General features: G+C 50.2%; 90 protein-coding genes, 2 tRNA genes and 1 other RNA gene (1 of these 93 running past the window's edge). 49 read left to right on the plus strand and 44 right to left on the minus strand.

Annotated features, from left to right (window positions below; translation table 11 throughout):
* Nucleotides 1-1072 precede the first annotated feature (1072 nt).
* From ACO0LD_RS24050 to ACO0LD_RS24070, 5 genes are all read left to right on the plus strand, one after another.
* Nucleotides 1073-3808, plus strand: a complete 2736-nt coding sequence (locus ACO0LD_RS24050; protein ID WP_423010714.1) for a TonB-dependent receptor — start codon at nt 1073-1075, stop codon at nt 3806-3808.
* 183 nt (nt 3809-3991) lie between these two features.
* A complete protein-coding gene (locus ACO0LD_RS24055) occupies nt 3992-5506 on the plus strand; it encodes a tryptophan halogenase family protein (protein WP_423010715.1) in 1515 nt (504 codons plus the stop codon).
* 139 nt (nt 5507-5645) lie between these two features.
* Nucleotides 5646-6383: a YoaK family protein gene (locus tag ACO0LD_RS24060; protein WP_423010716.1), complete on the plus strand. Its 738-nt coding sequence runs from the start codon at nt 5646-5648 to the stop codon at nt 6381-6383.
* A gap of 67 nt (nt 6384-6450) precedes the next feature.
* Nucleotides 6451-8559 carry a hypothetical protein gene (locus ACO0LD_RS24065; protein ID WP_423010717.1) on the plus strand — a complete coding sequence of 703 codons (2109 nt, stop codon included), beginning with the start codon at nt 6451-6453 and terminating at the stop codon, nt 8557-8559.
* Between the two features lie 7 nt (nt 8560-8566).
* On the plus strand, nt 8567-10024 hold the full coding sequence (locus tag ACO0LD_RS24070) for a M48 family metallopeptidase (RefSeq protein WP_423010718.1): 1458 nt from the start codon (nt 8567-8569) through the stop codon (nt 10022-10024).
* A gap of 12 nt (nt 10025-10036) precedes the next feature.
* Here the strand turns inward: ACO0LD_RS24070 and ACO0LD_RS24075 are convergent, their stop codons facing one another.
* From ACO0LD_RS24075 to ACO0LD_RS24090, 4 genes are all read right to left on the minus strand, one after another.
* Nucleotides 10037-10696, minus strand: a complete 660-nt coding sequence (locus ACO0LD_RS24075; protein WP_423010719.1) for an amino acid ABC transporter permease — start codon at nt 10694-10696, stop codon at nt 10037-10039.
* 133 nt (nt 10697-10829) lie between these two features.
* Complete coding sequence (locus tag ACO0LD_RS24080; protein WP_423010868.1) at nt 10830-11636, minus strand: cystine ABC transporter substrate-binding protein; 807 nt, start codon at nt 11634-11636, stop codon at nt 10830-10832.
* Between the two features lie 246 nt (nt 11637-11882).
* The gene (locus ACO0LD_RS24085) at nt 11883-12197 is read right to left on the minus strand and encodes a hypothetical protein (RefSeq protein WP_423010720.1); all 315 of its coding nucleotides are present in this window, start codon (nt 12195-12197) and stop codon (nt 11883-11885) included.
* Between the two features lie 306 nt (nt 12198-12503).
* Nucleotides 12504-14180 carry a peptide chain release factor 3 gene (locus ACO0LD_RS24090; RefSeq protein WP_423010721.1) on the minus strand — a complete coding sequence of 559 codons (1677 nt, stop codon included), beginning with the start codon at nt 14178-14180 and terminating at the stop codon, nt 12504-12506.
* 217 nt (nt 14181-14397) lie between these two features.
* Between ACO0LD_RS24090 and ACO0LD_RS24095 the strand changes: the two genes are divergently transcribed.
* The 11 genes from ACO0LD_RS24095 (at nt 14398) to ACO0LD_RS24145 (ending at nt 28411) form a co-directional block, all read left to right on the plus strand.
* Nucleotides 14398-15144, plus strand: coding sequence for a hypothetical protein (locus ACO0LD_RS24095; RefSeq protein WP_423010722.1), 747 nt, complete (start codon nt 14398-14400; stop codon nt 15142-15144).
* A 154-nt stretch (nt 15145-15298) separates the two neighbouring features.
* Nucleotides 15299-16312: a S1/P1 nuclease gene (locus ACO0LD_RS24100; RefSeq protein WP_423010723.1), complete on the plus strand. Its 1014-nt coding sequence runs from the start codon at nt 15299-15301 to the stop codon at nt 16310-16312.
* Nucleotides 16313-16345: 33 nt separating this feature from the next.
* Nucleotides 16346-18202, plus strand: a complete 1857-nt coding sequence (gene sppA / locus ACO0LD_RS24105; RefSeq protein ID WP_423010724.1) for a signal peptide peptidase SppA — start codon at nt 16346-16348, stop codon at nt 18200-18202.
* A gap of 189 nt (nt 18203-18391) precedes the next feature.
* On the plus strand, nt 18392-20212 hold the full coding sequence (locus ACO0LD_RS24110; RefSeq protein WP_423010725.1) for a CIA30 family protein: 1821 nt from the start codon (nt 18392-18394) through the stop codon (nt 20210-20212).
* Between the two features lie 303 nt (nt 20213-20515).
* Nucleotides 20516-21631 (plus strand): sensor histidine kinase, encoded by a 1116-nt coding sequence (locus ACO0LD_RS24115; protein WP_423010726.1) that lies wholly within the window; start codon nt 20516-20518, stop codon nt 21629-21631.
* Nucleotides 21628-22233 carry a response regulator transcription factor gene (locus ACO0LD_RS24120; protein ID WP_423010727.1) on the plus strand — a complete coding sequence of 202 codons (606 nt, stop codon included), beginning with the start codon at nt 21628-21630 and terminating at the stop codon, nt 22231-22233. Before ACO0LD_RS24115 ends, ACO0LD_RS24120 begins: the two co-directional genes overlap by 4 nt.
* Before the next feature lie 361 nt (nt 22234-22594).
* Nucleotides 22595-25111 carry a diguanylate cyclase domain-containing protein gene (locus ACO0LD_RS24125; protein ID WP_423010728.1) on the plus strand — a complete coding sequence of 839 codons (2517 nt, stop codon included), beginning with the start codon at nt 22595-22597 and terminating at the stop codon, nt 25109-25111.
* A gap of 118 nt (nt 25112-25229) precedes the next feature.
* Nucleotides 25230-25838, plus strand: a complete 609-nt coding sequence (locus ACO0LD_RS24130; RefSeq protein WP_423010729.1) for a hypothetical protein — start codon at nt 25230-25232, stop codon at nt 25836-25838.
* Nucleotides 25839-25912: 74 nt separating this feature from the next.
* Nucleotides 25913-26794, plus strand: a complete 882-nt coding sequence (locus ACO0LD_RS24135; RefSeq protein WP_423010730.1) for a helix-turn-helix domain-containing protein — start codon at nt 25913-25915, stop codon at nt 26792-26794.
* A 38-nt stretch (nt 26795-26832) separates the two neighbouring features.
* Nucleotides 26833-27312, plus strand: coding sequence for a NuoB/complex I 20 kDa subunit family protein (locus ACO0LD_RS24140; RefSeq protein ID WP_423010731.1), 480 nt, complete (start codon nt 26833-26835; stop codon nt 27310-27312).
* A gap of 283 nt (nt 27313-27595) precedes the next feature.
* A complete protein-coding gene (locus tag ACO0LD_RS24145; protein WP_423010732.1) occupies nt 27596-28411 on the plus strand; it encodes an alpha/beta hydrolase in 816 nt (271 codons plus the stop codon).
* A gap of 90 nt (nt 28412-28501) precedes the next feature.
* Here the strand turns inward: ACO0LD_RS24145 and ACO0LD_RS24150 are convergent, their stop codons facing one another.
* The 3 genes from ACO0LD_RS24150 to ACO0LD_RS24160 all read right to left on the minus strand — a co-directional run bounded on the left by ACO0LD_RS24150 (nt 28502) and on the right by ACO0LD_RS24160 (nt 31447).
* Entirely contained in the window at nt 28502-29806 is a 1305-nt protein-coding gene (locus ACO0LD_RS24150) for an alpha/beta hydrolase family protein (protein WP_423010733.1), read from the minus strand.
* Between the two features lie 200 nt (nt 29807-30006).
* Nucleotides 30007-30864, minus strand: coding sequence for an SDR family oxidoreductase (locus ACO0LD_RS24155; RefSeq protein WP_423010734.1), 858 nt, complete (start codon nt 30862-30864; stop codon nt 30007-30009).
* 49 nt (nt 30865-30913) lie between these two features.
* Nucleotides 30914-31447 (minus strand): nuclear transport factor 2 family protein, encoded by a 534-nt coding sequence (locus ACO0LD_RS24160; protein WP_423010735.1) that lies wholly within the window; start codon nt 31445-31447, stop codon nt 30914-30916.
* A gap of 115 nt (nt 31448-31562) precedes the next feature.
* Between ACO0LD_RS24160 and ACO0LD_RS24165 the strand changes: the two genes are divergently transcribed.
* Nucleotides 31563-31952 (plus strand): winged helix-turn-helix transcriptional regulator, encoded by a 390-nt coding sequence (locus tag ACO0LD_RS24165; RefSeq protein ID WP_423010736.1) that lies wholly within the window; start codon nt 31563-31565, stop codon nt 31950-31952.
* 51 nt (nt 31953-32003) lie between these two features.
* On the opposite strand, the gene ACO0LD_RS24170 is transcribed toward ACO0LD_RS24165, so the two are convergent.
* The 5 genes from ACO0LD_RS24170 to ACO0LD_RS24190 form a co-directional block, all read right to left on the minus strand.
* A complete protein-coding gene (locus tag ACO0LD_RS24170; protein ID WP_423010737.1) occupies nt 32004-32345 on the minus strand; it encodes an NIPSNAP family protein in 342 nt (113 codons plus the stop codon).
* A gap of 103 nt (nt 32346-32448) precedes the next feature.
* Nucleotides 32449-33285, minus strand: coding sequence for a serine hydrolase (locus ACO0LD_RS24175; protein WP_423010738.1), 837 nt, complete (start codon nt 33283-33285; stop codon nt 32449-32451).
* A 183-nt stretch (nt 33286-33468) separates the two neighbouring features.
* Nucleotides 33469-33990, minus strand: coding sequence for a peptidoglycan-associated lipoprotein Pal (gene pal / locus ACO0LD_RS24180; RefSeq protein ID WP_423010870.1), 522 nt, complete (start codon nt 33988-33990; stop codon nt 33469-33471).
* 178 nt (nt 33991-34168) lie between these two features.
* Nucleotides 34169-35494, minus strand: a complete 1326-nt coding sequence (locus ACO0LD_RS24185) for an ATP-binding protein (RefSeq protein WP_423010739.1) — start codon at nt 35492-35494, stop codon at nt 34169-34171.
* Nucleotides 35491-36153, minus strand: coding sequence for a response regulator (locus ACO0LD_RS24190; protein WP_423010740.1), 663 nt, complete (start codon nt 36151-36153; stop codon nt 35491-35493). Before ACO0LD_RS24190 ends, ACO0LD_RS24185 begins: the two co-directional genes overlap by 4 nt.
* Before the next feature lie 165 nt (nt 36154-36318).
* Here ACO0LD_RS24190 and ACO0LD_RS24195 point away from each other — a divergent pair, with 165 nt between their 5' ends.
* From ACO0LD_RS24195 to ACO0LD_RS24210, 4 genes are all read left to right on the plus strand, one after another.
* A complete protein-coding gene (locus tag ACO0LD_RS24195; protein ID WP_423010741.1) occupies nt 36319-36789 on the plus strand; it encodes a cell division protein in 471 nt (156 codons plus the stop codon).
* Entirely contained in the window at nt 36786-37433 is a 648-nt protein-coding gene (locus tag ACO0LD_RS24200) for a DUF4166 domain-containing protein (protein WP_423010742.1), read from the plus strand. The genes ACO0LD_RS24195 and ACO0LD_RS24200 overlap by 4 nt, the downstream gene beginning before the upstream one ends.
* Nucleotides 37430-38890, plus strand: coding sequence for a TIGR01777 family oxidoreductase (locus ACO0LD_RS24205; protein ID WP_423010743.1), 1461 nt, complete (start codon nt 37430-37432; stop codon nt 38888-38890). Before ACO0LD_RS24200 ends, ACO0LD_RS24205 begins: the two co-directional genes overlap by 4 nt.
* A 69-nt stretch (nt 38891-38959) precedes the next feature.
* Nucleotides 38960-39136 carry a hypothetical protein gene (locus ACO0LD_RS24210; protein ID WP_423010744.1) on the plus strand — a complete coding sequence of 59 codons (177 nt, stop codon included), beginning with the start codon at nt 38960-38962 and terminating at the stop codon, nt 39134-39136.
* 87 nt (nt 39137-39223) lie between these two features.
* Here ACO0LD_RS24210 and ACO0LD_RS24215 read toward each other — a convergent pair whose 3' ends face one another.
* The 5 genes from ACO0LD_RS24215 to ACO0LD_RS24235 form a co-directional block, all read right to left on the minus strand.
* Complete coding sequence (locus ACO0LD_RS24215; RefSeq protein WP_423010745.1) at nt 39224-40924, minus strand: long-chain-fatty-acid--CoA ligase; 1701 nt, start codon at nt 40922-40924, stop codon at nt 39224-39226.
* A gap of 137 nt (nt 40925-41061) precedes the next feature.
* A complete protein-coding gene (locus tag ACO0LD_RS24220) occupies nt 41062-42288 on the minus strand; it encodes an acyl-CoA dehydrogenase (protein WP_110255837.1) in 1227 nt (408 codons plus the stop codon).
* Between the two features lie 49 nt (nt 42289-42337).
* Nucleotides 42338-42787 carry a PaaI family thioesterase gene (locus ACO0LD_RS24225; RefSeq protein ID WP_423010746.1) on the minus strand — a complete coding sequence of 150 codons (450 nt, stop codon included), beginning with the start codon at nt 42785-42787 and terminating at the stop codon, nt 42338-42340.
* Between the two features lie 25 nt (nt 42788-42812).
* Nucleotides 42813-43577 carry an SDR family oxidoreductase gene (locus ACO0LD_RS24230; RefSeq protein ID WP_423010747.1) on the minus strand — a complete coding sequence of 255 codons (765 nt, stop codon included), beginning with the start codon at nt 43575-43577 and terminating at the stop codon, nt 42813-42815.
* A 28-nt stretch (nt 43578-43605) separates the two neighbouring features.
* Nucleotides 43606-44337, minus strand: coding sequence for a histidine phosphatase family protein (locus ACO0LD_RS24235; RefSeq protein WP_423010748.1), 732 nt, complete (start codon nt 44335-44337; stop codon nt 43606-43608).
* Between the two features lie 101 nt (nt 44338-44438).
* Between ACO0LD_RS24235 and ACO0LD_RS24240 the strand changes: the two genes are divergently transcribed.
* Nucleotides 44439-45350, plus strand: a complete 912-nt coding sequence (locus tag ACO0LD_RS24240; protein ID WP_423010749.1) for a LysR family transcriptional regulator — start codon at nt 44439-44441, stop codon at nt 45348-45350.
* A 58-nt stretch (nt 45351-45408) separates the two neighbouring features.
* On the opposite strand, the gene ACO0LD_RS24245 is transcribed toward ACO0LD_RS24240, so the two are convergent.
* Entirely contained in the window at nt 45409-45741 is a 333-nt protein-coding gene (locus tag ACO0LD_RS24245) for a DUF3579 domain-containing protein (protein WP_423010750.1), read from the minus strand.
* A gap of 426 nt (nt 45742-46167) precedes the next feature.
* On the opposite strand from ACO0LD_RS24245, the gene ACO0LD_RS24250 reads away from it, so the two are divergent.
* Nucleotides 46168-47112 carry an ornithine cyclodeaminase family protein gene (locus ACO0LD_RS24250; RefSeq protein WP_423010752.1) on the plus strand — a complete coding sequence of 315 codons (945 nt, stop codon included), beginning with the start codon at nt 46168-46170 and terminating at the stop codon, nt 47110-47112.
* A 179-nt stretch (nt 47113-47291) separates the two neighbouring features.
* Here the strand turns inward: ACO0LD_RS24250 and ACO0LD_RS24255 are convergent, their stop codons facing one another.
* The 8 genes from ACO0LD_RS24255 to ACO0LD_RS24290 all read right to left on the minus strand — a co-directional run bounded on the left by ACO0LD_RS24255 (nt 47292) and on the right by ACO0LD_RS24290 (nt 57400).
* Nucleotides 47292-48785, minus strand: a complete 1494-nt coding sequence (locus tag ACO0LD_RS24255) for a DEAD/DEAH box helicase (protein WP_423010754.1) — start codon at nt 48783-48785, stop codon at nt 47292-47294.
* A gap of 6 nt (nt 48786-48791) precedes the next feature.
* Nucleotides 48792-48869 (minus strand) — tRNA-Ile (locus ACO0LD_RS24260).
* Nucleotides 48870-49049: 180 nt separating this feature from the next.
* Nucleotides 49050-51809: an RNA polymerase sigma factor RpoD gene (gene rpoD, locus ACO0LD_RS24265; protein ID WP_423010756.1), complete on the minus strand. Its 2760-nt coding sequence runs from the start codon at nt 51807-51809 to the stop codon at nt 49050-49052.
* Between the two features lie 575 nt (nt 51810-52384).
* Nucleotides 52385-54178: a DNA primase gene (gene dnaG / locus ACO0LD_RS24270; RefSeq protein ID WP_423010758.1), complete on the minus strand. Its 1794-nt coding sequence runs from the start codon at nt 54176-54178 to the stop codon at nt 52385-52387.
* Nucleotides 54179-54221: 43 nt separating this feature from the next.
* Nucleotides 54222-54668 (minus strand): GatB/YqeY domain-containing protein, encoded by a 447-nt coding sequence (locus ACO0LD_RS24275; protein WP_423010760.1) that lies wholly within the window; start codon nt 54666-54668, stop codon nt 54222-54224.
* Nucleotides 54669-54887: 219 nt separating this feature from the next.
* Nucleotides 54888-55100, minus strand: coding sequence for a 30S ribosomal protein S21 (gene rpsU / locus ACO0LD_RS24280; protein ID WP_005877634.1), 213 nt, complete (start codon nt 55098-55100; stop codon nt 54888-54890).
* A gap of 284 nt (nt 55101-55384) precedes the next feature.
* Entirely contained in the window at nt 55385-56584 is a 1200-nt protein-coding gene (locus ACO0LD_RS24285) for an NAD(P)/FAD-dependent oxidoreductase (RefSeq protein WP_423010762.1), read from the minus strand.
* Nucleotides 56585-56773: 189 nt separating this feature from the next.
* On the minus strand, nt 56774-57400 hold the full coding sequence (locus ACO0LD_RS24290; RefSeq protein WP_423010764.1) for a TetR family transcriptional regulator: 627 nt from the start codon (nt 57398-57400) through the stop codon (nt 56774-56776).
* Between the two features lie 413 nt (nt 57401-57813).
* Here ACO0LD_RS24290 and ACO0LD_RS24295 point away from each other — a divergent pair, with 413 nt between their 5' ends.
* From ACO0LD_RS24295 to ACO0LD_RS24305, 3 genes are all read left to right on the plus strand, one after another.
* Nucleotides 57814-58473, plus strand: a complete 660-nt coding sequence (locus tag ACO0LD_RS24295; RefSeq protein ID WP_423010766.1) for an O-methyltransferase — start codon at nt 57814-57816, stop codon at nt 58471-58473.
* A 63-nt stretch (nt 58474-58536) separates the two neighbouring features.
* On the plus strand, nt 58537-59403 hold the full coding sequence (locus tag ACO0LD_RS24300; RefSeq protein ID WP_423010768.1) for an SDR family oxidoreductase: 867 nt from the start codon (nt 58537-58539) through the stop codon (nt 59401-59403).
* Nucleotides 59404-60043: 640 nt separating this feature from the next.
* Entirely contained in the window at nt 60044-62314 is a 2271-nt protein-coding gene (locus ACO0LD_RS24305; protein WP_423010770.1) for a TonB-dependent receptor, read from the plus strand.
* Between the two features lie 368 nt (nt 62315-62682).
* Here the strand turns inward: ACO0LD_RS24305 and ACO0LD_RS24310 are convergent, their stop codons facing one another.
* The 8 genes from ACO0LD_RS24310 to ACO0LD_RS24345 form a co-directional block, all read right to left on the minus strand.
* Entirely contained in the window at nt 62683-63216 is a 534-nt protein-coding gene (locus ACO0LD_RS24310; RefSeq protein ID WP_423010772.1) for a hypothetical protein, read from the minus strand.
* A gap of 14 nt (nt 63217-63230) precedes the next feature.
* Complete coding sequence (gene ybiB / locus ACO0LD_RS24315; RefSeq protein ID WP_423010774.1) at nt 63231-64232, minus strand: DNA-binding protein YbiB; 1002 nt, start codon at nt 64230-64232, stop codon at nt 63231-63233.
* A complete protein-coding gene (locus ACO0LD_RS24320) occupies nt 64229-64690 on the minus strand; it encodes an EVE domain-containing protein (protein ID WP_423010776.1) in 462 nt (153 codons plus the stop codon). The genes ybiB and ACO0LD_RS24320 overlap by 4 nt, the downstream gene beginning before the upstream one ends.
* 147 nt (nt 64691-64837) lie before the next feature.
* A non-coding RNA gene (ssrS, locus tag ACO0LD_RS24325) (6S RNA) lies at nt 64838-65018 on the minus strand.
* Between the two features lie 67 nt (nt 65019-65085).
* Nucleotides 65086-65412, minus strand: coding sequence for a cell division protein ZapA (locus ACO0LD_RS24330; protein WP_423010778.1), 327 nt, complete (start codon nt 65410-65412; stop codon nt 65086-65088).
* Nucleotides 65409-65630, minus strand: a complete 222-nt coding sequence (locus tag ACO0LD_RS24335) for a DUF904 domain-containing protein (protein ID WP_423010780.1) — start codon at nt 65628-65630, stop codon at nt 65409-65411. The genes ACO0LD_RS24330 and ACO0LD_RS24335 overlap by 4 nt, the downstream gene beginning before the upstream one ends.
* Before the next feature lie 103 nt (nt 65631-65733).
* A complete protein-coding gene (locus ACO0LD_RS24340) occupies nt 65734-69051 on the minus strand; it encodes a UvrD-helicase domain-containing protein (RefSeq protein ID WP_423010782.1) in 3318 nt (1105 codons plus the stop codon).
* Nucleotides 69051-71801 carry a PD-(D/E)XK nuclease family protein gene (locus tag ACO0LD_RS24345; RefSeq protein ID WP_423010784.1) on the minus strand — a complete coding sequence of 917 codons (2751 nt, stop codon included), beginning with the start codon at nt 71799-71801 and terminating at the stop codon, nt 69051-69053. The genes ACO0LD_RS24340 and ACO0LD_RS24345 overlap by 1 nt, the downstream gene beginning before the upstream one ends.
* Nucleotides 71802-72078: 277 nt before the next feature.
* Between ACO0LD_RS24345 and trxA the strand changes: the two genes are divergently transcribed.
* A complete protein-coding gene (gene trxA / locus ACO0LD_RS24350) occupies nt 72079-72405 on the plus strand; it encodes a thioredoxin TrxA (RefSeq protein WP_423010786.1) in 327 nt (108 codons plus the stop codon).
* Nucleotides 72406-72649: 244 nt separating this feature from the next.
* Entirely contained in the window at nt 72650-73912 is a 1263-nt protein-coding gene (rho, locus tag ACO0LD_RS24355; RefSeq protein ID WP_110257254.1) for a transcription termination factor Rho, read from the plus strand.
* Nucleotides 73913-74005: 93 nt separating this feature from the next.
* Here rho and ACO0LD_RS24360 read toward each other — a convergent pair whose 3' ends face one another.
* The 3 genes from ACO0LD_RS24360 to ACO0LD_RS24370 all read right to left on the minus strand — a co-directional run bounded on the left by ACO0LD_RS24360 (nt 74006) and on the right by ACO0LD_RS24370 (nt 77049).
* Nucleotides 74006-74344 (minus strand): cupin domain-containing protein, encoded by a 339-nt coding sequence (locus ACO0LD_RS24360; RefSeq protein WP_423010788.1) that lies wholly within the window; start codon nt 74342-74344, stop codon nt 74006-74008.
* 51 nt (nt 74345-74395) lie between these two features.
* Entirely contained in the window at nt 74396-74659 is a 264-nt protein-coding gene (locus ACO0LD_RS24365) for a DUF2249 domain-containing protein (protein WP_423010790.1), read from the minus strand.
* Nucleotides 74660-74760: 101 nt separating this feature from the next.
* Complete coding sequence (locus ACO0LD_RS24370) at nt 74761-77049, minus strand: nitric-oxide reductase large subunit (RefSeq protein ID WP_423010792.1); 2289 nt, start codon at nt 77047-77049, stop codon at nt 74761-74763.
* A 300-nt stretch (nt 77050-77349) separates the two neighbouring features.
* On the opposite strand from ACO0LD_RS24370, the gene ACO0LD_RS24375 reads away from it, so the two are divergent.
* The 4 genes from ACO0LD_RS24375 to ACO0LD_RS24390 all read left to right on the plus strand — a co-directional run bounded on the left by ACO0LD_RS24375 (nt 77350) and on the right by ACO0LD_RS24390 (nt 81013).
* A complete protein-coding gene (locus ACO0LD_RS24375) occupies nt 77350-77817 on the plus strand; it encodes an RrF2 family transcriptional regulator (protein ID WP_423010794.1) in 468 nt (155 codons plus the stop codon).
* 170 nt (nt 77818-77987) lie between these two features.
* Entirely contained in the window at nt 77988-79487 is a 1500-nt protein-coding gene (gene nirK, locus ACO0LD_RS24380; protein ID WP_423010796.1) for a copper-containing nitrite reductase, read from the plus strand.
* A 39-nt stretch (nt 79488-79526) separates the two neighbouring features.
* Nucleotides 79527-80384 (plus strand): formylglycine-generating enzyme family protein, encoded by an 858-nt coding sequence (locus tag ACO0LD_RS24385; protein ID WP_423010798.1) that lies wholly within the window; start codon nt 79527-79529, stop codon nt 80382-80384.
* Nucleotides 80381-81013 (plus strand): SCO family protein, encoded by a 633-nt coding sequence (locus ACO0LD_RS24390; RefSeq protein WP_423010800.1) that lies wholly within the window; start codon nt 80381-80383, stop codon nt 81011-81013. Before ACO0LD_RS24385 ends, ACO0LD_RS24390 begins: the two co-directional genes overlap by 4 nt.
* Nucleotides 81014-81075: 62 nt before the next feature.
* Here the strand turns inward: ACO0LD_RS24390 and ACO0LD_RS24395 are convergent, their stop codons facing one another.
* From ACO0LD_RS24395 to ACO0LD_RS24405, 3 genes are all read right to left on the minus strand, one after another.
* Nucleotides 81076-82518, minus strand: a complete 1443-nt coding sequence (locus ACO0LD_RS24395; RefSeq protein ID WP_423010802.1) for an efflux transporter outer membrane subunit — start codon at nt 82516-82518, stop codon at nt 81076-81078.
* A 2-nt stretch (nt 82519-82520) separates the two neighbouring features.
* Nucleotides 82521-85676 carry an efflux RND transporter permease subunit gene (locus ACO0LD_RS24400; RefSeq protein WP_423010804.1) on the minus strand — a complete coding sequence of 1052 codons (3156 nt, stop codon included), beginning with the start codon at nt 85674-85676 and terminating at the stop codon, nt 82521-82523.
* Nucleotides 85677-85749: 73 nt separating this feature from the next.
* Entirely contained in the window at nt 85750-87117 is a 1368-nt protein-coding gene (locus tag ACO0LD_RS24405) for an efflux RND transporter periplasmic adaptor subunit (protein ID WP_423010806.1), read from the minus strand.
* Between the two features lie 645 nt (nt 87118-87762).
* Between ACO0LD_RS24405 and ACO0LD_RS24410 the strand changes: the two genes are divergently transcribed.
* Nucleotides 87763-88440, plus strand: coding sequence for a TetR family transcriptional regulator (locus tag ACO0LD_RS24410; RefSeq protein WP_423010807.1), 678 nt, complete (start codon nt 87763-87765; stop codon nt 88438-88440).
* Nucleotides 88441-88478: 38 nt separating this feature from the next.
* On the opposite strand, the gene ACO0LD_RS24415 is transcribed toward ACO0LD_RS24410, so the two are convergent.
* Nucleotides 88479-89108 (minus strand): trimeric intracellular cation channel family protein, encoded by a 630-nt coding sequence (locus tag ACO0LD_RS24415; RefSeq protein ID WP_423010809.1) that lies wholly within the window; start codon nt 89106-89108, stop codon nt 88479-88481.
* Between the two features lie 523 nt (nt 89109-89631).
* Between ACO0LD_RS24415 and ACO0LD_RS24420 the strand changes: the two genes are divergently transcribed.
* From ACO0LD_RS24420 to ACO0LD_RS24455, 8 genes are all read left to right on the plus strand, one after another.
* Entirely contained in the window at nt 89632-89898 is a 267-nt protein-coding gene (locus ACO0LD_RS24420; RefSeq protein ID WP_422638803.1) for a type B 50S ribosomal protein L31, read from the plus strand.
* A gap of 198 nt (nt 89899-90096) precedes the next feature.
* Nucleotides 90097-91821 carry an ArnT family glycosyltransferase gene (locus tag ACO0LD_RS24425; protein WP_423010812.1) on the plus strand — a complete coding sequence of 575 codons (1725 nt, stop codon included), beginning with the start codon at nt 90097-90099 and terminating at the stop codon, nt 91819-91821.
* A complete protein-coding gene (locus ACO0LD_RS24430; protein ID WP_423010814.1) occupies nt 91818-93242 on the plus strand; it encodes an MATE family efflux transporter in 1425 nt (474 codons plus the stop codon). Before ACO0LD_RS24425 ends, ACO0LD_RS24430 begins: the two co-directional genes overlap by 4 nt.
* 93 nt (nt 93243-93335) lie before the next feature.
* Nucleotides 93336-93420, plus strand: a tRNA-Leu gene (locus ACO0LD_RS24435).
* Nucleotides 93421-93692: 272 nt separating this feature from the next.
* Nucleotides 93693-96083: an EcoAI/FtnUII family type I restriction enzme subunit R gene (gene hsdR, locus ACO0LD_RS24440; protein ID WP_423010816.1), complete on the plus strand. Its 2391-nt coding sequence runs from the start codon at nt 93693-93695 to the stop codon at nt 96081-96083.
* Between the two features lie 111 nt (nt 96084-96194).
* Nucleotides 96195-97664 (plus strand): N-6 DNA methylase, encoded by a 1470-nt coding sequence (locus ACO0LD_RS24445; RefSeq protein WP_423010818.1) that lies wholly within the window; start codon nt 96195-96197, stop codon nt 97662-97664.
* Nucleotides 97665-97666: 2 nt separating this feature from the next.
* Nucleotides 97667-98704, plus strand: a complete 1038-nt coding sequence (locus ACO0LD_RS24450) for a PDDEXK nuclease domain-containing protein (RefSeq protein WP_423010820.1) — start codon at nt 97667-97669, stop codon at nt 98702-98704.
* Nucleotides 98701-100473 (plus strand): restriction endonuclease subunit S, encoded by a 1773-nt coding sequence (locus ACO0LD_RS24455; protein ID WP_423010822.1) that lies wholly within the window; start codon nt 98701-98703, stop codon nt 100471-100473. The genes ACO0LD_RS24450 and ACO0LD_RS24455 overlap by 4 nt, the downstream gene beginning before the upstream one ends.
* Before the next feature lie 154 nt (nt 100474-100627).
* Here ACO0LD_RS24455 and ACO0LD_RS24460 read toward each other — a convergent pair whose 3' ends face one another.
* Nucleotides 100628-101566 carry a DUF5655 domain-containing protein gene (locus tag ACO0LD_RS24460; protein ID WP_423010824.1) on the minus strand — a complete coding sequence of 313 codons (939 nt, stop codon included), beginning with the start codon at nt 101564-101566 and terminating at the stop codon, nt 100628-100630.
* A gap of 60 nt (nt 101567-101626) precedes the next feature.
* Complete coding sequence (locus tag ACO0LD_RS24465; RefSeq protein WP_110257271.1) at nt 101627-101992, minus strand: hypothetical protein; 366 nt, start codon at nt 101990-101992, stop codon at nt 101627-101629.
* Between the two features lie 237 nt (nt 101993-102229).
* Here ACO0LD_RS24465 and ACO0LD_RS24470 point away from each other — a divergent pair, with 237 nt between their 5' ends.
* The 8 genes from ACO0LD_RS24470 (at nt 102230) to ACO0LD_RS24505 (ending at nt 113277) form a co-directional block, all read left to right on the plus strand.
* Nucleotides 102230-103894, plus strand: a complete 1665-nt coding sequence (locus ACO0LD_RS24470; RefSeq protein ID WP_423010826.1) for a VRR-NUC domain-containing protein — start codon at nt 102230-102232, stop codon at nt 103892-103894.
* Complete coding sequence (locus tag ACO0LD_RS24475) at nt 103891-106152, plus strand: helicase C-terminal domain-containing protein (RefSeq protein ID WP_423010828.1); 2262 nt, start codon at nt 103891-103893, stop codon at nt 106150-106152. Before ACO0LD_RS24470 ends, ACO0LD_RS24475 begins: the two co-directional genes overlap by 4 nt.
* Before the next feature lie 262 nt (nt 106153-106414).
* Entirely contained in the window at nt 106415-107146 is a 732-nt protein-coding gene (locus ACO0LD_RS24480; protein ID WP_423010830.1) for a TetR/AcrR family transcriptional regulator, read from the plus strand.
* Nucleotides 107143-108495 (plus strand): ABC1 kinase family protein, encoded by a 1353-nt coding sequence (locus ACO0LD_RS24485; RefSeq protein WP_423010832.1) that lies wholly within the window; start codon nt 107143-107145, stop codon nt 108493-108495. The genes ACO0LD_RS24480 and ACO0LD_RS24485 overlap by 4 nt, the downstream gene beginning before the upstream one ends.
* On the plus strand, nt 108479-108868 hold the full coding sequence (locus tag ACO0LD_RS24490) for a DUF6463 family protein (RefSeq protein WP_423010834.1): 390 nt from the start codon (nt 108479-108481) through the stop codon (nt 108866-108868). Before ACO0LD_RS24485 ends, ACO0LD_RS24490 begins: the two co-directional genes overlap by 17 nt.
* A complete protein-coding gene (locus tag ACO0LD_RS24495) occupies nt 108865-109374 on the plus strand; it encodes a DUF2867 domain-containing protein (protein ID WP_423010836.1) in 510 nt (169 codons plus the stop codon). The genes ACO0LD_RS24490 and ACO0LD_RS24495 overlap by 4 nt, the downstream gene beginning before the upstream one ends.
* 130 nt (nt 109375-109504) lie before the next feature.
* Nucleotides 109505-110308: a hypothetical protein gene (locus ACO0LD_RS24500; protein ID WP_423010838.1), complete on the plus strand. Its 804-nt coding sequence runs from the start codon at nt 109505-109507 to the stop codon at nt 110306-110308.
* 107 nt (nt 110309-110415) lie between these two features.
* Nucleotides 110416-113277 carry a M16 family metallopeptidase gene (locus ACO0LD_RS24505; RefSeq protein ID WP_423010840.1) on the plus strand — a complete coding sequence of 954 codons (2862 nt, stop codon included), beginning with the start codon at nt 110416-110418 and terminating at the stop codon, nt 113275-113277.
* Between the two features lie 105 nt (nt 113278-113382).
* Here the strand turns inward: ACO0LD_RS24505 and ACO0LD_RS24510 are convergent, their stop codons facing one another.
* A protein-coding gene (locus ACO0LD_RS24510) for a translocation/assembly module TamB domain-containing protein (protein WP_423010842.1) crosses the window boundary here: on the minus strand, nt 113383-115343 show its final stretch. It continues 2056 nt past the right edge of the window; the window shows 1961 of its 4017 coding nt (coding positions 2057-4017); its start codon lies beyond the right edge, outside the window; it ends in the stop codon at nt 113383-113385.

Here is a 115343-nt window from a genome sequence, read left to right on the forward strand (position 1 = left end):
TGGCCTTGCGCGCTAATCCGGATACCAGTGCATATACCACCAGTACGTGAAATGCGATAACCAGCCCTAAGCCTATAAACTTCTTCCCCGGCTCTTGCTGGCGATTTGAAAAATCCATTACTGCTCCCTTTTATTATAGTGAAGGTATTTTCGTCATCCGGTTTTTACACATTGAAATCCGCAGTCGCACTCAGCAAAAACAGATAAATCAATCGGCCATATAATTTTGTCCCTGCCCGAAAATACGTAAATACCACTCAAGTACATCTTGCTCTACCAGCTCGTACTGCGCTGCGGGAGAAACCATCTGTCTTTGAATTCGGCTCACTTTAGTGTCCTCATAACTGGTTGTCAAGAGGTATCTATGTGGAATTAACATTACCACGATAGCCATCGAATATTAACTGCAAATCAGCAGGCTTTATAGCCTCGATGCAGCAAACCATTTATACCAAATGACCGTCATATTTTTACAACTGGTCTTAGTCCTCAAAAATATAAACATGCCGAATTACTGCAATTTAAAGCGCACTGAAACTTTATTCCCCTGTGGCGACTGGGAAATTTAAGCAGTGTTTTGCGTGAACCTGATTTGCACATCCAGATCGCATTTCAGGCATATATAAATTAATTTAGAAAATTTAGTTCAAAGCCACTTCAAATCCACTTTTTTGACTAAAAAATGAACAATTGAAGACCACATGTGGGAATAAAACATCAGTCCACTTCTACTCTTCTCAATTTGAAAAGAATAATTTATCCAATAAAAACAAATAGATAGATCACATATAGATATTACAATAATAACTAATTAAACATCGCATAGATACCACTTAGATACCGATTGACAACCTGTTTAGTCACCACTAAAGTGCTTCACATCCGGTGTTGTTGTTTCGAGTGGTAGCTAACTTTGAATAACTTTTTACTGCAGCGGGTTGTACCGAAAATACTCACTGTCAAAACATCAAGTGTGTAAGGTATGGGGGAGGAAGCAATTTTTTGTCACGGATCTAAAGCTTTTCACAGGTCTTAACCGAAGGAGAAATAAATGCAAAATAAAATGAGTCCAATGAGGAACAATTTAACGCCCGTGGCGTCCGCTGTTGCGGTATTGATCATGAGCGTTGCCATGCAGGCGCAAGCACAAGAAGCGGCAAAGCCAGCAGCGCCTCAGGAAGTGGTCGTAACTGGTATTCGCGCATCCCTGCAACAGTCTTTGAATCAAAAACGTAATTCCGACAATTTCGTTGAAGTGATCACTGCTGAAGACATCGGCAAGATGCCTGATAAAAACGTTGCGGACTCTTTGCAACGCGTACCTGGCGTCAGCGTTGCTGCAGCCGGTGGCGGCGAAGGCAGCTTTGGTGAAAACGACCGTGTCGCTTTGCGCGGCACACCATTTGGCCTGACACTGACAACCCTCAATGGTCACTCAGTATCAAGCGGCGACTGGTTTGCTGACAATATCGTCGGCGGCGGCCGCAGCGTCAGCTTCTCTTTGTTCCCATCTGAATTGATAGGTCGCGTGACAGTGCACAAAGGCTCTCAAGCCAACCTGCTTGAAGGCGGTGCTGAAGGTGTCGTGGATATCGAAACACGCAAGCCGCTGGATTTCAAAAAGCAGTTCAATGCACAAGCAAGTATTGGTCTGGTGAATTCTGCCAACTCCGGCAAATCCGATCCGCAACTGAGTGGCCTGATTGCCTGGAAAAATGATGCGTCAACTATGGGTATCCTGGTTCAGGCTTTCCATCAAAAACGTACTCTGAGCCGCGCTGGTCAAGAAAATCAAATCTGGTGGGACAAGGTTGATGTTGGTAGCCCTATCGATAGTGCCATCAAAGGTGCTGGCACAGCAAATACAGCAACATCGCCAGCTTCTGGCGCAGTCACCAACTATCTGGGTGGTACTGCCTGGTTTGAACAACAACGTACCCGTGACGGTGGTTTGATTGACTTCCAATTCAAGCCATCCAAAGATGTGAACATTGACATCACTGCATTCCAGTCGCATCTGGATGCACCTAACGTCAATCACAACTTCATGCAATCCCTGGGCCGTTTCGTCGGACCATCATGGGCAACCACTGGCTATCCAACAAGTGCAGTGACTGGTACCTTGAACCAGGGTGTTATCAACCAGTTGTCGGTGACTAATCCTGCCGGCTGCGTACCTTGCAGTGGCATGTCCAGCGCTGTTCAGGAAATCTTCTCCCGTCCTGTTGCAGAAAGCCAGTCTCAGTTCTTTAACATCGATGGCTCTTTCCGCGTCAATGACCAACTGACACTTGCCGGTAAAGTCGGTACGACCAAAGGTCTGGGCAACACAGTCAGTGGTGCTATGGGTATCTGGATGCCATGGACAGGCGGCAGCTACACTGTACAGGGTTCTGACAAGCCAGTGATTTATGTTACACCTGGTGCTGACAAGTTTTCTATCGGCGGCTTTAACAATGGCGCACCTGGTACACCTGGCGCACCATACACTTACGGCTCACATGTCACTGCCAACGATAAAGAAAATTACGCACAGATCGATGGTACGTTTAAAACTGATCTTGCCAGTATCCCTACTTTGCGCTTCGGTTTCCGTGCTGCCGAACACAAGCGTGACCTGACTTCTATCGGTAACAATGCCTTGCCAGGTTTGAGCAATGCAGCAAATCTGCCTATGTCTGGTTTGACAGCTTTCCCAAATATCTTTAATGATCTGGGTGCAAATGGTGCGGGTTACTGGACATTCTCTCAAGCTTCTGTGAATGCATGGTTGGCGCAGTACACCAACTATACTGGCCACTTGCTGCAAAATGAATTCTCCATTAAAGAACCAACGCAATCTGCGTATGTAATGGCTGATTTTGCAGGTGAAGGCATCAGTGGTAATTTCGGTTTGCGTGTTGCCCGTACTAACGAGCAAGTCACACGTAATGAGATCGGTGCTTCTGGTAATTTTGAACCACGGACCTATAACAACAATTATGTCGACTTCCTGCCAAGTGCAAACTTCCGCATGGATTTGAACAAAGACATGGTTGCCCGTTTTAGCGTTTCCCGCACGATGGCCCGTCCTGAACTGGGTCAAATGGCTGGTCTGGATCTGCGTGATGTACAAGGTACAGGTAACGGTGGTAACCCTAACCTGAAACCTATCCGTGCAAACACAGTAGATCTGGGCGTGGAATGGTATTTCGCTCCAAAATCCCTGGTTTCTGCAGACATTTTCTACTCCGCTCTGGATGGCTACGTGACTTATGGCGCAAGCACAGGTACGTTCTACAACCAGATCCAGAAGAAAAACACCGTGTATGCAATGAGTACGCCTATCAATACCCAGGCTGAAGTTAAAGGTCTGGAACTGGCTTACATCCAGGCATTGCCAGCAGGTTTTGGTATCAACGCTAACTACACTTACACACTGGGTAAAGAAACAGGTGCAGCTCCTGGTTCCAAGTGCGGTGATTTGCTGGCTCCTGACTGTACTCTGATCGGTACTTCCAAGAATGCATACAACATCGGTGCATTCTATGAAGATGGCAAGTTCAGCGCACGTCTGACATACAGCTATCGTTCCGGTTTCTTGAATGGTACCAGCCGTAACAGCGCTGCTTACCAGAACGATATCGGTACTTTGTCTGCAACACTGGCTTATCAGATCACTGACAGCTTCTCCATCTCTCTGGATGGCAAAGATCTCAATAATCCATTGGTCAGCTCTGTATGGAAAACCCCAGGTGCAGCAGATTTGCCAGCATCCCTGTATAAAAATGGCCGTCAAATCTTCCTGACTTTGCACGCCAAAATGTAATTACTACGCTTGCGGGAGGGTTTATCTGTAATACCAAGATACGCCTTCCTGTTCTTGAAAGTGATGAGGCTGCCTGGTCTCATCACTTTTTTTTGTTTTAGCTTAGCAAATTTTGTTAATGTAGATGTGTCGTCCTTGAAGACGATATGCAATTCAATTTATTCCTGACACTGGCCCCTGACTATGACTACGCAAAAACCTATCAAGAAAATCATGATCGTTGGCGGTGGTTCCGCAGGCTGGATGGCAGCCCTGATCATCGCCCATTCAGTAAAAGCAAAAAATATAGAAGTCACCGTCATAGAATCGCCGACAGTCGGCGTAATTGGCGTTGGCGAAGGTTCTACACCGGTCTTGAAAAAGTTTTTTGATAACCTGGGCATACAAGAATCCGAATGGATGCCAGAGTGCAATGCCACCTATAAATCGGGTATCAGCTTCGATGGCTGGTCCACCAAACCTGGCCATGAGAGCTATTTTCATCCCTTTGTGACGATGATAGATAACCTGACTTTGCCAGTATTTATCAATAATGTAAAAGCGCGCCTGAATGGCGAAGATGTATGCGCATTACCGGATAAGTTTTTCCTCTCATCCAAATTGGCAGAGAGCCATCTGGCACCTATTGCATCCCATAATTTTCCGTTTTTTACAACGTATGGCTATCATTTTGATGCCATGTTACTGGGAAAATTCCTGCATAAGAAAGCACTGGAAATGGGTATTCGCCATATCAGTGCCCACATTACCGATACCAGGCTGGATGCCGCAGGTAATATAGCCTCAGTCCTGATCGAGGGTGGTGATCCATTAGAAGCCGATTTCTTTGTTGACTGCTCAGGTTTTGCTGCCCTCCTGATAGGTAAGGCATTGAAGACACCGTTTGTCAGTTATGCCGATCATCTCTTGAATGACTCTGCCATTGCCATGCCGACGGATATCGGCGCTGCCATACCTACGCAAACTATTTCTACAGCGATGAAATACGGTTGGTCATGGAAAATACCGCTGCAAAATCGCTATGGCAATGGCTATGTGTATAGCTCAGCCTTTACCACGGCAGACCAGGCGGAAAAAGAATTACGCGAAAAACTGGGTTTGCTGGAATCGGATACCCAGGCCCGTCATTTGAAAATGAAACTGGGACGTGTAGAAAAACACTGGAACAAAAATTGTCTGGCCGTTGGTTTGTCGCAAGGTTTTTTAGAGCCGCTGGAAGCAACTGCACTCTACCTGACACAGATGACTGCCGCTATTTTTTGCCTGTTCCTGGAAAAAGGCGACATGAGCGAACAAGCGCAAAATGTCTATAACCAGCAAATCAATGATTACTTTGATGGCCACCGCAACTACATCATCGCCCATTACAAAACCAATTCGCGTACTGACACTGAATATTGGAAAGCCAATGCAGCCAACCTGCATACCATCCCTGATTCACTGAAACAAGTATTTGCCACCTGGCTGGAAGGTCGCGATCTGGGGGATGAAATTCGCCGCCAGAAAATCGACACCTATTATCCTGTAGCATCATGGTATTCACTGCTGGCTGGCATGGGCGTATTTCCACAAGCGGATAAAGCAGTTGCCGATGCGGTGCAAAACCGGAGCGAACCTTTGGGTGACTTTATCCAGCGCTGCGCCCTGAATTTCCAGGATCACCGCAGCTTTTTATCCACTCACAGGCCCGCCATGTAAGGCACTCCTCATTGAAGGGCAGGAGCAAGAATGAGATAAAACAACATGCACTGCGATAGTAAATGCAGGCAGGCGTGCTTTTCTGTCAGTTTTTCGGCTAAACTCAAGTCAGACTGGCAAAAAATATACCTTTTCGTGCATGCCCCTCAATTATCTCGCCAACCTGACTTCACCCAAGCGTACTCCCCGGTCTAATCTGCATCTGGGAGTAAGCTTGGCATGTGTGGCCGGAGCCTTGAATGCTGGCGGTTTTTTGGCCGTCGGGCAATACACTTCCCATATGACCGGCATGCTTTCATCCGCCGCTGACGACCTGGTGCTGGGCAAATTACTACCCGCCTTTGCCGCATTATTCATGCTGATCGCTTTTGCCTGGGGTGCGGCCTGCACAGCCCTCATCGTGAACTATGCCAAGCGTAACCAGTTTCGCTACATCTATACACCCGTCTTGCTGCTGGAAGCGTTGCTGCTGCTGGTATTTGGCCTGGTCGGCACTGAATTGCAGGAGCATGCAGTGATCACCGTCTCTTTCACGACGGTCCTGCTCTGCTACGTCATGGGTCTGCAAAATGCCCTGATCACAAAAATTTCCCACGCTGAGATACGCACTACCCATGTCACTGGCCTGGTCACTGACATAGGGATAGAACTGGGCAAAATGATTTACTGGAACAAAAATAAAGACGAGATCCATCACGAAAATGAAGTGTCTGCCAATTTGCAAAAACTGCGTTTGCATGGCTTGCTGGTATTCTCTTTTTTTTCTGGCGCTTTAACCGGCGCTTATGGTTTCAAACATTTTGGTTTCATTTCAACACTACCAATCGCAACTGCGCTGGTAGTCTTGTCGCTGGCACCAAGATTCAGGAAAACCTGATTATTTGATTTCAACAATCAGCACATCCCCATTACTATTCTTTTGGCTATTTAATAATTAAACCAGTATGTCCATATCTGATCCAGCCAATTTATTTCAACGTGTGCCAGAGTTGCGCGCCTTCAGCGATGATCCAAAAATCAGCCGGGCCATAGAATCTGGCGACCCATTCAAGGTCTACCGCTCACTGGTTCTGGCGCGCCTGTTCCGCCGCCTGCCACAACACAAGGATGTACTTAAAGAGCTGACCAGTGAACGCCGCCTGTTTGCCAAGCCATTAAAAGGCACACCATCACTGGGGACGATCAACTCAGTAGGATTCAGCTTTGTCGGTGAATCAGAACGAGATACTGATGGCAGCCATATCGCCTTGCATGCTTTTGTCATCTTGTTTGCCCTGCCACTCGTCCCCATGGGTTCTTATGTGGTGCGCAGCACGGGTGACAGACAGTGGCAAATTTATGCGCGTGCGCCTTTGGGCATCATGGGCTGGCTGTATACACGCGGCCTGGCACTGGCTTTGGTGATCATGGTGTTGACAGGTGCTGCGGCGAGCTATCACGAAGCAAGTAACCAGGACCTGATCATACTGAATGGCTTTGAAATACCGGTCAATGTGAAAATCGGTGAGCAGACGCGGATGATACCAGCACTGGGACGTGCCACACTGACTTTGCCAGTAGGTCATTTACGGGGTGAAGCCAGCGCGGACAAAACCGGCATCATCGATACTTATGACCAGACTTTGGAAAGCAGCGACCGCTACAGCATCTGGAATATCGCCGGTGCAGCACCATTGGTAGAAAATACCATTATCTACAGCAAGGTAAAACCATCTGATCCTGGGCAGGCCGGGAGCCAGATTGTGTATTGTGGCAAGCGTCTGATGGAATTTGCCAACATCAAATACCTGTTCAGCGAACCACCACAATCCATGAGCATGAGCAAGCACGAAAGCTCAGTCAGCGTGAAGCAATTGACCATCATCAACCAGGCAGGCACGCCAGGTGTCATGTCCTGCCTCAATTATGCATTCGAACATGGTCAGGAAAAAGACATGCTGGGTGCACTGGAAGCCTATGCCGCCATCAAGGACTGGGAAACCCGCGCAACTGAAATTGCCCTTTATATTGCCCGTAGTGCATCCAATGCAGAAGCGCTGCGGATTAGCCGTAAAGTCTTGAAGATACATCCAGATGACGTCATGCTTGAGCGTAGTGTTCAGGATTTACGTGATGATATCGGTGAGCATGAACTCATGCTCAAGGAATATGCCCAGCGCGCCAGTCAACATGCAGATTCTTCATCTGAACAATATCTGTATGCGTCATTGCTGAGCGGTAGTGAAGGCTTGCAGACAATGAAAACACTGAGGCAAAAATTCCCGCAAGATGCAAATATCTTGCGCAGCCTGACCTGGCGTAAATTTGTACATGGCGATAGCAAAGGAGCAGCCCAGGATTTGCAGCAACTGTCTACACTCTCGCCAGAAAATGCCAGCTATTTATTTGATACACAAATCAAGCTGCTGCTGACGCAGCAACGTGCTGCTGATGCATTGAAGATACTGGATGCAGCAATGAACAACAGCAAGGGTCTGGAAAGAGCCGTGCATGCGCTTGAATTCAGCGAAATTGCGAGACAAGTGAATAATGGCGATCCTGAAAAATATTTACGCAACATGCCTGAGGATGAAGACGGTAAATTGCTGGACATTTATCGCGCCAAAGCTGGCCTGCCGGCAACTAATGCGGCAAATCGTGATCTGCCTATCGTCAAGCTGTCACAAAGTTTGCGTAGTTCGCCAGAACAGACGCTGGATTTGATGAAACAGATCAACGCAATACAGGTACGCAAATATCTGGGGGCAGATCAACTGGCCTTGCTTTATGGTGAAGCCAGCCGCATCAACAACAAAGCAGCGAAAGATAAACTGCAACAGTTGATGCATATGCGCAAAGCTGACCTCCTTGTTTTTGAGCAGTTTGTGCGGGGAGACAAAGTCAGTCTGGATGAGGTGGACTTTGAAACCGATGTGCTGGCTGCGGCCTATTTTATCCGTTCACGCAATCCACAATTACCATCGCAGGAACGACAGAATCTAAGGCAATTGGCGGCAAAAACAGATGTGCTGCAAGGCGTAGTCAGCACTGCAATCAAGCAATGGCAAAGCTGAGTCAATTATGAAAACTGATCATCAACGCAAACCGCAAAAAACTAATCTGACCCGTCGCGCTGGCCTGGTCGTTGCCCTGTGGTTGGGCTTCTGGATACTCGCTCTTGGGCTTGTGGTCATACTGGCCTGGGTGCCGATTACCCAAATGAATCACCGTTCTTCTTTGCAATTTTCTGGTGTGATTGCAGGTATCGCCGCATTGACGCTGGCGTATTCGCTGCGTCCACGCAGCAAAGAGAAAAAGAGTGGAGATACCGTCAAGCCTTTATCACGCGAAACCGCCGCCCCCTTGTATGCCATGGTTGAACGCATCGCCAAAGAACTCAAGGTGGATGCACCGGTCAATATCCATTTAATCGGTGCTGCATCTGCCTTTATCAGTGGTAAAAAGAACTGGCGCGGCAAGGTGAAAGAGCTTGAAGTTGGTCTCGGCCTGCCTTTGCTGGGCACTTTGTCAGAAGCTGAACTGGGCTCGGTCATCGCCCATGAATTCGGCCACTTTGTAGCCGGTGATCTGGCACTGGGGCCATGGGTATACCGTACCCGCACTTCCATCGCGTATACCGTCACCGACCTTGATGATTCCATGTTTTTCCTGGATGTCTTGTTCCGCTATTACGGCAAATGGTTCTTGAAATTATCTGCGGCTGTGTCGCGTGAACAGGAATTTGCTGCCGATGCTTTGGCTGCAAAGCAATTTGGCCCGGTAGCCACCCGTAGCGCATTGGAAAAAGTCCATTTGATTTCACCCATGTGGTCCAGCTATCTTGACTATGAACTTGGCCCTGCATTAAATCGTGGTGCCCGCATGCCCATATTTGAAGGCTTCCGGCGGTTTTGCAAACCTGGCGTAAAGCGGGCGGATATTCAAGCCGCGATTACCTATGCCGAATCGCATACCACCTCAGAATTTGATACTCATCCAAGTATGGAAGAACGCGTGGCAGCAGTTGTCCCTGGAGCAAAGCCCGGTTTCCCTCCCTTGTCTCAATGCCTGCATTTACTGGGCGGGGAAGAAGAAACAGAGAACGCGTGGTACGCCCTGTTTGAAAAAGAAAAATTGCAAAATTGCGACTGGGACCGCTATGCCACTGAAGTTTTGCAAGAGCAAAACAAGCAAAGATTTGCTGGTAGCTGGATGGATCCGCAAGCCCTGCCGCTGGATGAGTTGGTAAAAATGGCGACGGACCCGAATGGCTTATGGGGCAGGCTCAGGCCGGAAGGCGTGAGCTTTTTGTCGCCCATGGGCAAGCGTTTTTATGTGCTCGAAATCATGGAATCCTGGATCACTGCCTGCCTGACCCATTATGGCTATACAGCCAGCCTGGTGCCCGGACAGGCCTTGACCATGACACGTGCAGATGTCAGGGTCATGCCTTCCGAATTATTACAGGCTGCCTTGCAATCCAAGCTGACTGCAAGCTATCTGAATGGATTGCAGGCAGAGAGCGCAACGTCCGCTTAGCTGGTCAAAAAATCAAACTTGATGGGCCTTTTGCAATCGTTTCTCCAAACGCCTTTGCACGACTTCAAAACACAGACTGAGTGCCCAATAGACGCAGGCGGCAGCAATATACAGGGGTAAGGGACGAAAGCTGGTGGCGATCACTTCCTTGGTCGCCAGCATCAGCTCTGTCACCGTGATGACGGATACCAGAGAGGTATCCTTGATCAGGCTGATCAGGGTATTACTCATTGATGGTACGGCCACACGCATGGCTTGCGGCACGACGATGTAGCGCAGCGTCTGCCCATAATTCAAGCCCAGGCTGGAACTGGCAGACCACTGACCACGGCTGACGCCCACTATCGCGCCGCGTATACTTTCAGACAGATAGGCACCGGCATTCAGGCTCAGTGCCAGTATGCCTGCCGATGTCGCCGAGAATTCTATGCCTATGCTGGGCAGGCCATAGTAAATGACGAATATCTGTACCAGCAAGGGTGTGCCACGTATCAGGCTGACATACACGGCAGCCGGGGTGCTGATCAATTTGCTTGGCAATATCCGTGCAACCGCCAGCAAGAATCCCAGGATCAAGCCACCTATCATGGCACCAATGGCAAACAACAAGGTATAGGCAACCCCCTTCAGCATGACCGGGGCTGCCATTTGCAGCAATTCGAAAATTTCCATGGCGACTTTAAAAAGAAATATCCCCGTGATGACGGGGATAGTAGTGATAGCAAGTGGAATATATCCACTTAATCATACAGCTTAAGCGGCTGACATTGCTCTTTTTAGAGTATTGTCAGCCGGACTGCCTGGCTTATTGCGCGGAAGGCGCCTTGCTCACATCCTTGCCAAACCATTTATTGGATACTTTGGCAAAGCTGCCGTCCTTGATGATATCGGCCAGGGCCACATTCAAAGCTGCAGCAAATTTAGGATTACCCTTTTGGAAGGGAATACCATTTTTTGCAATTTCACCGATGGGAGCGCCAGCCTTGACTGGCAGATTGCTGCTCTTCAACAAATAGGCGACCATCAGGCTGTCATTCAATGCAGCATCAACCCGGCCTGCTGCCAGGTCTTGCAGGTATTCCGGTGCGCCAGGATAGCTCTTGACTTCGATACCTGCCACGGCCTTGGCGCGCTCTTCATAATTGCTGCCCTGCCCTACGCCCAGTTTTTTGCCTTTCAAATCTTCCAGACTTTTGAACTCGCGCTTGTCATCTTTCTTGACGATGAGCTGGGCACTCGACACTGTGTAGGGATCAGAGAAATCAAATGTTTCCTGGCGCTTGGCTGTGACACCGACCTGATTGACGATGACATCAAACTTGCCAGCCGATAAGCCCGCGAGTATGCCACTCCATTCAGATGTCACAAATTCTGGTTTGACACCAAGTTTGGCTGCCAGCAATTTGGCGACATCAACGTCAAAACCGGCCAGTTCATTGGTTTTGGTATCTTTGAAATTGAAGGGAGGATAAGTACCTTCCAGTGCAATTTTCAAAGTGCCGCGTGACTTGACCGTATCCAGCAAATCAGCTGCCGTAGCAGTCAGGGATGCGCCAGCTAAAACTATGCCGGCCAATAAAGTGGAGATTGTTTTTTTTGTAGAAATTTTCATCATATTCCCTGGAAGTTTTCTTTCCTTCATCACACATGAATGAAGGCATATGCATTGAAATATGCCGGGTGGAAAGATTATCCGGCGACCTGTGTATGATATGGAGTCAGGCTGGTGAAGGACAACGAAGTATTTCTTATTTGCATATACCAATGCTGGCTATATGCGCAAAACGAGGAAGCAATAAAGCAAGGAGACCAGGGTAAAACAGAAACGCCACCGCATGGCGATGGCGCAAAGAAAGGTTCAAAAAGAAGGCAGGTCACTCAAGCTATGGCCGGGAACATCATTGCTGGCTGTGCTCAGGCCATGCACACCATCGTCATATTGAATGCCTACAACTTTTGGCCCTAGTATGATGCCGTTTTCACTCTGGAATTTTGGCAAGACTTCGTCGCCATTGGCAATGGTATCCAATACTGCCTGCACATCCGCTTCCTGCGGATCATCCACCATGGCAGGTGGCATGACTTGCCCGCCCTTGCTCTTGCCCCAGCGTACTTTGGCGATACGCTGTCCACTATCATCAAAACGGACGGCTTCAATAAAAAATAATGCCATGATCACGCTCCTCATCAAAGTTGCAAAGAAAATCGGGAAGGAAATTGAATAGCCTATACAAACGGCAAACGCTAATTTCTGGGTGACGAATATTCCGTGTACTTGCTAGTTAGCTTATCTTGCGCCTTCAGTATGACAGCTATATGTCATGATGTCGTGCAAAAAAAGCACCTTAAATCAACATGTTAGCAAATTAAAATTCGCATTCAAGTGAAATTTATCAGCCCCAATGACAAAGCGGCTGACAGAAGCTTTTCGCTCTGTCAGCCGCTTGCTTGCTCGGTTTGACTTATTTAGCTAACTTATTTAGCCAAGTTTCGCCGCATGTTCCCGCGTGGCATGGAAAGTTACACCAGGCCAACGTTCTTGCGTCAACTTCAGGTTCACCCCTGATGTCGCCAGGTAAGCCATATTGCCTGCAGCATCGTAGGCAATATTGCCACCGGCGCTGGAGCGTTCAAAGTCGGCCAGGATTTTCTTGTCTTCACAACTGATCCAGCGTGCGCTACTGATGCTGGTGCCTTCAAATACGGCGTCAACGCCATATTCATTTTTAAGACGGCTGGCCACCACCTCAAACTGCAAGACACCAACCGCACCCAGTACCAGGTCACTGCTGACGACAGGCTTGAATACCTGTACCGCGCCCTCTTCGCCCAATTGCTGCAAGCCTTTTTGCAATTGCTTGATCTTCAGCGGGTTCAGGATACGTGCTGTACGGAAAAAGTCAGGCGCAAAATAAGGGATGCCAGTAAATTGCAGCAATTCGCCCTCTGAGAAGCTGTCACCTATCTGCATATTGCCATGGTTGGGCAGGCCGATGATGTCGCCAGCGTAAGCCTCTTCCACCTGTTCACGTGAAGATGCCATGAAGGTCACGACAGAAGATACCTTGATCTCGCGATTCAGACGCAAATGCTTGAGCTTCATGCCGCGTTCAAAACGACCGGAACACACGCGCAGGAAGGCAATACGGTCACGGTGGGCCGGATCCATATTTGCCTGGATTTTGAAAATAAAGCCAGAGAACGGCACTTCCTTTGGCTCGACTGAACGGATAGTCGCATCACGTTCACGCGGTGCCGGTGCCCAGTCCAGCAAGGCATTCAAAATTTCACGCACGCCGAAGTTATTGATGGCAGAGCCAAAGAATACCGGCGTCTGCACACCAGCCAAAAAGTCTTCCAGACTAAATGGGTGGGATGCGCCATGCACCAGTTCAACTTCCATCTTCAGTTGTTCGATTTCCAGCGGGAACATTTCTACCAGACGCGGATTATCGATGCCCTTGATGACTTCAAATTCCTGGTCTGCACGTTCGCTACCTGGCGTGAACAGCAAAATCTCGTCTTTCAGGATGTGGTACACACCACGGAAAGTCTTGCCCATGCCAATAGGCCAGGTTACTGGTGCGCACTGTATCTTCAGTACCGATTCCAGTTCATCCAGCAATTCCAGCGGGTCGCGGGTTTCGCGGTCCATCTTGTTGACGAAGGTGATGATGGGCGTATTGCGCATGCGGCAAACGTTGAGCAGCTTGATAGTCTGCTCTTCCACACCTTTGGCCGCATCGATCACCATCAGGGCAGAATCCACAGCTGTCAACACGCGGTAGGTATCTTCAGAAAAGTCCTGGTGACCAGGAGTATCAAGCAGGTTGACTACGTGGTCGAGATATTCAAACTGCATGACAGAGGACGCCACCGAGATGCCGCGCTGCTTTTCTATCTCCATCCAGTCGGAAGTAGCATGGCGGCCACTCTTGCGCGCCTTGACTGTACCAGCCAGTTGAATTGCGCCCGAGAACATCAGCAGCTTTTCTGTCAGCGTGGTTTTACCCGCATCCGGATGGGAAATAATGCCAAAGGTACGGCGACGCGCCACTTCGCGGCTGATCAGATCTTTCGATGGCGTGCTGACCGTAGTCGATTCTGTGGCTAGCTCGTGATCGGATTCTGGGCTATCGTCTGGGGATGTGTTCATGGTGTTCATTACTGATGCCGCAAAAATGGAAGGAAAACACGCAAGTTTAGCTGGTATTGGGGTTGAAGTCGAATGCAAGCACCGTCAAGACAATGGCAAATTGCGGCTCACCTCACGGAAAATGAAGGAAATAACAATTCCTCAGAGATTTTCTTGCACTTTCCCATGGCAATGCCATGATATGGAAATGCCGATATCTACAATAGCTTAGCTCCCCATGAAGAAATTTGCTCTTACAGCAACATTTTCTCTTTGCGTATTCGTGACCATGCCTGTACAGGCAGGTTCTGGCTATTATCTGGTCAGTATCTATGAAAATGAGGGTGAAAAGACCATAGATTTTAAATCATGGTCTTCTTTTCCTGAAGGCCGGGCAACTTCAACCGTGCCAGAACTGGGTATCAGCTATATGCCCAACAAGACCTGGTACACTGAAATCTATGCCAGTTGGGCAAGACGTGGTGCAAGTTCGCTGTCAAATAACGCCTGGACCTGGCAAAACGATTTCTTGCTTACCCATGGGCAATACCCAGTTGATCTGGCTCTGCATACCAGTTTAAACAAAGATACCGACAGCAGCCGGGGGGTAGATTTTGAATTTGGCCCGGCCATGCAGACTGAGTTTGGCCGGGTACAGGCGAATGCCAATGTGTTTCTGGAAAGGACTTACCGCGTCACGCCAGCAAGCCGCATGCAAATGAAATACCAGTGGCAAGGCAAGTACCGTCTGCGGCCAGAGCTGGAATTTGGCCTGCAGGGCTTTGGTGAGCTGGGTGACTGGGATAACTGGTCAGCAAGAGGCAGGCAATCTCACCGTGCTGGCCCGATGATTTCTGGCAGCTTCAGACTGGGCAATGCCTCAGATAGCAAACAAGCCATCAAGTATGAAGCTTCCTATGTCATGGGCAAGCTCAATACCCGCCATGCGAGCGTGTTCAGCATGCGCCTGCAATATGCATTCTGATCTGCACAATCTCTGATCTGCACACAATTTAGCTGGTTTGCTATATCCTCGTCATCTTTGCGGCTTACCATCTTAACTACCATCTTAATTACCATATCGACCACTAGCTTTGGTATTGATTACTCCTTATTGATTATTTCTTTCTGACATTCCTATGAAAAAGTTACTGATATCCGCTTTCATGCTGGCACTGGCCAGCTTGCCACAACTGAGTTTTGCCTGGGGGGCCGATGGTCACCAGACGGTAGGTGCGATTGCCGAGAACCTGCTGGCTGGCAGCAAAGCGGGTGCCCAGGTCAAAGCCCTGCTGGGTGACAATACCCTGGAAAAAATCGCTGTATGGGGCGATTGCGTCAAAGGTATCGCACCGGACAAGGATTTTTCCTATACCTCCACTGGCCGCTACCCTGAATGTGCGTCTTTCGAGACGGCAGCAGGCATTGCCGCCATGGCCGACTATGTAAAACGCAACAACACCAATTGCAACCCGGCCGCTGATGAAGAGAACTGCCACAAGCAATATCACTATGCAGACGTGGCCTTGCAACATGATCAATACAAACTGGGCTATGTAGGCACCAGCGACCATGATGTCGTGTATGCCATCCGTGCTGCTGTCATGGTCTTACAGGGCAAGCCTCAACCAGCCCCCTTCAACTTCAAAGACAAGCAGGAAGCCTTGATGTTACTGACCCATTATGTCGGCGACTTGCATCAACCCCTGCATGTAGGCTCCATCTTCCTGAACGCTGATGGCCAGATCATCAATCCTGATGAAGGTCAATATGACCGGGGCAGCAATACAGTAGGCGGCAATGCACTGCAATGCCCATGTGGCAATCTGCATTCCATGTGGGATGACCTGCCGCAGCAATTCAAACGTGGCCGCATGAATGATGCGCTGACCAAAAAGGCAAAAGCTGTATCACCGAGCAGTGGCGCGATTGATGAATTGCCAGTCTTGTGGGCCAATGATGCCATCCGTGATGCTAAAGTTTTGTTTGCCGGTACACAATTCAGTAAAAGTACACCGAACCAAAAGGGTAATAGCTGGTCTATCGCTTTACCACTCGAATATGAAAAAACCATGCTGAACATGAAAGAAGACGCGCTGGCACGTGCTGGTGCTCATCTGGCCCAGTTGTTAAAAACCATCTGGCCTGAATAATTCAGTTCTATTGTCACATTAGGAAAATTTGCTATGGCTTTTACCCCACTACGCTGGATAGGAACAGGTTTCAAATACCTCTGGAATGCGCTGGACTTCAGCCGCCGGGTATTTTTCAACTTGCTGATCCTGGCTATCCTGATCATTATCATCGTTAATATTTTCAGTAGCGGGGTAAAAAAGATAGAAAACAAAACTGCCCTGATACTGAACCTGAAAGGCACGCTGGTCGAGCAACATGACAGCAGCCCGCGCGAAGCCTTGCTGGCAGAGGCAAGGGGCGACACAAAGCGAACCACGCAATTACGTGACGTTTTGGCAGTACTGGATCAGGCTGCCAAAGACCCACAGATCAGCAGTGCAGTCTTGCTGCTGGATGAGATGGGTGGAGCCGGCCTGGCTAGCCTGCGTGAAGTTGCAACAGCAATCGACCGCTTCAAAGCCCGCGGCAAAACCGTGGTGGCCTGGGGTTCCAGCTTTGACCAGCGTCAATACTATCTGGCGTCACATGCGAATGAAGTCTACCTGCACCCTATGGGCACTGTAATGATCACCGGCTTTGGCAAATATCGTAATTATTATCGCGATGCCCTGGACAAAGTTGGCGTCACCGTGAATGTACTCAAGGCTGGTAACTTCAAAAGCTTTGGCGAACCCTATGTTGCCAATGGTCCCTCAAAAGAAGCCGCCGAAGCAGAAAGCTTTTTATACAGTGGCTTGTGGAAAACCTATACTACCGACGTAGAAAAAGCCCGCAAGCTGCCTGAAGGCGACATCATGCGTGGCATCAATGACCTGAGTAAACTGCTGGTTGCTGCAGGTGGGGACATCGCCAAACTGGCTCTCAATACCAAGCTGGTTGATGGGCTGAAAACCCGTGATGAACTGCGTGAAATCATGCTCAAGCGCGGCATCAAAGATGAGCAGATCAAAACCTTCCGTCAGATTTCTTTTGATGACTACCTGGCCAGAGTAAAAACCAAGGCCTTTGGTGATGCGGTCGGCGTTATTGTGGCAGCAGGTGAAATCAGCGAAGGCGTTGCACCTCCGGGCTCTATCGGTGGTTTGTCAACATCGCAAATGATACGCAAAGCCAGGGAAGATGACAGCATCAAAGCCCTCGTCCTGCGCGTTGATTCGCCAGGCGGCAGTGCTTTTGGTTCTGAACTGATACGCAGGGAACTGGAACTGACGCGCAAGGCCGGCAAACCCGTTGTGGTCTCGATGGGTGACGTCGCTGCATCAGGTGGTTACTGGATATCCATGGCTGCCGATGAAGTGATTGCAGATGAAGCCACGATTACCGGCTCCATCGGTGTCATCGCCATTTTGCCATCCGCCGACAAGGCTGCCGACAAACTGGGTGTACATACAGCAGGCTCACCAACCACATGGCTGGCCGATCCTTTCAATCCCTTACGTCCATTCAATGCACGTTTTGCCCAGGTCTTGCAAAGCAGCATAGACCATACCTATGCAGACTTCACTTCCAAGGCCGCGGCAGCACGTAAAACCACACCTGAGAAAATCAATGAAGTTGCCCAGGGTCGTGTCTGGACTGGCATACAAGCGAAGGAAAGAGGTCTGGTTGATACCATAGGCAATTTTGGTGATGCACTTAAATCAGCATCTACCCGCGCCAAGCTGGGTGCTGATTACCGCATCAGCTATATCGAACGTGAACCATCGAAGATAGACCGCCTCCTGAGTATCTTTGATGCCACTGCCGCCAGGGTATTGCATGACAATTTCAAACTCGCAGTCGTACCAACGGGCTTGCCACCCGCTGCTGCAAGCCAGGTCCTGAAAGACCTGAGCTGGCTGGCAGAAGTCAATAAAGAAGGTAAAGGCTTTACGGCATTGACGCATTGTCTGTGTACTGCGCCCTAGACTGATTGCATTCACCTTATAAATCCCGCACAAATCCCGCACACGTTGCGGGATTTTTTTTATTGGCGCAGCAAGTAAATTGGACAAACACCTATATGACAAATGTCACATCAAACTGATGGCATTTGCTTCTGTGCTAACAATGCAAGACAGGGCAAGATGGCGACATACATCAACAAGGAGTTATTCATGTACAAAACCACTCTCGCTATCGCACTGGCTGTTTGCACTGGCAGCATCCACTCCCCGGCAACGGCGGCAAGTTTTCTGATCGAACATGTACGGGTATTTGATGGCCAAAAAATCCTGGCAGATAAAAATGTCCTCATCGTCGATGGCAAAATCCAGGATAGTAATTTCTCCGGCAAGCCTGCCGCCGACATTACCATCATCAATGGCAAAGGCCGTACACTGTTGCCTGGCCTGATCGACGCGCATGTACATGCTTACCAGGACCAGGAACTACCACTGCTATACGGTGTGACTACGCAAATCGATATGTTCAGCAATGTCGCATTGCTACAGGCAATCAATGAAAAGATGCGCAAAGGCGACAACCGTGACCGTGCCGACATCATTTCTGCTGGCATACTGGCAACCGCTCCCGGTGGTCATGGCACCGAGTATGGCATGCCCATACCAACGCTGACAAAACCAGAAGAGGCTCAAGCCTGGGTGGATGCCCGCATTGCCGAAGGTTCACACTTCATCAAGATTGTCATTGAACATGGCAATGACAAGCGTCCCTTCAACAGTCTGGACACAGCCACAGTCAAAGCGCTGGTCAAGGCGGCACACGTGCGCAACAAACTGGCTGTTGCCCATATAGGCACGTTGAAAGAAGCGCGGGATGCGCTGGCAGCAGGTGTAGATGGCCTGGTCCATTTATTTAACGACAAACAAATCAGTGACAAGGATTTACGCGATCTCGTCAACAGTGCGAAAAGCAAACATGCTTTCATCATCCCCACTTTTGCGGTACTGGAAAGCATGGCCGGGGTGAAAGAACAGGATGTATTGAACGACAAGCGCATGACCAGCGTGCTCAGCAAATCGCAAATGCAGCCGCTGAATACGCCTTATGGTTCCAAGCAAGACCCTGATTTTCTGAAAGTACCAAAGATGATGACGGCCGCCATGCATGCGGCTGGCGTCCCCATCCTGGCGGGTACGGATGCAGGCAATTCTGGCACCCAGTATGGCATCAGCCTGCATCATGAACTTGCTGCTCTGGTTGAGGCTGGTTTAAGCCCTGCCGCAGCATTGGCCGCCGCCACATCAGTACCTGCCTCGGCATTCAGGCTCAAGGACAGAGGCCGCATCACCAATGGTTACAAAGCCGACCTCCTGCTGGTCGAAGGTGAGCCCGACAAAGATATTACCAACACCCGCAATATCGTTGAAGTGTGGAAGGACGGTGAGCGCGTGACTGCACAGCGCGAACAAAAACAACAAGAAGTCGCGAAACAAAAAACACAAAAGAATTTGCTGGTAGACATCCCTGCGGATGGGCGCATAGGCCTGTTCAGCAAAGACAAACTCGCCAGCCCTTTTGGTGCAGGCTGGTATCCATCCAACGATGCTCCCATGGGTGGAAAATCCACTGTTACACTGCAACTCCTTGAGCCTGGCAAGGACGCAGATGCACCTGCGAATGCGCTTTCGATAGCAGGCAGTATCAATCCCGGCTTTGCTTATCCATGGGCAGGCGTGGCTTTCTTTCCCGGCAATACCCCTATGGAAGCGGTCAATCTGAGTAATGCCAACACACTGAAATTCCGCGTCAAAGGTGATGGAAAAGACTATAGCGTGGGGATCAGTGTGCAAGGCAGCTTTATCCCTGTGTCAGTCAAGTTCAAAACCAGCACAGAATGGCAGGAAGTTTCTATCCCTTTCACTAAATTCAAGGGTATGGACCCTAGCATTATTACCATCCTCGCCTTCAATGCCGGGCCACAAACGGGAGAATTTCATTTTGAAATTGCCGACATCCGCCTTTTAAAGGAATAATGCTGCATTTATCTAGAACTCATTTCACAAATAGGGGTGAGTGCGAACAAGACGATTTGGGATGCAGTGCAAGGCGTGACGCGAAGCTAAGGCGTCTGCCTTAGCAAGCGGCACAACGCTGCAATGCGCCCAAATCGTCAGTTCCCGGAGGGTTTGTCTCATAACGCGCGCTGGACTGCGTTGGACTCGTTATCAATAGCACCGCTATTGACTGCCTCGTCCTCCTTGCCAGCCCACGTTATGAGACAAACGCATCTCATCCGTATTTATGAAATGAGTTCTAAGTACACTCAGGGCAAAGCCGTGACTACATCATTACTATCAAGACTATCTTTCCCCTGGGTGCCTGCTCGTTATGGCAAAGCACCTTATTTCTGGCTACTCTCTTTTGCTATTTTTGGCTGGAAGTATTTGTACGTAGCACCCACCAGCAAGGAACTGATGTATCTGGCATTAAGCTTCCTGATGTTCCTGCCTTTTTACTTTTATAGCTTCTGGTATTCCGACTGGCGTATTTATATCTGCATAGTGTTGATTTGCGGCTTTGGCATTATCTGGGCACCTTACAATTATGGTGGTTCCACCTTTTGCATATTTGCCGCCACCATGTGTTCGCGCTTGCCTGATACACGCAGGGCCTATGTGAGCTTAAGTGCTATCGGCATCGTGATCGTCATCGCCAGTGTGCTGATGAGGCTGGAATCTTATTTCTGGATACCGGCACTTATCTTCAGCATACCCAGCGGCGTTGGTGCCATTATCGGTGAGCGGCTGGCACGCAGTAATGAAAACCTGCTCAAGAAACAGGAAGAAGTTGAATATCTGGCTGCCCTGGCTGAACGCGAGCGCATCGCCAGAGATTTGCATGACTTGCTGGGCCATACCCTCTCAGTGATTACCCTGAAAGCCGAATTGGCAGGCAAACTGCTGGATAGAAATCCAGAGGCCTGCAAAAAAGAAATCAATGATATAGAACACACGGCAAGGCAAGCGCTGGCAGAAGTACGCGCTGCCGTGATTGGTTATCGTGCCACAGGCTTGGGTCATGAATTGCAATCAGCAAAAAATACCCTGGATGCTGCTCAAGTCACTTTGATCAGCGATATTGGACAATTTACCATACCTTCTGCACAGGAAAATGTCCTCGCGCTGGCAGTGAGGGAAGCTATCACGAATATCATACGGCACGCCCAGGCCAGCCAATGCCATATCAGGCTTTATCGGCTAGATACGCATGTCGTACTAAAAATCAGCGACAATGGCGTCGCCGGAAAATCGGGTGCTGTGCGCAAAGGCAGCGGTTTGAATGGCATGAGCGAGCGTGTACAAACGCTGGGTGGCAGCTTGCAGGTAAGCACATCAACTGGCACGACAGGATTACATTTGGAATTATGTTTGCCCATGAAAGAAGAAGCATGATACGCATCATCATCGCCGAAGATCAGGCCCTGGTATCGGGTGCGCTGGCCGCCCTGCTGGGCCTGGAAGACGACTTGCAAGTCATCGCCCTGGCAAAAAATGGCCAGGAAGCATTGGCAATGTGTGAGGAAAAACTGCCAGACATACTCGTCACCGATATAGAAATGCCCATCATGTCAGGGCTGGAACTGGCGGCAGCCATTGCAGAAAAAAAACTGACCAGCAAAGTCATCGTCCTGACCACCTTTGCCCGCAGTGGTTATCTGCGCCGTGCCATGGCCAGCGGCGTGCGCGGCTATATGCTCAAGGACGCACCAGCCGACACGCTGGCGGCAGCCATACGCACAGTCCATGGTGGTGGCCGCGCCATTGCGCCAGAGTTGGCAATGGAAAGCTGGGGCGGCGAACAAGATCCCTTGAGTGAACGCGAGCGTCAAGTCCTGCGCCTTGCAGGCACAGGGTCCAGCAGTGCAGAAATTGCCAAGCTCATGCATCTGTCCGAAGGTACCGTGCGCAATTATCTGTCAGAAGCGATCAGCAAACTGCAAGCAAAAAATCGCGTAGACGCATACCGTCTGGCGCGCGATCAGGGTTGGCTGTAAAACGAAGAGTATAAGCAAGGAGAATACCGTTCTCGTGCCTGCCATTGTCAATTACGTAGCAATATGAAAATAGCATGCCGCATACATTTTGATGCCGCGGCATTTGTCAGGAATGCCCGCTGAGCACCACCACCCGCCTTATCCATATGATAATCAGGTTAACAAAAATCCTGGTTAAAAGAACATGTACGCATGTTTTCCATGCCCCTCACCGTCTCTATTCGCCCACATGGACATAAGCATTAAGATCGCGCTGTTTTAACCATTGTGAACTTTGCTAGTTTAGGCAAAAAATGGGCTAGTATGAATTAAAAGCAGATACGCAAAAATACGCTTTTAATGTAAGAACAGCAAAAACCAAGTGAATAAAATTACACAAAAATCACGAGGCGATACTTTTAAGGCATTTCCTCCAATATTATCCCTGTCGACGTTTCTCGGACTCGCGCTGCTGGCACTTGGACTGATCGTCATGGGTGGCTGGTTGTTGCAAGTCCGGTCCATGGTAGAAATACGTGTCGGTTTTGTGGCAATGGTATTCAATACGGCGCTCTGTTTTGCGCTCGCTGGTCTGGCTTTAGCGCTCCCTGGATTATTACAAAAACAGCTCAAGCTCATACAGTCCAGTGTCGGTATCCTGCTTTTTAGTTTGTGTGGCCTGGTTTTAATCGAGCATCTTTTCGATATTAATCTGCACATAGACTGGGGATTTTTGCACGCCTGGCTACATGATGGAAATATTCGCCCCGGACGACTGGCACCAAATACAGCACTTGGCTTCATGTGCACAGGTGTCGGTTTATTTTTATTGAACCGTATTGATAACCGGGCAAAAGAACTCTGCTTTCAAATCCTGATTTTTTTCATCCTGGGAATCGGCCTGACAGGATTAATTGGTTACCTGCTATCCCCTGATCAATTATTTGGCTGGGCACGTTCTGCCCGCATGGCAATCCATACTGCAATAGGCATGATTGCCATAGGCGTCGCATTATGGACCAACTGGCATCACGCCAACAGCCGTCATATGCAACGATTTTTTCAGCTCGATGAAAAAATCAGTTTTATGAGCACGGCAATTTTATGCATTGCGACCCTGACTGCAGGTCTGACTGGCTTCGTGTTTCAACAAGCAATACTGGAAGATTCTTTGCGCGAAAAACTCCAGTTCAAACTGGATAATCAGCGCAATTTAATCCATACGGAGTTGACACAGGCACTGAACAGCAATGAACGCATAGTCAACAATACGCATTTGCTGGCCCCGGCGTATAAGCTGGCTCTTGAACCGCAAAATAAAGCTGCCCTGGCAGAAATCCAGTCAGAATTGCTCAGCATGAGAACCCTTGCTGTGCGCAGTGCAGGCATCGTCACTCTTGACGGCAAAGTACTCTTGCATGTGGGCGAAAAAAATGTCCCTACCAGCACCATGCTGCTCATGGCGAATACTGATGATCTCATTTCTGAACTGGAATGGGATACCGAACTCACGCTGCATACAAACACAGCTTTAAGGAAAGATAATATCGCCTTCGCACGCCTGCACCTCAATCAGCGCTTGCCACTCATACAAGCGCAGCTATTTGACTTGAAAGGTCTTGGCGACACTGGTGAAATAGCATTTTGCGCAGACACTGGCAACACCCTTACCTGTCTGCCATCAGCACGGCAAAGCAAGAGCTATACGATCAGCAAAATCAATATTGCCGGCCAGCCCCTGCCCATGAGTTTTGCCATTGATGGCAAGACCGGCCTGATTGCTACCCTGGACTATAAAGGCCATAACGTCATGGCGGCCTTCACCCCTCTTCACAAAAACCTGGGGCTGGTGGTCAAGCAAGACACTACCGAGTTATATGCCGCCATACGTGCACAATTAAAATCCGTAGTGCCAGCATTGCTGTTCATACTGGCTATGGGCGTGATACTGATGCGCTCCCAGATCAAGCCATTGACCAAACGCCTGACAGATTCCGAGAATCATGCAAAAGAGCAGCAATTGGAAATGAGCACGGTTTTCAGCAGTGTGGGCGAAGGCATCATGACGATCAATGACAAAGGCAATATAGAGTCATTCAACAACGCCGCCGCCATGATTTTCGGTTACCAGCCAGATGAAGTGATAGGACAAAGCCTGCAGATCCTGATGCCAGTCGACATGCGGCAAGCCCATCAACAAGGCATGCAACATTATCTGCAAACCGGAGAAAGCAAGATCATAGGTCGCCCCAAAATTGAATTACCCGGGCTGCGCAAGGATGGAACACAATTCACGCTGGAATTGACGGTCAGTGAAATCCGGTTCGATACGCGCAGGATTTTTGCAGGGGTAGTCAGGGACATTACCGAACGCAAGCAATTCGAAGAAAAATTGATCTTCCTGGCACAGTATGACGTGCTGACCGGCCTGCCCAATCGCGCCCTGTTCATGGACAGGCTATCAAGTGCAATGCTGCGTGCCAGCCGCACTCGCAGTGCACTGGCAGTGATGTTTCTTGATCTGGATGGTTTCAAGAGCGTCAACGACACGATGGGCCATCATACGGGCGATGAATTGCTCAAGGAGTTTGGCAATCGTCTATGCCTGGCCGTACGCAAAACCGATTCCGTCGCTCGTCTTGCCGGTGATGAATTCACCATCATTCTGGAAGGCTTGAACAATCCTGAACGCGATACGCGCGAAGTAGCAGAAAAAATCATCAAATCCATGCAAGACCGTTTTTCACTGGGCGAGCATCAGATCAGTATTACCACCAGCATAGGTCTGGCTATCCATGAAAATGGGAATGAAGAATCAGATCTGGACGACTTGCTGCGCCGTGCTGACAATGCCATGTACAGAGCCAAACATAGCGGTAAAAATCGCTGGAGCATCTAAGGCTCGGCTGACGACCATTCGCTATAGCTGCTGCTCTTACCGCCCGCCCCAACAATGGCTTGCGCCCTATCTGCAAGTCGTATAATACTGAAATACCCATCTTGAAAAGAAATTCACCATGAGAAAAGCCTTACTTTTCCTTGTACTTGGTCTCCCCTTGCTTTGCCATGCAGCAACGACACAACTGGAAATTAAAGCTGACAAGCTGCGCAATGCCGCCATGAGTGCATTTGAAAAAGACCATAATCAAAAAAAGGCTTTGCAGCTCAATGCAGCCGCACTCAGACTGACCCATCATTTGCCAGAAACCAGCTGGCGCACCATAGAAAATTATGATGATGCCGGTTTGTATTATTACGAGAGCAGCAAATGGAAGGCATCTGCCCGGCACCAGGCCATTGCTGTATTACTGGCTTGCGGCATGGAAGAAAGCAAAGCCATGTTTCCGCTCTATGTAAAACGCTTGGGTTTTGCTTTTTCCAAGTATCGCCCTGGCGAGGACTTTGCACCCATTGTTGCCAATCCGCTGCTACTCCTGAAAGATATCCCACTGAATCTGCGTGCCAATGCCGACTTGAGAAGACGTTATTTCAAGACTATAAGATCAAAGCCAGGCACCCAGGCTTCGGCAGCAACTTATCTTTACAAAATAAAGCCCAGTGCACTACCAGCTACATGTTATATCCAGCCAGACCAGGCCGAGGAGCAAGCAGTCAAGAGTGAATAAGGCCCCGCAATTAAGCCCCAAAGCAAACAGGCTACAATAGCGATAATTTCTTTCGCAATAAGAGCTAGCGTCAATTGCAAGATCCTTCTTTACCACATGTCAGCCTTGCTCCACATCCCTTGTTGGCGGATGTCTGCATGCATTTTCTGGTCATGGATATCCCGTCGTGCTGGTATACCGTGCCAGCAAGTCCACTACCAATGTTGATCGTCGTTTTGAGTGGTGCGATGGAAATGGAAGATGGGCAGGCCTTGTTCCGCTTCGCCATCGTCGGCCCCAACCGGCATCGTTCCCGGGGCAAGGCCCAGCCTGGTTCACGCTTCATGTCAACGACTTTTCGCCCTGGAAAACTCAGCAATATACTAGGCTATCCTGTCGACGAATTTAGCGACGCCGTTATCAATCTGGCCGATGTGTTGCCGCTGTCTCACTACACGGAAGTGAATGAAAAACTGGATGCCGCCCACGGCACTGCAGCCCAATTGGACGTAGTACAAAGCATGTTGTTACGCTTGCGCTTGCTTGAAAAACCACGCATTGCTCCGCTGGTCATTCCCTATCACTGGATCAACAAACCAGCGCAAGAACTAGCTGACAGCCTGGGTTTAGGCACACGCCAATTCGAGAGGCGCTTTCTGGCCAGCTTTGGCCTCAGTTTGCGCAGTTACAAACAGCATTTACGCTACGGCGCATCCCTGATGCAAGTCATGCTGGGTAGACTACCAGCGAAGACCTGGGCAGAATGCGCTATGAGTTTTGGCTATGCCGACCAGGCACACATGAATCACGACTTTGTCCGGTTTACCGGTCATACACCAGCCCAGCTCATGCGTGGGATTGCAGCACAAGATCCTGCACTTTGGGCATTCAGCTTTAATGAAGCTGAATTAGGGGAGTTGTTTATTCCCTCTGACGAAATCAATGTCGTTTCGATACAAGACCATATCATCGCTTGAATGCATAATCGGGGCATCTCAAAGAAGGAGTCCCATTCATGGAAGAACAAGCAGGTTTATTTCAGGATTCATACATCCTCACCAACGTCAATGATTTGATGAACAAGGTACAGAGCAACAGCATGTGGTACCTGTCCTTTGGCCTGGCCTGCTGTGCGGTGGAAATGATGCAGGCCGCCAGTGCCCGTTATGACATGGACCGCTTCGGCTTCATGCCGCGCGCCAGTCCCCGCCATGCAGACCTGATGATAGTCGCCGGCACCCTCACCAATAAAATGGCACCGGCCTTGCGTAAAGTCTATGACCAGATGGCAGAGCCACGCTATGTCATCTCCATGGGTTCTTGCGCCAATGGCGGCGGCTATTACCACTACTCTTATTCCGTCGTGCGCGGCTGCGACCGTATCGTGCCAGTGGATATCTACATCCCCGGTTGCCCACCAACTGCCGAAGCCCTGATTTATGGCCTGCTGCAACTACAGAACAAAATCAAGCGCAGCAACAGCATTGCACGCTAGCAAAGTACTGCGCATATGCATGTTTATTCATCAGGGTATGTGCTGCAACAAATGCTTCATCCCGCCTGCCAGAGGTGAAAGCCTGGCTAGCGAATTCCCGTTGACGCCACAAACCACAGCTATAAACCAGCAAAACCAGCACTTGGCGACATTCGTGCAGCCAACGATCTTATCTACATTAGTATGTGGTTTTTGCAGTATTAAATGCGCCTGCAAAATCCCACTTACCCGTGCTCGTTTCCCGGGCCAGGCATCCTTATTGAAATGACAGATAGAAAGACGCATGATGAAAAAATTGATATTGGCTATACTTACCCTGATCACTGCATTCACCGTACAGTCCAGTGCAAACGCCCAAGCTGATGAAAAGTTTTACTTCCCATCCAGGATCATGGCAAAAGTAGAAGGCCTGAACTACGATAATCTAAGTTTTAAAGTGGGTGATGATGAAGTCACCGGCATCTGGATCAAACCTCAACAGGCAGCCAAGGCCACTATTATTTATTTTCACGGTGCAGGTGGCAACGTCTCGCATTACGTTAAATTTATACGGCCGCTGGTGGAAGATGGCTTTCAGGTAGCCATGATTGATCTTCGCGGCTATGGGCTTTCAACAGGTAAACCCACGCATTTGAATATTGCCAGCGATGGTCAACTGGTGTTTGATCAATTGCTGCAAAAACCTGAGCTGAAGGGCAAGAAACTGATACTCATCGGTGCCTCCATGGGTAGCCAGGTTGCTACTCATCTTGCCAAAACCAATGCAGGCAAGATCGACGCATTGGTGCTGGATGGTGGCTTGAGTTCATTTACGGATATCGCAGTTACCAAGGTCCCAAAAGAGATGCAGGAGTCGGTACGTGCGAGCCTGATCTCGCCCTATTCAGCCAAAGAAGATATCAAGGAGATAGGCAAGGCTAAACTCCTGGTAGTGCACTCAACTGGCGATACATCTATACCCATCAGCCAGGGCAAGCTAGTATTTGCAAATGCCACGACAACAAAAACATTCTGGGAATATGAAGGCGAACATCTGGAAGCGCCTGTCAAATATCCCACAGTATGGGTCAGCAAAGTAAATGCTCTGTTAGTGGATTGAACAAAGATATTTTTGCAGAGCCGGTAAAACTGCATACATATGAATGCAGATGCAGTTTTACCGCTTCACTATGAATCTATCCATGTCTCACTATCTGCGATATGCCTTCCCATAACTGCCGTCAAGTTTGCCTTTTGCCCAGTCCGCCATCAGATCGTAAAAACCTGGCGTAATACGTGTCTGCTTGCGCGTGCCATCTTTTGCTTCTGTATATTCCCACATACCGTGACCGGTATCGGGGAAGCGGTAAATCGTAATATCACTGCCCTGGCGGCGAAGATTCGAGAGCCTTTCCAAACTCACCGCACCCGGAGCCTGGCGGTCTTCATCCGCGAATACCCACATCTGTGGCACATCAACTTTGCGCAAGACCTGCATGGGATCAAGCGACCAGTCAATATTCAGCTTGTCGAATCTTGGTACGCCATTACGGCGCAAATCATCTACTGACATGCTCAGGAACACGCCTGAGTATCCTCCCTTTATACTTGTGAACCAGGCTTCTTTGCCAAACTGCTTCTGGATATCAGCAAGCTCATCAAACCCTTCTTTCAAATCAGATTTTGCTATTTTTGCCGTCACATCTGTCACCTTGCTGGCTTTGGCAAGTATGTCATCGCCATACCCGTGATCGCGTAATTCCTTGCTGACCTGCTCCGCATCCTGCCCGGTGATATCAACCGCCAGGCCAAAGCCGATCCCAAGAAACTCTGCCCTGGCCCGCGCTGCCGCGAGTGGCACTATCCACCCACCCTGGCTCAAGCCTATGAGACCAAAACGACCGTAGCGTCCTGCTGCCAGTCGCTTGGCTTCGTGCGAAGCAGCTACCAGGTCATCGGCCAGGCGGGGGAAATTTTGGGTATATTCTCCTTGCGAAAGTCCGGTGCCGCGTTTGTCATACACAAAGACCGAAATACCCCGTCCTAGCATTTGATAAGGGTCACCTGCGCGGTCTATCCAGCCAGTGCCTTCTGAGCCATGTGCATAGACAACCAGAGGTGTATTTTTTCCTGCATCGGACGGTTCCACAGGTTCCATCAGGCGACCTGCGAGCACGACACCACCAGATTCAAATCGCGTGTTCAACTCGGAAATGGCCAGCTTGCTCCAGACCTCATCTCCGCGAACCAGGACTGCATTCTTTCCACATATCAGCGTAGTCCCGGAGTCCAGCGTATTGCCAACCATCCCGTTGCTGAAGGTGTAGTTAAATCCTTTGTCTGCCTTGGTCACGGCGACAAATGCCTGCTTGTTTTTTTGAAAAATACCTGTCTCACAAGGGGCCGATATAAAAGAGCTGGTCTTCAATTGATCAGGCACAGCAACAGCCTGCGCAAACAGGATGGGACATGCCACAACACATGCAGTAAACAGGGTAGACGATAATATTTTCACGCACTTCTCCGGTAGGAATCAATGCCATCGATGCTATGCGATATAGTCGTTGCCAGCTCTTGCAATCCGATGAATGCAGGATTTCGATGACTCAAACCCTGAACAGAGGCTTTGGAATAAATGTAGCGTGAAGGAGAGCCAGTAAAACTGCGGGCAGCAGTTTTACTGGTTGTTTGGTTTGGCTTATGCTGATTAGTCGCTTACACCGTTGCCAAATGCGCTTGCAGCACAGAACGCAAAGTCGCCGTTGGCCGCTGGATCAGTTTGGACAACTGACCGCTGCCATCATACAAACCACCTTGTGCAGCACCTGTATCTGATTGCGCCAGGATATGAGCAAAGCCTTCTGGCAAACCAAATGACACGAGCAAGTCCTGGTATTCAGTTTCCGCATAATTCACATAAACGACAGGTTTGCCTGACAGTTCAGCCAGGGTCGCAGCCAGCTCTGCGAGAGTGAATGCCTGGTCACCGGCCAGTTCATAGATCTTGCTGCCCTGATCATGACCGGTCAGTGCCTCTGCAGCAGCTGCGGCAAAATCTGCACGCGAAGCTGCAGAGAATTTACCGTCACCTGCGGCCCCAAATACCTTGCCAGTTTGCAGCGCAGTGCCCACTGCAGAAAAATAGTTTTCTATATACCAGGCATTACGCAAGAACACGAAAGACAGACCACTATCGCGTATCAGTTGTTCTGTCGCTATATGTTCCTGGGCCAGCAATAGTGGTGAAGTATCTGCGTGCAGGATGCTGGTGTAGGCAATTAATTCTACGCCTGCATTCTTTGCGGCCTGAACCACATTTTTGTGCTGTTCCAGTCTTTGCCCAATTTCACTCGAAGATACCAGCAAGACTTTTTTCACTCCCTGCAAGGCTGTCGCCAAAGTCGCTGGCTGACTGTAATCGCCCTGGCGAACCTGCACGCCGCTGGCGCGCAAATCCTCAGCCTTGCTGACATCCCTGACGATGGCAACGACCTGATTAGCCGGGACTGTACCCAACAAAGCCTGTATCACCAGACGTCCCAATTGCCCACTTGCACCTGTCACTGCGATCATATTTATTTCTCCTGTTATATGAACATTCATCAACATTCATCAATATCTATCAATTTTTAAGTGCAGAATCCCAATGTTCATCTGCCTTTCCATCCACTATCCGCCAGGTATCAAACCAGGTGGTGGTGTATAAAAGCTGGTTTGTGGTCTTGTCCCTGACTGGCAAGGGATACATGACGGTTACCAAGTCACCTTCGGCAATGACGGCAACCACAGGTTTCGTCATCTTTTCCGGTATCGGTGTGGCTTGGACTTTTCTGACGTCGACAAAATACCTGACCACGCCATCGAGGCCAGATGCTGCGTTCGGGTTATGCTGCAGGTAGCGCTTGGACAAATACTTGTCTGCCATTTCCCAATGCCCCGCCTCCAGCAAGTCTTTCACGATGTGATAGACCACCTGCTTGTTGGCATGCAGCTTGGGATCAATGCTGCTGAATAGCGCATCAGGATGATCAACCCCGATAACCGGTTCCTGGGCGTAGCTGTTGGGTGTGAAGGTAATGGACAATGTAGCTAGCGCAAGTGCCATCATTGCTCCCAAAACCGCGTTTTTCTTGAATCTGTGCATCTGTTTTTTCATGACAAAGTTTCTCCTTGCTTCGATATACTTGTATTAGCGATCGAATCAAGGTCTATAATAGAGACTATGTCTAAAAATTGTAAGGAGGCAGTTTTTCGTGCCAAGGTTACCCAAAGTGAACCCATCTAAAGCGTTGGGAATGGCATCGGATTTTGATCCTGCCATGTGCCCGGTCAGGAATGTGCTTGACCATATCAGCACCAAATGGACGCCGCTGATCTTGCTGACGCTGCAAGCTGGCCCTTTGCGCTTCAGCCAGTTGCATAAGCAAGTGCCTGACATTTCCAAGCGCATGCTCACGCAGTCTTTGCGCGATCTGGAAAGGGATGGTTTATTGAGCCGTAAAGTGTTCCCGACCAAACCACCTAGTGTGGAATATGAACTGACCGCACTCGGTGCCTCAGTCATGGTACCCATGGGTGCACTGATAAGTTGGGCAGAAAAGAATTTTGAGAAAATTAAATTGTCGAGGCAGACTTTTGATCAGGATAATAAAACTGCGTAAAACCTGATTTCAATAAAACCGGGCGGCGCCTGATGCCGCCGATGCTTCTGATTAAGTCTTGTTGAGCTCACGCATACTATCGATACCTTCATCCGATAACCAGACCAGGGTATTCATATAGGTCTCGATACGGTCAACCAGCTCTGCTCTTGGGCCATTTTTCCATTCGCTGGAACCATAGAAGGCATTTTGCTCTGCTTCCAAAGCTGCGCGGCTGGCGTAAGCACGTATCAGGTAATACGTGGCTTCTTCATGGTCAGAATGCCCGTAGGCGACTACATCCATATTCCTGCTTTTCAGCATGGGTATAGCCAGCGTATGCACAGCATGATGGAAAGCATCGGCAACGCCGGGTTTGAGGCGATAAGTGCGAATTTCGACTAAGCGGGGCATGGTTTTGCCTGTCAGGGTTCAATGAAGAATCGACATGCTAGCATAGCTGCCGATATCCCACTTATCCCACTTCCCATCAAGCAAACGCGTTGACATGGACAAGTCAGCGATGGCGTCTATGTCTTCTGCTTATCTTTGCCTTGATTTCTTCTTTATAGCCCAGCAATTTCCCTATATTCAGGGCGTCCGTCCAGCGTGCCGAACCGGCTCGCGCATTCAACAAGATCATGGTGGCTTGTTTACCTGCCAGCTTCACGCGCATGATAAGGCAGGCACCTGCTTCATTGGTGAAACCAGTTTTCGATAGCAGGATGTCCCAGCCTTTTTTACCTATCAGGCGATTGGTGTTATGAAATTCACGGCTGAGGCCATTTTTCAGTGTGACGCTGTCTTCACTGTCTGTCGTGATGTCAGCAATTTCTGGATAGCGTGATGCAGCTTGCGCCATCTTCACCAGGTCAGCGGCGGTCGAGGTATTTTCTGGCGACAAGCCTGTCGCTTCGCGAATGACAGTGTGCGCCATACCTATAGCAAGCAGCTTTGATTTGACCGCTACCATGAAGGCACCCTGACCACCTGGATAAGTACGGGACAGTGCTGCGGCGGCACGGTTATCAGAAGACATCAGTGCCAGTTGCAAGGCTTCCCTGCGAGTCAGACTGGAACCTATCGGGACATGGGAGCGGCTATGTTTGAGCTGGTCTTTATCCTCTTCTTCTATGGAGATTTTCTCATCCATATTGGCTTTGCTGTCGAGCAGCACCATGGCTGTCATGAGCTTGGTCAGCGAAGCAATGGGCACTACTGCATCGGCATTCTTTTCCAGCAGAACCTGGCCATTACGTTCATCAACAACGATGGCATTCTGGGCACTCAATTGCATGGCAGACAGGCTGCCACAGTACAACATCAGGACAACTAACAACTTGGGCTTCAACATCTGGGCACATCGATTCTGTCACGGGATTAAACAAATAAGGCTGACGAAAAACTGCTCAGATGACCAATGCTCAAAGCATCAGATCAAAACAGATTTGCGTAAGCATTATAGAGAAAAACCAGCTTGCATACAGGGGACAAATTTCTGCCACCGCATGCAAGCTGGTTTTAGTAATGCAAAAAATTACTTGCCGGAATAGAGAATATCCGCACGACGGTTTTCTGCCCACGCAGCTTCATCGCTACCTGTGGCTTTTGGTTTTTCTTTACCCAGAGAGACTGCTTCCATTTGCGCTTCAGGCACGCCCAGCAGGGACAAGGATTTGCGCACGGCTTCGGCACGTTTTTGACCCAATGCCAGATTGTATTCGCGGCCACCGCGTTCATCAGTATTACCTTGGATCAGGATTTTCTTGCCCTTGTTAACACTCAGATTTTTTGCATTGGAATTGACTACTGGTGCGAATTCCGACTTGACGACGTATTGATCAAAATCGAAATAAACGCTGCGGTTAGCGGTTTCATTAAAATCATTCTTTCCGGTCGTATCTACCGTAGTTATCGTCGTTCCACCGTTGCCTTTACCGTCCGTAGGAATAACAACGACTGGATCTTTTTTGACTTCTGGCGGTTTGATTGGCGTACTGCAAGCTGCCAATAAAACTGCTACTGCTACCAGACCGGCGGCGTTTTTGATAGTGTTGATTGAACGCATGTAAATACCCTCTAAATTTTTAATTGGTCGATTCAAACCTGATGCATAAGTCAAGCGCTACCAGGTAGTATGAAGCAACGCCATCTTGCCTCAGGAAACTTAGGCGAATCTTAAAAAACCGCATTGCTAGCAATTAAACAGGGGGTTTTGTCAAAAATATGAGCGTTTTTCAGCCTGGCAGCTTCTGTGAAGCCGGAAACAGGATAATTACCTCCAACCCGCCCAGGGCGGCATCTGCCAGATTAATACTGGCATGATGGCGGTCAGCAATCGCCTTGGCGATGGCCAGACCCAGTCCACTACCGCTTTTATTTGTGCCGGCAACGCGATAAAAACGGTCAAAGATACGCTCACGTTCTTCCGGTGCGATGCCATCACCAGTGTCCTGTATGCCAAGCCGTAAGCCATCTTTGTCACGGCTGAGATTGATCTGCACCCTGCCCTCGTCCTGTATATAGCGCACGGCATTGTCGAGCAGGTTGCGTATCATGATGCGCAGGCTTTCGCTATCACCTTGCAGTTCAAGCAGCTCAGGCATTTCTGCATTGATGATGATTTTTCTGGATTGCGCAAAGGGCATGACATCGCTGACTGCCTGCTCTATGCAGGTGTTCAGTGTAATGTTTTGGAAGTTCAGGCTGGCTTGTGAAGTCGGGTCTTGCCTGGCCAGCGCCAGCAATTGTTCTACCAGGCGTGAAGCCCTGTCGACACCGCCAAGCAAGCGATTGATGGCTTGTTCATGGCTGTTTTCATCCTTGACCCTGCCGAGATTTTGCACCTGCAAACGCAAAGCGGTGATGGGCGACCTTAGCTCATGCGCGGCGTCTGCAACAAAACGCTGTTGCGATTGTATCGCCAGGCCCATGCGACTCAGCAGGGAATTCAATTCCGTCACCAGCAAGGATACTTCCTTGGGTACGCCATCGGATGAGACCGGATCAGTGGAATTGGCATTGCGGTTGGCCAGTTCGCTACCTATGCGGTTCAAGGGAGCAAGCACAGAGTTGATACCCCACCAGACTGCGCAAAACAGGAGCAGGGACACCGGTATCACCGGCCACAAGGTACTCAGCGCAAAAGATATTGCCCTATCCCTGCGTGAACCCATTTTTTGAGCGACCTGGATGACGCGCTTGTTTTCTTCTGCGGCATACACACGCCAGTCACCGTTTTCCAGCGTCACTGTTGAATAACCTAGCGCAGCTTGCTTGGGCAGGCTGCGATGCTGGCGTGACTGGTAAACCCTGGCACCATCTTCTGACCAGACCTGCACGACAAAATCGAAATCATCAATCTCTGTACCTGGCAGATTATGCCAATCGACCTGATCAAAATCACCGTCCTGCAAGGCCAGTGCCATTTGCTGCATGTGGTAATCAAACAGCTTGTTGGCTTCGCCGATGGCGGCATGCAAGGAACTGGCAAACTGCAAGGCAGCCGCAGCCAGAATGGCGATGCCGAACAAGAGCATCATTTGCAGGCGCAAAGACTTCATGTGTTTTTCTCAACCATATAGCCGACGCCACGTACATTGACGATGAATTTTTGCCCCAGCTTTTTGCGCAGGCCGTGGATATACACTTCAACCGCATTGCTTTCTATCTCTGAAGTGGCACCAAACAACTGGTCTTCCAGGCGGCTGCGCGAGAGTATGGCACCAGGGCGTGCTACCAGGGCATCAAGTATCGTCCATTCACGCGAAGAGAGTATGACCTGCTCTGCTCCGCTAAATACTTGTCGCGTCGTGGTATTGACGACGACGTCGCCGCACACATAAGAAGTGTCAGTACGGCCATGCGAACGTCTTACCAGCGCATGCATGCGGGCGATCAATTCATCCAGATCAAAAGGCTTGACCAGGTAATCGTCTGCGCCTGCATGCAGGCCGCGCACCCGGTCGGGCACGGCATCGCGCGCGGTCATGACCAGCACAGGCAAGGTATCTCCCCGCTTGCGCAAGGCTTTTAAAATGTCCATGCCGTCGCGCTGTGGCAGGCTCAGGTCCAGCAATAATACATCGTAGCTATGGAATTGCAGGGCAGCCTCTGCGGCTTCGCCATTGCTGAGCCAATCGACCAGATTGGCTTCACTTTCCAGGGCAATCTGTATGTTTTCACCTATCATGGGGTCGTCTTCGACGAGCAGGACTTTCATGTTTTGTATGTGCTTGATGTGTGAAAGGATGAGTGAAAGAATAAGTGCTGCGTGATTGTACGCCATGGCCTGATTCAAAAGATATGCCGCAAATCACTTGACAGACGTCGTCATTTAATCTTTAATTTCTGTAACGACAGAAATTAAAGAAACAAAGGAAAAACCATGTCACAAAAACAATCTTCATTACGCAAATGGCTGATACGCTGGTTGTATGCCGCAGCCTTCGCTCATTTGCTGATCGGCATCTTGCTGCCATGGATCAGTGCCACAGGTCTGGTGGAGGTTTATCATCAGCTCATAGAAAGCCATTTCTGGCCACAGGCTGCACCAGATGCAGCGCGCAATATGCAAGTCTGGTGGATGAGTCTGTTTGGCGCTACCGTGCAAACTGTGGGTTTGTGGATGGGTGCGCTGATTTACCTCGGCAACCAGCACCGCAGCCGCTTTGCCTGGCTGTGGCTGATGATAGGCATACTGGTATGGGCTCCGCAAGACATGCTGATTTCCATGCAGGCCAATATGCTGATCAATGTCTGGATAGATGCATTCGCTGTGCTGAGCATGATCCCGCCCCTGTTCATCTTGTGGAAAATGGATGCGAAGAATACTGAAAATACTGAAAGAAAAGCATGAATCCAGATAGCAAACCCATCCCGTCTGAAGGTGAATTATTCAGGAAAATCCTGGGCAAGGAATGGCTCAAACTGCACCCGGATATCCAGGCCCGGTTTGCCAAAAACCCTGAGCCGGACAAACCACTGTACTACACTGGCCAACTCAGTGAACTGAGCTGCTCAAGAATAGGCAAACTCCTGGGTCACCTGACCAAGCCGATGATCGCCGGGGCATTGATCCCCTATACCGATCATGATTTCCCCGTCGATATCATGGTGTACTCCAAACCGGATTGCCCTTCCATATTCAAGCAAAGGATATACCGCCTGCACAACAGGCCACCGATACAGTTCACGTCGTATATGCAGGAAAGTGAAAAAGGTGAAGTGCTCGAATATGTAGGCATGGGTCTGGGCATGAAACTGATCTTGCACGTGCATGAAGGCAACCTCCACTTCACCAGCGATGGTTATTTCTGGGATGTGCTGGGTTATCGCATTCCCATACCCGGTATTTTCACGCCCGGCAAAACTTATCTGTGCCATCGCAATGACAACCCTGAGCAATTCAATATCCGCATAGAAATCAAACACGCCTTGTTTGGCCGCACCTTTACTCAGGTAGGCGTCTTCAAGGAAATTCATCCAGAGGCTGCATCATGAACACTCACCTCATCGCCTTGCAACTGATGGCCGCGCAAGGCTTGCTCGGCGCTTTCGATACCCTGTACCATCATGAGTTGACCGAGGCGCTGCCGCAACGCGCCAGTGCCCGCACAGAGTTGGGCATACATGCAACCCGCGCCATTATCTACAGCTTGCTCTTCATTGGTTTATCGGCATGGGCATGGCATGGTGCCTGGTCCATCGTGTTATTGCTGGTGTTTGGTGTCGAAATTATCCTGACCTTGTGGGACTTCGTGATTGAAGATCAGACCCGCCTCTTGCCAGCCACTGAACGCGTGACCCACACCATACTCGCCATCAATGGCGGTGCTTTTATCACTTTACTTATATTGAATACACCTGAGTGGTTTGCAGCTCCTACACAAATGATGTGGCAACCACAGGGCTGGCTCAGCGTATTCCTCGCCTTGTGTGGCATAGGTGTAGGCGTATCCGGCATCCGTGATGGTCTTGCCGCAATGCGTCTGGGCAAACTGGCCGCCAAAGAAAAGCTGGCATCCATTATCCATTTCAGCGATCAATCAGAACAGGTTCTGGTCACCGGTGCCACCGGCTTTATCGGCAGCTTGCTGGTCAAAGCCTTGCTGGCCGATGGTCAGCAAGTGACGATACTCAGCCGCAATCCAAAACAGGCAAGCTGGAAGTTTGATGGCAGGGTAAGGGTGATTGCATCCATGCAGGAATTACCCGCGAATCAGCATGTAGATGTCATCATCAACCTGGCTGGTGCACGCATACTGGGCTGGCGCTGGTCAGAAAAACGCAAGGCCGAATTGCGCCACAGCCGTACTGGTCTGACAAAGCAAATCGCCGAATGGATCAGCCGCGCAGAAAGCAAACCCAGGCTCTTGCTGGCAGCCTCAGCAATTGGCTATTACGGCATACAAGCCCCAGGTGACGACATGGAATTGACCGAAAGCGCAGCACCACAATCCATCTTCATGTCTGAACTGTGCCAGGACTGGGAGCAGGCCAACCAGGCCGCCACCACTTACGGCGTCAAAGTCGCCAGGATGCGCTTCGGCGTTGTACTGGGCCAGCAAGGTGCACTGGGCATGATGCTCCTGCCCATCAAGCTGGGCCTGGGTGGTGCGCTGGGTAGTGGCAAGCAATGGCAATCATGGATACATGTGCATGACGTATTGCGCGGCACTGCCCACCTGTGGCAGCATGAAACCAGCTTGCCGCTGGACAGCGTTTATAATTTCACCGCACCTGAAGTAGTGACACAAAAGCAGTTCAGCACCATCGCCGCGAGTGTCTTGCATCGCCCCAGCTTCTTCCCTACACCGGGCTGGCCTATGCGCCTGATGCTAGGGGAGCAAGCTGATTTATTACTCGAAGGCCAGCGTGTGGTACCAGCAAAATTATTGGGAGAGGGTTTTGTTTTTGATTATCCAGATTTACGTAGTGCAATCAGCGATCTGGCTTAATGTGTTGGCTTCACTTGAATTTGATAAGAGTGTCTCGATATGCAAAGCTTGATCCTATTGGAGTAAGCCATGTTTTTCCTGCGCCATCCCCAACCTGTAAGACCAAGAAAAGCCGTGCCTGAACTACAAGTCAGCACCCAGACTCAGGTGGCTAATACCACGATTATCGTTGTTGAGCATAGCGCAAAAGATTTGCAGGCATTGCAAATGCAGGTGAAGGTCAATCTAGTTGACAAAAATAAATAAGATGAAAAAACTGCGGCCTTCCTGGAGGGAACCAGAAAGCCGCAGAAACGCGCAAAAACTTATTTAATCAGGATCGTGCGGACCAGCTCAGGCAGCAGCCCTCTTCTTCGCTTCCTCCTCATACAATTCTTTTTTGGACAATTTCCCTACCGGGGTTTTAGGTAACTCTGCACGGATATCCATGGCTTGCGGCATTTCATGCTTGCCGAGTCTGTCCTTGAGGAAGTCTTTCAAATCTTCAAAACTGAACGCTGCCTGCCCTGCCTTGAGTTTGATAAAGGCTTTAGCGGCCTGGCCACGATAAGCATCGGGGATGCCGATGACGCTGACTTCGGCTACGGCAGGGTGTTCATAAATCGCTTCTTCTATATTGCGTGGATAGACGTTGTAGCCACCGGACAAAATCATGTCCTTGGTGCGGTCAACGATATACACAAACCCGTCAGCATCCATATAACCGACATCACCCGTACGGAAGTAACCGTCAGCAGTAAACGCATCACGGGTCGCCTCAGGCTTGTTCCAGTAGCCTTTCATGATATTCGCACCAGCCACGCAGATTTCACCGCGTTCTCCCAAAGCCACTTCCTGGCGGGGGTCATCAATGCTGGCAAATTTAAAGCTGATACCTGGCGTCGGTAAGCCACAGGAACCTGCCTTGCGCACGCCCCCCAAGGGAGTGAAGGTACCTGTAGGCGAAGTCTCGGTCATGCCCCATCCTTCAAGCAAGGTGCAGCCTGTCAGGGCCTGGAATTGCTGCAGCACTTCTGTTGGTAAAGGTGCGCCACCAGAGTTGCAGAACTTTAAAGCGCTGAGATCAAATTCCTTGATCTGTGGATGATTGATGATGGCGGTGTACATGGTCGGCACGCCAGGGAATACCGTGATTTTTTTATTCGCCAGATCCTTCACCACGGCATCAGCATCAAAGCGGGTATGCAGGACAATTTCTGCACCCAGGCGTATGCCAAATAGCATATCGACTGTCAATGCATAGATGTGAAATAGCGGCAGCACGGCCAGCAGTTTTTCCTTGCCCTCTTCCAATACACGCGGCTCGATATTGGTGGTTTCCATGATCTGGCTGCAAGCCGTGGTGAGGTTGCCATGCGTGAGCATTGCGCCCTTGGGCAGGCCAGTGGTGCCACCGGTATATTGCAGGGTAGCGATGGCTTCTTTCGGGTCTATCGCAGCGATGGGCGTGTAGTCACCGTCATTGTCCAGTAGTTTTGCAAACAGCAGGTGCTGGGCATCATCGGGAATTGCGCTGAGCTGGCCTGCCTTGTCCAGGTTCGCCCTGACGGCATCGGGGTAAGGCGTCATTTCCGGGATATTGCCTATGATGAGTTTTTGCAGACGGGTATGCCCCAGCATCTTGGCCATTTGCGGGTACAGCATTATCATGTCCAGCGTCACCAGTATGTCGGTATGGCTGTCGGCAATTTTATGCTCCAGCACTTTCTCAGCGTCCAGCGGTGAGTAATTCACCACCGTGCCACCGGCCTGCAAGATGGCGAAAAAGCTGATGACGTAATGCGGCGTGTTTGGCAGATACAGGCCCACATGCACACCAGGCTTGACGCCCAGTTGCTGGAAACCTTTGGTGGCCTGATTCACCAGTTTTTGCAATTCAGCGTAGCTGGTCTTTTTGCCCATGAATTCCAATGCAGGCAAATCTGGCCATTTGGCAACGGCATCATGCAGCAATTTTGGCACGCTGCTGATAGGCAGGTCGGCGTCCCAGTGTACGCCTGTGGGGTAAGATTTGATCCAGGGTGTGTCTCGCATTTTTGTCTCTCTCTTTTTTAAGAATAATTTGAAAATGTCAGCCAACCAGGAAGTTAACGTCGGAAAAGCCCTGCCCCAAAAAGAGGAAGAGCCAATCCGGAACTACCCGTAAATCGTACTTATGAAACTACAAGTAATTATTTTTTCTCCGTATATTTCTTCAACTCCATCTTGCCGATTTGATTCCTGTGTACTTCATCCGGGCCATCGGCCAGGCGCAGGGTGCGCGCCTGTGCGTAGGAATAAGCGAGGTTGAAGTCATCCGATACACCGCCACCGCCATGCGCCTGTATGGCCCAGTCGATGACCTGGCAAGCCATGGTAGGAGCTGCCACCTTGATCATGGCGATTTCTTTGGCTGCAGCCTTGTTGCCGACGGTATCCATCATCTGTGCGGCATTCAAGACCAGGAAGCGCGCCTGGTCGATCAGGATGCGGGCATTGGCAATACGTTCCAGCGTCACCCCCTGGTCGGCTACCCGTTTGCCAAAGGCCACGCGTGTCAATGAGCGCTTGCACATGTCTTCCAGTGCGCGTTCTGCCAAACCGATCAAACGCATGCAGTGATGTATGCGACCAGGTCCCAGACGACCCTGGGCAATCTCAAAGCCACGGCCTTCACCCAGCAAGATATTGGATGCCGGTACGCGCACGTTTTCAAACAGCACTTCGCCATGACCATGCGGTGCATCGTCATAACCAAAGACTGGCAAGGCACGCAAGATAGTCACGCCCGGTGTATCACGCGGCACGATGATCATCGATTGCTGTTTGTGGCGGTCAGCATTATCAGGATCACTCTTGCCCATGAAGATAAACACTTTGCAGCGCGGATCATTGGCACCGGACGACCACCATTTGCGGCCATTGATGACATACTCATCACCGTCACGCACAATAGATGATTCAATATTGGTGGCATCAGAAGAGGCGACTGCAGGTTCTGTCATGGCAAAGCAGGAACGGATTTCACCACGCAGCAAGGGCTTGAGCCATTGTTCCTGATGCTCAGGCGTGCCGTAGCGGGCAAACACTTCCATATTGCCTGTATCAGGTGCAGAGCAATTGAATACTTCAGGTGCCCAGACAGCACGACCCATGATTTCGCACAGTGGTGCATATTCCAGGTTGGTCAAGCCTGCACCATGGCCAGATTCTGGCAAAAAGAGATTCCACAAACCGGCATCGCGTGCCTTTGCTTTCAGTTGTTCAACGACTTTGGTCGGTATCCATGCGTTACCTGCCTTGCGGTTGGCAGCTATCTCGCCAAAGAAAGTTTTTTCATTTGGATAGACGTGCTCGTCCATGAAGGCGATCAAGCGTGCCTGTAAATCTTTGACTTTGGGGCTGTATTGAAAATCCATTTTGTTTCCTTTTTCCTTGTTGGTCCAGATGGACATGGATATGTCCGCTTTACTTTCTTCGTAGTTCGATATTGCGCGCAGTCAGCAAGGCTGTTGCGCATAAAACTTCTTCGCCATCGCGTACAGAGAAAACCTCTGCGGCGCTGACGGTCAATAACTTCCCGCTTGAAACTACACGCCCGCGTGCCCGTAGTTTTTCACCATCGGCGGGTGCGACTATCTTTAAATTACTATCGATACTGGCGTTGATCCAGCCTGCTGGTAACAAGGTGCCAGCGGCAGAGATACCAGCAAAATCTGCGGCTGCAAAGATGGCTGTGGCCTGCATCTTCCCGGGTGCGAAACTGAGTTCTTCGCGGTAGGCAATGTCCAGTTCCACTTCACCCGGCGCTATCTTCACAAACTCTACGCCCAGCCATTTGGCCATGGGCATGGCCAGCACCAGACTCTTCAGTTGCACTGCGTAATCTGGATTGCTAGCCTCGTATGCCGGTTTCATGATCGCGCCTTTTCCTTTTACCGCATTAACTGACCAGGTAACCACCATCAACATTGATGCAGGCACCAGTGGTATAGCTGGATGCATTCGATGCGAGGTACAAGACCGTGCCTGCCATTTCATCAGGTTCGGCAATGCGCTTCATGGGTATGCGAGTCAATGCTCTTTCGAGGATGACAGGATTGTGAAACAGGGCCGAGGCAAACTTGGTGTCGGTCGCGCCTGGCAGCAAGGCATTCACACGCACGCCCATGGCCGCACATTCCAGCGCGAAGGATTTGGTCATGGCGATGACTGCTGCCTTGGTGATGGAGTAAATTCCCTGCATGGCACCTGGCACTACGCCGTTGACAGAAGCCACGTTGATGATGCTGCCTCCACCGTTTTTTGCCATCAGCTTGGCACCGGCTGAAGACATTAAGAAATAGCCGCGTATGTTAACATCGACTGTCTTCTGGAATGCGCTGACATCGGTCTCGGTGATATGCCCGAAATGCGGGTTGGTAGCGGCATTGTTGACCAGAATATCCAGCTTGCCATGAGTGGCTGTAATGTCAGCAAACAGGGCATCAATCTGCGCCATTTCACCGATATGGCAGGCACGTGCTTCGGCCTTGCCACCGGCTGCAATAATCGCAGCCACCACGGCTTCGCAAGCCTCCGCCTTGCGGCTGCTCACGATGACGTAGGCACCATTGGCCGCCAGGGTTTTGGCGACGGCTTCGCCTATGCCACGGCTGGCACCGGTGACCAGTGCGACCTTGTCAGTCAAATCAAACATTGCTGTCATCTCTAGTCTCTCTTGTCTTTTTAGTTTCTTACACGTAGGTAATTATTTTTGGATTATTCAATACTTCAAGATGCGAAAAGTTGTTCAGGTAAGCCAGCGCAGGACGCAATACGCCATCTGCTGTTGGCTGCAAATGAAAGCGCGTGACCGCGCTATTCACCAATGACCAGTTGAGTTCAGCAAAGCGCAGATCAGGGAAACCCAGCACATGCTGGCATAAGGCCGAGATCGTGCCGCCAGAAGTGAACACGACAATGTTCTTTGCATCATCCGCAATTGCCAGTTGTTTGTGCATGGCAGTAACGCAACGCTCGCGAAACGCATTCCAGCTTTCCACATACTCGGCATCATGCTCTCCTGACATCCAGCGGCTGATGGCTTGGGCAAAAATATCCTGGAAGGCTTGCTTGCCATTCGGCGTATTCATGAGGAAATGCTTGACGGCTGCGGGGTCATCAAAAGCTGGGACATGCCGCGCCAGGACTTCATGATGGTTATATTCGTTAAACCCCGCATCGGAATGCCATGTAGACATATCCAACGCATCAACATCTTGTTGCAGCATTGCGGACAGACAGGCTTGCGCGGTTTGTTGATGGCGTTTCAGTGCACCAGTAACGACGCGAGATACCTGCATGTCGCGCGCAGCCCACCAGTCTCCTAGATGTCGCGCCTGCTGCTCACCCAGTTCAGACAATTGATCATAGTTCTGGCTACCGAATGAAGCCTGCCCGTGTCTGACCAAATATAAAGCTGCCATTACTTCCTCAATCAATAAACTTCAATAAAACAATGAACAAAGTGTATGCCCGCGCCTATAATTGATCAAATGAATAGTTATTATCTGAATTAATTAATATCATGCATTTATCCCGCGTTGATTTGAACCTGTTCACTGTCTTTGTCGCCATCTATACCGAAGGCAGCGTAACGCGTGCCAGCCAACAGTTGAACCTGACCCAGCCAGCCATCAGCCATGCCTTGAACCGCCTGCGACAATTGTTCAATGACCCGCTGTTTGTGCGACAGGGCCAGGCCATGGTATCGACGCCACTGGCGCGCAGCATCATAGAGCCGGTGCGACAAGCCCTGCGCGGGCTGGAAGTAACGCTGAACGAGAACGACAAGTTTGACCCGGCACTTGCTAGCAAACAGTTCAACCTGGCTTTGCGCGATGTATTGGAATCCACTGCCCTGCCGCCATTAATGGAAAGCATCACGCGACAGGCACCACAAATCAACTTGGCAGCAATACAGGTGGAAAGACGGGAACTGGTCAGTGAACTGGCGGCGGGTAGCCTGGATCTGGCGATTGATATGCTCTTGCCACTGCCAAATGAGATACACCGCCAAAAGGTAGTACAAGGCAATACCGTCGTGCTTGCAAGGCGCGATCATCCCGTCATACAGGGCAAGCTGGATCTGGACATGTATATGCAGGCAGAACACATACTCGCCAGCTCACGTCGCAAGGGTATGGGTCTGGAAGATTTTGAACTGAGCCGCCTGGGCTTGCAAAGACGCATACGCCTGCGCTGCCAGCATTATTTCGCCGCTTGCCGGGTAGTCAGCCAGACAGATTTACTACTGACCATGCCAGAAGGTTATGCGCGCATTGCGAATGAACAATTCGACAATCAGATATTGCCGCTACCAGCAGCCATGCCCTCATGGGATGTGTATTTGTACTGGCATCAGAATGTGGAAAATGATCCCGCTAATCGCTGGCTAAGGCAGCAAGTAATAGAGGCGTTTCAAGATCAGACGGTGTGATATTGCCAAGTGGCGCAAAGACATCAAGCTGGTTTGATCCAGTCTCAAGCGCTGTGATTTATTTGCCAGCCTTAGGCTCGTCTGGCAGCAGGCAAGCGTCGATAATTTGCAAATCATTATCTTTAGCAAAACTGACGACAAAATGATAAGCCAGCGGCTCGATTTCGCGTATGGCTTCATTCACCACGACAGAACGCACACCATTCAAGAAGATGGGACGGACATAAGGTGAATACTGCAAATGTGAATTTCTGCCACCGTCAGGGCTGAAACAGGACATGGCTCCGCACAGGCGCTCTGCCCAATCGCTGGGGCGAAATTGTTTTCCATCACTGGTAATACCCTGGATGAAAAATTCGCGGACTTGTTGCGTTTCTTTGGAATCGGCCATGTGCTCGGCTTGCTGAGGCAAGAGTGAATTAAGCTTAACATCATTATGTGACACCAAGCTTTCAATATACTTCCATATTATATCTTATAGAAGACTTGAATCAAAACTGGCATCACTGATATATCTGACTTTGATGCATAGCATGCGATCTTACTCAGTTACTTATTGAGCCACTATAGTGCATTTTGTAAGGTAGTAAAGAAAAGTGAGGGCAAGGTTTTGCTTGGTTGATAAGCTCAATGCCTGTCAGGACATATATAGGTGATGAAGGAATCTGGAGTCTTATCAAAGAATTTATGTGCCAACGATCTTCAAACATTCCATAATTGAATGCAAGGAATATGTATCACTCTACAATTTCAAAGCGACTGAAGATTATCCTCCAGATTAAAGCCCATCCATCAAGAAGCCTCAAACTGCACACTCATGATCCCCTATTTCACAAAAGAACAAGTCAGCACAGCCCTGCCCTATGCAAAACTGATACCGGCTTTACAGCGAGCATTTACTGAAGAAATGATCGCTCCCAAGCGACATGCGCATACCGTGTCAGAAGCTGACAGTTCCAGCCTGTTGCTGATGCCGGTCTGGCAGCCGCAAGGGCATCTGGGCGTGAAACTGGTGACGGTCACACCCAAGAATACAGATGTGCCAACTGTGCATGCAATCTTTGTCTTATTTGATACCAAGACAGGCGCGCCACTGGCCTTGATGGACGGCGAAGAGTTGACTTTGCGACGTACTGCAGCGGCCTCTGCTCTTGCATCATCCTACGCTTCACGTAGCGATGCACGGCACCTCCTGTTAGTGGGAAATGGCAGCCTGGCACCGCACATAGCAATTGCACATTGCCAGACCAGGGCGATTACCGACATCAGTATCTGGGGCAGATCGGCAGAGAAGTCAGAAGCGGTGGCACGAGTGATACGGGAGCATGCAGAATTTCCGGCACATATCAGATTACATGTTGTTGAAGACCTGGCAATTGCTTGCTATGCCGCCGACATCATTTGCTGCGCGACCACCAGCAAGACACCAGTTGTGTTGGGTGATTATGTCAAAGCGGGGACACATCTTGATCTGGTTGGTGGATTCAAACCGGATATGCGTGAAGTAGATGATGCTTTGATGAGCAAGGTTACGGTGTTTGTCGATACTTATGCAGGTGCCTTGGTAGAGGCTGGGGACATTACGCAGACGCTGGCAAATGGCAGCTTATCGAAGTCAGCGATTGTTGCCGAACTGGCTGAGCTGTGCGCTGGTCAACATGCTGGGCGCAAGAGTGATGCAGAGATAACGGTGTTTAAGTCGGTGGGGACGGCAATTGAGGATTTGTGTGCGGCCAATTTGGTGTGGTCGAGACAATATTGAGGCTGGGCTAGGCCTCGTAGGTTGGGCAACGCTTCATCTGCCCAACACTGTGCATCAATAAACGTATACGTCATTTAAACGCCGAGTGTTGGGCTGATAAAACGTAGCGTAGCGACGCCCGGCCCAACCTACGAGATAATATACATTCTACAAAGCCATGGACCTTGCTAAACCCGATTTTAGTTCTTAGGAAACCCACCCAACAAAGCCGCCCTTTTTTGTGGCTTGGCTGGTGTACTTGCGTTCGATGGTGACGCCATTGAAGTTGTCGTATTGTTGCTGGCAGAACTCGCACCAGAACTAGGCTCGTAAGGCTTGAGGAACCAGGGATCGACTTTTTCTTTCGGTGGCTGATAGCTGCGTGCCGGGCGTTCGCTTCTTTCACCACGGTCAGCACGATCGGCGCGGTCACGGACAGGACGCTCGCCTTGTTCACTACGTTCACGCGGTGCACGGTGCTCAGACTGATGCACGGATGTCGCTACAAAACCGGCCAGATTCAGGCGCACGATTTTTTGCTTGATCATTTTTTCTATGTCGATCAGCAAACGTTCATCCTGATCAGTATGCAAGGAAATTGCATCACCCTTGGCACCAGCGCGACCAGTACGGCCTATGCGGTGAACATAGTCTTCGGCGTTATACGGCAAATCAAAATTGATGACGCAAGGCAGTTCAGCTATATCGAGACCACGTGCAGCCACGTCAGTCGCCACCAGCACTTCAACTTCGCCCTGCTTGAAGGCTTCAAGAGCGGCCATGCGTTCTTGCTGTGACTTGTCACCATGGATGGCAGATGCTTTTACACCCTGCTTGACCAGATGCACAGCCAGGCGCGAAGCACCTATCTTGGTGTTGGAAAACACGATGACTTGCTTCAAACCGCGCTCACGGATGATGAAGGACACTGCATCGCGTTTTTCTTCCGTCGATACCTTGTACAAAATCTGTGTGACATTATCAGCGGTGGCATTGCTGCGTGCCACTTCTATGGTTTGCGGATTAGTCAGGAAACTGGCTGCAAGCTTTTTGATCTCTTGCGAGAAAGTCGCAGAGAACATCAGGTTCTGGCGCTTCTTCGGCAACAGGTTGATGATACGCTGCAAATCAGGCAAGAAACCCATGTCCAGCATGCGGTCTGCTTCATCCATGACCAGGATCTGGACCTGCGACAGGTTGACAGTTTTTTGCTGTACATGGTCGAGCAAACGGCCAGGCGTGGCAATCACAATCTCTACACCGCTGCGCAAGATTGCCGTCTGCGGTGCCATGTCCATGCCACCAAATACGACGGTAGAGCGCAAAGGTGTGTGACGGGAATAGGCTTTGACGTTTTCTGCAACCTGGTCAGCCAGCTCACGTGTCGGCGTAAGGATCAGCGCACGTACAGGGTGGCGGGCCGGCGAAGCACTGGTGCTTGCATGGGCCAGCAACAACTGGATGATAGGCAGAGAAAAACCTGCAGTCTTGCCGGTGCCGGTCTGGGCTGCGCCCATGACATCACGGCCTTGCAAGACTACCGGGATAGCCTGTTCCTGAATGGGAGTTGGATGCACATAACCCTGATCTGTCAGGGCACGCAAGATTTCCGGCGCCAGGCCGAAATCGGCAAACTTCACGTCTGGTGTCGTTTGCTCAGTGGTAGGTATAGCTGGGGACTTGATATCAGTCATGGTAATTGGTGGGCCTCCCGTGAGTCGAACACGGTACCAACGGATTATGAGTCCGCTGCTCTAACCAACATGAGCTAGAGGCCCAATTCTTTCTGCAAGCTCTGCCTGCTTTAATCTGAGGATAATCCAGGATTGGACAAATACTTCAGGTTTGCAGGAAAAGCCCGATGCTGCCACCTGCAAAATATTGTGCCGAAATACTATACAACTCAGCACAATATCAATTGAATGGGCACCGAAAAAACCGACGCCCATTGTACAACATTAATTACCTTCCAGGAAGCTCTTCAGCTTATCAGAACGTGAAGGATGACGTAATTTACGCAAAGCCTTGGCTTCTATCTGACGAATACGCTCCCTGGTCACGTCGAATTGCTTGCCAACTTCTTCCAAAGTATGGTCGGTCGACATCTCTACACCAAAGCGCATGCGCAATACTTTTGCTTCACGCGGAGTCAGGGAATCGAGTACATCCTTGACCACATTGCGCATGGAGGCGTGCAGAGCAGCATCAGCCGGTGCCAGCGTGTGATTGTCTTCGATGAAGTCGCCCAGATGAGAATCATCATCGTCGCCTATCGGTGTTTCCATGGAAATCGGCTCTTTCGCAATCTTCATGATCTTGCGAATTTTATCTTCCGGCATTTCCATCTTGATCGCCAGCGTTGCCGGATCAGGCTCTACACCTGTCTCTTGCAAAATCTGACGGGAGATACGATTCATTTTATTAATCGTTTCTATCATATGCACAGGAATACGAATAGTGCGCGCCTGATCGGCGATAGAACGGGTAATGGCCTGGCGTATCCACCATGTTGCATAGGTCGAGAATTTATAACCGCGACGATATTCAAACTTGTCCACGGCCTTCATCAAACCGATATTACCTTCCTGGATGAGATCCAGGAATTGCAAGCCACGGTTGGTGTATTTCTTGGCGATGGAAATCACCAGACGCAAGTTGGCCTCGGTCATTTCACGCTTGGCTTTGCGTGCCTTCATTTCACCGGCAGACATCTTTTTATTGATGTTGCGCAGATCTGGCAAAGGCAAGACGACTCGTGACTGCAGGTCGATCAGTTTTTGCTGCAACTGTTGCACTGAAGGGATGTTACGGCCCAACACAGCGCTGTAGGAATGACCGGAATTCACTTCGCCTTCAACCCAGCTCAGATTGGTTTCATTGCCAGGGAATACCTTGATGAAGTGGGAGCGCGGCATACCGCAACGATTGACCACAACTTCCAGTATCTGCTTTTCTACATGGCGCACTTCGTCAACCTGGCCACGCAGGGTGTCGCACAGTTTTTCAACCACTTTTGCAGTAAAGCGTATGCCCAGCAATTCACCGGAAATCGCTTCCTGTGCCTTGACATAAGTCTTGGAGTTGTAGCCCTCTTTTTCATAGGACTTGCGCATCTTGTCAAAATTCGTCGAAATGATTTCGAATTTTGCCAAAGCGTCACGCTTCAATTGCTCGAGTTGTTCAGCAGAGATTGCAGCTGCGCCTGCGGCACCGCCGTCATCGTCTTCTTCTTCCTCTTCTTCTTCCTCTTCTTCTTCGTCTTCTTCAGACGGTTCTTCAACCACCACGACGGCTACCGGTGCAGCATGTTCATCTGCATTCGGGTCAACCAGGCCATCGACGATTTCATCAATCTTGATTTCATCAGCGGCGATACGCTCAGCCGCAGCCAGGATTTCTGCAATCGTGGTTGGACAGGCAGAGATCGCCTGTATCATGTCTTTCAGGCCTTCTTCGATTTTCTTCGCAATGACGATTTCGCCTTCGCGCGTCAGCAACTCAACCGAACCCATTTCACGCATATACATGCGCACTGGGTCAGTGGTGCGACCAAAATCGGAGTCAACTGTGGACAGTGCAGCTTCAGCAGCAGCTTCAACTTCATCATCATCGGTCGTGACAGTGACGACGTTATCCGACAACAACAGGGTTTCAGCATCAGGTGCCTGCTCGTAGACGGCCACGCCCATGTCGTTGAAAGTACCGATGATGCCTTCGATGGCTTCAGGGTCAACAACGTTTTCTGGCAAGTGATCGTTAATTTCTGCGAACGTCAGGTAGCCACGATCCTTACCCAGTTTGATCAGGGTTTTAAGTTTCTGGCGGCGACGTTCGAGTTCTTCTTCTGTCGCTTCAGGATCAGAAGAGAAAGCATCTTTCAGCAAAGCCTTTTCTTTGGCTTTGCGGTCTTTTGCCTTGGCCTTGTCGATGGCTTTCATCTCGGCGCGCTCTACTGCATTGAGTGCCGCGATTTCTTCATTTTCAGGCTGGTATTCTTTTGGCTTGCGACCACGGCGACCAGGCACCTTCACCCCAGGCAATACATAGCCGGAAGTGTCGATTGCGGCGAGCACCGCAGCATCGGTCGTCTGGCTTACGGTAGGCGCAGAACCGGTTTTGATTTCCTGCACCTCTGGTGCAGCTTTCGCTGAATTCTTGGTTGGCTTAGTCACTGTCTTTGAATCGGTTTTGTTAATTGTCACAGAAGCTTTCGATGATACGGATACTGGTTCTGGCCGGGCTGCAGATGCACTCCTGGTTTTTCCACTGAGCTGGGATTCGGCCGCTTCTGCTGGCTGATTCCCTTTTTTTGCCGGTGGTGTCGCATTCTTGCCGCTCACTTCCTTACCAGCCGTTTTTGTCGCAGACGCGGATACTGCATCCTTGTCTTTGGCTTTTGTTGCCGCTTTCAATATTGCTTTACTTGTTGCCTGTTTCACCTGGACTGTCTCGGCTGCAAGTGATGCCTTTATCACTTTAGGCGCTTTAACGTCTTTCGCAACCCCTTTTTGTTCCGCCGTTTTGCCTGTTTTATCTATGCTAACGGCCTTACTACCCGTACTCCGTGCAACAGCTTGCGCAGCTGTTTTTGCCTTGGTACCGGCACTTGCAACGGTTTTTACCGATGTGCTCGTCGCAGTGGCGGGCGCTTTCTTGGGCGCGGTTGCCACGGCTTTTGTTACCGTAGTGGACTTCAGGGTTTTCGCGGGTTTCTTCATTGCGCTAGCCATTGAATCAAACCATCCGGAACTGAGGAAGTCGCCTGTTGGTACATCACAAAAAAGAAAATGCGCTGCCAGCAGATCTGTTGATCGGCATCGCAGAGCAAAATCTGGTTTGTTGCAGACTTCCCGAGTCTCAGCGCCAGTGTTTTGGGTTACTCGGAGGAGCATTACGCTCACCTAAACAACACATTCTGTGCAAATGCAAAAAGCTTCGCCCAGAATGAAACAACCTAAGACCTTGAATCGAAAGCCTTTAATTATACCATGCGAACGTACTTTACTCCAGTCAAAGACTGTGCATATATCAACTAAGTGGATAAAAAATAGGCAGACACTGAAGAAAAAAGAGGCAAAAAACCAACTTCACTTAAAATAAAGTCATCATATTATTTAGTAAAATACAAATAATTTGACGAGTATCCTGCTTTCATTATGTGAAATATAGCCAAAACGGGAAATAACAAGGGCTGAGTACCCAAACCCACACCATCAATCGAGGGTCAGGCAAACCATGAACAAAAGGACAACCTCACCTTATAAGGCAGCCCGGCACAAGGATTGCCATTAATTTAACGCGCCGCAGCCTCAGCAGCAGCCTGCTTCCTGAGCTGGTCTTGCAATTGCGTGATTTCGCGGTAGCGGGCGATGTCCTCTGGATCACGCAAACCACGCGCTGCCAAGCCTTCCATCTCCAGCTTCAACACCTGGTGCCGCATTTGGCGCAAAGCACCGGCCAATTCCAATCTGACAATATCGATATCTGTTTCGGCCTGTTCAGCCATCTCGGCGATCAGCGCATCAAAATCAGAACCCAGGGAGCGCAATTGCTCAGCCAATGCAGCAAACTGGGCATTTTCACCCATGCTTTGCGCAGTGAATACCAGGCTGCGCAACATATTGGCCCCATCGGGAGCCAGCGCGGCAGCATCTGCCAGCACGCTTTCGTCAAGCATCATCGCCAATGAAGGATGGGCGACCAGGATGCGCATGATCTGCAGTTCCAGTCCGACCGGCGCATTGCGCTTGCTCTTGGGTGGTGCCAGCTTGATGCGCGCCACTGGTTGACTGAGTTCAAACATGGTTTCAATCTCAGCCGGGCTGGTTTGAGTGACCTGCGCCAGATTGCGCACCAGTTGCAAGCGCATGCCAGACGATTCCATTGCCTGCAACAAGGGCTTGGCATCAAACTGGGTACGGGCGCGCCCTTCTGCTGTCGTCAAATCATTGTCGCCTATCATTTCGCGCATGAAGAATTGCGACAGCGGCATGGCATCGCGCACTTCCTGCTCAAAGGCATCCGTACCAAATTCACGGATATAACTATCGGGGTCATGCTCTTTGGGCAAGAACAGGAACTTGATAACCTTGTCATCATTGGCATGCGGCAGGCAGGCATCCAGTGCACGCCTGGCAGCGCGGCGCCCGGCACTGTCGCCATCAAAACTGAAAATCACATGGTCAGTCTGACGCAAGAGTTTTTGCACATGGGTAGGCGTGCATGCCGTACCAAGAGTTGCCACTGCTTGCGGGAAACCCATTTGCGCCAGCGCCACCACATCCATATAACCCTCGGTGACAAGCACATAACCTGCTTCACGGATAGCCTGGCGCGCCTCAAACAGACCATATAATTCCAGGCCTTTTTGGAACAGCGGGGTTTCTGGCGAGTTCAGGTATTTGGGCTCGCCCTGCTCCATGATACGTCCACCAAAACCAATGATCTGGCCCTTGGTATTACGGATCGGGAACATGACGCGGTCGCGGAAGCGATCATAGCGTTTGCGGCCACCACCCTCTTCTTCACTTTTATCAATGACCAAACCGGCTTCGACCAGGGCAGGCACATTGTAGTCAGAGAAGACGCTGCGCAAACCATCCCAGGCATCTGGCGAAAAACCAAGACCAAAGCGCGCCGCTATTTCGCCAGTCAAGCCACGTTTTTTCAAATAAGCGATGGCTTGTGGCGCAGTACGCAATTGCTGCTTGTAGTATTCACCTGCCTTGGTCATGACTTCTGACAAGGCCAGGCTTTTTGCCGTGACTTCTGCGCGCTGCGCGGGCAAGAGCCGGTCTTCTTCCGGCACGATCATGCCATTGTTTTGCGCCAGATCGCGTATGGCATCAACATAGCTGAGACCAGAATACTCCATCAGGAAGCCGATGGAACTGCCATGCGCACCACAGCCAAAACAATGATAAAACTGCTTGGTAGGGCTGACGGTAAAACTTGGGGATTTTTCGTTATGGAAGGGGCACAAACCCATGTAGTTTGCGCCACCTTTTTTGAGCTGCACGTATTTACCCACCACGTCGACAATGTCAACGCGGGCCAGTAAATCCTGTATAAAACTTTGTGGTATCAAAGCAGGACGCCAGCAAAAGGATAAAACAAAAGTCTACGGCGAATTATTTGGACAATGCCGCCTTGACCAGACCAGAGACCTTGCCCATATCGGCACGGCCAGCCAGCTTTGCCTTCAATACATCAATTACTTTACGCATGTCTTGCGGACCCGCAGCACCAGTTTCTGCCACGGCAGCAGCCACGGCCGCCTGCACCTCCTCATCCGACATCGCGGCTGGCATGTAGACAGACAAGACTGCCAGTTCAGCTTTTTCTATATCAGCCAGATCCTGGCGACCACCCGCTTCAAACTGGGTGATGGAATCTTTACGTTGCTTGAGCATTTTTTCTATGATGACCAATACCATGCCATCGTCCAGCTCTACGCGCTCATCTACTTCTTTTTGCTTCATGGCAGCCGTCAGCAAGCGGATGGTACCCAGCTTGATTGCTTCTTTGGCGCGCATGGCAGCCTTCATGTCATCGGTGATCTGTTCTTTCAAACCCATAGCTTACCCCTGAAATTATTCAAATGAATTCCGCACAAATTTGCACGAAAATCTGACATCGATCTCGCACCTCAATATTGGCGCACGCAATCTGACGCATACAATGCTGGCAACAAAGACAACAAAGCCCGCTGCGGCTGACCGGAGCGGGCATGCAAACCTAAGCTTTAATGAACTACCCGCGATGCACCCGACAAATTGCCGGACACAATAGCTGGATTAGTACATCTTCTTAGGCAATTGCTGACTACGAATACGTTTGTAGTGACGCTTAACAGCTGCAGCCAACTTGCGTTTGCGTTCTGCTGTTGGCTTCTCGTAGAACTCGCGAGCGCGCAATTCGGTCAACAGACCGGTCTTTTCGATAGTGCGCTTGAAGCGGCGCATGGCAACTTCGAACGGCTCGTTTTCTTTAAGGCGAATTGTGGTCATGTAAGTTCAAACCATGGAAAGATTTATAGGAAGACCGAGATATTAACAGGAAAATTAAATTAATGGAAGGAAGATGATTAAATCTTGCGCAAAAACCTGCGCAAGGCAAAACAAGATCATCAAATTCTCGCCCACATTTAGCTGGAAATTTCGATATTTACAGGGGTATGTGCCTGAATATCATTCATTACAGAGTAAAAAACGAGATGCAATTCAACATACTGCTACCGGGTATTATAACAGGCAAAAATACAACGCTCTTACAACACTGCTCTTACGACAATTTATATCGCCAATCCAGCGGCTGTACCCGAGGCCCAGGCCCACTGGAAATTATAGCCACCCAGCCAGCCCGTCACATCGACTGCCTCGCCGATAAAATACAGGCCAGGTACTTTATTGGCCATCATGCTTTGCTGGGACAACTCACGCGTATCCACACCGCCACGGGTGACTTCAGCCTTGCGGTAACCTTCAGAACCATTCGGGATCAGTTCCCATCTATTCAATTTCTCACCCAGCAGGCGCAAGCGCTTGTCCTGCATATCAGCCACTCTGGCATCGCCCGCAAAACCATGGGCCGTCAGCAAGCCATCAACCAAGCGCGCTGGCAGGTATTGCGATAAATGATTTGCAAGATTCTTTTTTATTGTCGATTTATTGCCGACCAGGTCTTCTGCCACATCTACATCTGGCAAGAGATTGATGCGTATGGCCTTGCCCGATTCCCAAAAACTGGAAATCTGCAATACCGCCGGACCAGACAAGCCACGGTGGGTGAACAGCAAGTCTTCACGGAATACTGTGCGGGATTTTTTCTCACCCGTCTCAATATCCACTTCCAGAGAAATGCCAGACAAGGGCACGAAAGGCTCCCAAGCCTTGGCATCGAAAGTCAAAGGCACGAGAGCAGGACGTGGTTCTATGATTTTCAAGCCAAACTGGCGCGCCACTTTATGGGCAAAGTCAGTCGCGCCTATCTTTGGGATGGACAAGCCACCACAGGCTATTACCACTTGCGCAGCGCGAATGACACCGACGCTGGTTTGCAAGAGAAAACCATCCGACTCCTGCCTTTGCACATCATCGACCTTGCATCCCATGCGCCAGTCCACCTTGCCAGCATCACATTCAGCCTTGAGCATGCGAATGATGTCCTCTGCACTGTCATCACAAAACAATTGCCCTTTATGCTTCTCATGCCAGGCAATATGGTAACGCTTCATCAGGGATAGAAAATCTTGCGGCGTATAACGCGACAAGGCACTTTTACAAAAATGCGGGTTCTCAGAAAGGAAATTGTTCGGACCTGCATGCAGGTTGGTAAAATTACATCGTCCGCCACCCGAGATACGGATTTTTTCTGCCAGACGGGTGGCATGATCGATCAATACCACGCGCTTGCCACGCTGGCTTGCGACTGCCGCACACATCATCCCGGCAGCGCCTGCGCCTATCACGGCAAGATCAAATTGATTACTCATGGTATTTACTTTCGGTACTTTCAAAAATTCAGGCGAGATTGTAGCTCACAGCAAGCGAATCTGAATGCAGTTGTGGGGAAGACGCCATCCTTGAAGCATCAGACTTAGATCAGTGAAAATCTCTGCCAGACAAATAGACGGGGGCATAATGGCAAACAAGAAACTCTCTGCCCAATCAAGCAATCAACTTTACTGAAGATCTTTAAGGTAAGCGCAGAACATATCAGCCATAGCATCAGCATAGGTTTTGATCTCTGTCTGGGTACGGCTTGTGCCGGAAAAACTGCTGCCCACCGAACTCAGCGTAGTAGTGATCAAGTCGCCAGCAAGTATGCGCGTAACCGCAGGCGCCTCAGGCAACACTTCTTCCATAAATAAGTCAATAGTCCGGTCTGCTGAGGCCCGTATCTCCTGAGCCTCGGGCGCATCGCGATAGAGAGGTGCTGCATCACTGAGCGCCAGTCGCGTTTCAGCCTCCTCACATTCTGAGCGGATGAAAGCGTGAACCAGTATGCGCAAGCGCTCAAGTGGCGGCTTGCTGACATCTTCAAGAATGCGACGCAACATCTCAGTAGTCTGTTGCCACTCGTCGGTCTGCAGCCGAAACAGGATAGCTGCCTTGTTCGGGAAATATTGATAAACCGAACCTATGCTGACCCCGGCCTTCTCTGCCACTCTCGCCGTCGTAAACCTGGTCACCCCTTCTTGCGCCAACACCTGAACAGCAGCCTGCAGGATTGCTGTTACCAGTCCGGTTGAGCGGACCTGTTGTGGTTGCTTGCGAGTGGAAACCTGGGGGCGACGGCGAGCGGTCATAGTGAAATAAACAGTAGCAAGCAAACAATGGAACAGCTAATCCATGCTGTCGTAATACGATGAATTCGTCACATCTTAACTCAAGCTGGTTCATCCCTCAATCAGGTAGCAATCACCGCAAACATGGCAATGAAAACATTTTTACGCTGAGCCAAAACCTGAGCTTTAATCTGATGAAATACCCTTCAGTACCTCAGTTGCACTGGCCTGTTGCGGGAATTTCCATGGGCAATCAAGGACTTACCCAAAAGCGCAGGCCTATGCAAAACGCGAGGTCCAATGCGATTAGCCAACGCGAATAATTGTCCGTATCATTTTCCATCAATGCGACGAATTAGTCGCGTTTTATTTGCAACCATCTGCATGGCAGGTGGCACTCACATCTGGCACTTAATTTCGAATCGAAAACATCCATGACAACAACACTTAATTCCACCACGCTGGCAGTCTTGCTTGAACGCCTGTTCAGGCAAGCAGAAGCTGCGACGAGCCCGGTAATCGCCAGCATCTCCCACGAAGAGCGCGAGCGCCTGATGCACAGCAAGACCGAATATCTGGATTTTTACAGTTTGCTGAAGGACCTCTGGCTGCCAGTCTCACGCGAGACTGGCGTGCTGCTCTACATGCTGGCGCGCAGCAGCAATGCACGACACATTGTTGAATTTGGCACCTCATTCGGCATTTCCACCCTGCACCTGGCTGCAGCATTGCGGGATAACGGCGGCGGTCGCCTGATCAGCAGTGAGTTTGAACCATCGAAGGTGGTACAGGCACGCAAACATCTGGACGAAGGTGGCCTGGCTGATCTGGTTGAGATACGCGAAGGCGATGCACTTAAGACGCTGGCGCTTGATCTTCCCGAGTCTGTCGACCTGTTACTACTCGATGGTGCCAAGGCACTATATATCGACGTACTAAAGCTGGTTGAAAGCCGCTTGCGCCCCGGCGCGCTGATCGTTGCTGACAACGCAGACTACAGTCCAGATTACCTGGCACATATACGAGCACCCGGTAGCGGCTATCTGTCTCTGCCGTTTGGCGGAGATGTAGAGGTATCAATGTGGCTGGGCTGAATCCGCATTAAATATTCACACTAACATTCACACAAACATTCAATAAATTTAAGGAAACATAAAATGCACGTATTTGTCACTGGAGCTACTGGCTGGGTAGGCTTTGCCGTTGTTCAAGAACTGATAGACGCAGGCCACCTGGTGACCGGGCTTGCCCGCTCTGCTGAAAAAACGGCAACGCTCGCAGCAACTGGCGCGAAAGTCTTGCTCGCCAGGCTGGAAGATCTTGATGCACTGCGCACAGCTGCCGATCAAGCCGATGCCGTCATTCACACCGCTTTCAATCATGACTTTTCAAGATTCATCGAAAATTGCGAACAAGACCGTCGTGTAATCGAGGTGCTGGGAAGCGCTCTGGAAGGATCTGACCGTCCATTGCTCGTGACCTCGGGCCTGCTGGGAATGGCACGCGGTGCAAGCGAGCTGGATCTGCCCAATCCAGGTTCACCACGCAAATCAGAACCAACCGCCCGGGCTCTGGCTAAACGCGGTATACGTGCAGCGACAGTCCGGTTGGCGCCATCGGTTCACGGCCATGGCGATTATGGTTTCGTTCCGCTCCTGATACGCCTGGCAAAGGAAAAGGGTGTCTCAGCTTATCTTGGTGATGGCCAGAATTGTTGGTCTGGCGTGCACCGGCAAGATGCTGCGTGCGTCTACCGCCTCGCGCTGGAACAGGGGGTGACCGAATCGGTCTACCATGCAATCGCTGATGAGAGCATTCCCTTCAAAACGATAGCCGAAATCATAGGCCGCCACCTGGGCTTGCCAGTTGAATCACGGGAAGCGGATCACTTTGGCTGGTTCGCCAAAATGGCGAGTGCTGACATGGCAGCCTCCAGTTTGCGGACCAGAGAACTGCTAGGCTGGAAACCTGAAGGGCCGTCTCTATTCACAGACCTGGATCAAGCTGCTTATTACGCTGATTGACCTCGCATGTAACTCAACAACAATTTCAATATTTCCTTGGTATGCCGACATGTAAGGCTGCCAAGGTTTTTTGAACTGATTAGGACTTACGCAAAATTGTCCCAGCAAGGCGTCATCGACGAAGACAGTACTTTAGTACCGAATTTTGCTAAATGCGGGAGCGGCAACGCAGCTGGGGCGGTTTTGCGTAAGTCCTACTGATGTCATTTCTCGACGACACGACGATTGGTACTTAACAGTGTAGGCGAGCAGACCAGTTTTTTTCAAATACCTGATATGTCATGAAAATTTTCATGGCAATTCCTGCTTGTATCAAGTCCACTTGGCGGGCTGCGCTTTTTCAATGCCCCATTTTCAAGCATAAAAATCAGCAAACCAAGAATTCCGCTCAGCAACATTACTGTTTGAAATTAGCAACATTCTTGCAGCAAAAACCGCATTTCCTTATTTGACTTTAAGTAATTCTTGACTTGTTTGCGGGCTAGAGAGATAACGGTTTTGCCGCCACGCAAACGATTACGCAAACGTTTGCGGTGGTGCTCGTAGCGAAATCCCCCGATTTCGCTACGCCCCATTTCAGGGATGGTGCAAGTGCACCATTTCAGAACACCATCGATTAACATCAACTTGGGAATTTAACATGCGCAAAACTATTTCTCAGCAATTGCACAAGGGAGTCAGCCTGAGCGTGATCGCCCTGGCGGTTGCTGCTGCCTTCCCCATGCAAGCTGCCTGGGCTCAGGATGCCAAGCCTGCCGCCAAAAATGACGGTACGCAATTGGAAACCGTTATCGTTACTGCTAACCGCCGCGCAGAAAACATCAAGGAAGTACCGATGTCTATTTCTGCTATCAAGGGTGAAGCATTAGATACTTACAATGCGAGCGGCCAGGATATTCGCTTTCTGGCAGCCCGGGTACCTAGCCTGAACGTCGAATCTGACTTTGGCCGTTCCTTCCCACGCTTCTATATCCGCGGCCTGGGTAATACCGATTTCGATCTGAATGCATCCCAGCCAGTTGGCCTGGTGTATGACGACGTCGTGCAAGAAAGCCCGATGTTGAAAGGCTTCCCTGTATTTGACGTAGACCAGGTAGAAATTCTGCGTGGGCCGCAAGGTACATTGTTTGGCCGTAACTCACCTGCTGGTGTATTGAAGTTTGATTCTGCCAAACCTACCCGTCGTTTTGAAGGCTATGGCAATATCGGTTTCGGCAACTACAAGGCCATCAACCTGGAAGGTGCGATCAATGTCCCGTTGAATCCAGACTGGGCAATGCGCTTCTCGGCACAATCACAAACACGTGATGACCGTGTCACCAATCCACGTTCTACTGGCGAGAAAAACCTCGAAGGTTACCGCGACAATGCAGCACGCCTGCAATTCTCGTATAAAAACGGCGACTTCAGTGCACTGGTGAATTTGCATGGCCGCGACATGACTGGCAATGCCACACTGTTCCGCGCCAATATCATACAAAAAGGCACGAATGAACTGGTGCCAGGCTTTGACTACGGCAGCTACCCTACCGATGGTCTGAACAGCCAAAAATTGCAATCTTCTGGCGGCAGTCTGCGTTTGCGCTGGGATATGCCAGGCATGAGCCTGCATTCCATCACAGCCTATGACAAGGCAAAATTCTATAGCCGTGCAGACGTCGACGGTGGTTATGGCGCGTCCTTCATGCCGACCATGGGCCCGGGCTTCATTCCCTTCCCGGCTGAAACCGCCGATGGCCTGCCTCGCCTGAGGCAGATCACGCAAGAGTTCCGCGTTGAATCCAATACCAAAGATGCTTTGCAATGGATAGGTGGCTTGTATTACTTCAGCGAAGACTTGCAAGTTGACAGCTTTGACTACAATTCTTTTGCTCCGGGTAACCCGCAAGATGGCTATGCCGTTCAACATCAGAACGCCAAATCCTGGGCAGCCTTTGGTACAGTGAACTATGCAGTCACCGAGCAGTTCAAACTGCGTGGCGGCTTGCGTTACACCAGCGACAAAAAAGACTTTGATGCACAGCGCACCTGGACACCAGGTACTGCACTGGGCACTCCAGGCACACCGGTACTCAGAGCCAATCCATCTGCCACCAACATCAGCTGGGATTTGGGCGCGAACTACACACTGGATAAAGCAACATCCGTGTTCGCCCGTATCGCTACTGGCTACCGCGCACCAAGTATCCAGGGCCGCGTCCTGTTTGGTGACAGTATCTCCGTCGCCAACTCAGAAAAAACCTTGTCTTTCGAAGCTGGTATCAAGAAAGACATCCTGGATAACACAGCACGTATCAGCGCTACTGTATTCCAGTACACAGCCAAAGACCTGCAATTGACCGCAGGTAGTGGCGGCGTGAACCAAAACAAACTGGTGAATGCAGACAAAGCCGTTGGTCAAGGCTTTGAAATGGAGTTGCAAGCCAACCTGAACCGCAACTGGAAAACCACAGTAGGTGTCAGCTATAACGATACTGAAATCAGGGACGGCAAACTGTTCGTCGCACCATGCGGTAACGGCTGTACAGTCACCAACCCTGCTGGCCCTGTTGCCGGTACTGTGCTGATTGGTGGTAACCCACTGCCACGCGCACCTAAATGGGTAGGTAACTTCTCGCTGCGTTATTCCACACAAGTCGGCGAAGGCACTTTGTACGCCAGCACAGACTGGTCCTACAAAGACACTTACAATATGTTCTTGTATGAAGCCAAGGAATACAAAGCCAAGTCCCTGCTGGAAGGCGGCTTGCGCCTGGCTTACATGTGGTCTGACGGTAAATATGAACTGGCTGCTTATGGTCGCAACATCACCAACAAGCAACAAGTCATCGCTGCGATCGACTTCAACAACCTGACAGGTATCCTGAACGAACCACGCAACTTTGGCGTGCAATTCAAGGCTAACTTCTGATCGTTGGTCAAGCTGATAAAAACGCCGGAGTGATCCGGCGTTTTTTTATGGCATGAAGCCTGGGACGCCTTTCTGGCGCAACTTTTTCGCGAACGGTGTGTGCCAATGTAGCTACCCGTCTACCACAGGCCTGCAATATTAAATGACGTGTGCAGGCTTAAAAATCTAGTTCGTAAAATACCATGAGCCTGAAATGAATAGCCCTCTCGGCATACTAAGAACGCCGCTAGATTCCTGCCAACAGCACGCAGGAATGACGTTAATGAGATTACCCCGAATTTAGAGACTCACTAATTGTGCGGGGCATACAAGATCATGATCTACATCTTCAACACTCAACTTCACAGGCCAACACAATAAAACCCAAGCTACTCCCGCATCCACCTCAACATCTTGGGAAACGCCGGCTTACCCTCCTTCTCGGCCCGCACCGTCCCCAAACTCAAACCGGCCCATTCCAAGAACGGCAAACCGATGAAATTACCCGACTCGAACGTCTCTATCAGCCAGTTGGCATCATCCTTGTAACCGTTAGGATGAAAAACAAAATCCAGCGGCAAATCGAGTTCCCTGGCGACAGCCAGTGACCACAAAATAGCTGCGATTTCTTCACCTTGTGGCGGCCAGTCCTTATCCTGCTGATCAGTACCAATGAGTGCGCGATTGGCAGATGGCGTCACCGCCAGATGCCCCGCTTCATGCACCATATCACCAGGATATTTGAGTTTGCCGTAATCGACATAAATGCAACCAGGCCCCAAATCGAGGCCAGGCAAAAACGTTGCATGCTCCAGTTCGCGCTCAATAACTGTGATGCCTATATCGCCAAGAAAACCCAATACCTTATGCAAACGCGGATCTTCGCGCACACTGAGATTCATTTCTTCTACATCGGCTTCCATGACGAATATAGTTCCTAGCTTTGTTGTCGCAAACGCTGAGCGATGCTGACGCAATGTTCAACTTGTGCAGCAATATTTTCAGGCACGGCGACGTCACCAGCCAGCACTGAGCTGATCCATGTCGCTGTTGTAGCAGCATCGATGCTGTCAGGCACTGCTGGCACTTCTGCCAAAGGCTCTTGCTGCGCGGGCACCAGGGTAGTACCCTGCCCTGCATGGAACCAGTCTATCTGCTGGGCCCGGCCAGTACTGGCAACTGCCTCTCCTTCCGTACCGCGCATGAGGAACACATCCCCAGCTTCAGCCGGTGCGCAGCGTGAAAAATAGTCTTGCAGCATCAATAGATATTCTGGGTGGGTATAAGAACTCAGGCGCAAGGCGGGTACGACAAAAGGTTGCAAGAGCTTGACCAGGGTATGGGTAGAATTACGTACGCCCAGAATACGGCGCAGACTCAGCAAATGCGCCATCGCAGGTGATAAAGCGTCGATAGGCATAAAGGCTGGCTGCATTTGCTGTATCTGCTCCTGTACCTGCTCCGCGCTTGTTACCAATGGCAAACCCAGGGCCTGGAATATTTCCGCAGTAGCGACACGTCCGACATCTGTGCGTACGCCATGTACCAGTACAGGCACACCCCGCCGTGCCAGCAGCAACGCCAGCAAGGGCGTCAAATTGGCTTTCTTGCGCGCGCCGTTATAAGTGGGGATGACTACTGGCGCATATAGACTGTCCGCAGGTGCTTGCAGCGGCAAAATATAGGGCTGCGCCGCCTGCAAGAAACCAGAAATTTCTTCTATAGACTCACCCTTGATGCGCATGGACAGCAAGATACCGCCAAGCTCCAGATCGGAGACCCGCCCGGCCAGCATCGCTGCATATAGTATCGCGGCGTCTGCCTGCGTCATGCTGCGTGCGCCGTCTTTACCGCGACCAATTTCCTTGATGAATTTGGCTGCGGCTAAAGCTTCGGTCGATTCAGTAGCAGGACTTGTGGTGAACGGAGAGAATTTCAAACTGCATCCTTCAATAGTTTTTGGATAAAGCGCCACTCATCTGGCTTGACTGGCGTAATAGAGAGGCGGCTACCTTTTTGCAATACCGTCATATCTGCCAGTTCAGGATAAGTCCTGAGTTCTGCCAGGCTCAGCAAGCGGGTTTTACGCTTGGCCTTGACATCCACCATCATCCAGCGTGGGGTTTCTTGCGTCGCTTTAGGATCAAAGTATTTGCTGTCCTTTTCAAACTGAGTGTGATCGGGATAGGCTGTGCTGGCTACTTCCGCCAGGCCAGCAATGCCAGGTTCAGCGCAACTGGAATGGTAAAACAGCACGCCGTCACCAACCCGCATGCCATCACGCATGAAATTACGCGCCTGGTAATTACGCACGCCAAACCAGGGGATGCTGGGCAATGCCAGGACATCGTCAATACTGATCTCATCCGGCTCAGACTTCATCAACCAATATGCCATGGTGAACACCTGCAAAGTCAAAAAGAAATTGTCGCACATTTACGTGTCTGCGGCACAGTCTGCATAAGCAAGGCAAGCACGAGACAAGCAAGGCAGATTGACTGGATACAAAAAAACGGCTGTCATAAAAATGACAGCCGTTCAGAATAAGTCCCCACCGATGCCGCTATGCCGGCATCCTGAACCTAAGCGGTTCAAGTTGGCCACAGTCAATTCAATTTCGGGTTCATCGGACTAGCGACGCTCACACCCATCGAACAATTTTCCACGGCCTATGCACATAAATGGTTCAAGGAATATATGGCATTGGCGAACACGGCAGGGATCTAAAGTGTACCCCGAAATGCCTGCGCGTCGCTAGTTTTTTTGATTAAATTAAATAATAAGATGGCTGATCAAAATAGTTTTTCTTGCGGCGTCAAAGCCTGATCCATGGTTTCATGCATTTCCTGGATCTTTTGCTTCACCTCTGCCAGAGATAAGCCGGACAATGGACCTTCGGGCGATTTGGTTGCCAATAACTCGGTTGTCATGCTCAGCGCAGCCATGACAGCTATCCTGTCAGTACCCTTGACTTTGGCAGCATCGCGTATAGCCGACATTTTGCCATCAAGGTAGGCTGCGGCTTCGCGCAGGGCACGGTCTTCACCTTCACGGCAACTGAGTTTGTAGCTCTGGCCCATGATATTGACATCGACCTGTATTACTTTTACTTCGCTCATGCCGCTTCCTTGTCATTCAATACTTCTGCCGGCAACTGTGCCAGCAAGGCGGAGACACGATCATGGGCCTGATGCATGCGTTGCTGCAAGTCAGTGTTTTGCGTCACCAATGACGTCACATCATTGCGCAACCTGGCATTTTCGCTGCGCAGGGTATGCGCCAGCACGGCAAGCTGTTTCACTTTTTCAGCAAGCAATTCGAATTCGGAAATCATCATGTCTCAGTTTAAGGGGGTATGCAACGCATTCATTAAGATAGTCAATAGGGTAGTCAATAATGCGACGTTAATGCGATCTTTAATTATACGAGTAAATTTTCTCTCAGAGCATGTCTATCAGGCTACCATCGCTCAAAATAAGTGCAGCATGAACTGTTTTATCAGAAAATACCTGCTTTAAGGCGTTTACATAAGCCAGCAATTGCTGACGATAGCCAGCCTCTTGACCGGGCAAAAGCTGACGCTTGTAGTCCAGCACCCAGACTTCATGCGAAAAAACCACAACTCTGTCCAGACGCAATAATTTTTGATCAACCAGCACATCCATCTCATTGCGTGCATATGTATATGCAGCAGTATCATAGAACTTCTGCAATGCAGAATTACTGAATATACACTCAGCTTGTTTACGTATTACTGCTGCCACTGTACTGGAACAAGGCAGCCAGGCCGCAATGGTCTCTGCATCCGGGACTGCAACAGGCCAGGTCTTTGCGTTATTGCTCAAACGCTCCATCAAGGTATGCAGGGCTATGCCTTCCAACTGCTCATCACTGCTGGCTTCTACGATCAACTGCTCAGCGGGCATTGCCTGAGGCTCAAATACCGCCATGCTAAATGACTGATGCTGCTCTACCTCATTTTCAACATCACCCCCATGTGGCAATTTTTCTTCTACATGATCCAGATAACCATACCAGCTAGGGACAATCTGCTTTTTTCCACTCTGCACACCACTAAGTATCAATATCTGCTTGGCACGTGTGATGGCTACATATAACAGATTCCAGTTTTCTTGCGTGGCCTGGGCCTCCTCCTGCGCAAAAAACCGGTCGCGTGCAGCGCCACGCTGGTCTTTTTTACCGAAGACAGAAAAATGTCGCTCTTCCCCTGCTTGCAAAGGCCACTGGCACAGGACACCTATCCTGTCTTTCATGGATTCACTGTGATTGGCGTCCAGCATGACGACTATCTTTGCTTCCAGCCCCTTGGCGCTGTGGATGGTCAATATGCGTACAGCATCAGCCGCACTATCCACCGCAGATTCATCAGGTGCATCACTGTCACCACCACGGCGCAAGGCACCCAGGGCAGCGATAAATTTTGGCAAACTGGGATAACGTCCCGCATCCAGATTCAAGGCCAGTTCAGTAAAACTATGGATATTGCCCATGACCTGGCTACGCTGCGCGCCCGAAGACGCTTGCGCATAACGCTGCAAGACTTCGCCCTGATGCAGGATGCGGTCGAGCAAATCATGCACAGGCAAATAGTAAGAAGCCTCCATCCATTGCTGTAGCAGTTTTGCAGCGCGTTGCAGAACTGGATAAGACTCATCCTGCTTCGATGCTAAACACAAAGCCTGCAAACGCTTCCACCAAGTCGCTTCATCTCGCATAGCCAGCGCAATCAAGTCGTCATCACTGACGGCCATGATGGGTGACTTTAACACATGCGCCAGCGCACGGTTGTCACCTGGCGTCATCAGGAAATTTAATAGTGCGATCAAATCCAGCACTTCCAGTGCATCCAGCAAACCGCCACGACGACTGGACACAAAGGGGATACCTGCTTCACGCAAGGCTTTTTCATAGGCAGACAAATGCGTGCGGCGCTTGACCAGCAACATCACATCACTCCAGTGAAAACTATCTGCTCCCTGCCCGGCACGGATGCCCAGCAAGGCTTGCGCGACTTGCCTGCCCTCTTCATAGCGTTGCTGGTTTTCTGCTTCTTCCAATGGGGTCGTCAGTGGATTGCGCAGAGGAAAACGTGAAGGCGCAACTTCTTCTTCGATTACATCTCCTGAATTATCAGACACCAGCGTACCTATCAATGGCAAACGCCAGACCGCACCATCTGCATCAGAAGCGGTAGTTTGTGCATGAAACAGCGGGTTGCCATGCATACTGACATTGAGCACATCAACAATCGCTGGTGCATTCCTGCGTGTCTGGTTAGTGCGTAAAACCTTTGCCCCCTGAGCTGCCAGCATATTTTGCGCGGCGGTGAAGACTCTGGGCTCGGCACGACGAAAACGATAGATAGATTGCTTGGGGTCGCCCACTACAAATACACTGGGCTTGGCACCATCGTCACCATAAGCTTCCAGCCAGGCTTGCACTATGCCCCATTGCAGGGGGTTGGTATCCTGGAATTCATCCAGCAAAATATGCTTGTAACGTGCATCAAGGCGGCTATGCAGGTAGGCGGCATATTCTTCATTACTGAGCAGTCTATATGCCTGCCATTCCAGGTCAGAAAAATCAAATACCCGCTGATCAGCTTTGAGGCTCTGGTAGCATTCAAGATAGGCTGTGCCAACAGCAAACAGGGCTTCATTGACTTGCATGACCATTTTTTCTGCGCTGCGTTTTTGCAGTTGATCCAGCGCCTGTACTATCGCTTCACATTCATCTTCAAAGGCATTGATCTGGTCCAGGCCCAGGTGTTTTTCTATGGAGGCGATCAGTGCCTTGACCTTGACATTGTGTGAGCGGATATTGCCCTGACCATTAATGAAACCATCGCAAATCATGGCAAAGGCATCCAGGCTGGGGCCATCCGTCAGGCCCTGCTCTATCTTGCTGGCATTGGTCTGGTTACTCTTTGAACCCTGGCCCAATACCAGGGCGATGTGGGCAATGCGCTGATATAGCTGGGCATCTTCCCAGATGCTCAATCTGGCATCTTGATACAGGTCTGCGCCGCATAATTCACGCAACCAGTCCAGCGGGCCACCCAGTTCAATTTGCTGGTTGCTGGCCCACCACTCTGCCCGTTTGTCGAGGAAGGCTTCCAGCATTTCGCGTGCGTTGAAGTCACCAATTTCCTGATACAGGAATAGCAGTGCCTCCTTGATGTCTACATGCTCTTCCTGCGCCAGCATTTGCATGAGCTGGCCATAGGCTTCGCGCTGTATGTCTCCGCTGGCTTCCACTAAAGTAAAGCCATGCGGCACGCCAGATGCCAGCGGTGCCAGTTGTATCAGGCGGCCAAACCAGCTATGAAAGGTGTCCAGTGATAATGACTGCGGGCTGGACAAGACCTTTTCGTACAAGCCACGTGCCAGCGGAATAACATTCTGCAAGTCAGTCTCGGCAATGCCGCGCTCAGTCAGCAATTGCCGCACATGAGCGATATCTGCCAATGCCAGTTCATGCAGCAAATCCATGAGGCGCTCACGCATTTCCTGCGCAGCCTTGCGAGTAAAGGTAATCGCCAATAATTCTGCCGGTTCAGCCCCTGCCAGCAAGAGGCGCAACATGCGCGACACCAGCAACCAGGTCTTGCCACTACCAGCACAAGCCTCGACGACAACGCTATGACGCGGGTCACAGGCAGTTGCCGTAAAGTGGGCATGGCTGACAGCCTGGCCATTGACTTCATAAGCCTGAGAGTATTGAAGGGCTTCGGTCATCACCATGCCCCCTTGCGACACAGACCGCGCATTTCACAATACTGGCAATTTGCTTCCACACCATGGGCTGGCAAGCTAGCACCTTTCTGTATAGCGGACATGCTGGTTTTAATCGCCAGTGCCAGTTCTGAAACCCAGCGATCAAAATCGTCGGCAGCTACGTCACCAGCCTTGCCCTGACTCAGTTCCAGCGCCACATAACTGCCTGAATTGACAGGCAAATCTGTCAGCAAGCCATAAAACGGCAGTTGATGATCTTCACCTTCCTTGAGTCTCCTGCGCAAGTCATTCAGGTTTTTGGTTTTATAATCGAGTACCGCCACTTCACCATTCACATTTCTGTCTATGCGGTCTATGCGACCTTTCAGCATGATCTGGCCACCCTGCCATTCCAGCGTCTTTTCATTCTTGATTTCACCCATGTCAAACTGCCAGCCAGCTTCTTCATGCGCCTGCATCCAGGTGACATAGGCGGGGATGACTTTATCCCAGCGCACGCTATAAGCTAGTGCCGCCGGGCTCTTTTGCAAGACATCGGCAAAAAAATCAGCGGAGATATTGCGCAACAGGGCTTCTTTATCCACGCCAGGCTGATTGACTTGAACAGCTTTCAATTCTTCATGGTAACGCTTGAGGATGGCATGCAACCAGTCACCATAATCACGCTTTTCCGGCATGTCAGACAGTTCATCCAGGGCACTCAAACCCAGCATGCGTCCGGCAAAAAACTGGTAGGGGCATACCACCAGGCTGGTATATGCACTGGCAGATAAAGTTGCTGGCAACAACGCAGCGGCAGAGGGAGTGGGCATATGCTGAGCGCTGACTTGCATGGTCCTGGCTGGCAAATCAAGGGGATGACTGTCCAGCACGCCTTGTTGGGTACGCTCCAGTGTCAAACCCAGTTGCTCCAGCCAGGGGCTGACGGGATTGTGTTCGCCATTCAGGCTGCCCTGCCAGGATAAAACAATATCCGTATTACTCAGCAATAGCTCGGCAAAGTCGCGCAATTGCTGTTGCTGGCGCGATTCGCGGGTTTCCAGTCCACATTCACGCCTGACTGCATTCGCGAAAAATAAAATCTCGCTGGCTTGCGATGGCAGGTGGGAAGCATCCGCTCCCACCAATAACACCGCATCAAAGGGGCGCAGGCGAGCACCATTCAGCGGCAACATGACCACGCGCTTGTCGGTATGCGCGAACACAAATGCCGTACTCTCCAGTTGCAGGTTCATCAGGGCACGCCATTCAGCAAAGGCAAATGGGGTTTTCAAATCCTGGCAGGCAAGCTGCAATTTCTGTAGCAACTGTATGATTTGCGCCCCAGCCGGGTCAGCCTGGAAGGCATTGAACATGGAGAGGTCAAAGAACACCTGCAGGCTCAGTGCACTCCATTCAGACAGACTGCGCCTGCCGGTGAAGTTGCCCGCCTGCCTGGACATGGACCTGATCCAGCGGCTGGCTGGCCCGGTATCCTTGCCCGCATCCAGCGCGGCCAATACTGATTCCCAGCCCCCCAGCACATTGGCACGGCGCAAGACCAGCTCTATGCGCATGACCAGATCAGCCTTGGCGGCAATGGCATCTTGCTCAGGTTCAGTATTATCCGGGTCTTTCCACAGCAGATAAGGTGATTTCAAGAAATCCAGCAAGGCCATGGTATCGGCCCGCGTGGTCACCACTTCCAGCCAGGCGGCGATGGCTGCCGCAGCGCGGGTGGTGGACAGCTTCCAGCCGGTTTCATCAGCAACCATGATCTGTGCACGTTCCAGCAAAGCGCGTATGCGGCGGGACACAACACGGTCTTGCGCCACGACGGCCACGCTTTGCTTGCCTGCCTGCAGCCAGTTGATGATGGTTTGTGCACCCTGTACGGCCTCATCTTCCAGCGAAGTGGCGCGGCACAGGCGTATATGGGATGTCTCTACATATTCAGTCAGGGCTTGCTGATGCTGGCTGCCGGTATCCTGCAAACCCGGCCAGGCGTGGTAATACGGCTGCGGCAAGGTGTGCGCACGCCAATCCAGGCTGATTTGCAATACGCTCTGTTTTTTGGCCCAGGCTTGCAAAAATGCATTTTCCATGGGGTTAGGCAAGGTTGGCGCTATCCATAACAAAGGCTCACTGGCCTGTGCTGCAATTTGTAGTAACTGGGCATAGCGTTTTACCTGCGGGTCATTGCCATCCAGCTGACTCTGCCAGACTGACCATACCAGTTGCGTTTCCTCGGACAATAAGGCTTGTGCAGGCGCGGGCAATTGCGCCAGTGCCGCTTGCCAGTCTTTTTCCAGCTTGCTTTTATCCTTGCCTACGGTTGGTAATAAGACAGCCGTCAATTCATCTGATAGCGTCAGCAGGGTCTGCGCCAGTGGCAATAAGTCAGTATTACGGCGTGCGCCAAATAATTTCTTTAACCAGGGATGTTGCCGTAATTCAGCATACAGCCCCATCAATCTTTCGCTGGAATCTCCGCCAATATTATTTTGCAGCGCAGCATCCGGTGCCTGCATTTCCAGCAAGGCAAACAGGGTTTGTATGCGCGGCGGGATGAAATTGCCCTGCAATACAGTACCCAATGCTCTTAATAAGAGATGAGCGTGCTGATAGGTCGGGACAATAACCCGTACCGCAGAAAAATCGCGCTCTTGCTCACGGCCCCAGCCTTGCTCCCTGGCTGCACGCAAAAACGCCTGTGCAGCCTGTTGCCAGAATAGAGGGCCAGCGGGTATCAGTAGGGGATTATGTAGCATCAAGGATAGGTGGTTTTGCCAGTAGAGCAAGTATACTATGCGACAGCCCTGGCATTTTAGGCTCAAGCATGACACTTTTCTAAAAAATAGGTTATTATCTACCGCATAGCTAACCACGCCTGACTCATTTTGCTTTAGTCACGGTGCAGCACTATTCAACACCATTGAATTCGTGACTATCACCCCCAGATTCAAATCAGAATGCGGCGCTGTCCCAAAATACCGACATTCAGTGGCGCTGTTACCCCCTTAATTTTTCCCTCTCGTTGAGGATTCCATGAGCGAAAACATCAAATATGTAAGCGATGCTTCATTCGAAGCAGACGTATTAAAATCTAACGTACCTGTATTGGTCGATTTCTGGGCCGAATGGTGTGGTCCTTGCAAAATGATCGCTCCTATACTGGAAGAAGTTGCCAAAGAATATAATGGCAAAATCATCGTAGCCAAGATGGACGTAGATGCAAACCAGGCAATTCCTGCCAAGTTTGGTATCCGTGGCATCCCTACCCTGATCTTGTTCAAAGACGGTACTGCTGCAGCACAAAAAGTAGGTGCATTGGCAAAAGGCCAATTAACCTCTTTCATTGACAGTAATATTTAAGGTATTATTGCGGTCTGAAACTTAAGGCTGCCAACAACAAGATTGTTGACAGCCTTAAAGTAGAGAAAATGAAGAGACAGCTGCCCCGGTTGATAACCCTCAACTGCCGCATGCAAATTCAGACCAGAGTTAAGTAATAATATTAAATAAAACGAAACCAAGACAGAAATTCTTTCTATCCTGTTTAATCCGTAGTTCCTCTGCTCACTCCCCCACCCCATAATCCCATCCCGGGACACTCACCATGCATCTATCTGAACTAAAGGCCTTACACGTATCCGCTTTATTGGAAATGGCCATAGGACTCGATATCGATAACGCTGCGCGTATGCGCAAGCAGGAATTGATGTTCGCGATCCTCAAAAAACGTGCAAAATCAGGCGAACAAATTTTTGGCGATGGCGCCCTTGAAGTATTGCCTGACGGCTTTGGCTTCCTGCGCTCGCCAGATGCCAGCTACATGGCCTCGACTGATGACATCTATATCTCTCCTTCGCAAATCCGCCGTTTCAATCTGCATACTGGCGATTCCATCGAAGGTGAAGTGCGTACACCAAAAGACGGTGAACGTTATTTTGCATTGGTGAAGGTGGACAAGGTCAATGGCGAATCGCCAGAAGCCTCCAAGCACCGCATCCTGTTTGAAAACCTGACGCCGCTGCACCCGAACAAGGTATTGACCTTGGAACGCGAGATGCGCGGTGAGGAAAATACCACAGGCCGCATCATCGACATGATCGCCCCTATTGGCCGTGGTCAACGTGGCTTGCTGGTAGCGTCGCCAAAATCCGGTAAGTCCGTCATGCTGCAACACGTGGCACACGCGATTACCACCAATCACCCTGACGTTACCCTCATCGTTTTACTGATCGATGAACGTCCGGAAGAAGTAACAGAGATGCAGCGTTCAGTACGCGGTGAAGTGGTCGCATCGACTTTCGATGAACCCGCCACCCGTCACGTACAAGTTGCTGAAATGGTGTTGGAAAAAGCCAAGCGCCTGGTTGAAATGAAAAAAGACGTGGTCATCCTGCTGGATTCCATCACCCGTCTGGCACGTGCCTACAATACCGTCATCCCTGCTTCTGGCAAGGTATTGACTGGTGGTGTGGATGCAAACGCCCTGCAACGCCCAAAACGCTTCTTCGGTGCAGCACGTAATGTTGAAGAAGGCGGCTCACTGACCATCATCGCGACAGCCCTGATCGAAACCGGCAGCCGCATGGATGACGTGATCTATGAAGAATTCAAAGGCACAGGCAATATGGAAGTTCATCTGGAACGCCGCCTTGCTGAAAAACGCGTCTACCCAGCCATCAACCTGAACAAATCCGGTACCCGTCGTGAAGAATTGCTGATCAAGCCGGATCAGTTGCAGAAGATCTGGATCTTGCGCAAATTGCTGTATAGCATGGATGAGATCGAAGCGATGGAGTTCATCCTCGACAAGATGAAAGCCACGAAAAACAATGCAGAGTTTTTTGAAATGATGCGTCGAGGCGGATAAGTTTCCGACCCTGTTTTCAGGCTAAAAAAGCCGTCACTTTTGTGACGGCTTTTTTATTTTTACTCTGGCTGAATGGCTTATTAGAATGCTTTGCTAAGCTACAGCTTTCAACAAAACTATCGTCACCAGAAAAGAAGTATTGCTGATCGCCACAACTGCATGCGGCAAACCGGCGGCAAGATACAGCAAGTCACCGGTATGCATGGTCTTTGGTCCCACCTGTAATTCAACTTGTACTTCACCAGACAGGCACTGTATGGTGATGGGGCCATGCACGTGATGCGAAGGCAGGCTCTTTCCCTGTGCCAGGTTCATGAGGATGACTTCAAGATGCTCGTCTTTAAACAAGGCGTGCGCTGGTACCGCCAGCAATTGCCCTTCAGGCGCCAGCAAGTTGCTTACTTCTCCTGAGTGTAAATGTGGTGTGGCCATTTTATTTCTCCTCGTATTGCAATCAGGCTCAGTGACATGTTCAGCAATGGACTAAGTTGCCACATGAAAATCAATAATGATTTCACCTGGAACCTGGGACACATAAGCCATTTTCACACCTGTGCCAAAGTGTTGCTCAATCTGAGCCAGCAATGGCAAGGGATTATGGTCATTGCAAAAACGCATGGTTTCCCCAGACTTTAAAGCCGACAAGGCACCAAAAATCGCTGCATGACGAAAACGCTTGGCAACGCCACGCGCATCAAATTCATATACGCCTTCAGCCAATACGGGAATGGAACAATCGTGAACCATGATGAAACTCCTTTTAATATAGATGAAAATAAGCAGAAATCACAGGGAGAGTCATTGCTGCCCTCCCTTAAATGAATAACCAAGAAATAAGCAAAAAATGACTAAGCCTTGCTGGAAACTTTGGCGTAGCTCATATCAGTTGCGTTCGTTTGCACAGGCTTTCTTCCTGTCAACAGGCGCAAGGCAAATACAGCCAGGCAAACGACACCAATAGAGAGCACGATGTCACCGGGAACCCGCATCCACACCAGGGTTTCCATGAAGTGCGAATGGATGACTTCTGGTGAACGTGCAAACCACATGCCTTTGGTAATGCTTGCTACAGCCTGATAAATGCCCGCTGGCACCAGCGACATGAACACCATCATTGCCAGTCCTATATTGAGCAACCAGAACATCGCTTGCAATAATTTATCGGACCAGAGAGCACGATCAGACAAGCCTCTCAGACAGAACAGCAGCAAGCCTATGCCCAGCATGCCGTAGACACCAAACAACGCGGCATGACCATGTGCAGCAGTCATATTCAAACCTTGCATGTAGTACAGCGCAAGCGGCGTATTGATGGAAAATCCGAGCAAGCCTGCACCAACGGTGTTCCAGAACCCAACGGCAATAAAGCACAGTATCGACCACTTGTAGGCCTGCACCCAAGGTGCAGCTTTTGAACGTTGATAGTTACGGAAAGCTTCTACACCTATCATTGCCAGTGGCACAACCTCCAGCGCAGAGAACATGGCACCAATCGCGATGACAAAAGTAGGTGTCCCTGTGAAATACAGGTGATGCAAGGTTCCCAGGATACCGCCGAACAGGAAGACTATGGTTTCCAGAATAATCGCGCTATTAGCTGTTGCTGCACGTATCAAGCCCAGGCGGGTGAATAACAAGGCGATCACTGCAGTAGCAAACACTTCAAAGAAGCCTTCTACCCACAGATGCACCAACCACCAGCGCCAGTACTCAATCATCGAATAATGGGTATGTGGCCCCCAGGTCAGTGATGTGGCATAGAAACCACCTATGCACATCGCGGCCAGGAATACCATCGCAATCAGGCCACGGCTCTCGGACGGTTTTTTCAGTGCTGGTAATAAGCCACGCCCCAGCAAGGTCACCCAGAACAACAAACCGATGAATAAAAGTATTTGCCAGACCCGGCCCATGCTGGTGAACTCCAGCCCCTGATTACCTATCCAGAAACTGAATTCATTACCTTTGTGTTGCAGGCTACCCAGCCAGCCAAATGCAGTAGAGCCGACAACGATAAAGAGCAAGGCATAGAACAAGACATTGACACCAAGTTTTTGAAACCTGGGCTCATGGCCTGAGATGGCAGGTGCTATATACAAGCCCGTCGCCAGCCAGGCAGTGGCAATCCACAGCACAGCAAATTGCGTATGTATCGTGCGACTGACAGTGAATGGCAGTATGTCTGCCAGAGGAAAGCCAAAAAAACTATGCCCTTCGACAGCGTAATGGGCAGTAATCACCCCCATGCCGACTTGCGCCAGTATCAGGCCTATGACGACATAGAAATATTTCCTGGTTGCCCGCATTGAAGGTGTGGGCTTCAGGTCAAACAAGGGGTCGGCTTTGGGCGGTACCGGGTCACCCTCTTCCTTGCTGATGGAATGATAAAAAATCATTCCGGCAATGGCAGCGATCATCAGTATGATACTGGCGATGGACCAGATACCAGCTCCGGCAGTCGGCGTATTGTTCACCAGCGGTTCATGCGGCCAATTGCTGGTATAGCTAAGATCCTTGGCGCCTGGCCTGTCTGTAGCCGTAGACCATGCTGACCAAAAGAAGAATGCAGGCAAGGCTTGCAAATCCTTGATTTCTGGCAAAGTACCCCGGTTCATCGCATATTGCTCGCGTAATTTTTCCAATGAAGGATCATTACCAAACAGGGCAATATAATGTTGCGCAACTTGCTGGACAGCCTTTGCCCGGTCGTCGCTCAGCACAATCACATTGCTGGATAAGTCATAAGTATTGTGCCGCATTTCCTCCTTCAAGCGCGCTTTCAATTCTGCCTGACGTCCCAGGCCAAGCTGCTCAAATGATGTCTGTGCTTCGTTTTGCGCCCATATTTCGAGTAAAGCCAGTGACTCGCGATGCAACCAATCGGCAGACCAGTCTGGTGCAACATAACTGCCATGCCCCCATACCGAGCCCAATTGCTGCCCACCGGCAGATAGCCAGGCTTCCTGGCCTCGTTGAACCTGTCCCTCTGAAAATAAGACAGTACCCTTGCTACTGACAACTTGTTTGGGGATAGGCGGCGCAGTCAAGTAAATCTCTGTGCCTACCCAGCCCAAGACGGCAAAAGATAAAACACAGATAACGGCGAGCCAAGTCCAGAGTTTACGCGTGGCATGCATGGCGTGTTTCCTTATTGGTGAATTGAAAAAAATAACTGACTCAGGAGCGTGTTTTATCTGGCACGATTTTGCTAACGAAACAAGCTTGACTCATTAAAGATTCATTTTATATACATGTATTTAAAGATACAAATAGAATGAATGTTTAATGCAAAAGCCTTGATGAAGATCAAATCTCTGACATAAATCATGTAAGACTTATAAACATCTATACTATATGTATCTTAATAGGCTATTGAGAGATGGCGATGTACCTAGACTATACAATCTCAAGTGCATAGACAGGCTTTTGGAATCAATATGAGATTAACCGCATTTACCGACTACACATTGCGCACCCTGATTTATCTGGCACAACACCCTGATAGGCTGGTTACCGTACAAGAAATTGCTGAGCTGCACAGTATTTCAAAAAGCCATCTGACCAAGGTTGTCCATCAACTGGGAATGTCAAATAAAGTGGAGACCATACGCGGTCGTCATGGCGGTTTGAAACTGAATCTGCCACCAGAAAAAATTAATATAGGTGACGTAGTACGTGCCGCAGAATCTGACTTTTATATGGCTGAGTGTTTTGACGGCCAGAGCAACACTTGCAGCTATGCAAGTGCTTGTATTTTAAAAGGCGTGTTAAGCAAAGCAACCGCCTCATATCTGTCAGTACTTGATGCAGTAACACTGGCAGATTTAGTCGCGCAAAAAAGCAAAACTGACAAAATACAGATTTTCCCCAGCAATAAAGTAAAGCGAAAATCAAGCGCTACATAGAACTCATTTTGTCGCTGTCAGTCATCTCCGTATGAAAAAAATGATCACTTCCGGGAAAAACATCTAACTTCTTATTTCATATCAAGGATCTTTGAGAAATACACCAGTATTGTGAATAGCGACGATATCCCTCCCCAAGCTCACTAGCTTCACATAACAAAGGTGCTCATATGAAAGACATGTTCAGAGGATTCTCTGCTTCCGTAGCCTCACGGATATTACTCGCTTCCCTATTCCTGACTTTGTCAGCGCATGCTGCAGATACCAAAAACAATAAAAGCTCCAGTGATTTTGGTCCTCCACAAGGGAAGCCCATCCACGCAGTACTCACCAGCCCACCAAATGTACCGCCGCCACTACACCGCAACTATCCGGCAAAGGTGATCGTCGAACTGGAAGTCGTGGAAAAGGAAATGGCAATTTCTGAAGGTGTGAAATACATGTTCTGGACCTTTGGTGGCACCGTACCTGGCAGCTTCATTCGTATACGCCAGGGTGACACGGTTGAATTTCATCTCAAGAATCACCCCAGCAGCAAGATGCCGCACAACATCGATTTGCATGGTGTGACTGGTCCTGGCGGCGGTGCATCATCCAGCTTTACCGCACCTGGCCATGAATCACAATTTACCTTCAAGGCACTCAATGAAGGTATCTACGTCTATCACTGCGCGACAGCACCTGTCGGCATGCATGTTGCCAACGGTATGTATGGCCTGATCCTGGTTGAACCGCCACAGGGCTTGTCGCCTGTGGACCATGAATACTATGTCATGCAAGGTGACTTCTACACCACAGGAAAATACCGTGAAAAAGGCTACCAGCCGTTCGACATGGAAAAAGCCATCGATGAAAAACCGACCTATGTCTTGTTCAACGGAGCAGAAGGTTCCATGACGGGTGACAAGGCATTGACGGCAAAAACGGATGAAAAAATTCGCCTGTTCGTCGGTAATGGTGGCCCTAACCTGGTGTCAAGCTTCCACGTGATTGGTGCCATCTTCGATAAAGTACGTTTTGAGGGCGGCAGCAATTTCCAGAAAAATGTACAAACTACACTCATCCCGGCTGGTGGTGCTGCTGTAGTCGAATACCAGACCAAAGTACCCGGCAGCTATGTACTGGTCGATCATTCGATTTTCCGCGCATTCAATAAAGGCGCACTGGCCATCATGAAAGTGGATGGTCCAGCCAAGAAAGACATCTATTCAGGCAAAGAACTGGATTCAGTCTATCTGGGCGATCGCGCACAAGCCAATCTGGCAGCGGTCAGTACAGCAACAAAAGCCGCTGAAAGTGGCACGCTGACGGTACAGGACCAGGTTAATGCAGGCGGGCAATTATTCGCGGGTACCTGCTCAGTCTGCCACCAAGCAAATGGCGCGGGCCTGCCCGGTGTCTTTCCTCCGCTGGCACAGTCAGACTATTTGAATGCCGATCCACAAAGATCCATCGGCGTGCTGTTACGCGGGCTGACTGGCAAGGTCACAGTCAATGGGAAAGAGTTTGATTCTGTCATGCCAGCCATGAATCAATTGAATGATGATGAAGTCGCCAATATTCTGACTTATGCCTTGAATAACTGGGGCAATAAAGGTGGGCGCGTACTAGCCAGTGAAGTCAAGGCGGAACGCGCCAAGGCCGTACCGGTGAAAGCAGCAGCACATTAATCACATCATCGATACAATCAATCGGATAGCGATAAATTTATGGCGAATTGGAGCAGTTGCAATAGCAAACCAACTTTCAGACAGGTTTTGTTGAGTGCAGTTTTTTTGCTCTTTTCAGCTGTCACCAATGCAGCTGATTCTGCTACTGGTTCTACTACTGATTTTGCCACCAATTATGTCGCTATTCCCGGCAATCAGTTCGCCAGCGTATTGTCAGGGCCAGACCTTAAAGACAAGGCAAAGGTCAAACCCTTTGCCATGCGCATCAGTCCGGTAACGAATGGCGAATACCAGCAATTTCTGCAAACGCATCCAGAATGGCGAAGAGATAGCGTTCCATCTATTTTTGCTGATGCCAGTTACCTGCATACATGGTCATCGCCAAATGAACCCGGTGATGCACAAAAATTGACACAGGCAGCCACCAGCGTCAGTTGGCATGCAGCCCAGGCCTATTGCGAAACTGAAAATGCGCGATTACCTGCATGGTACGAATGGGAACTTGTCGCCGCAGCGGATGGGCAACATGCCGATGCCCGCAGTGACCCGGCCTGGCTGGCACACATACTTTCCTGGTATTCAGTATCGTCGGATCAGTCGTCAACTAACTCAACTAACATCGGCCACGCACCCAATTATTACGGCATCAAAGATATGCATGGCCTGATATGGGAATGGGTCAGCGACTTCAATGCCTTGCTGATCAGCGCTGACAGTCGCACTCAGGGTGACCCGGACAAGTTGCAATTTTGTGGTGCCGGGGCTATCAGTCTGCAAAACAAAGAGAACTATGCAATCTTGATGCGGGTCGCATTGCTGTCATCACTGACGGGTGCAAGTACTACCGACAATCTGGGATTTCGCTGTGCTCGTGATCTCAATGGAGAAAGAAAATGAAATCAGTATTGAACGCATGCAAGGCGACTGTTGCCGCCCTCTTTCTATGCACGCTACCTAGCTACGCAGCTACTGTCGAGCCAGCAAAAACCACAAAGCAAGTACAAACTTTTCCAGGTGATTCAGTTTACCAATTACCGATTACACTAGAAAATCAACAAGCCACCAAGTTCAAGCTTGCGAATCAGGCTGGACATATTGTGATCGCCAGCATGTTCTATAACTCATGTGAATATGTTTGCCCCATGCTGATAGACACCATAAGAATGCTGGAGAAAAAACTGGATGAGCAAGAAAAGTCCCATTTATCCTTCCTGCTGGTGACACTCGACCCAGCCAGGGACGACGTCGCCACTTTACAATCAATCGCAAAAGCCAGGGAGCTGGACAAGCAGCATTGGGTACTAGCCCGCACTAACGAAAAATCAGTACGGCAATTAGCTGCAGTATTCAATATTCAGTACAGGCAAATGGAGAGCGGCGAATTTAACCACACCAGCGCACTAATTCTATTGGATAAAAATGGCCGCATTCTCGCCCGTAGTGGCACGCTAGGTACAGTTGATGATGAATTTTTACAGAAAATAAAATCATCACTCAAAACCCTTGATGCAGACTCCAAGCACTAAGTCTTCTATCCATAAAAAAACGGCCCTGTCAAAGGGCCGTTTTTTTACACCGCAAAGCTATCTTACTTGCTAGCCAAGGTGTCAGGCTTGCTCCAGCCGCCACCGACGGCCTTGTAAATACTGACCACAGACGACAATTGCGCACGCTTGCTGTCGATCAGACTGGCTTGTGCCTGGAACAGATCGCGTTGCGCATTCAAGACTTCCAGATAACTGCTATAGCCGTTCTTGTAGCGCAAATCTGCCAGGCGCAACGAATCTTTCAAGGCAGTGACCCTGCGCTCAGAAGCTGCATTGACTTGCTCATTGGCAGCCGTATTGTTCAGCGCATCATGCACATCACGGAAAGCACCCTGCACTGCCTGCACATATTGCGCCAGCGCCTGGTTCTTGCGGGCTTCGGCCCCTTGCACTACCGCAGCAATTGCACCGGCACGAAATACCGGTTGCGCCAGACTACTGCCCAGGCTCCACAACAGCGAAGCAGGATTGATCAAGTCCCGGAATACGCGGGACTCATAGCCAGCAGTCGTCGTCAATTTAACACTAGGGAAATATTGCGACTTGGCCTGACCGATGTCTGCATTGGCAGCCACCAGTGCCTGCTCTGCCGACAAGATATCCGGGCGACGGTTGAGCAAATCAGATGGCAGGTCTGCTGGCATGATCAGTTGCTGATGCAGGCTACCGATCTCATTACCACGCGCAATCACAGGTTGTGCGATAGCGCTGGCAGAACGGCCCAGCAAGACTGCCAGTGTCGATTCTATATTCGACAAAGACTGTTTAGCCTGAGCAAAACTGATTTCTGCTGCAGCAGATTCAGATTCAGCCACATGCAAATCAAGTTCACTGGTCGCACCCGCTGTAAAGCGACGCTGTTGCAAACGCAGGTTTTCCTGACGTGTTTTCAGGGTCGAATCAGCCAGGGCCAGTTGTGCATCCGCCGCACGCATGGCGAAATAGCTTTGCGCAACATTCGCATACAGGCTGCTTTGTACCAGGCCACGGCTGGCTTCCTGTGCCAGCAAACGCGCACGGGCGGCTTCATCCGCACGCGCCAGCTTGCCCCAAAAATCAACCTCATAAGATGCAGTCAAACTCAGTTGAAAGTCTTTGCTGTAAGGGCTGACACCGGTACCCAGCTTGCCAGCGTTTTCGCTGGTACGAGTACGGGTAGCGCCCAGATTAGCATCTACACTGGGATAGCGATTTGAATTGGCACCAACAGCGACCGCACGTGCTTCTTCAATGCGGGCAGCAGCCAGGATCAGGTCCTGATTATTTCTTGTAGCTTCATCCAGCAGGCTATCCAATACCGGGTCCTGAAAACTTTTCCACCAGGCTGCATAGTCCACTGCAACCTGTTTATTTTGTGTCGCCACTACACCCAGGCTAGCCGGTGTTTCCAGCGCCGGGCGCTGGTAATCCGGCCCGACCGAAGCACAGCCTGCCAGCACCATGCTGGCAACCAGTGTTGTTAATATGAATTTTGTACCAGACATCATTATTCCTTCACATCTGCTTGAGGTGCATTGTGCAAAATATGGACAGGGTGTTCAAAATCCTGCTCAGTGGTTTTCAAGCGTCTGTCATTGATCAGCTTGAAGAACAGAGGCACGAAGAAGATCGCCAGGAAAGTCGCTGCCAGCATACCGCCCAATACACCAGTACCCAAAGATTGACGCGCCGCAGCACCTGCGCCGTGCGAGAAAGCCAGTGGTACCACACCCAAAATAAACGCCAGCGACGTCATCAAAATCGGGCGGAAGCGCAAGCGTGCCGCTTCCAGCGCCGCAGCCACCGGTGCATAACCTTCATGCACTTTCATGACCGCGAATTCCACAATCAGAATCGCATTCTTCGCCGACAAACCTAATAGCGTCACCAGACCGATCTGGAAGTACACGTCATTGTTAAAGTGACGCAGGTACACCGCCAGCAAGGCACCGAAGATACCGAATGGCATCGCCAGCAAGACCGAGAATGGCAAAGACCATTTTTCATACTGTGCTGCCAGGATCAGGAAAATCATCAAGACACCAGCACCCAATGCCAGGCCTGCAGCATTGCTGCTGCGTTTTTCCTGGAAGGACGCGCCACCCCAGTCGTACACAACATCAGCAGGCAAGACGTTTTTCGCGGCTCTTTCCATCGCTGCAATCGCCTGACCAGAACTGAAGCCTGGCTTGGCATCACCCAGCAATTTAATCGATGGCAAGGCATTGAAACGTTGTACAGAGTCAGGACCAGTAATGAACTTGATAGTCGTGAAAGCACGCACAGGTATCATCTGACCAGTGGCAGAACGCACATACATACTGCCTATGTCATCTGGCTTGGCGCGGTACTGGCCTTCTGCCTGCAATTGCACGGTGTAGATACGGCCATTCTTGTTGAAGTCATTGACGTAGTAACTACCCATGGTCGCAGCCAGGGTGTTATACACATCCGACAAGGCCACACCCATGGAGCGCGCTTTTTCATTGTCCACGTCCACATACAACTGTGGTGAATTGGCTTGCCACAAAGTTTTTACACCAGCCAGTTCAGGTTGCTTGTTGGCTTCAGCGATCAGCAATGGCAACAGTTGCGCCAGACGCTTGACGCCGCCTTCACCTGCATTTTGCAGATAGAACTCAAAACCACCGGTCTGACCCAGGCCCTGAATTGCAGGCGGGGCAAAGAACAAAGGCAAGCCTTCCTTGATACGGCCAGTTTTCATATAGCTTTCGCCCACCATCTGCTGGGCAGACTGGGTACGCTCTTCCCAAGGCTTCAAGGGGAAGAACATGGTCGCAGCAGAAGATTTCAAACCGCCGCCGCCAAGGAAATCCAGACCAACCAGGGCAAAGGTGGTATCAATATTCTTGTTGGTTTTCATGATGGATTCAACCTGACGTACCATCGCATCAGTACGGTCCAGAGAAGCACCATCCGGCATGATCGCTGCACCGATGAAATAACCCTGATCTTCATCCGGCACCAGACCACCAGGCACGTTTTTCCACAACAGGCCAGTCAGGGCAACCATACCCAGCACCAGTGCAATACCCAAGACAGCGCGCTTCATGAAGAAGGTAACGCCATCGGTATAACGCTTGGTCAGACGCAGGAAGGCCGCGTTAAACCAGGTGAAGAAACGGTTGTGATTTTCTGAACCTGGTTTGAGCAAGATCGCGCACAAAGCTGGTGTCAATGTCAAAGCAACGATACCGGACAAGACCACAGCAATGGAAATCGTGACCGAGAACTGACGATACAACTCACCCGCCAGACCACCGAGGAAAGCAATAGGACCGAAAGCCGCTACCAGCACCAGCACGATCGCGATAACCGGGCCAGTCACTTCATGCATGGCCTCAATCGCTGCATCTTTTGGTGTCATGCCTTCTTCATTGATCAGGCGCTCAACGTTTTCCAGCACCACAATCGCATCATCCACCACAATACCAATCGCCAGCACCATACCGAACAGTGTCAGCGTGTTGATGCTGTAACCCAGCAAATGCAGACCAGCCATAGTACCAATCAGCGATACCGGCACAGCCAGTGTCGGGATGATGGTGGCACGCCAGCTTTGCAGGAACAGGTATACAACGACGAACACCAGGGCCATCGCTTCGGCCAGGGTTTTCAACACTTCAGCAATCGACTCAGTCACGAAAGGTGTGGTGTCATACGGCGTGGCATATTCCATACCTTCCGGGAACTTGGCTTTCAGGTCTTTCAGGGTTTGCTCTACAGCCTTGCGGGTTTCCAGCGCATTTGCACCAGTCTGCAAGAACACACCAATGTTGGCAGATGGGTGGCCATTGACGCGGCCATACAAGTTGTAATCCTTGGAACCCAGTTCAACACGAGCAACATCGCTGATACGGATGGCAGAACCACCCTTGGCTGACTTGACAATGATATTGGCAAACTCAGACGGTTCCAGCAAACGGCCCTTGGCCGTCACTGTCATTGTCAGTTCTTCTGTGTTATTTGGAGGTGCACCTACTTTACCCGCTGCATACTGGGCATTTTGCTCAGTAATGGCAGTAGAAATATCACCCACTGTCACACCCAGTTGCGCCATGCGGTCAGGACGCATCCAGATACGCATTGCATAATCCTTGGCACCGAAAATCTGGATATTGGTGGTACCCGGCACACGCTTCAGCGCATCCAGTACGTTTTGCGTTGCATAGTTGGACAAGAACAATGCGTCATAGCGATTATCTGGCGAGAACAATGCCGCCACTACCAGGAAATTGGACGAACTCTTGGAGACCGTCACACCCTGACGACGTACTTCTTGCGGCAATTTGGCATCAGCCTGACGTACGCGGTTATTGACGTTAACTGCAGCGATATCGAGATCCGTACCAACTTCAAATGTGACGTTGATCGATACACGGCCATCAGCAGAAGAAACCGAATCCATATACAGCATGTGTTCCACGCCGTTGATCTGCTCTTCAATCGGGCCAGCCACTGTGCGCTCAACCACCTCGGCTGACGCGCCTGGATAGACCGCAGTCACATTCACTACCGGCGGAGAAATCTCCGGGTAGCGCGAAATCGGCAGGACGCGCAAGGCGGCCAGACCGGCCAGCACGATGATCAGCGATAAAACAGTCGCGAAGATCGGCCGGTTAATAAAAAATTTTGAGAACATGAATTATTCCTTGTAGCCTTAGCTTTGTTATGCAGCGGATTTTCAGCTTGATACTTTGGCTTAATTTACGGGCTTAGTGTTTTGCCTCGGCGCTGGCTGCTGACGGGGCCGCACTGGCTGCAGGTGCTGAAGCAGATGCACTGGCAGCAGCCGGTTTGCCTTCAGCAGCAGGAGCACCAGGTGGCGCACCCGCTGGCGCAGCTTGCGTTGCAGCCTTGGCCGTGATCGCGATTGGCGTTACCGTCATGCCTGGGTCATGCGCCTTGATGAAACCATCCACCAATACGCGGTCGCCGCCTTGCAAACCCTTGGTCACTATCCATTCACCATGCGACCAGCCATCCAGCTCAACCGGTTTTGGCACCAGCTTGTTATCCGGCGACACCGTGAACACGATCTTGCCCATGGGGCTATCGATTACCGCACGTTGTGGTATCGCAATGGCAGCACTACGGGTAGCACCGCTAAGTATCACGCGCACGAACTGGCCCGGGCGCAAAGTACCTTCAGGATTAGGCACCTGGGCACGGGCATCAAAGCCACCAGTAGCAGGATTCACTTTTTCACTGACAAAATTCATCTTGCCTGTGGTCGGTGACATGCTGCCGTCAGCCAGTTTTAACTGCACATCAAAAGCCAGGCTGCCGTTATTGGTTTTCTTGCCAGGCAAGGCAATCTTGCCAGCGCCAACATCCTTGCTCAGCTTCAGATAATCCGCTTCCGGCACGCTAAAGTTGACATACACAGGATCAGTTTGCACGATGGTCGTCAACAAACTGTCTGTCGCGGTCACCAGACTACCATTGGATTTGGCAGCAACACCAGTCACACCATCGATAGGTGCCACAACACGGGTATAACCCAGATTGAGCTTGGCTTCATTGACCTGTGCCTGTACTTGTTTGAGGCTGGCTTCTGCGGTTTCCAGCGCAGACTTGGCATCGTCAAACTCTTTCTGGCTGATGGCTTTTTCTGCAGCCAGCGGTGCCAGGCGAGCAAATTCGCGCTTGGACTGGTTCAGCTTGGCCTCTGCCACACCCGCAGCAGCCTCTGCAGATGCCAGTTGCGTGCGGTAAGCGCCCTGATCAATCTGGAACAGGACAGTGCCTGCCTTGACGCGCGAACCTTCTTCATACAGACGGTTTTCCAAAATACCGGCAACACGGGCACGCACTTCAGTTTCGCGTGAACCTGCGGTTTGCGCCGCATATTCAAAATCCAGACCCAGGTTACGAGTCTGCACAGTAACTACATTCACTTCTGGCGGCGGCATCTTGCCTGGGCCAGCAGCATTTGCTGCGCCTTTATCACCGCAAGCAGCCAATACCAACAAGGGCACGCTGATGGCAGCAATACGCAAAGCAGGCAAAGCCTGAGTCACATGACTAGTAATCGAAGATAGCTTTAATACATTTATTATTGGTTTTGCAGGGGAGCGCATAGGAGATTCTTTCTTCTAAAAGGAAAGGCGGTGTGCTATTATATACATTCACGAATGTTTGTAAATAAAGTTTTTAAACAGCCCTACGGTATTTCAGGGATTTTGGGCGAAGCTGGATTTGTTCTGACCTATGAAAAACCACTGCAAGTGGCTGCAATTTTTCTGAAGTCGTATTTTCTTATTTAGCTGACTCTTTCATGAGTCGTTTTCAAATTAACAAAATTTGGGATCAGCCATCAGTGAAACAAATGCAAATACAGGACCGCATCTTTACTGATATTACTTTTTACTTATTTATAGCGCGGTATGGTTAAAGCCTCATGACAAGCTGGTAATGCGAGTTGACATGGGATAAATGCTTAAGCAAGAAAACAAGTATAAAGCAGACAAAAAATTTCTGCTTTGCAGCATTAAATTTGATCTGAAACAGGTCCGTTTAAAGAAAAAATGTTCCAGTATCAATCAGTAACAATGCAGGTCTGGCAAATATGAAATGGGTACACATATACCTATTCATCAAAGTGAACGAGAATTTGAAAACTCCCGGTAATTTCACTTTGCAGTAATTACATACATGACGAAGAGACAGCAGAAAAATTGTACGTAGCGATTAAAAAAATTTGCAACGTGCGCAAAGGAAACAAAATGGTCAGAAAGACGAAAGAAGAAGCGCAGGAAACCTATAATACGCTGCTCGACGCAGCAGAAAAAGTCTTCGCTGAAAAAGGTGTCACCAGTACCACACTCAATGATGTTGCCATTGCAGCAGGCATGACGCGCGGCGCAATTTACTGGCACTTCAAGGATAAAAACGCCCTCTTTCAAGCCATGTGTGACCGCGCCTTCCTGCCCATGGAAGCCCTGCTCAATGAAATTGTTTCCACACCGCACAAAGACCCACTCGCTGGCATCAAACAATTAAACGTCCACTTCCTTAATCTGGTCACTGGCAATGAACGCCAGCAAAAAGTTTTTGACATCATTTTTCATCGTTGCGAAAAAAACAGTGAACTGATCTTCTTCAGCGCCGAAAGCGAAAAACGGGTTGAATGTCTGGCCAAAGTACAGGCCATGATCCAGCAAGCGGTTGACCAGGGGCAGTTACATCCCGACACCGACACCTGGATCGCCATGCAAGCCATTCACGCCTATGTCATAGGCATAGTCCATGAATGGCTGGAAGACTCTTCAGCCTATTGCCTGATGCTTCATGCTGAGGACATGGTTGATATATTCATGGCAGGCCTGGTCGCCCGCCCGCCATTAAAGAAACCAAAACCAGCAGCAAAGGAAAGCACCCTGCATCTGGTCGTAGATAATTGAAACTAAGCTAAAACCAAGCCAGACCAGGCAAATCTGGGCTAGACCGGCAACTTCCAGTCAAAACGTACTGCCATCATGCGCAGTACGAAGCATATGCCCACTCCAAAACCCAGCGCGACACCCTCATTGATCTGTAGCCAGTTCAGCAGCAAATAAGCCCAGCAGCCAGCAAAGGCGCAGGTTGCATATAAATGGCTGCGTCTGAACACCAGCGGTATTTCATTACAGATAATATCGCGCAAGACACCGCCAAATATACCCGTGATAACCCCCATCATGACGCAAACAAACATAGGCATCTGCGCCTCTTGCGCCAGCGACGCCCCAGTCACACTGAACAAACCCAGGCCCAGCGCATCAGCCAGCACGATGGCATTTTCAGTCACCGCATTACGCAAATGTCGCAAAAACGGGATGGCGATAATCGACATGACAAAGATGAGGATAGGGTATTCCTGATTCTCTACCCAAAACAGTGGCCGCCTGTCCAACAACAGGTCACGCAGCGTGCCGCCGCCGAAGGCCGTGATAAAGGCTACGGTAAACACCCCCACCACGTCCATACGCTTGCGCCGCGCCTCAATAAACCCTGAACTGGCAAAAGCCAGTATCCCGGCGACTTCAATGGTATGCAACATCGAACTCATACCCAGATAGCTCGTCGTCATGCTTCTCCTTCGGGATTTGGTGCAAAAATGGGGATTTTAGCAAGTTAGGAGTGGTTTTGGGTCTGATAGTCTATGGTTCTTTAAATTCAAGACCTCTCAACACAGAGGCACAGAGACACAGAGCTATCACAGAGAAAGACTGAGAAAAATCGAAGATATCCAGAAGCTCATGCAAAGAAACCACCCTCAAATTCGTCGTTCCTGCGCAGGCAGGAACCCAGCGGCGTTCGTAGTAAACTAGAGTAGGTCGCAACAAAAAGACCTTAATAAATATAAAATAAGCAATATTATCTCACTCAAACTCACCTTATCGTCCTCAAATTTATCTGCGATAAGCCGCCCGCCTCCACAACATTCCATCGCAAAAACCTTAATTTTCATTGTATAATCATCGGCTTGGCATTTTGGGCGTCCAAAATCCAGACAATTATTTAACCTTTGGCAAGTGATAATGCAATCGGGTCAAGAAGCAAGACGACCGACGAAGTGCTTATTGGCTACCTACACTATTTTCGAGGCAAGCATGAGAGATGGCATCCACCCAAATTATCGCGAAGTTCTGTTCCACGACGTTTCTTGCGATTTCAAATTCATCACACGTTCAACTATCAACACTCGCGACAAAGGTGAGTTTGAAGGTAAAGAATACCCACTGGTAAAGATCGAGGTTTCTGCAGAATCTCATCCTTTCTACACTGGCAAACACAAAATCGTGGACACAGCCGGTCGCGTTGAAAAATTCCGCCAAAAATTCGGCAAAGTCGGTTCCAAGACTTCTGTCGCCAACTAATTGGCCAGGGAAGCACAGACCAGTCTCAAGTAGCACAGTCTCATGCGTTAGCAGGGCAATCCTTGCTAATACAAAATCGCGGAGTACGCAAGACCGTCTGTGGTTCCCAAGAATTTTTAGTAAAAAAGGCAGCTCAGGCTGCCTTTTTTACTAAAGCTTTACCCTACAATAAGCATCCTTTCCCACCACCACCCAGATATGAAGCCAGTCCGACTTCCTGCTGCCGCAACAGTTGCGCTACCGCGCTGGGGAATCATCGCCCTCTGTCTCCTGTATATCCTGCCCGGCCTGATAGGCCGCGACCCGTGGAAAGGTGACGACGCCGCCGGTTTTGGCATCATGTGGACCATGGCGCATGGCACGCTGGCTGACTGGCTGTGGCCGCACATCGTTGGCCTGCCCATGCCAGAAGAAGGCCCGCTGGCTTTCTGGCTCGGCGCCATCTGCATTAAATTATTTGGCTGGCTGGTGGGTGAACCCATGGCCGCCCGCCTGAGCACAGGCGTCTCTTTCCTGCTCGGCTCCCTCTCGGTCTGGTATGCCACTTATCTGCTAGGCCGCAGACCAGAAGCACAACCACTGAAGCTGGCCTTTGGTGGACAGCCCGAAGCACGCGATTTTGGCCGCACCCTGGCCGACGGTGCCCTGCTGATTTATCTCGGTTGCCTGGGCCTGCTATTGCGCAGCCACGAGACCAGTGCAGAAGCCCTGCAAATATCCCTGATCGCCTGCACCCTGTACTTATGCATACGCCTGCTGGATGAACCGGGCAGACTTACCGCCGCAAAAATCGGCGGCATACTTGGCTTGCTGGTCCTGACCAGGGGCTGGGTATTGCCAACAGGCTTGTGGATCAGCCTGCTGGCAGTCTGTGCTTATCGCCAGCAACGCGAACCCCTTAAATATTTGATCAACACCACCCTGCCGCTGGCTATTGTCGTTACGGGTATCTGGCTGCTCACCATCAGCCTGGCACATCCCTATGACAGTTCGCCTTACCAGGCATGGATGCAGTGGAATTATCACCAGTTCGACCTCCCCAAATTCGACAGCATCAGCTACCTGTTCCGCTATGGCATCTGGTTTAGCTGGCCCGCCTGGCCGTTTGCTGCCTGGGCTATCTTTGCATGGCGCAAGCAAGAAAAAGCCATGCACATCTCCCTGCCTGTCAGTTTCTTGATTTGCTTTGGCGTGCTCGGCATACTCAATCACCAGTCAGAAGAAGCAATACTCTTACCGATACTGCCACCGCTGGCGATACTCGCCGCCTTTGGCTTGCCAACCATGAAGCGCAGCGCCATCAATGCCGTCGACTGGTTCTCTGTCATCGTCTTCACCGCTGTCGCCGCCTTTATCTGGCTCTACTGGCTGGCTGACCAGACAGGCTGGCCAACTGGCATGGCAAAAAAAGCCGGTAACATGGTGCCGGGTTATCAATCCAGCTTTAATATCTTTGTCTTCATCATCGCCCTGGTGGCGACGGTAGCCTGGTTCCGCCTCGTATACTGGCGCATCTCCAGACAGCCTGCCGTATTGTGGCGCGCGGTAGTGCTATCCAGTGGTGGCGTCATTTTGTGCTGGCTTTTGGTGCAAAGCCTGGGGTTGCCATGGATAGACCAAAAAGTCAGCTATGCGCCACTGGCCAAAGAACTCGCACAAAAAGTACCATCCGATATGGGCTGCATACAAGCCCATGTAGGCCCGTCACAACGTGCTTCATTTGCGTATTTTGGCAAACTGCAATTCGCTGGATTTTCTGACCATGACTGCCAGCTTTTACTGGTACAAAACAGTAAAAAATCCCTGCATGAAAGCGTACTGCCAGCAGAATACAAGCAAGAAAACTGGACTGTTCTCTGGTCTGGCCACCGCGCTGCCGACAATGATGAATTGTTTACCCTGTACCAGCGCAAGCAGCAATGAAGACCGAGCACCCCAGCACACTGCGCGGCAACATCAAACGCATCGCCTCACTATCATGGCCCATGATGGTGGGACAGATGGCCGTGGTGGGCAATGGGGTGATAGACACAGCGATGACTTCGCGCTTCTCGGCGACTGACCTGGCCGCACTCTCCATCGGCATCTCGATTTACGTCAGCATCTTCGTTGGCCTTAACGGCATCTTGCAAGCCATCTCCCCCGTGGTCGGCCAATTGTTTGGCGCACGCAAATTCAAAAAAATAGGCGCAGAGATTAAACAAGGCGTATGGCTGGGCGGTTTTCTCGCCTGCATAGGCTGCCTGATATTGCTGTTCCCAAATAGCCTGCTCTCCATCGCACAAGCCTCGCCAACCTTGAATGACAAGGCCGCACAATACCTGCAAATCCTGGCCATCGCCCTGCCCGCCACGCTGGGCTTCAGGATCTACGGCGCGCTCAATAACGCAGTTGGCCGCCCCAAGATGGTCATGGCCATACAGCTCGCTGCACTGGCAATCAAAATCCCATTAAACACCCTGTTCATTTTTGGTGGCCTTGGCATACCCGCCATGGGCGGCCCAGGCTGCGCTGCCGCCACAGCCGTCAATGCCTGGCTCATGCTCATCACTGGCTGGCTCATGCTCAAGCACGTCAAATATTATGAATTGTTTGCCCTGTTTGGCACCGGCTTCGTCAAACCCAACTGGAAAGCCCTGCGCAGCCTGCTGCACCTCGGCATACCCATGGGCCTGAGCTACCTCATCGAAGTCACTGCATTCGCCTTCATGGCCCTGTTCATCGCCCGCCTGGGTGAAGTCGCCGTATCCGGCCACCAGCTCACCGCCAACTTTGGCACCATCCTTTACATGCTGCCGCTGTCGATTGCCAGCGCTACCGGCACCCTGGTCGCGCAAGCCATAGGCGCCAAACAAATGCAGGCCGCCCGCGTCACCGGCAATGCCGGCATCATCCTGGCCGCCATGCTGGCCGTACCTATCGGTATCACCATCTGGTTCGCCCGCGACCTGATACTACATGCCTACACATCCAACCCCATCATCATCGCCGCAGCCTTCCCGCTGTTCACCTTTATTTCGGTGTACCAGATTTTTGATGCGATACAAGTCACCACCGCCTTCATCCTGCGCGCCTATAAAATCGCCATCGTCCCCACCATCCTGTACGCTTTCGCACTATGGGGCTGCGGCCTCGGTGGCGGCGTCATGCTGGGCCTGGACCCCTACAACATCAGCCCCGCCTTTTTGCACGGCGCAGCAGGCTTCTGGATGGCCAACAGCACCAGCCTCGCCATCGTCGCCTTCAGCCTGTGGTACTACCTGCGCATAGTCCAAAAACGCTTCCCCACCCCCGCCATGTGGCGCAGGAACGTAAATTTCGACCAGCCAGGCAGAAACCCATGATGAATAACAAAAATAAGAAAACCGGCAAACCCGGCAAAAGCAGCAGGCCGCTTGCAAAATTTTGACGGCTCTGTCATAATTTCGTTCTGCGTTGCCGAGATGGCGGAATAGGTAGACGCACGGGACTCAAAATCCCGCGCCGCAAGGCGTGCCGGTTCGATTCCGGCTCTCGGCACCAATTAGATGTTTTAAGACATCCAGCAACATACAAATCAACCCGTGTTTCTCTATGAAGAACGCGGGTTTTTTGTTTATTAGCGTCCAAGCAGATTTATTGCCAGCCAATTTTTTTGCATCCATCGCACTTCTTAGCAACGCCGCCAAACACTCGCGCGCCATTTTCCAATCCAGAAATTATTCTTCATTTCAAAAAGGAAGAAGTGCATTAAGTTATTAGCCCATCAAGTACAATCTTTACTCCCTCCGAAGCGCAGCACAAATACGACACCGATGGATAAGAAAACTCTCACCGAACGTGATATTTGCACAAAGTACATTACACCAGCCGTAACAAGCGCTGGCTGGAACTTGCATAGCCAAATCCGTGAAGAAGTGAGTTTTACCAAAGGCCGCATCATAGTGCGGGGCAAGTTGCATACTCGCGGCGAGCAAAAGCGTGCTGATTACATCCTCTACTACAAGTCGAACATTCCACTGGCAATCATTGAAGCCAAAGACAATACTCATAATTTAGGCGCAGGTATGCAGCAAGCGCTCAATTATGCAGAGACCTTGGGTGTACCATTTGTGTTTAGTTCTAATGGTGACGGCTTTCTGATGCATGACCGGACAGGGAACGCAGAAAAGACAGAAATAGAACTCAGCCTGGATGCCTTCCCTGCCCCTGCTCAACTTTGGCAGCGTTATTGCCAATGGAAAGGAATAGAAACTCCTGCCGCAATCCAGACGATTGAGATGCCTTATTATGATGATGGCACTGGTCGTGCGCCTCGTTACTATCAGGCAAGCGCCATCAATAACACCATTGAAGCGGTCGCTCAGGGGCAACAACGCATACTTCTGGTGATGGCAACTGGAACGGGCAAAACATACACCGCTTTCCAGATAATCTGGCGCTTATGGAAATCTGGTACAAAGAAACGCATACTGTTTCTGGCAGATCGCAACATCCTCGTCGATCAAACCAAGAACAATGATTTCAAGCCTTTCGGCGCGGCCATGACCAAGATAACAAAGCGTCAGGTCGATAAAAGTTACGAAATTTATTTGTGCCTTTATCAGGCGGTCACTGGCACAGAAGAAGAACAAAACATCTACAAGCAATTTTCGCCTGACTTCTTTGACCTGATCGTCATTGACGAATGTCATCGTGGCAGTGCTGCCGAGGATTCCGCCTGGCGTTCTATTTTGACTTACTTCTCTAACGCCACGCACATAGGCTTAACCGCTACGCCAAAAGAAACCAAAGAGGTTTCAAGCATTAACTATTTTGGTGATCCAGTTTACAGCTATACCCTCAAGCAAGGGATTGAAGATGGCTTCCTCGCTCCATACAAAGTGGTACGTATCGATATAGACAAGGACGTACAAGGCTGGCGTCCAAGTAAAGGACAGTTGGATAAGAATGGCCAGGAAATTGAAGACCGTATCTACAACCAAATCGATATGGACAGAACCTTGGTACTGGAGAAACGCACAGAACTCGTCGCCAAAAAGATCACCGAATTTCTCGCGGCCACAGATCCATACGCCAAAACCATCGTCTTCTGCGATGACATTGATCACGCCGAGCGCATGCGCCAAGCTTTAGTCAATCTCAATAAGGAAAGAGTAAGAGAAAATCGCAAATACATCATGCGGATTACTGGTGATGAAAAAGAAGGTAAAGCCGAGCTTGATAATTTTATCAATCCAGAAGAACGATATCCAGTCATTGCAACAACATCAAAGCTCATGACCACAGGCGTTGATGCGCAAACTTGCAAGCTCGTGGTATTGGATCAACACATCAATTCCATGACCGAGTTCAAACAAATGATAGGACGTGGCACGCGCATCAATGAGGATTACGATAAATACTGGTTCACCATCATGGATTTTAAGAAGGCGACAGAACTGTTTGCCGATAAAGACTTTGATGGCGAGCCAGTTGTCATCTATGAACCCGCAGCAGACGAATCACCAGTACCGCCAGACGAAGAAACCGAAATCTTGTTGGATGAGCATGGCAATCCCATTTTTCCCGAAGATACCAATACTCAAGATCAACTCGTCTATGATGAAAGTCAAATCGATCTAAACGGCAACGAACTGCATCAAGGCCGCGTAAAATATATCGTCAGCGACGTTGAAGTTTTTGTCACTTCAGAACGCGTGCAATACATGGGGCCAGACGGCAAGCTCATCACCGAGTCTCTTAAGGATTACACACGCCAGACTGTACGCAAAGATTACACATCGCTAGATCAATTCCTCGTGCGCTGGAGTAAAGCAGAACGTAAGACTGCCGTCCTGCAAGAACTTGAACAGCACGGCGTATTGCTAGAAGCGCTGGCACAAGACGTAGGCAAAGACTTTGACGCTTTCGATTTGATCTGCCATATCGCCTTCGATCAACCACCACTCACCCGCCGTGAACGAGCTGATCAAGTAAAAAAACGCAACTACTTCACAAAATATGGCGAGCAAGCAAGGCAAGTACTGGAAATACTTTTGGAGAAATACGCTGACACTGGCATAGAAAATATTGAAGACATTAAAATCCTGACCTTAGATCCATTCAAAACCATGGGCACGGCCAGTGAATTAGTCTCCGCTTTTGGCGGCAAACCCGCATATATGGCCGCGCTTTATGAGCTAGAACAAAATCTTTACGCATAAACATTCAAATAAGTAGGGTGCGCCATGCGCACCACCGAAACTACCAACAATCAAAGATAAGTGCGTATACCGCACCCACGTAAACATAACCCGCAACATTAAGAAATCACCATGAGCATTTCCAGCACCATCAAATCCATCCAGGACATCATGCGCAAAGACGTAGGCGTCGACGGCGACGCCCAACGACTCAGCCAGTTAGTTTGGATGTTATTCCTCAAGATATTTGATGACCGCGAATCAGAATGGGAACTGCTGCAAGACAACTACCGGTCACCACTGCCAGAAAAATACCGCTGGCGCAACTGGGCTGCCAACTCAGAGGGCATGACAGGGGACGAACTCAAGAAGTTTCTTGATATTGATATGTTCCCGGCATTACAACAACTTGAAGCCAAGGGTGATGACCAACGCGCCTACGTTATACGCTCTGTGTTTGAAGACGCCTACAACTACATGAAATCTGGCCAACTGATACGCCAGGTCATCAACAAAATTCAGGAAGGCGTCGATTTTAACAAAGCGCAAGAACGTCACCTGTTCGGCGATATGTATGAACAACTGCTGCGCGACCTGCAAGCCGCAGGCAATGCCGGTGAATTCTATACGCCCCGCGCAGTCACAGCCTTCATGGTGCAAATGGTTAACCCGCGCCTGGGTGAAAAAGTCATGGACCCCGCCTGCGGTACCGGTGGATTCTTGACCTGCTCAATTGAACACATTCGCAGTCAGGACGTCAAAACCGTTGAAGACGAAGCAGAATTGCAAAGAAGCATACTAGGCATAGAAAAAAAACCTATGCCGCATTTGCTTTGCACCACCAACATGATCTTGCATGGCTTGGACACGCCTATCAACATCCGCCATGACAATACCCTGTCCCACCCGCTGATCAGTTGGGGACCAAAGCAGCGCGTTGAAGTCATCGTCACCAATCCACCATTTGGCGGCATGGAAGAAGACGGCATAGAATCCAACTTCCCCGCCGCCTTTCGCACCCGTGAAACCGCCGATTTGTTCCTGGTGCTGATCATGCAAATGCTCAAGGCCGGTGGCCGTGCAGCCCTGGTTTTGCCGGATGGTTTCTTGTTTGGCGAAGGCATCAAGACGCGCATCAAAGAAAAGCTGTTAGCAGAATGCAATCTGCACACCATCGTGCGCCTGCCCAACGGCGTGTTCGCCCCCTACACAGGCATCAAGACCAATCTGCTGTTTTTCAGCAAAGGCACGCCTACACAAGACATCTGGTTTTACGAGCATCCTTACCCGGAAGGCGTCAAGACCTATAACAAAACCAAACCCATGAAGCTGGAAGAGTTCGCCGCAGAACGCGCCTGGTGGGGCACAGAAGCAGATGGCTTCAAAGCCCGCACAGAAAATATCCAGGCATGGAAAGTGAGCCTGGAAGACATTAAGGCACGCAACTACAACCTCGACTGCAAAAATCCGCACATAGGCGAACAAGAGATCCACGACCCGGAAATATTGCTAGCGCAATACGCCGCCATGCAAGCCGACATCAGTAACTTGCGCGGTCAGCTCAAAGACATCTTACAAAATGCCTTGCAAGGAAACGCTTAATCATGACAGTGCCAGTCAATATTCAACCCCTATACGAACAAGTTCGGCTAATTCTTGATGGCGCCCAGCAGCAAGTTCGCCACACCATTAACGACGTCATGGTGCAAAGCTATTGGCATGTCGGTCGTTTAATTGTAGAGGACGAACAAGGCGGCGCTGCCCGTGCCCAATATGGCAAACAGACTCTGCAACTTCTATCGCAAAAGCTCAGTGCTGACTATGGCAAAGGCTTTTCACCGCAAAGTTTATGGAATTTTAGACAATTTTATCTAGAGTTCCCAATTCTCTCCACGGCATGGAGAGAATTACGTTGGTCGCATTTCAAGGTCTTAATGCGGATTAAAGACAGCACCGCCCGCGATTGGTACACCAAAGAAGCGATAAGCCAAGGCTGGAGTGTCGCCGCACTAGATCGCCAGGTGAGCACCCAATTCTACGAACGTCTGCTCTCCAGCCAAGACAAGCTCGCAGTACAAAGCGAGGCGGTCGCCCTCATCGCAGAACAAACCCCAAACGACCCACGCGACTTTATCCGCGATCCTTATATTCTGGAATTTATCGGTGCCCAACCCAGCGCCACCCTGTATGAAAAAGAACTGGAAACCAATCTCATAGGCCAGCTACAAAACTTCTTGCTAGAACTAGGCAAAGGCTTCGCCTTTGTCGCCAGACAAAAACAATTGCGCGTAGAAGGCGATGATTTTTTTGTCGATCTGGTGTTTTACAATTACCTGCTCAAATGCTTTTTGCTGGTCGATCTTAAAGTCGGCAAACTCAGCCACCAAGACGTAGGCCAGATGGACATGTATGTGCGCGTCTTTGAAGAACAATATCGTGGCGAAGGCGATAATCCCACACTAGGCTTAATCCTCTGCTCTGAGCGCAATGAAGCCGTCGCTAAATATTCCCTGTTAGCTGACAGCCAACACCTGTTCGCCAGCCGCTACCGCGCCTTCTTGCCGACCGAAGAACAATTACAAGCCGAGCTACAACGCGACCGCGCCGTGCTGGAGAATGCCCAAACCGGAGACGATGCATGAGTGCACTACAACATTTAATCACCGAACACATCGACATCTGGACTGCCGCCGATACCGAAAAAAAATCGGGTCGTGGCCGTGCTTCCAGCAATGCCGGTAGCGTGTATGGCATCAAGAAACTGCGTGAATTGATTTTAGAATTGGCCGTGCGCGGCAAGTTGGTGCCGCAGAATGCGAATGATGAACCGGCTAGTGAATTGATTAAGAGAATACAGACTGAGAAAGCTAAACTGGTTGCTGAGGGTAAGATCAGAAAAGATAAACCGCTAGGCGTGATTATTGAAGCAGAAAAGATTTTCGACTTGCCGAATGGATGGGAATGGGTGCGATTTAACGACTATGCAACTGATATATCTACTGGTCCATTTGGGTCGATGATCCATCAATCAGATTATGTAGTTGGAGGTATTCCATTAATCAACCCTTCACATATGATAGGTGATGAAATAGTTCCAGACGAATCAATTTCCGTTTCAACGGAAATGGCAAGAAAGCTTGGCGCGTATACGATTTACAAAGGCGACATCGTAATGGCACGAAGAGGTGAAGTTGGTCGAATTGCACTCGTTACAAGTAAAGAAAATGGTTGGCTATGCGGAACCGGAAGCTTTGCCCTTAGATTTTCCAACGAAATCCACCGTGACTATTTAAGAGTGCTTTTCCGATGTGTATATGCACGTACATATCTCGCGGGAGAAGCGGTAGGAACAACTATGGTAAATTTGAATCATGGAATTCTAAAAAAAATGCCGATTGGCTTACCCCCGCTAGAAGAACAACACCGCATAGTCGCCAAAGTCGATGAACTGATGGCGCTGTGCGACCAACTAGAAGCCCAGCACAGCAACGCCGCCGACGCCCACGAACAACTCGTCAGCCACCTGCTAGGCACGCTCACGCAATCGCAAGACGCCGCAGATTTCAACACCAACTGGCAACGCATCGCCACGCATTTTGACACCCTGTTCACCACCGAATCTAGCATAGACGTTCTAAAACAAACACTGCTACAACTAGCCGTTATGGGAAAACTTGTACCGCAAGACCCAAACGACGAACCAGCCAGCGAATTACTCAAGCAAATACAGATTGAGAAAGCCAAATTAATTGCTGAGGGCAAGATCAAGAAAGACAAACCACTGTCGGAGATTGGCGAGATTGAAAAACCATATCAATTGCCAAAAGGTTGGAATTGGGCACGAATGATCGATTGTGCCCAGCAAATTACTGACGGCGAGCATTTAACGCCAGAACGTACGGTAGACTCAACCAAAATACCATTAGTAACAGCAAAAAATGTCCGCGATGGCAATATGGACTATACGGATACAGATTTTGTTGATTTTCATATTGCCGCAAAATGTTGGAATCGTTGCAAACCTGAGCTCAATGATATTTTGATTGTTTCGGTAGGAGCGACTATTGGACGGTTGACCATCATCGACGATCATCGCGACATGGTAATCGTCAGAAGTGTTACGTTAATAAAGCCATTGCAAATTCATATCCCTTATCTAGCCTTAGCCTTACGGAGTCCTCTTCTGCAAAAAAGTATTTGGGCTGGCGTGAAACAAAATGCGCAGCCGTGTTTGTATTTATCAGTATCAACTAATTTGCCAATTCCAGTGCCGCCACTTTCAGAGCAACGCCGTATCATAGCTAAAATAGGGGAGCTAATGAGCTTATGCGATCAACTGAAATCCCGCATCACAGATGTTCGACTATGCAGACAAAAACTAGCTGACGTATTAGTTACAAATGTAGTGTAAAGAAGTCTGAAAAAATTCGTAAAACTATTTTTTAGTTAGGGCACCTCTGATCAAGTCCAAAATCGCAAAATTAAATCTCGAAAAATCAATGGCTTGCAAATAGTGAACCGGACTTAATCAGAGGTTCCTTAGCAATACAAAATCGGGAATCGACTCAAACAGATTTAAATACTTTCCCCTCATACGCTTGCAATATGAAAGGTTTAGCATTTTCAAAATCGTCACTATTTGAAATCGACACTTCCAAATCACCGGTTCCCCAATGACCGCTATTGCTCACATTCCTGCAATTCGCAGGCATGACAGCAAATTGATCTGGGTTGACATGCAAATACAGCACGATGCGATTTTTTTGCAAAACAACAGTAGCAAAATTTTTGAGGCGCTTGAATGCAGCATAGAGCTTGAGTTCTTTTCGCTCTACGTCATCGCCAAGTGAGGCAATGAAGTCTTCAACGGTCGTCAACAATTCGCGTAGATGTGGTGACAATTCATGCAGCCATTCTGCGTATGACTTGTCGGTACTCCTGGATCGATTGGCAGAACTAGCCTCGCTGACAGACTTGTTGGTCGTTTTAGGTGTGGGATTGCTGCCACCGTTGGCTTGTTCCAATAGCAGTAAATCATCACCAAATAGGCGATAGCGTATTAACTCAATATTGCGATCTATCTGCTGCACTGCATGTGCATCAAACTTGGTAAAGTCAGCGGCTATACAAACCAGGCGTGGGGCGCTCCAGTCTATGCTGGCTGCGGCAGCATCACCCAACTTTTTAGCGACCAATAGCTGGAACTCTGCCTGATGATCCATTAACCAATCAAGATAATACAGGCCCTGATTGATGACATTTTCAGACACAGAACGCTTGTATTCCAAAATTACTGGACAAGCGTTTTCATCCAGGCCTAGCGTATCTATGCGCCCGCCGTGGGTTTTACCGGTACTGTACTCAGATGCCAAAAAACGTATACGCAGCAGGTTGGTCAGATTATTTTCTATCAGGGTCTGCAATCGTCGTTCAAGGCCGGATGCATCGCCTTGCAACATGGTGGCTTTGCCATCGCTCAGGCGGAATAAGCTGATTTCACTCATTTTATTTTGTTATTATTTAAAGTAGCAATTGACGCATTATCAGAGCGAAGCGCCAATAACTCAATACCTATGCTCATCCACCAAATGCTTATTAAAGCTGTACTTGCTGCCGCCTTGCAGCACGTCTGTCAGGCGTTTGGGGTTGGCGGATGAGATGAAGATGTCGGCGATGCCGTCCTTGACGCGGAACTTGGTGGCGGGGCTGAGGATGTTGTTGGCTTTGATCATCAGGTGGCGGATGATTTTGGCTTTTTCGCTGCAGATGAGGAAGTGGTTTTCTTTTCTGAAGTTGGTCAGGGGGATGTTGAGCCACCAGCCTTCGTCGTTGCCGTAGCGGACGACTTGGGAGAATTGGGTATTGCCTTCGTTGAGGACGTTGGCTTGCAGGGAATCGTTGGCGATTTGGATGGCTTCGGCTTTGTTCATTTTTTGTCTTCTTTTGGCGTTTGGGTGGGATTCATGAGCAGGATTGCTGCCTGGGTATTCGACGGAAACCCATCCCTATCCCTGCCTTTCCCTTGAAGGGAAAGGAGTATATGGCGGTATTTTAACCGCTGAGCCTTCAATAAAGGCTGAATTGGCCTAAGTTCGTCGTTTACCCTTCATGCCACATTGCGTTAAACTGTATGCATATACAGTTATTTAAACGCCATCCCTTGCCTCATGCTTGCCAATCTGGATAATCCTTTTTACTACCTTGAAAACTTCCAGGCCGTGCTGGACTGGGTGGGTGGGCGTTATGCGGATTTATTGGCTGGTGATGAGCAGGCATTTATTGCGCGGTTTGGCAGCCTGCCGCAGGCGTCGCGGGCTTTGTTTGTGCGGATGGTGATGCGCAAGGGTTCAGTGTTCAGGGCCAGCAAACTGATGTATGCCGAGATTGGTGAGACCAGGGCAGCCATGCAGGCGCTGGTGGATGTGGGCTGGGTGCAGGCTGATCCTGAGCTCGATATTGCGGGCTTGTTTGATTTACTGCAAAAACCTGAACTGGCACTGGTGTTGGCGATGACACCGGCTGAAAAGAAATTGCCCAAGGCTGAGCAACTGGGCTTGTTTAGCTTGCGGCATATTGGTAGCCAGGCTTTTTCTACCTGGTGTGCGGGTGCTATGGGTGATGTCAATGGTGTGGCTTACCAGGTGCTGAACAAGGATTTGTGTGACCGTTTGCGGCTGCTGTTTTTTGGCAATCTGTATCAGGACTGGTCTGAGTTTGTGTTGTCTGACCTGGGTATTTTCCAGTATGAGAAGGTGGCGTTTTCTGCTGCCTCGCGTGGCTTTGGCTGTCGCGCGGATATAGATGCTTATCTGGCTTTGCATGCCTGTCGTGAGGCTTTTCATGCGGAGCAGCCTGTGTCTGAGGTGCTGGCGCAACTAGCTGGTTTGCATGACCTGGACAATGTCTGGCTGGCCAGCCGTCGTAACCGCTTGCTGTACCAGATTGGCGAGCATCTGGAAAAGCAAAAGGACTGGGCGCTGGCGCAGCAGGTGTATGCGGGTTGTACTTACCCTGGTGCGCGCTTGCGTGCCATACGTGTGCTGGAGAAAAGCGAACAGACGCAGGCTGCCTATGATTTGCTGACGCTGGCACAGCAAGCGCCTGAGAGTGAGGCAGAGCATCAGCAGATGTTGCGCATTGCGCCGCGCCTTAGTCGCAAGCTTGGTCTGGCTAAAGTTGCCAAAGCGGCCCGTACATCGCCGACAGAACTAGCCTTGCGCCTGCCCTTCCCGCAAGAAGATTATGTGGTCGAGTATGTAGTGCGCGATCATTTGCATACAGATGATGCGCCGGTGTTTTATGTGGAGAATGCGCTTATCAATTCCCTGTTTGGTTTGTTGTGCTGGCCTGTGATTTTCAAGGCAATACCGGGGGCTTTTTTTCATCCTTTCCAGCGTGAACCTGTGGATTTATTGAGTGCTGATTTTCAGGCGCGGCGTGCGGATGATTTTGCTGCCTGTTTTGTGCAACTGGAGTCGGGCGCTTATCAACAGACCATACGGCAAACTTATGCAGCCAAGTCTGGTTTGCAGTCGCCTTTTGTGTTTTGGAGTGCGCTGTCTGAAGACTTGCTGGAGATGGCGCTGGCTTGTATACCTGCTCAACATCTGAAGCTTAGTTTTGAGCGCATCTTGCTCGACATCAGAGCAAATCGCAATGGCTTTCCTGACCTGATACAGTTTTGGCCGCAAGAGCAGCGTTATCAAATGATAGAGGTCAAAGGCCCTGGTGACAAATTGCAGGATAACCAGAAGCGCTGGCTGGACTTTTGCGCCAGGCATGACATGCCGGTGGCTGTTTGTTACTTGGAGTGGCAAGAGGCTGAGCAGTGAATGCAATAAGCTCAGCCAGTTATACCGTTGCCGTGCGCGCCTTGTGCGAATTCACGGCCAAGCAAGGTGACCTGGATTTGCGCTTTACGCCCTCACCTACTGCCGAGCAAGGCATGGCCGGGCATGCAACGGTGGCTTTGCGCAGGAATAGCAGTTACCAGCGCGAGGTGAAACTGGAAGGCCAACATGGCAGCTTGCAAGTGCGTGGTCGTGCTGATGGCTATGACCCTGATATGCAGCAGGTAGAAGAAATCAAGACCTATCTGGGTGACTTGCATGCCATGCCAGACAATCACCGGCATTTGCATTGGGCGCAGGCCAAGTTATATGGGCATTTGCTATGTCAAAAACTGGGCCTGCAAAAGATCAGCGTGGCGCTGGTGTATTTCAATATACAAAGCCAGAAAGAAACGGTGCTGCAGCAGGACTTAGGTGCTGGTGAATTGGCAGATTTTTTTGCCTTGCTGTGTGGCCGATTTATTGCCTGGGCAGAGCAGGAAGTGGCGCATCGTTCTGCGCGTGATCTGGCTATTACAGGCATGGTTTTTCCGCATGCGACATTCAGGCCGGGGCAAAGGCAATTGGCTGAAGCCATGTACAAGGCCAGCACGCGCAGTTGCTGTCTGCTGGCGCAAGCGCCGACTGGTATAGGCAAGACCATAGGCAGTTTGTTCCCCTTGTTAAAGGCTGCAGCAGAACACAAGCTGGACAAGATTTTCTATCTGGCGGCAAAAACATCGGGACGGCAACTGGCTTTGCATGCGCTGGGCAATATCCAGAACAGCACGCCTGCGCTTGGCTTGCGCAAGCTGGAACTGGTCGCTAAAACGAAGACATGTGAATACCCCGAAGCGGCTTGTCATGGCGATGCCTGCCCACTGGCCAAAGGTTTCTATGATCGCCTGCCTGCTGCGCGTGCTGCCGCTGCTGAACAGCAAATGCTGGACAAGGAAGGCTTGCGTAGCGTTGCCCTGGCACACCAGGTTTGCCCTTATTATCTGGGCATAGAGATGGCGCGTTGGGCCGACGTCATCATTGGTGACTATAACTACTATTTTGATCTCTATGCTTTGCTGCATGGCTTGACAATAGTGAACAACTGGCGTGTTGCCGTGCTGGTGGATGAGGCGCACAATATGGTGACACGGGCGCGCCAGATGTATAGCGCAGAGTTGCAGCGTGATAGCCTGAAACGCTTGCGCAAGTCACCACCGCCAGCGCTCAAAAAAACTTTGAACAGTCTGTATCGCGCATGGCTGCAACTGGAAAAAGAGCAGGAAGCTGATTACCACCCCCATGCTGAGATACCAGAAAAACTGCTGACAGCTTTGACGCGACTATGCACAGAAATTGGTCTTTACTTTGCTGACAACCCCAGCCAGTTAGCGCCAGATTTGCAGCAGTTTTATCTGGATGCCTTGCTATTCAACCGCCTGGCAGAAAGCTTTGCTGATCATTCGATATTCGATGTCAGCAAAGCGCATGGCACATCGACGCTATGCATACGTAATATCGTGCCTGCGGCTTTTCTGACACCGCGTTTTGCTGCCAGCCATACGACAGCGCTATTCTCGGCCACGCTCAGCCCCTGGAATTATTATTGCGATACTCTTGGCCTGCCAGATGGCACGGCGTGGGTGGATGTGGAATCGCCCTTCTCTGCTGATCAATTGCAGGTGCATGTGGTGGATAGCGTCTCTACCCGTTATGCCGACCGCGCCCGCTCTGTTGCACCTATCGTAGCATTGATGGCACGGCAGTATCATGCACAGCCTGGTAATTATCTGGCGTTCTTTAGCAGCTTTGATTATCTTGAGCAGGTCAGCAGCAGCTTTATCAATCAGCATCACGATATACCGGTGCGTTTGCAAACCCGACGCATGAATGAGGCAGATCGTGAAGAGTTCCTGGCGCGGTTTACTGAGGATAGCCAGGGGATTGCTTTTGCTGTACTGGGCGGCTCATTTGGTGAAGGCATAGATTTGCCTGGTGCGCGGCTGATTGGTGCTTTTATTGCGACGCTGGGCCTGCCGCAACTGAACCCCATCAATGAACAGATCAAGCTGCGCATGGATAAGATATTTGGGTCGGGGTATGACTATGCTTATCTTTACCCTGGATTGCAAAAAGTGGTGCAGGCTGCAGGGCGGGTGATACGGCAGACGGATGATCAGGGGGTGGTGTATTTGATTGATGACCGGTTCGGGCGGGGGGATGTGCGAGCTTTGTTGCCTGGGTGGTGGGATTGCAAACTCTAATCTCGTAGGTTGGGCCGGGCCTCGCTAGGCTAAGCTTCGTAGGTTGGGCTACGCTTCATCAGCCCAACACTGGGTCTCAGCAAACGTATACGTCATTTAAACGCCCAGTGTTGGGCTGATACCCCGCAACCCAACCTACACATCTTACCCCCCCCACAATCAACACAAACCCTCCATTAAACAAGTAAACCTTGTTATTTAACGAAACAATGTATATATTAATGGAACTCAATCACCATTTTTATAGAAGTTCGTCTCGATTATGAAAACTTCCAAGTCCCAGCAAGAGCAAACCCGGCGTAATCTGATACGTACTGCCGTTGATCTGATTACGGAAAAAGGCTACGACGCCGCCACCATGAAGCAGATTGCCCGCGAGGCGGGCATAGGTGATGCGACGATTTATAAGTACTTCCCCAGCAAGGAAAAAATCCTGCTGGCTTACTATGAGTTGTGCATAGAAATCACCCTGGAAGTAGCGCAAGAAACGCCGGGATGGGAAGAATTTACCCTGCAAGAGAAATTGCAAAGGCTGGTGGATGCCTTGCTGGAACTCTTGCTGGGTGACCGTGAATTTGTAGAGATTACGCGTGATATCTTTGGCAAATCGCCCTTGCTGATGATGCGTGACAATATGCCGGGTCAGCAAATACTGAAGCAGGAAATTATCAGCCTGCTGGAAGAGGCAGAACAGCGGGGCGACATCTCCCCCTGCGATTTCAAGAACCTCATCGGCGGTTTGTTTGGCGATTATCTGTTCGCTGTCATCGCTTACTGGCTCAAGGATGATTCAGAAGAATTCTCGAATACCACACAACTGGTGGACATGACGCTGGCGATACTGGTGATGGCTTTGAAAAGTGGCATCGTCAATAAAGTATCTGAGCTGGCCAGCTTCATGTTGCGCAACCAGTTGTCGCGCATCATGCAAAATGGTTCTGGTTTGCTGGAGATGGTCAAACTCATGCGCAATGGCTTGGGGGATGCACGATGAACAAGGCACCGCCCGCCAGCAAGCTGGGCAGAACTGCCATCACTGGCCTGGCACTGGCGCAGGCTGGTGCCAGCAAGCTGGGACACAAGGCGCGGCAAATGCTGCGCAGTGACGATGACAAGCAAGCTGCGCAAGAACGGCATGAAGCTGAGCTGGGCCGGATACTGTTCAGGGCACTGAACCAGCTAAAAGGCAGTGCCCTCAAGGTATCGCAATTGCTGAGCATGGAAGCCGATTTTTTACCGGACGGCATACGCCGTGAACTGGCCAAAGGCTGTCATCAGGTCACGCCACTGAACCGTGCCCTGATCCATAAAGTCTTTCAACGTGAATTTGGCAAAGCGCCAGAACATCTGTATGCGCAGTTTGACGCACATGCCTTTGCCGCAGCCAGCCTGGGCCAGGTGCATCATGCACAGCTGGCCGATGGTCAGCAACTCGCAGTAAAGGTACAGTACCCCGGCATTGCATCTGCCATAGGCAGTGATTTGCGCATGCTGCGCGGCATTTTTCAAACAATGGCCATGGGCACCACCATCTTGCCGCGTAAAGAGGTGATAGACCGCTTTATGAGTGAGCTTGAGGTCAAGATGGGAGAGGAACTTGATTATGAGCATGAGGCAATTCAACTCAACTGGTTTCATGAACATGTGAACTTGCCCGGCATTGTCATCCCCAGATGCCTGGACGAGATGTCGAGCAAGCGAGTCTTGACGATGGAAAGACTCGACGGCCTGCACCTGGATGCATGGCTGGCGACAGCGCCTGACCAGGCACAGCGCAATCACTACGGGCAATTATTGTTTGACTGGTTCTGGTTCAGCGTTTGCGAGCTGGGCCGCATACATGCAGACCCGCATCCTGGCAATTTTTTATTCATGTCGGGTGGCCGTTTGGCGGTGCTGGATTTTGGTTGTACCAATAAAATCTCGTTCAGTTTTTGTGATGCCATGGCGCGCAGTTGGCGTGCCTTGCTGATGACCGATGTAGTTGAGCGTAATCGCATCCTGCGTCTGGCGTATATAAATCTGGGTCTGTTTTCTGATACGGTCACGCAAGATGAATTTGATCACAGTGTCATGACTGCACTTGCCGACCTGCATGCCTGGAAGATGGAAGCATTTCAAAGCAAGCAGTTTGACTTCAGCAATAAATCGCCCTACCCCAAAACCATCAATGCCGAACATAGCAGGCTGCTGTCAGGCATCCTGGCGGGCTGGCATGAGGACGTACCTTATTTTGACCGTGCCTACCTGGGGCTGATGAATATGCTCAAGAAGATGGGTGCTGTCGTTAATACACAAATAGCCTGGACCAGGCAAGGAGCAGCGCATGTCAGCACAAACTAAAACCCGGAAAATCTGGATAGGCCGTTATCTGATCGCCGTTGCAGCCTTGCACACGATAGCGGCCTTTCTACTCTTTGGTCCAGTTTTATTGGGCATGCTGGAGCGAGGAGTATTCAATACCGTCAATCGTGACCCTTTACGGTCGGCAGCGACATGGTTCTTGCTGTTTGGTGGTCCGTTCCTGCTATTGGGTATGGCCATCAACAGCCTGGAACGCAAACCTGATTTTACTGAAGCTCCTATGTTGGGTTTGGGTCTCCTGCTTTGCTGCATCTTTGCGGTGATACTGATGCCCACGTCCGGCTTTTGGCTGGCCATGCCTGCAGCAATTGCATTGATGAACATACGTACAAACCAAAGGCAGGTAGCATGAAAAACAAGATCACGGAAACAGCAATTCCAACATCCAGCAAAATCGCTGAAGATGTGCCTGGTGCCTACTTTTATGACTGCTTTCAAACACCCTTCCCTCATGCAGATTTGAGCGCCATGCAAATCTATATGGATACCTTTGCCAAAACACCAGCCTGGTGCAATGCCATGATGGGCATACGTAATCGCGTGGTGGTTTTATTTGGTTTAAAGAATGTGGGTGGGATGAAGGCACTGAACAAGAGCAAGCCTGCAGAAGCCTATCAGGTCGGTGACAAGGCCGGGATATTTTCTCTGGTGTACAAATCAGATGAAGAAGTCATACTCTGCGATTCTGACAAGCATCTGGATGTCAAGGTATCAGTCTCCAAGCAAACCAGGGATGGCCAGCCTTTTATCGCTCTCACCACCGTGGTGCATGTACACAATAATCTGGGGCGAACGTATATGTTTTTCGTCGGGCCAGCGCATAAAGTCATTGCGCCTGCAATTCTCGCCAGAGCATAAAAGAGAATTTTCCGTTAAGCAGGAGATAAACCATATACGTATTTTCCCTCATCATTTTTGTCATGCATTTGTCATAAATCTCTTCTAAGATGAAATCACCAAAACAAAAGAGAAAAGGAGATTAAAGACGATGTTAAGTCAATTAAAACAAAAATACCAAATGATGCGGGCGAGAAATATCACTGAATTTTCCGACTACAAGCGTCAGTTAGTTGATATTCCAAATGGCGTATTCTTGCATTGGCAGGCAAAAGCAAAATATGAATTCCCCGGCATCCCTAGCGATGCCATTTTTTTTGCCCGCGCAGCTGAGGGATTGATGATGTTCTTCGATTATGTCAGCCGCAACAAACAAGCTTGCGCCCTGCCCTCGAAGGCAGCAGATTCGGTCTGGCATGCCTGGAATAGCTGGTCATCAATCAACCTGGATAACTTCTGCCTCAAACATTTCAAACGCACGGTACCGCATGTGGAAGCAGAGCAGATGGCCAGCGAAATGGATGCTGCATTGGCTAACTGCCTGATCATGGCACAGCTGGCAGAAGGCAGTGTGCCAGGCAGCTCGTCTGTACCCCGCCTGTTTGCCCTGGACCGCAAGTTGCACATGCCACTGGGTTACTCGTACTTTGGCACTACTGCCCGCATCGGTTTCCAGAACATGAGTGCACGCGGCGTAGGTGTCGGCAAATCCACCTACCCGGAAAGTTTTGACGCAGCCCAGTTGCTGGCCACAGGCTTGATCTCTACCCTGGCATATGAGGAAATAATCAAGAAACAAGCCCAGGCTGCCAATAACGGCTCTTCTTGTGCCAGTGTTGGAAGTAGCTGTAGCAGCAGTAGTTGCGACTCTGGCAGTGGTAGCGGCGATAGTGGCGGATCAAGCTGTGGCAGCAGTTGCGGTGGTGGCTGCGGTGGCGGTTGTGGCGGTAGCTAAAAAATGGTCAGTTACATGCTTCTGTAGCAAATCGATACAAAGCCCATCCCACCAGCCTTCCGCCAACAGGGTACACTGGCATTTTTGTCTAGCCTGTGCCGCTATCTATGCCGAATACCCTTGATACTTTAGTAGCAAAATCATCCACTCCTGCCAAAAGGCTGGTCGTCAGCCTGCTCTTGCTGGCGATAAGCCTGCCCGCGCTGGCAGAGATAAAACTGAATGATCCCCTGCCCATCAACCCCGATTTAAAGCGGGGCAAGCTGGACAATGGTCTGACTTACTATATCCAGAAAAATGATAATCCACAAAAGAAAGTGGAATTGCGTCTGGTAGTAAAAGCCGGTTCGGTGCTGGAAGATGATGATCAGCAAGGCCTGGCGCATTTTACTGAGCATATGGCATTCAATGGCTCCAAGCATTTTAAAAAGCATCAGCTGATTTCTTACCTGCAGTCGATAGGCGTGAAATTTGGTGCCGACCTGAATGCCTATACCAGCTTTGATGAGACCGTATATATCCTGCCTATTCCTACCGACAAACCAGCGTATTTGAAAACCGGCTTTCAGGTATTGGCTGACTGGGCGCAAGGCGTGGAAATGAAGGCTGTCGATATCGACAAGGAGCGCGGCATTATCCTGGAAGAAGCGCGGCTGGGCAAAGGAGCAAATGACCGCATGATGCGCCAGTTTTTGCCTGAGGTATTCAATGGTTCAAAATATGCAGAGCGCCTGCCCATAGGTAAAGAAGACATCATCAAGCAATTCAAGCATGATGCCCTGCGTCGCTTTTACAAGGATTGGTACAGGCCAGACCTGATGGCAGTCGTCGTCATTGGCGATGTACAGCCTGCAGAAGCAGAGAAGATGATACGCAAGTATTTTTCAGGCCTGCAAAATCCCGTGCCTGCCCGCGTCAGGCCAGAAATCAGCATACCAAAAAACACCGTGTCCAAGGCGATGGTGATTACGGATAAAGAAGCCACCAACAATTTACTGATGCTGCGCTACCCGCTGACAAAACAGCCCGCCCATGATGTCATCGCTGATTACCGCCAAGATATCATCGCCGGTTTTTACAAATCCATGCTGAACCGCCGTCTGGGAGCATTGATTGAGCAGGCCACCCCACCTTTCCTGGGTGCCTCTGCCGGTAGCGAGCAGGTAGTGCCGGGCTATGACTCATTCATCTCGACAGCGATGTTGTCACAGGCAGGCATACAGCCAGCGCTGGATGCCTTGATGCAAGAGAAAAACAGCATACGTCAATTTGGTTTTACGGCAGCCGAGTTTGACCGTGCCAAGAAAATCGAAGCCCGTGAATATGAAAGCATGTTCAATGAGCGCAGCAAGTCCAACTCTGCGACCTTTGCAGCAGAATACATACGTAATTTCCTGACCAATGAACCTATCCCCGGCATCAAGAATGAATACTTGTATTTCAAGGAATTTGCTGAAGGTATTTCGCTGGAAGAAATGAACCAGTTCGCAAAAAAAGCAACACCGGATGACAGTATCAGGCTGGCGTTTTACGTAGGTTCCAACAAGGCTGGCGAGAGCATACCAAGCGAAGCAGATTTGCTGAGCATGACAGCGCTGGCAGAGCAAAAACCATTGCAGGCCCGCACAGAAAAAGCGGCCAGTACCAGCCTGATGACGACACTTCCCAAACCCGGCCAGATCGTTTCTGAAAAAGAAAACAAACTGTTGGGTCTGGTAGAAATGACTTTATCCAATGGCGTGAAAGTGACCTTGAAAAAGACCGACTTCAAGAATGACCAGGTCTTGATGAGTGCACGCCGTGCTGGTGGCATGTCCTTGTTTGCTGATGCAGATTATTTTAATGTTTATTATAGTAATCCTGTGGTCTGGGGCATGGGCATGGCTAATTTCAGCCAGAAAGACTTGCAGGAAACCCTTGCTGGCAAGTCGGCCAATGTCCGAACCAGCATGGATAATTATTCTGAGAGCATAGGTGCGGTATCCAGCAGCAACGACGTGGAAACCATGCTGCAATTGCTGTATCTGCGCATGACCAGCCCGCGCAGGGATGAAGCCCTGTTCCAGTCACTGATCAGTTCGCAAAAAGAATTGGCAAGAAATACCTGGGCACGTCCTGAAGCTATCTTCTCGGAAGCAATTACGACGACTATTTATAAAGACCATCCACGTGTTGCGCACTTGGCCAAGGTTGAAGATTTTGACAAAATTTCGCTGGACCGAAGTATAGAAATTTATCAATCCCGCTTTGGTAGCGCCAAGGACTTGCATTTTATTTTTGTAGGCAGTTTTGAACTGGACAAGATCAAGCCGCTAATTGCAACTTATCTGGCCAGCTTACCTAATACTGACATCAAGACCGAGTATCAGGATTTGCATATCAATCCAGTACAAGGCGTCGTCAAGAAAGAAGTCCGGGCCGGTAATGAAGAGAAAAGTACGGTGGTATTGAGTTTCACCGGGCCATCGACTTATACACGCGAAGAAAATGCCCGCTTCCATGCCATGGTGGATATCTTGAACCTGAAGATCATAGATGTGCTGCGCGAAAAACAGGGCTTGATTTACAGCGGTGGCCTGAATGGTTCTTTTGAACGTATTCCACAAAACAGGTACAGCATAGATGCTGAATTGCCTTGCAGTCCTGAGAATGTGGACAAGGTCATAGCAGGATTATTTGCTGAGATCAAAAAAATACAGCAATCTGGCCCGCAACTGGAAGACCTGAATAAGGTCAAGCAATCCTGGCTGAAAGATCACCAGCAAGAATTGCGCAGTAATGAAAACTGGCTGAACCATTTGCAAAATGCCGTCTATTACAAAACCGAAGCTGAAGCGATATTGACGGTGGAAAAACGCATACGCGCTCTTACACCATTGCAGATCAAAGAGGCAGCGCAGCGTTATTTCAACTTCCAGAATTATGCGCAGATCGTGATGTATCCTGAGCAGAAAAAAGAAGCCAAGTAATAAGTAATATCGGCAGCGACGTCGGCAATATTGGCAGCATCGGCAACATAAAACGCGGGGAGGCAATCCATCAAGATTGCCTCCCCGCCTCTTTTTCAGCTTGCTTTAATTGAAGGAGAAGGTGTAATTCACATCCACCGCAGACTCAGTGCCGGTGCGGCCCGTGATACTGATGCGTCTGGTCAGTTGCCAGCTCAGCTTGATGCCGCCACTGGCATCTGACAAGCCACGCTCTACTGACAATACCAGCCCCGGCATGATGCGTTTGCCGACGCTGACTACCTGATCCGTGCTGGCATTGCTGGTGCCGGTGGAACCCGCAATGGTCTGTATTGGCAAGCGGCTGGTTGAACCGTTTGAGGATGAGCCTATCGAGAACTCATCAAAACCCAGTCCTTGCACAATGTCGCGAGGCACATTGCGACTGCCATCACCACCAAATATCGCGGTGGCTGCCGACATCAGTAACGATGCATCACCACTGGCAAGTTGATCTGAGCCTCGTCCCAATACCAGCCACGAGAGTTTTTCTGCATCAGGCACGTCCGGCTCAGACACCAGTCTGACTTGCGGCGCGCTGACCGTGCCTACCACTTCTACCCCGGCTTCAACAGGCAAACCTTTGCGCAGGGCGCGGATATTCAGACCTGGATTGGCAGGTGGCCCCTGGAAATTCAATATACCGCGCTCTATCGCCAATTGCTGGCCGTAGCCTTCATAAACACCCTTCACAGTGCGTATGGAGCCATTTGCCTGCAACGGGCTGCCATCACTGGAACGCAGGCGCAGGCTGCCTTCCAGGCCGGTATCAAGACCACGGCCAACGAAGACAAAGCGTGGGCCCATATCGAAACTGACATCGACGCGGGTTTTCAAGCTTTTTCGATTACTGTCTGCTTCTGCCGCCTTCGCTACAGCCTTGTCAGTCTTGCGTATGACGACGACATCACTGGACAGACTGGGGGGCGGTAATTTTGGCAACCTGAAGTAAGCACCATCAGCCAGCACTTTGCCGGTCAGGCTCCAGATATTATTGGCTTCGACGATATTTGCCTGACCAGAGACTACCAACCACCTGTCCTTGCGCTGCAAGAGTGGAAACTGAGTCCATTGCGCCTGTATGCTACCAGTTTCCTTGCCTATATCTATATCGCCACTGGCTTTGAATTCCCCCTTCTTGCCTATCCAGTTTTCATCACGGAATTGCGCATGGCGCGGCATATTGGTGACTGTGTTGGAGAATTGCAGATTACTCACTTTCAGATGCTTGTCTTCTATCTGCGCATCAAAGCTACCATTGGGCAAGAGCAAGCCTTCGGACGCAAAGGCGATTTCCATTTCACGCCCGGCCAGAGTGGCACGATAGCCTGGCTTGCCTATGCTGCCAGACAGGCGTGCATCCGCATTCAGTTTGCCTTTGAGCACCACACCTGGATTGATGAAAGGCCCCAGCCATTGCAGATCAGGCACGGCTGCCGTGATTTGCCCGCCGAGTGGCGCGCTTGCCAATATTGTCCAGGCATCGTTTTGTTTGCTTAACTGTGTATTCGCCTTGACTTGCCACTGCCCCAGGCGGCTACCATCAGCGACCAGATCAAGGTTCAGGCTTTCACCATCCGTGCCAGCGACCAGACCGCCCAGCTTCATTTGCAATTGCACATCGCGTATGCCCAGCGCGACTGAGGTACCAGTTCCTTCAGGGTCATTAAACCGCAAATCACCACTCTGGCGTTGCAGTTTAATTTCGCCCAGCGCATGCTCAGTTAATTGCAGCTTCCATTGTGCGTTCAAGCGTAGATTACCTGTAACCGCATTTTGTGGGTACAAGAGATTGGCGATGTCTAACACATGTACATCACTGACTTGTCCTTTGGTTTTAAGTGCCGCTGGCGTCCATTCCAATTCGTCCAATTGCAAGCTACCAAGTGCACTTTGCAGTGTTAAGCTCCCCAGTCGTACTGCTTGCGCAGATACTTGCAGGGGTGCTGAGCTTTGCAGACGCACATCTGGTCTGCCATTCAAGTTCAATGCCTGCAATTGACCATTCCATGACCAGGCAGTATCAC

It is taken from the genome of Undibacterium sp. Ji83W (genome assembly GCF_049340385.1).
GTDB lineage: Bacteria > Pseudomonadota > Gammaproteobacteria > Burkholderiales > Burkholderiaceae_D > Undibacterium.

Coding starts and splice junctions, on each gene's coding strand:
- ACO0LD_RS24050 (WP_423010714.1), top strand. CDS start 1,073: ATGAGGAACAATTTAACGCCCGTGGCGTCCGCTGTTGCGGTATTGATC.
- ACO0LD_RS24055 (WP_423010715.1), top strand. CDS start 3,992: ATGACTACGCAAAAACCTATCAAGAAAATCATGATCGTTGGCGGTGGT.
- ACO0LD_RS24060 (WP_423010716.1), top strand. CDS start 5,646: ATGCCCCTCAATTATCTCGCCAACCTGACTTCACCCAAGCGTACTCCC.
- ACO0LD_RS24065 (WP_423010717.1), top strand. CDS start 6,451: ATGTCCATATCTGATCCAGCCAATTTATTTCAACGTGTGCCAGAGTTG.
- ACO0LD_RS24070 (WP_423010718.1), top strand. CDS start 8,567: ATGAAAACTGATCATCAACGCAAACCGCAAAAAACTAATCTGACCCGT.
- ACO0LD_RS24075 (WP_423010719.1), bottom strand. CDS start 10,696: ATGGAAATTTTCGAATTGCTGCAAATGGCAGCCCCGGTCATGCTGAAG.
- ACO0LD_RS24080 (WP_423010868.1), bottom strand. CDS start 11,636: ATGAAAATTTCTACAAAAAAAACAATCTCCACTTTATTGGCCGGCATA.
- ACO0LD_RS24085 (WP_423010720.1), bottom strand. CDS start 12,197: ATGGCATTATTTTTTATTGAAGCCGTCCGTTTTGATGATAGTGGACAG.
- ACO0LD_RS24090 (WP_423010721.1), bottom strand. CDS start 14,180: ATGAACACATCCCCAGACGATAGCCCAGAATCCGATCACGAGCTAGCC.
- ACO0LD_RS24095 (WP_423010722.1), top strand. CDS start 14,398: ATGAAGAAATTTGCTCTTACAGCAACATTTTCTCTTTGCGTATTCGTG.
- ACO0LD_RS24100 (WP_423010723.1), top strand. CDS start 15,299: ATGAAAAAGTTACTGATATCCGCTTTCATGCTGGCACTGGCCAGCTTG.
- sppA (WP_423010724.1), top strand. CDS start 16,346: ATGGCTTTTACCCCACTACGCTGGATAGGAACAGGTTTCAAATACCTC.
- ACO0LD_RS24110 (WP_423010725.1), top strand. CDS start 18,392: ATGTACAAAACCACTCTCGCTATCGCACTGGCTGTTTGCACTGGCAGC.
- ACO0LD_RS24120 (WP_423010727.1), top strand. CDS start 21,628: ATGATACGCATCATCATCGCCGAAGATCAGGCCCTGGTATCGGGTGCG.
- ACO0LD_RS24130 (WP_423010729.1), top strand. CDS start 25,230: ATGAGAAAAGCCTTACTTTTCCTTGTACTTGGTCTCCCCTTGCTTTGC.
- ACO0LD_RS24140 (WP_423010731.1), top strand. CDS start 26,833: ATGGAAGAACAAGCAGGTTTATTTCAGGATTCATACATCCTCACCAAC.
- ACO0LD_RS24145 (WP_423010732.1), top strand. CDS start 27,596: ATGATGAAAAAATTGATATTGGCTATACTTACCCTGATCACTGCATTC.
- ACO0LD_RS24155 (WP_423010734.1), bottom strand. CDS start 30,864: ATGATCGCAGTGACAGGTGCAAGTGGGCAATTGGGACGTCTGGTGATA.
- ACO0LD_RS24160 (WP_423010735.1), bottom strand. CDS start 31,447: ATGAAAAAACAGATGCACAGATTCAAGAAAAACGCGGTTTTGGGAGCA.
- ACO0LD_RS24170 (WP_423010737.1), bottom strand. CDS start 32,345: ATGCCCCGCTTAGTCGAAATTCGCACTTATCGCCTCAAACCCGGCGTT.
- ACO0LD_RS24175 (WP_423010738.1), bottom strand. CDS start 33,285: ATGTTGAAGCCCAAGTTGTTAGTTGTCCTGATGTTGTACTGTGGCAGC.
- ACO0LD_RS24185 (WP_423010739.1), bottom strand. CDS start 35,494: ATGAAGTCTTTGCGCCTGCAAATGATGCTCTTGTTCGGCATCGCCATT.
- ACO0LD_RS24190 (WP_423010740.1), bottom strand. CDS start 36,153: ATGAAAGTCCTGCTCGTCGAAGACGACCCCATGATAGGTGAAAACATA.
- ACO0LD_RS24195 (WP_423010741.1), top strand. CDS start 36,319: ATGTCACAAAAACAATCTTCATTACGCAAATGGCTGATACGCTGGTTG.
- ACO0LD_RS24200 (WP_423010742.1), top strand. CDS start 36,786: ATGAATCCAGATAGCAAACCCATCCCGTCTGAAGGTGAATTATTCAGG.
- ACO0LD_RS24205 (WP_423010743.1), top strand. CDS start 37,430: ATGAACACTCACCTCATCGCCTTGCAACTGATGGCCGCGCAAGGCTTG.
- ACO0LD_RS24210 (WP_423010744.1), top strand. CDS start 38,960: ATGTTTTTCCTGCGCCATCCCCAACCTGTAAGACCAAGAAAAGCCGTG.
- ACO0LD_RS24215 (WP_423010745.1), bottom strand. CDS start 40,924: ATGCGAGACACACCCTGGATCAAATCTTACCCCACAGGCGTACACTGG.
- ACO0LD_RS24220 (WP_110255837.1), bottom strand. CDS start 42,288: ATGGATTTTCAATACAGCCCCAAAGTCAAAGATTTACAGGCACGCTTG.
- ACO0LD_RS24225 (WP_423010746.1), bottom strand. CDS start 42,787: ATGAAACCGGCATACGAGGCTAGCAATCCAGATTACGCAGTGCAACTG.
- ACO0LD_RS24230 (WP_423010747.1), bottom strand. CDS start 43,577: ATGACAGCAATGTTTGATTTGACTGACAAGGTCGCACTGGTCACCGGT.
- ACO0LD_RS24235 (WP_423010748.1), bottom strand. CDS start 44,337: ATGGCAGCTTTATATTTGGTCAGACACGGGCAGGCTTCATTCGGTAGC.
- ACO0LD_RS24240 (WP_423010749.1), top strand. CDS start 44,439: ATGCATTTATCCCGCGTTGATTTGAACCTGTTCACTGTCTTTGTCGCC.
- ACO0LD_RS24245 (WP_423010750.1), bottom strand. CDS start 45,741: ATGGCCGATTCCAAAGAAACGCAACAAGTCCGCGAATTTTTCATCCAG.
- ACO0LD_RS24250 (WP_423010752.1), top strand. CDS start 46,168: ATGATCCCCTATTTCACAAAAGAACAAGTCAGCACAGCCCTGCCCTAT.
- ACO0LD_RS24255 (WP_423010754.1), bottom strand. CDS start 48,785: ATGACTGATATCAAGTCCCCAGCTATACCTACCACTGAGCAAACGACA.
- rpoD (WP_423010756.1), bottom strand. CDS start 51,809: ATGAAGAAACCCGCGAAAACCCTGAAGTCCACTACGGTAACAAAAGCC.
- ACO0LD_RS24275 (WP_423010760.1), bottom strand. CDS start 54,668: ATGGGTTTGAAAGAACAGATCACCGATGACATGAAGGCTGCCATGCGC.
- rpsU (WP_005877634.1), bottom strand. CDS start 55,100: ATGACCACAATTCGCCTTAAAGAAAACGAGCCGTTCGAAGTTGCCATG.
- ACO0LD_RS24285 (WP_423010762.1), bottom strand. CDS start 56,584: ATGAGTAATCAATTTGATCTTGCCGTGATAGGCGCAGGCGCTGCCGGG.
- ACO0LD_RS24290 (WP_423010764.1), bottom strand. CDS start 57,400: ATGACCGCTCGCCGTCGCCCCCAGGTTTCCACTCGCAAGCAACCACAA.
- ACO0LD_RS24295 (WP_423010766.1), top strand. CDS start 57,814: ATGACAACAACACTTAATTCCACCACGCTGGCAGTCTTGCTTGAACGC.
- ACO0LD_RS24300 (WP_423010768.1), top strand. CDS start 58,537: ATGCACGTATTTGTCACTGGAGCTACTGGCTGGGTAGGCTTTGCCGTT.
- ACO0LD_RS24305 (WP_423010770.1), top strand. CDS start 60,044: ATGCGCAAAACTATTTCTCAGCAATTGCACAAGGGAGTCAGCCTGAGC.
- ACO0LD_RS24310 (WP_423010772.1), bottom strand. CDS start 63,216: ATGGAAGCCGATGTAGAAGAAATGAATCTCAGTGTGCGCGAAGATCCG.
- ACO0LD_RS24320 (WP_423010776.1), bottom strand. CDS start 64,690: ATGGCATATTGGTTGATGAAGTCTGAGCCGGATGAGATCAGTATTGAC.
- ACO0LD_RS24330 (WP_423010778.1), bottom strand. CDS start 65,412: ATGAGCGAAGTAAAAGTAATACAGGTCGATGTCAATATCATGGGCCAG.
- ACO0LD_RS24335 (WP_423010780.1), bottom strand. CDS start 65,630: ATGATGATTTCCGAATTCGAATTGCTTGCTGAAAAAGTGAAACAGCTT.
- ACO0LD_RS24340 (WP_423010782.1), bottom strand. CDS start 69,051: ATGACCGAAGCCCTTCAATACTCTCAGGCTTATGAAGTCAATGGCCAG.
- ACO0LD_RS24345 (WP_423010784.1), bottom strand. CDS start 71,801: ATGCTACATAATCCCCTACTGATACCCGCTGGCCCTCTATTCTGGCAA.
- trxA (WP_423010786.1), top strand. CDS start 72,079: ATGAGCGAAAACATCAAATATGTAAGCGATGCTTCATTCGAAGCAGAC.
- rho (WP_110257254.1), top strand. CDS start 72,650: ATGCATCTATCTGAACTAAAGGCCTTACACGTATCCGCTTTATTGGAA.
- ACO0LD_RS24360 (WP_423010788.1), bottom strand. CDS start 74,344: ATGGCCACACCACATTTACACTCAGGAGAAGTAAGCAACTTGCTGGCG.
- ACO0LD_RS24365 (WP_423010790.1), bottom strand. CDS start 74,659: ATGGTTCACGATTGTTCCATTCCCGTATTGGCTGAAGGCGTATATGAA.
- ACO0LD_RS24370 (WP_423010792.1), bottom strand. CDS start 77,049: ATGCATGCCACGCGTAAACTCTGGACTTGGCTCGCCGTTATCTGTGTT.
- ACO0LD_RS24375 (WP_423010794.1), top strand. CDS start 77,350: ATGAGATTAACCGCATTTACCGACTACACATTGCGCACCCTGATTTAT.
- nirK (WP_423010796.1), top strand. CDS start 77,988: ATGAAAGACATGTTCAGAGGATTCTCTGCTTCCGTAGCCTCACGGATA.
- ACO0LD_RS24385 (WP_423010798.1), top strand. CDS start 79,527: ATGGCGAATTGGAGCAGTTGCAATAGCAAACCAACTTTCAGACAGGTT.
- ACO0LD_RS24390 (WP_423010800.1), top strand. CDS start 80,381: ATGAAATCAGTATTGAACGCATGCAAGGCGACTGTTGCCGCCCTCTTT.
- ACO0LD_RS24395 (WP_423010802.1), bottom strand. CDS start 82,518: ATGTCTGGTACAAAATTCATATTAACAACACTGGTTGCCAGCATGGTG.
- ACO0LD_RS24400 (WP_423010804.1), bottom strand. CDS start 85,676: ATGTTCTCAAAATTTTTTATTAACCGGCCGATCTTCGCGACTGTTTTA.
- ACO0LD_RS24405 (WP_423010806.1), bottom strand. CDS start 87,117: ATGCGCTCCCCTGCAAAACCAATAATAAATGTATTAAAGCTATCTTCG.
- ACO0LD_RS24410 (WP_423010807.1), top strand. CDS start 87,763: ATGGTCAGAAAGACGAAAGAAGAAGCGCAGGAAACCTATAATACGCTG.
- ACO0LD_RS24415 (WP_423010809.1), bottom strand. CDS start 89,108: ATGACGACGAGCTATCTGGGTATGAGTTCGATGTTGCATACCATTGAA.
- ACO0LD_RS24420 (WP_422638803.1), top strand. CDS start 89,632: ATGAGAGATGGCATCCACCCAAATTATCGCGAAGTTCTGTTCCACGAC.
- ACO0LD_RS24425 (WP_423010812.1), top strand. CDS start 90,097: ATGAAGCCAGTCCGACTTCCTGCTGCCGCAACAGTTGCGCTACCGCGC.
- ACO0LD_RS24430 (WP_423010814.1), top strand. CDS start 91,818: ATGAAGACCGAGCACCCCAGCACACTGCGCGGCAACATCAAACGCATC.
- hsdR (WP_423010816.1), top strand. CDS start 93,693: ATGGATAAGAAAACTCTCACCGAACGTGATATTTGCACAAAGTACATT.
- ACO0LD_RS24445 (WP_423010818.1), top strand. CDS start 96,195: ATGAGCATTTCCAGCACCATCAAATCCATCCAGGACATCATGCGCAAA.
- ACO0LD_RS24450 (WP_423010820.1), top strand. CDS start 97,667: ATGACAGTGCCAGTCAATATTCAACCCCTATACGAACAAGTTCGGCTA.
- ACO0LD_RS24455 (WP_423010822.1), top strand. CDS start 98,701: ATGAGTGCACTACAACATTTAATCACCGAACACATCGACATCTGGACT.
- ACO0LD_RS24460 (WP_423010824.1), bottom strand. CDS start 101,566: ATGAGTGAAATCAGCTTATTCCGCCTGAGCGATGGCAAAGCCACCATG.
- ACO0LD_RS24465 (WP_110257271.1), bottom strand. CDS start 101,992: ATGAACAAAGCCGAAGCCATCCAAATCGCCAACGATTCCCTGCAAGCC.
- ACO0LD_RS24470 (WP_423010826.1), top strand. CDS start 102,230: ATGCTTGCCAATCTGGATAATCCTTTTTACTACCTTGAAAACTTCCAG.
- ACO0LD_RS24480 (WP_423010830.1), top strand. CDS start 106,415: ATGAAAACTTCCAAGTCCCAGCAAGAGCAAACCCGGCGTAATCTGATA.
- ACO0LD_RS24485 (WP_423010832.1), top strand. CDS start 107,143: ATGAACAAGGCACCGCCCGCCAGCAAGCTGGGCAGAACTGCCATCACT.
- ACO0LD_RS24490 (WP_423010834.1), top strand. CDS start 108,479: ATGTCAGCACAAACTAAAACCCGGAAAATCTGGATAGGCCGTTATCTG.
- ACO0LD_RS24495 (WP_423010836.1), top strand. CDS start 108,865: ATGAAAAACAAGATCACGGAAACAGCAATTCCAACATCCAGCAAAATC.
- ACO0LD_RS24500 (WP_423010838.1), top strand. CDS start 109,505: ATGTTAAGTCAATTAAAACAAAAATACCAAATGATGCGGGCGAGAAAT.
- ACO0LD_RS24505 (WP_423010840.1), top strand. CDS start 110,416: ATGCCGAATACCCTTGATACTTTAGTAGCAAAATCATCCACTCCTGCC.